111 protein-coding genes are annotated in these 103,569 nt (G+C 33.6%); 4 read left to right on the top strand and 107 right to left on the bottom strand.

Annotated elements, in window-relative coordinates; all coding sequences use genetic code 11:
• Nucleotides 1-82: 82 nt before the first annotated feature.
• The 34 genes from WMO19_RS02055 to WMO19_RS01890 all read right to left on the bottom strand — a co-directional run bounded on the left by WMO19_RS02055 (nucleotide 83) and on the right by WMO19_RS01890 (nucleotide 27,494).
• Nucleotides 83-1,531: an energy-coupling factor ABC transporter ATP-binding protein gene (locus WMO19_RS02055; protein WP_349170000.1), complete on the bottom strand. Its 1,449-nt coding sequence runs from the start codon at nucleotides 1,529-1,531 to the stop codon at nucleotides 83-85.
• On the bottom strand, nucleotides 1,528-2,208 hold the full coding sequence (locus WMO19_RS02050; protein ID WP_012291072.1) for an energy-coupling factor transporter transmembrane component T family protein: 681 nt from the start codon (nucleotides 2,206-2,208) through the stop codon (nucleotides 1,528-1,530). Before WMO19_RS02050 ends, WMO19_RS02055 begins: the two co-directional genes overlap by 4 nt.
• Nucleotides 2,208-2,786: an MptD family putative ECF transporter S component gene (locus WMO19_RS02045; protein WP_005956598.1), complete on the bottom strand. Its 579-nt coding sequence runs from the start codon at nucleotides 2,784-2,786 to the stop codon at nucleotides 2,208-2,210. The genes WMO19_RS02050 and WMO19_RS02045 overlap by 1 nt, the downstream gene beginning before the upstream one ends.
• A 51-nt stretch (nucleotides 2,787-2,837) precedes the next feature.
• The gene (locus WMO19_RS02040) at nucleotides 2,838-3,404 is read right to left on the bottom strand and encodes a TetR/AcrR family transcriptional regulator (protein ID WP_349170003.1); all 567 of its coding nucleotides are present in this window, start codon (nucleotides 3,402-3,404) and stop codon (nucleotides 2,838-2,840) included.
• A 176-nt stretch (nucleotides 3,405-3,580) separates the two neighbouring features.
• The gene (locus WMO19_RS02035; protein ID WP_349169999.1) at nucleotides 3,581-4,390 is read right to left on the bottom strand and encodes an N-acetylmuramoyl-L-alanine amidase; all 810 of its coding nucleotides are present in this window, start codon (nucleotides 4,388-4,390) and stop codon (nucleotides 3,581-3,583) included.
• Nucleotides 4,391-4,792 carry a phage holin family protein gene (locus WMO19_RS02030; protein ID WP_049690784.1) on the bottom strand — a complete coding sequence of 134 codons (402 nt, stop codon included), beginning with the start codon at nucleotides 4,790-4,792 and terminating at the stop codon, nucleotides 4,391-4,393.
• Between the two features lies 1 nt (nucleotide 4,793).
• Nucleotides 4,794-6,170: a hypothetical protein gene (locus WMO19_RS02025; RefSeq protein ID WP_349169998.1), complete on the bottom strand. Its 1,377-nt coding sequence runs from the start codon at nucleotides 6,168-6,170 to the stop codon at nucleotides 4,794-4,796.
• Entirely contained in the window at nucleotides 6,163-8,028 is a 1,866-nt protein-coding gene (locus tag WMO19_RS02020) for a hypothetical protein (protein WP_349169997.1), read from the bottom strand. The genes WMO19_RS02025 and WMO19_RS02020 overlap by 8 nt, the downstream gene beginning before the upstream one ends.
• A gap of 106 nt (nucleotides 8,029-8,134) precedes the next feature.
• The gene (locus WMO19_RS02015; RefSeq protein ID WP_349169996.1) at nucleotides 8,135-8,497 is read right to left on the bottom strand and encodes a hypothetical protein; all 363 of its coding nucleotides are present in this window, start codon (nucleotides 8,495-8,497) and stop codon (nucleotides 8,135-8,137) included.
• Nucleotides 8,497-11,562, bottom strand: coding sequence for a phage tail tape measure protein (locus WMO19_RS02010; protein ID WP_349169995.1), 3,066 nt, complete (start codon nucleotides 11,560-11,562; stop codon nucleotides 8,497-8,499). The genes WMO19_RS02015 and WMO19_RS02010 overlap by 1 nt, the downstream gene beginning before the upstream one ends.
• A 160-nt stretch (nucleotides 11,563-11,722) precedes the next feature.
• Complete coding sequence (locus tag WMO19_RS02005) at nucleotides 11,723-12,946, bottom strand: IS110 family transposase (protein ID WP_349169994.1); 1,224 nt, start codon at nucleotides 12,944-12,946, stop codon at nucleotides 11,723-11,725.
• Between the two features lie 488 nt (nucleotides 12,947-13,434).
• A complete protein-coding gene (locus WMO19_RS02000) occupies nucleotides 13,435-13,713 on the bottom strand; it encodes a type II toxin-antitoxin system YafQ family toxin (RefSeq protein WP_349169993.1) in 279 nt (92 codons plus the stop codon).
• Nucleotides 13,703-13,975: a type II toxin-antitoxin system RelB/DinJ family antitoxin gene (locus WMO19_RS01995; protein WP_004812197.1), complete on the bottom strand. Its 273-nt coding sequence runs from the start codon at nucleotides 13,973-13,975 to the stop codon at nucleotides 13,703-13,705. The genes WMO19_RS02000 and WMO19_RS01995 overlap by 11 nt, the downstream gene beginning before the upstream one ends.
• Nucleotides 13,976-14,059: 84 nt before the next feature.
• A complete protein-coding gene (locus WMO19_RS01990; protein WP_349169992.1) occupies nucleotides 14,060-14,278 on the bottom strand; it encodes a helix-turn-helix domain-containing protein in 219 nt (72 codons plus the stop codon).
• A gap of 2 nt (nucleotides 14,279-14,280) precedes the next feature.
• Nucleotides 14,281-14,799, bottom strand: coding sequence for a DUF2975 domain-containing protein (locus WMO19_RS01985; RefSeq protein ID WP_349169991.1), 519 nt, complete (start codon nucleotides 14,797-14,799; stop codon nucleotides 14,281-14,283).
• Between the two features lie 22 nt (nucleotides 14,800-14,821).
• The gene (locus WMO19_RS01980) at nucleotides 14,822-15,292 is read right to left on the bottom strand and encodes a hypothetical protein (protein WP_349169990.1); all 471 of its coding nucleotides are present in this window, start codon (nucleotides 15,290-15,292) and stop codon (nucleotides 14,822-14,824) included.
• 96 nt (nucleotides 15,293-15,388) lie between these two features.
• Nucleotides 15,389-15,553, bottom strand: a complete 165-nt coding sequence (locus tag WMO19_RS01975; protein WP_273498037.1) for a hypothetical protein — start codon at nucleotides 15,551-15,553, stop codon at nucleotides 15,389-15,391.
• Nucleotides 15,554-15,570: 17 nt separating this feature from the next.
• Nucleotides 15,571-15,927, bottom strand: a complete 357-nt coding sequence (locus tag WMO19_RS01970; RefSeq protein WP_019117844.1) for a hypothetical protein — start codon at nucleotides 15,925-15,927, stop codon at nucleotides 15,571-15,573.
• A 2-nt stretch (nucleotides 15,928-15,929) separates the two neighbouring features.
• The gene (locus WMO19_RS01965) at nucleotides 15,930-16,526 is read right to left on the bottom strand and encodes a major tail protein (protein WP_008901312.1); all 597 of its coding nucleotides are present in this window, start codon (nucleotides 16,524-16,526) and stop codon (nucleotides 15,930-15,932) included.
• Nucleotides 16,519-16,863 (bottom strand): hypothetical protein, encoded by a 345-nt coding sequence (locus tag WMO19_RS01960; RefSeq protein WP_349169989.1) that lies wholly within the window; start codon nucleotides 16,861-16,863, stop codon nucleotides 16,519-16,521. The genes WMO19_RS01965 and WMO19_RS01960 overlap by 8 nt, the downstream gene beginning before the upstream one ends.
• Nucleotides 16,856-17,236, bottom strand: coding sequence for an HK97 gp10 family phage protein (locus tag WMO19_RS01955; protein ID WP_316125812.1), 381 nt, complete (start codon nucleotides 17,234-17,236; stop codon nucleotides 16,856-16,858). Before WMO19_RS01955 ends, WMO19_RS01960 begins: the two co-directional genes overlap by 8 nt.
• On the bottom strand, nucleotides 17,233-17,565 hold the full coding sequence (locus tag WMO19_RS01950; protein WP_349169988.1) for a phage head closure protein: 333 nt from the start codon (nucleotides 17,563-17,565) through the stop codon (nucleotides 17,233-17,235). Before WMO19_RS01950 ends, WMO19_RS01955 begins: the two co-directional genes overlap by 4 nt.
• Entirely contained in the window at nucleotides 17,565-17,837 is a 273-nt protein-coding gene (locus WMO19_RS01945; protein WP_349169987.1) for a head-tail connector protein, read from the bottom strand. The genes WMO19_RS01950 and WMO19_RS01945 overlap by 1 nt, the downstream gene beginning before the upstream one ends.
• A gap of 10 nt (nucleotides 17,838-17,847) precedes the next feature.
• Complete coding sequence (locus WMO19_RS01940; RefSeq protein WP_349169986.1) at nucleotides 17,848-19,038, bottom strand: phage major capsid protein; 1,191 nt, start codon at nucleotides 19,036-19,038, stop codon at nucleotides 17,848-17,850.
• Nucleotides 19,039-19,042: 4 nt separating this feature from the next.
• Nucleotides 19,043-19,729 (bottom strand): head maturation protease, ClpP-related, encoded by a 687-nt coding sequence (locus WMO19_RS01935; RefSeq protein ID WP_349169985.1) that lies wholly within the window; start codon nucleotides 19,727-19,729, stop codon nucleotides 19,043-19,045.
• Complete coding sequence (locus tag WMO19_RS01930; protein WP_435891043.1) at nucleotides 19,716-20,999, bottom strand: phage portal protein; 1,284 nt, start codon at nucleotides 20,997-20,999, stop codon at nucleotides 19,716-19,718. The genes WMO19_RS01935 and WMO19_RS01930 overlap by 14 nt, the downstream gene beginning before the upstream one ends.
• A 38-nt stretch (nucleotides 21,000-21,037) precedes the next feature.
• Nucleotides 21,038-21,457, bottom strand: a complete 420-nt coding sequence (locus WMO19_RS01925) for a nuclear transport factor 2 family protein (RefSeq protein ID WP_002834879.1) — start codon at nucleotides 21,455-21,457, stop codon at nucleotides 21,038-21,040.
• Between the two features lie 44 nt (nucleotides 21,458-21,501).
• Nucleotides 21,502-23,091 carry a terminase large subunit gene (locus tag WMO19_RS01920; RefSeq protein ID WP_349169984.1) on the bottom strand — a complete coding sequence of 530 codons (1,590 nt, stop codon included), beginning with the start codon at nucleotides 23,089-23,091 and terminating at the stop codon, nucleotides 21,502-21,504.
• Nucleotides 23,092-23,183: 92 nt separating this feature from the next.
• Nucleotides 23,184-23,414, bottom strand: coding sequence for a DUF6900 domain-containing protein (locus tag WMO19_RS01915; protein ID WP_316719473.1), 231 nt, complete (start codon nucleotides 23,412-23,414; stop codon nucleotides 23,184-23,186).
• Nucleotides 23,415-24,425 (bottom strand): DNA cytosine methyltransferase, encoded by a 1,011-nt coding sequence (locus WMO19_RS01910; protein ID WP_349169983.1) that lies wholly within the window; start codon nucleotides 24,423-24,425, stop codon nucleotides 23,415-23,417.
• Nucleotides 24,418-25,653, bottom strand: coding sequence for a site-specific DNA-methyltransferase (locus WMO19_RS01905; RefSeq protein ID WP_349169982.1), 1,236 nt, complete (start codon nucleotides 25,651-25,653; stop codon nucleotides 24,418-24,420). The genes WMO19_RS01910 and WMO19_RS01905 overlap by 8 nt, the downstream gene beginning before the upstream one ends.
• A complete protein-coding gene (locus WMO19_RS01900) occupies nucleotides 25,650-26,432 on the bottom strand; it encodes an S-adenosylmethionine synthetase N-terminal domain-containing protein (RefSeq protein ID WP_349169981.1) in 783 nt (260 codons plus the stop codon). The genes WMO19_RS01905 and WMO19_RS01900 overlap by 4 nt, the downstream gene beginning before the upstream one ends.
• A 5-nt stretch (nucleotides 26,433-26,437) precedes the next feature.
• Nucleotides 26,438-27,085, bottom strand: coding sequence for a P27 family phage terminase small subunit (locus WMO19_RS01895; protein ID WP_435891042.1), 648 nt, complete (start codon nucleotides 27,083-27,085; stop codon nucleotides 26,438-26,440).
• 52 nt (nucleotides 27,086-27,137) lie between these two features.
• Nucleotides 27,138-27,494 (bottom strand): HNH endonuclease, encoded by a 357-nt coding sequence (locus WMO19_RS01890; protein WP_349169980.1) that lies wholly within the window; start codon nucleotides 27,492-27,494, stop codon nucleotides 27,138-27,140.
• 188 nt (nucleotides 27,495-27,682) lie between these two features.
• On the opposite strand from WMO19_RS01890, the gene WMO19_RS01885 reads away from it, so the two are divergent.
• Both WMO19_RS01885 and WMO19_RS01880 read left to right on the top strand, forming a co-directional pair.
• Nucleotides 27,683-27,940: an AbrB/MazE/SpoVT family DNA-binding domain-containing protein gene (locus WMO19_RS01885; RefSeq protein WP_002834889.1), complete on the top strand. Its 258-nt coding sequence runs from the start codon at nucleotides 27,683-27,685 to the stop codon at nucleotides 27,938-27,940.
• On the top strand, nucleotides 27,940-28,206 hold the full coding sequence (locus WMO19_RS01880) for a type II toxin-antitoxin system RelE/ParE family toxin (RefSeq protein WP_002834890.1): 267 nt from the start codon (nucleotides 27,940-27,942) through the stop codon (nucleotides 28,204-28,206). Before WMO19_RS01885 ends, WMO19_RS01880 begins: the two co-directional genes overlap by 1 nt.
• 76 nt (nucleotides 28,207-28,282) lie before the next feature.
• On the opposite strand, the gene WMO19_RS01875 is transcribed toward WMO19_RS01880, so the two are convergent.
• From WMO19_RS01875 to WMO19_RS01710, 34 genes are all read right to left on the bottom strand, one after another.
• On the bottom strand, nucleotides 28,283-28,684 hold the full coding sequence (locus WMO19_RS01875) for a DUF1492 domain-containing protein (RefSeq protein ID WP_349169979.1): 402 nt from the start codon (nucleotides 28,682-28,684) through the stop codon (nucleotides 28,283-28,285).
• 93 nt (nucleotides 28,685-28,777) lie between these two features.
• Nucleotides 28,778-30,124 (bottom strand): DEAD/DEAH box helicase, encoded by a 1,347-nt coding sequence (locus WMO19_RS01870; RefSeq protein WP_349169978.1) that lies wholly within the window; start codon nucleotides 30,122-30,124, stop codon nucleotides 28,778-28,780.
• Entirely contained in the window at nucleotides 30,125-30,322 is a 198-nt protein-coding gene (locus WMO19_RS01865) for a VRR-NUC domain-containing protein (RefSeq protein WP_435891041.1), read from the bottom strand.
• Between the two features lie 41 nt (nucleotides 30,323-30,363).
• Nucleotides 30,364-30,621 (bottom strand): sterile alpha motif-like domain-containing protein, encoded by a 258-nt coding sequence (locus tag WMO19_RS01860; protein ID WP_285072505.1) that lies wholly within the window; start codon nucleotides 30,619-30,621, stop codon nucleotides 30,364-30,366.
• A gap of 262 nt (nucleotides 30,622-30,883) precedes the next feature.
• Nucleotides 30,884-33,085: a phage/plasmid primase, P4 family gene (locus WMO19_RS01855; RefSeq protein WP_349169976.1), complete on the bottom strand. Its 2,202-nt coding sequence runs from the start codon at nucleotides 33,083-33,085 to the stop codon at nucleotides 30,884-30,886.
• The gene (locus WMO19_RS01850; RefSeq protein WP_349169975.1) at nucleotides 33,086-33,472 is read right to left on the bottom strand and encodes a DUF7768 domain-containing protein; all 387 of its coding nucleotides are present in this window, start codon (nucleotides 33,470-33,472) and stop codon (nucleotides 33,086-33,088) included.
• Nucleotides 33,465-33,665 carry a hypothetical protein gene (locus WMO19_RS01845; protein ID WP_349169974.1) on the bottom strand — a complete coding sequence of 67 codons (201 nt, stop codon included), beginning with the start codon at nucleotides 33,663-33,665 and terminating at the stop codon, nucleotides 33,465-33,467. The genes WMO19_RS01850 and WMO19_RS01845 overlap by 8 nt, the downstream gene beginning before the upstream one ends.
• 12 nt (nucleotides 33,666-33,677) lie before the next feature.
• The gene (locus WMO19_RS01840; RefSeq protein ID WP_349169973.1) at nucleotides 33,678-36,536 is read right to left on the bottom strand and encodes a DNA polymerase; all 2,859 of its coding nucleotides are present in this window, start codon (nucleotides 36,534-36,536) and stop codon (nucleotides 33,678-33,680) included.
• Nucleotides 36,511-36,711: a hypothetical protein gene (locus tag WMO19_RS01835; protein ID WP_349169972.1), complete on the bottom strand. Its 201-nt coding sequence runs from the start codon at nucleotides 36,709-36,711 to the stop codon at nucleotides 36,511-36,513. The genes WMO19_RS01840 and WMO19_RS01835 overlap by 26 nt, the downstream gene beginning before the upstream one ends.
• 9 nt (nucleotides 36,712-36,720) lie before the next feature.
• Nucleotides 36,721-37,263, bottom strand: coding sequence for a DUF2815 family protein (locus tag WMO19_RS01830; RefSeq protein ID WP_349169971.1), 543 nt, complete (start codon nucleotides 37,261-37,263; stop codon nucleotides 36,721-36,723).
• The gene (locus WMO19_RS01825) at nucleotides 37,253-37,750 is read right to left on the bottom strand and encodes an HNH endonuclease (RefSeq protein ID WP_349169970.1); all 498 of its coding nucleotides are present in this window, start codon (nucleotides 37,748-37,750) and stop codon (nucleotides 37,253-37,255) included. Before WMO19_RS01825 ends, WMO19_RS01830 begins: the two co-directional genes overlap by 11 nt.
• Nucleotides 37,747-38,865 carry a DUF2800 domain-containing protein gene (locus tag WMO19_RS01820; protein ID WP_349169969.1) on the bottom strand — a complete coding sequence of 373 codons (1,119 nt, stop codon included), beginning with the start codon at nucleotides 38,863-38,865 and terminating at the stop codon, nucleotides 37,747-37,749. Before WMO19_RS01820 ends, WMO19_RS01825 begins: the two co-directional genes overlap by 4 nt.
• On the bottom strand, nucleotides 38,865-39,140 hold the full coding sequence (locus tag WMO19_RS01815; RefSeq protein ID WP_349169968.1) for a hypothetical protein: 276 nt from the start codon (nucleotides 39,138-39,140) through the stop codon (nucleotides 38,865-38,867). The genes WMO19_RS01820 and WMO19_RS01815 overlap by 1 nt, the downstream gene beginning before the upstream one ends.
• Complete coding sequence (locus tag WMO19_RS01810; protein WP_349169967.1) at nucleotides 39,103-39,474, bottom strand: hypothetical protein; 372 nt, start codon at nucleotides 39,472-39,474, stop codon at nucleotides 39,103-39,105. Before WMO19_RS01810 ends, WMO19_RS01815 begins: the two co-directional genes overlap by 38 nt.
• Nucleotides 39,462-39,980, bottom strand: a complete 519-nt coding sequence (locus WMO19_RS01805; RefSeq protein ID WP_349169966.1) for a sigma-70 family RNA polymerase sigma factor — start codon at nucleotides 39,978-39,980, stop codon at nucleotides 39,462-39,464. The genes WMO19_RS01810 and WMO19_RS01805 overlap by 13 nt, the downstream gene beginning before the upstream one ends.
• Nucleotides 39,981-40,316: 336 nt before the next feature.
• Nucleotides 40,317-40,481: a hypothetical protein gene (locus WMO19_RS01800; RefSeq protein WP_002834910.1), complete on the bottom strand. Its 165-nt coding sequence runs from the start codon at nucleotides 40,479-40,481 to the stop codon at nucleotides 40,317-40,319.
• 72 nt (nucleotides 40,482-40,553) lie between these two features.
• Nucleotides 40,554-41,339, bottom strand: coding sequence for an ImmA/IrrE family metallo-endopeptidase (locus tag WMO19_RS01795; RefSeq protein ID WP_349169965.1), 786 nt, complete (start codon nucleotides 41,337-41,339; stop codon nucleotides 40,554-40,556).
• A 2-nt stretch (nucleotides 41,340-41,341) separates the two neighbouring features.
• On the bottom strand, nucleotides 41,342-41,713 hold the full coding sequence (locus WMO19_RS01790) for a helix-turn-helix domain-containing protein (protein ID WP_002834913.1): 372 nt from the start codon (nucleotides 41,711-41,713) through the stop codon (nucleotides 41,342-41,344).
• Nucleotides 41,714-42,105: 392 nt separating this feature from the next.
• Complete coding sequence (locus tag WMO19_RS01785) at nucleotides 42,106-42,807, bottom strand: ADP-ribosyltransferase (protein WP_349169964.1); 702 nt, start codon at nucleotides 42,805-42,807, stop codon at nucleotides 42,106-42,108.
• A complete protein-coding gene (locus WMO19_RS01780; RefSeq protein WP_349169963.1) occupies nucleotides 42,764-43,711 on the bottom strand; it encodes a recombinase family protein in 948 nt (315 codons plus the stop codon). Before WMO19_RS01780 ends, WMO19_RS01785 begins: the two co-directional genes overlap by 44 nt.
• Nucleotides 43,712-43,947: 236 nt before the next feature.
• A complete protein-coding gene (rlmD, locus tag WMO19_RS01775) occupies nucleotides 43,948-45,228 on the bottom strand; it encodes a 23S rRNA (uracil(1939)-C(5))-methyltransferase RlmD (protein ID WP_349169962.1) in 1,281 nt (426 codons plus the stop codon).
• A complete protein-coding gene (locus tag WMO19_RS01770) occupies nucleotides 45,215-46,042 on the bottom strand; it encodes a CvfB family protein (protein WP_349169961.1) in 828 nt (275 codons plus the stop codon). Before WMO19_RS01770 ends, rlmD begins: the two co-directional genes overlap by 14 nt.
• On the bottom strand, nucleotides 46,033-46,614 hold the full coding sequence (locus WMO19_RS01765; RefSeq protein WP_349169960.1) for a hypothetical protein: 582 nt from the start codon (nucleotides 46,612-46,614) through the stop codon (nucleotides 46,033-46,035). The genes WMO19_RS01770 and WMO19_RS01765 overlap by 10 nt, the downstream gene beginning before the upstream one ends.
• A gap of 66 nt (nucleotides 46,615-46,680) precedes the next feature.
• Nucleotides 46,681-48,072, bottom strand: a complete 1,392-nt coding sequence (locus WMO19_RS01760) for a VanW family protein (RefSeq protein WP_349169959.1) — start codon at nucleotides 48,070-48,072, stop codon at nucleotides 46,681-46,683.
• 4 nt (nucleotides 48,073-48,076) lie between these two features.
• Nucleotides 48,077-48,715, bottom strand: a complete 639-nt coding sequence (gene nth, locus WMO19_RS01755) for an endonuclease III (RefSeq protein ID WP_349169958.1) — start codon at nucleotides 48,713-48,715, stop codon at nucleotides 48,077-48,079.
• Between the two features lie 8 nt (nucleotides 48,716-48,723).
• The gene (locus WMO19_RS01750; RefSeq protein ID WP_070610696.1) at nucleotides 48,724-49,005 is read right to left on the bottom strand and encodes a DUF503 domain-containing protein; all 282 of its coding nucleotides are present in this window, start codon (nucleotides 49,003-49,005) and stop codon (nucleotides 48,724-48,726) included.
• A gap of 149 nt (nucleotides 49,006-49,154) precedes the next feature.
• The gene (locus tag WMO19_RS01745; protein WP_349169957.1) at nucleotides 49,155-49,667 is read right to left on the bottom strand and encodes an acyl-CoA thioesterase; all 513 of its coding nucleotides are present in this window, start codon (nucleotides 49,665-49,667) and stop codon (nucleotides 49,155-49,157) included.
• Nucleotides 49,639-50,562 carry a pseudouridine-5'-phosphate glycosidase gene (locus WMO19_RS01740; protein WP_349169956.1) on the bottom strand — a complete coding sequence of 308 codons (924 nt, stop codon included), beginning with the start codon at nucleotides 50,560-50,562 and terminating at the stop codon, nucleotides 49,639-49,641. Before WMO19_RS01740 ends, WMO19_RS01745 begins: the two co-directional genes overlap by 29 nt.
• Nucleotides 50,559-51,632 carry a carbohydrate kinase gene (locus WMO19_RS01735; RefSeq protein ID WP_349169955.1) on the bottom strand — a complete coding sequence of 358 codons (1,074 nt, stop codon included), beginning with the start codon at nucleotides 51,630-51,632 and terminating at the stop codon, nucleotides 50,559-50,561. The genes WMO19_RS01740 and WMO19_RS01735 overlap by 4 nt, the downstream gene beginning before the upstream one ends.
• Before the next feature lie 51 nt (nucleotides 51,633-51,683).
• Nucleotides 51,684-52,286 carry a thymidine kinase gene (locus WMO19_RS01730; RefSeq protein WP_332086922.1) on the bottom strand — a complete coding sequence of 201 codons (603 nt, stop codon included), beginning with the start codon at nucleotides 52,284-52,286 and terminating at the stop codon, nucleotides 51,684-51,686.
• Between the two features lie 4 nt (nucleotides 52,287-52,290).
• On the bottom strand, nucleotides 52,291-52,896 hold the full coding sequence (locus WMO19_RS01725) for a peptidylprolyl isomerase (protein ID WP_288167508.1): 606 nt from the start codon (nucleotides 52,894-52,896) through the stop codon (nucleotides 52,291-52,293).
• Between the two features lie 11 nt (nucleotides 52,897-52,907).
• Entirely contained in the window at nucleotides 52,908-54,272 is a 1,365-nt protein-coding gene (locus WMO19_RS01720) for an MATE family efflux transporter (protein WP_349169954.1), read from the bottom strand.
• A 3-nt stretch (nucleotides 54,273-54,275) separates the two neighbouring features.
• Nucleotides 54,276-55,031, bottom strand: a complete 756-nt coding sequence (gene map, locus WMO19_RS01715; protein WP_019124328.1) for a type I methionyl aminopeptidase — start codon at nucleotides 55,029-55,031, stop codon at nucleotides 54,276-54,278.
• Nucleotides 55,028-55,924 (bottom strand): tetratricopeptide repeat protein, encoded by an 897-nt coding sequence (locus tag WMO19_RS01710; protein WP_349169953.1) that lies wholly within the window; start codon nucleotides 55,922-55,924, stop codon nucleotides 55,028-55,030. The genes map and WMO19_RS01710 overlap by 4 nt, the downstream gene beginning before the upstream one ends.
• Before the next feature lie 102 nt (nucleotides 55,925-56,026).
• On the opposite strand from WMO19_RS01710, the gene WMO19_RS01705 reads away from it, so the two are divergent.
• Together WMO19_RS01705 and WMO19_RS01700 are read left to right on the top strand one after the other, a co-directional pair.
• Entirely contained in the window at nucleotides 56,027-56,992 is a 966-nt protein-coding gene (locus WMO19_RS01705) for a TIGR01212 family radical SAM protein (protein ID WP_349169952.1), read from the top strand.
• A gap of 62 nt (nucleotides 56,993-57,054) precedes the next feature.
• Complete coding sequence (locus WMO19_RS01700; protein ID WP_349169951.1) at nucleotides 57,055-58,293, top strand: carboxylate--amine ligase; 1,239 nt, start codon at nucleotides 57,055-57,057, stop codon at nucleotides 58,291-58,293.
• A 68-nt stretch (nucleotides 58,294-58,361) separates the two neighbouring features.
• On the opposite strand, the gene WMO19_RS01695 is transcribed toward WMO19_RS01700, so the two are convergent.
• The 39 genes from WMO19_RS01695 to WMO19_RS01505 form a co-directional block, all read right to left on the bottom strand.
• Nucleotides 58,362-58,997 (bottom strand): thiamine diphosphokinase, encoded by a 636-nt coding sequence (locus WMO19_RS01695; protein WP_349169950.1) that lies wholly within the window; start codon nucleotides 58,995-58,997, stop codon nucleotides 58,362-58,364.
• Nucleotides 58,994-59,638: a ribulose-phosphate 3-epimerase gene (gene rpe, locus WMO19_RS01690; protein ID WP_349169949.1), complete on the bottom strand. Its 645-nt coding sequence runs from the start codon at nucleotides 59,636-59,638 to the stop codon at nucleotides 58,994-58,996. Before rpe ends, WMO19_RS01695 begins: the two co-directional genes overlap by 4 nt.
• A complete protein-coding gene (gene rsgA, locus WMO19_RS01685) occupies nucleotides 59,638-60,489 on the bottom strand; it encodes a ribosome small subunit-dependent GTPase A (protein ID WP_349169948.1) in 852 nt (283 codons plus the stop codon). The genes rpe and rsgA overlap by 1 nt, the downstream gene beginning before the upstream one ends.
• The gene (pknB, locus tag WMO19_RS01680) at nucleotides 60,489-62,465 is read right to left on the bottom strand and encodes a Stk1 family PASTA domain-containing Ser/Thr kinase (RefSeq protein ID WP_349169947.1); all 1,977 of its coding nucleotides are present in this window, start codon (nucleotides 62,463-62,465) and stop codon (nucleotides 60,489-60,491) included. The genes rsgA and pknB overlap by 1 nt, the downstream gene beginning before the upstream one ends.
• Nucleotides 62,466-62,472: 7 nt before the next feature.
• Nucleotides 62,473-63,189 (bottom strand): Stp1/IreP family PP2C-type Ser/Thr phosphatase, encoded by a 717-nt coding sequence (locus WMO19_RS01675; protein ID WP_349169946.1) that lies wholly within the window; start codon nucleotides 63,187-63,189, stop codon nucleotides 62,473-62,475.
• Entirely contained in the window at nucleotides 63,190-64,209 is a 1,020-nt protein-coding gene (rlmN, locus tag WMO19_RS01670; protein WP_349169945.1) for a 23S rRNA (adenine(2503)-C(2))-methyltransferase RlmN, read from the bottom strand.
• A 98-nt stretch (nucleotides 64,210-64,307) separates the two neighbouring features.
• Nucleotides 64,308-65,600 (bottom strand): 16S rRNA (cytosine(967)-C(5))-methyltransferase RsmB, encoded by a 1,293-nt coding sequence (rsmB, locus tag WMO19_RS01665; RefSeq protein WP_349169944.1) that lies wholly within the window; start codon nucleotides 65,598-65,600, stop codon nucleotides 64,308-64,310.
• The gene (locus tag WMO19_RS01660) at nucleotides 65,600-66,289 is read right to left on the bottom strand and encodes a zinc metallopeptidase (RefSeq protein ID WP_349169943.1); all 690 of its coding nucleotides are present in this window, start codon (nucleotides 66,287-66,289) and stop codon (nucleotides 65,600-65,602) included. Before WMO19_RS01660 ends, rsmB begins: the two co-directional genes overlap by 1 nt.
• Nucleotides 66,289-67,215: a methionyl-tRNA formyltransferase gene (fmt, locus tag WMO19_RS01655; protein WP_297392444.1), complete on the bottom strand. Its 927-nt coding sequence runs from the start codon at nucleotides 67,213-67,215 to the stop codon at nucleotides 66,289-66,291. The genes WMO19_RS01660 and fmt overlap by 1 nt, the downstream gene beginning before the upstream one ends.
• A 2-nt stretch (nucleotides 67,216-67,217) precedes the next feature.
• On the bottom strand, nucleotides 67,218-67,691 hold the full coding sequence (gene def / locus WMO19_RS01650) for a peptide deformylase (RefSeq protein WP_288167068.1): 474 nt from the start codon (nucleotides 67,689-67,691) through the stop codon (nucleotides 67,218-67,220).
• Between the two features lie 4 nt (nucleotides 67,692-67,695).
• Nucleotides 67,696-70,038 (bottom strand): primosomal protein N', encoded by a 2,343-nt coding sequence (gene priA / locus WMO19_RS01645; RefSeq protein WP_349169942.1) that lies wholly within the window; start codon nucleotides 70,036-70,038, stop codon nucleotides 67,696-67,698.
• A gap of 28 nt (nucleotides 70,039-70,066) precedes the next feature.
• Nucleotides 70,067-71,260 carry a bifunctional phosphopantothenoylcysteine decarboxylase/phosphopantothenate--cysteine ligase CoaBC gene (gene coaBC / locus WMO19_RS01640; protein WP_349169941.1) on the bottom strand — a complete coding sequence of 398 codons (1,194 nt, stop codon included), beginning with the start codon at nucleotides 71,258-71,260 and terminating at the stop codon, nucleotides 70,067-70,069.
• 1 nt (nucleotide 71,261) lies between these two features.
• The gene (gene rpoZ, locus WMO19_RS01635) at nucleotides 71,262-71,564 is read right to left on the bottom strand and encodes a DNA-directed RNA polymerase subunit omega (RefSeq protein ID WP_349169940.1); all 303 of its coding nucleotides are present in this window, start codon (nucleotides 71,562-71,564) and stop codon (nucleotides 71,262-71,264) included.
• Nucleotides 71,561-72,181, bottom strand: coding sequence for a guanylate kinase (gene gmk, locus WMO19_RS01630; RefSeq protein WP_019124311.1), 621 nt, complete (start codon nucleotides 72,179-72,181; stop codon nucleotides 71,561-71,563). The genes rpoZ and gmk overlap by 4 nt, the downstream gene beginning before the upstream one ends.
• A 19-nt stretch (nucleotides 72,182-72,200) precedes the next feature.
• A complete protein-coding gene (locus WMO19_RS01625; protein WP_349169939.1) occupies nucleotides 72,201-73,076 on the bottom strand; it encodes a YicC/YloC family endoribonuclease in 876 nt (291 codons plus the stop codon).
• A gap of 48 nt (nucleotides 73,077-73,124) precedes the next feature.
• Nucleotides 73,125-75,536 (bottom strand): leucine--tRNA ligase, encoded by a 2,412-nt coding sequence (leuS, locus tag WMO19_RS01620; protein ID WP_349169938.1) that lies wholly within the window; start codon nucleotides 75,534-75,536, stop codon nucleotides 73,125-73,127.
• Nucleotides 75,537-75,544: 8 nt separating this feature from the next.
• Nucleotides 75,545-76,933, bottom strand: coding sequence for an asparagine--tRNA ligase (gene asnS, locus WMO19_RS01615; protein WP_316719354.1), 1,389 nt, complete (start codon nucleotides 76,931-76,933; stop codon nucleotides 75,545-75,547).
• 71 nt (nucleotides 76,934-77,004) lie between these two features.
• Nucleotides 77,005-78,306: a replication-associated recombination protein A gene (locus WMO19_RS01610; protein ID WP_332086691.1), complete on the bottom strand. Its 1,302-nt coding sequence runs from the start codon at nucleotides 78,304-78,306 to the stop codon at nucleotides 77,005-77,007.
• Between the two features lies 1 nt (nucleotide 78,307).
• Entirely contained in the window at nucleotides 78,308-78,766 is a 459-nt protein-coding gene (nrdR, locus tag WMO19_RS01605) for a transcriptional regulator NrdR (RefSeq protein WP_019124305.1), read from the bottom strand.
• Between the two features lie 141 nt (nucleotides 78,767-78,907).
• Nucleotides 78,908-80,158, bottom strand: coding sequence for a sodium/glutamate symporter (gltS, locus tag WMO19_RS01600; RefSeq protein ID WP_349169937.1), 1,251 nt, complete (start codon nucleotides 80,156-80,158; stop codon nucleotides 78,908-78,910).
• A 349-nt stretch (nucleotides 80,159-80,507) separates the two neighbouring features.
• A complete protein-coding gene (ftsZ, locus tag WMO19_RS01595) occupies nucleotides 80,508-81,596 on the bottom strand; it encodes a cell division protein FtsZ (protein ID WP_332086689.1) in 1,089 nt (362 codons plus the stop codon).
• A gap of 117 nt (nucleotides 81,597-81,713) precedes the next feature.
• The gene (locus WMO19_RS01590; protein ID WP_349169936.1) at nucleotides 81,714-82,568 is read right to left on the bottom strand and encodes a cell division protein FtsQ/DivIB; all 855 of its coding nucleotides are present in this window, start codon (nucleotides 82,566-82,568) and stop codon (nucleotides 81,714-81,716) included.
• Between the two features lie 4 nt (nucleotides 82,569-82,572).
• Entirely contained in the window at nucleotides 82,573-83,652 is a 1,080-nt protein-coding gene (murG, locus tag WMO19_RS01585) for an undecaprenyldiphospho-muramoylpentapeptide beta-N-acetylglucosaminyltransferase (RefSeq protein WP_349169935.1), read from the bottom strand.
• Entirely contained in the window at nucleotides 83,649-84,761 is a 1,113-nt protein-coding gene (locus WMO19_RS01580; protein ID WP_332086686.1) for an FtsW/RodA/SpoVE family cell cycle protein, read from the bottom strand. The genes murG and WMO19_RS01580 overlap by 4 nt, the downstream gene beginning before the upstream one ends.
• Entirely contained in the window at nucleotides 84,762-86,081 is a 1,320-nt protein-coding gene (gene murD / locus WMO19_RS01575; RefSeq protein ID WP_349169934.1) for a UDP-N-acetylmuramoyl-L-alanine--D-glutamate ligase, read from the bottom strand. It abuts the gene before it with no gap.
• Nucleotides 86,082-86,090: 9 nt separating this feature from the next.
• Nucleotides 86,091-87,041, bottom strand: a complete 951-nt coding sequence (gene mraY / locus WMO19_RS01570) for a phospho-N-acetylmuramoyl-pentapeptide-transferase (RefSeq protein WP_316719348.1) — start codon at nucleotides 87,039-87,041, stop codon at nucleotides 86,091-86,093.
• 12 nt (nucleotides 87,042-87,053) lie between these two features.
• Nucleotides 87,054-89,516 (bottom strand): penicillin-binding transpeptidase domain-containing protein, encoded by a 2,463-nt coding sequence (locus WMO19_RS01565; RefSeq protein WP_349169933.1) that lies wholly within the window; start codon nucleotides 89,514-89,516, stop codon nucleotides 87,054-87,056.
• A gap of 10 nt (nucleotides 89,517-89,526) precedes the next feature.
• Nucleotides 89,527-89,934: a septum formation initiator family protein gene (locus tag WMO19_RS01560; protein ID WP_070610660.1), complete on the bottom strand. Its 408-nt coding sequence runs from the start codon at nucleotides 89,932-89,934 to the stop codon at nucleotides 89,527-89,529.
• Nucleotide 89,935: 1 nt separating this feature from the next.
• Complete coding sequence (gene rsmH, locus WMO19_RS01555; RefSeq protein WP_349169932.1) at nucleotides 89,936-90,874, bottom strand: 16S rRNA (cytosine(1402)-N(4))-methyltransferase RsmH; 939 nt, start codon at nucleotides 90,872-90,874, stop codon at nucleotides 89,936-89,938.
• Nucleotides 90,874-91,302, bottom strand: a complete 429-nt coding sequence (gene mraZ, locus WMO19_RS01550) for a division/cell wall cluster transcriptional repressor MraZ (protein ID WP_019124295.1) — start codon at nucleotides 91,300-91,302, stop codon at nucleotides 90,874-90,876. Before mraZ ends, rsmH begins: the two co-directional genes overlap by 1 nt.
• A 379-nt stretch (nucleotides 91,303-91,681) precedes the next feature.
• Nucleotides 91,682-93,118 (bottom strand): sensor histidine kinase, encoded by a 1,437-nt coding sequence (locus WMO19_RS01545; protein WP_349169931.1) that lies wholly within the window; start codon nucleotides 93,116-93,118, stop codon nucleotides 91,682-91,684.
• Nucleotides 93,102-93,773 carry a response regulator transcription factor gene (locus WMO19_RS01540; protein WP_019124293.1) on the bottom strand — a complete coding sequence of 224 codons (672 nt, stop codon included), beginning with the start codon at nucleotides 93,771-93,773 and terminating at the stop codon, nucleotides 93,102-93,104. The genes WMO19_RS01545 and WMO19_RS01540 overlap by 17 nt, the downstream gene beginning before the upstream one ends.
• 205 nt (nucleotides 93,774-93,978) lie before the next feature.
• Complete coding sequence (gene gatB / locus WMO19_RS01535; RefSeq protein WP_349169930.1) at nucleotides 93,979-95,409, bottom strand: Asp-tRNA(Asn)/Glu-tRNA(Gln) amidotransferase subunit GatB; 1,431 nt, start codon at nucleotides 95,407-95,409, stop codon at nucleotides 93,979-93,981.
• Nucleotides 95,406-96,857, bottom strand: a complete 1,452-nt coding sequence (gene gatA / locus WMO19_RS01530) for an Asp-tRNA(Asn)/Glu-tRNA(Gln) amidotransferase subunit GatA (protein ID WP_349169929.1) — start codon at nucleotides 96,855-96,857, stop codon at nucleotides 95,406-95,408. The genes gatB and gatA overlap by 4 nt, the downstream gene beginning before the upstream one ends.
• A 9-nt stretch (nucleotides 96,858-96,866) precedes the next feature.
• Entirely contained in the window at nucleotides 96,867-97,148 is a 282-nt protein-coding gene (gatC, locus tag WMO19_RS01525; protein WP_019124290.1) for an Asp-tRNA(Asn)/Glu-tRNA(Gln) amidotransferase subunit GatC, read from the bottom strand.
• Nucleotides 97,141-99,138 carry an NAD-dependent DNA ligase LigA gene (ligA, locus tag WMO19_RS01520; protein ID WP_349169928.1) on the bottom strand — a complete coding sequence of 666 codons (1,998 nt, stop codon included), beginning with the start codon at nucleotides 99,136-99,138 and terminating at the stop codon, nucleotides 97,141-97,143. The genes gatC and ligA overlap by 8 nt, the downstream gene beginning before the upstream one ends.
• Nucleotides 99,139-99,148: 10 nt before the next feature.
• Nucleotides 99,149-101,344, bottom strand: a complete 2,196-nt coding sequence (locus WMO19_RS01515) for an ATP-dependent helicase (RefSeq protein ID WP_349169927.1) — start codon at nucleotides 101,342-101,344, stop codon at nucleotides 99,149-99,151.
• A 46-nt stretch (nucleotides 101,345-101,390) separates the two neighbouring features.
• Nucleotides 101,391-102,071, bottom strand: coding sequence for a tRNA threonylcarbamoyladenosine dehydratase (locus WMO19_RS01510; RefSeq protein ID WP_349169926.1), 681 nt, complete (start codon nucleotides 102,069-102,071; stop codon nucleotides 101,391-101,393).
• Nucleotides 102,072-102,115: 44 nt separating this feature from the next.
• A complete protein-coding gene (locus tag WMO19_RS01505) occupies nucleotides 102,116-103,171 on the bottom strand; it encodes an S-layer homology domain-containing protein (RefSeq protein ID WP_349169925.1) in 1,056 nt (351 codons plus the stop codon).
• Between the last annotated feature and the right edge of the window lie 398 nt (nucleotides 103,172-103,569).

Here is a 103,569-nt window from a genome sequence, read left to right as displayed (position 1 = left end):
GGATAGATAATTGAAAAAGTAAATCTATGGGTCTTTTTGTTAATAATTGTTCTTTCATATCTTGTTTCATAAAATCAACTCCTTACACAATCAGTCCATCTTTAATAAATTTCAAAATTTCTTTTTCATGTCCCTGAACATATACTTTCTTATATCCATCTTCTTCAAGCATTAACACAGAATTACAAACTTTAAAAATAAGTTCTATATCATGAGTTATTATGGCAAAAGGATATATTTTTGAATATCTTTTTATTATTTCAGAAATATCATTCATTCTCTTGTAATCTAAACCTGACGTAGGTTCATCAAGAATTATTAGTTTTCTACCACTTAAACAAGCAGTTAATAGTGCAAGTCTTTGTTTTTGTCCACCAGATAGATTTTGTGGATGGTCATACCTATTTTCCCAAAGGTCAATATGTTTTAATTCGTTTCTAAGTCTATTTAAATATCCAACGTCATTAATTCTATCTTTTTGTAAAAGCTCATTTTCCACCGTATCAAAAAATATTTGGTATTCTACATCTTGCATCATATAATAAGAGTTTCTTAATCTTTCTTTTTTATTTCTCCCAAAGCTTGTCTTGCCTTTAAAGTTTAATAAACCAGCTAAAGATCTTGCAAGAGTCGTTTTACCTACTCCATTTTTACCTATAATCGCCATTATCTCATTTTCATATAAGCTTATATTTAAATTTTTTATTAATTCTTTTTTACCAATAGAAATACCAGCTCCACTTATATCCTCAACTACATTTTTGCAATTATCAATATTTTCAGATAGCAAAAAATTATAGTTAATTGTTCTTAAAGAGTAATTTTTACAATCCTTTTCTGTTAATTCACCTTTTTTAAAAACTTTTTCGATTTTACCATCTTTCATATACAAAAAACGATCATATAAATCATTTAAATAGAACAATCTATGCTCAGATATTATTATCGTTTTTCCTAATGATTTTAATTTTTCAAGAATATTCTTAAGTTCGACTATTCCCCTATAGTCTAAATTTGATGATGGTTCATCAAAGAAAATTATTTTAGTATCATAAACAAGAGTAGATGAGATAGCAACTTTTTGCTTTTGTCCACCTGATAAAGAATTGATATTTCTATATTTTAAATTTTCAATTCCCATCACACTCAAAGAGTCATCAACTCTTTTCTTTAATTCTGAAAGCTCCATTCCTAAATTTTCTCCAACAAAGGCAAGCTCATCCTCAACAATATTTGCGAAAAACTGATCTGTTGGATTTTGAAAAACATTTCCTATATACTTTGCCAATTCTCCGTTGTTATATTGCGAAATATTTTTTCCTAAAATAGATACTTGTCCATATAATTGTCCTTGATAATGATTCGGAATTAAACCATTTAATATTCTTGTTAACGTGGTTTTTCCACAACCAGATAAACCACTTATAACAACAAGTTCCCCTTCTTTAATATTTAGCTCTATATCTTTTAAAATTACCTTATCATTTCCGTCATAAGAGAATTTTTTAATATCTGCTTCTATTACATTCATATTGACCTCCACAATAAGAAAATAGCTAAAAGTAAGAATACGATATCAAAAAATTTAAAAGTTATTTTATGATAATTAGTCCTTTCCCCTCTATATTCTGCTCCTTTAGATATAATAGATGAAGTCAAAGTTTCACTCACTTGCAAACATTTATAGATAAGAGGGATGAAGTAAAGTTCAAAAGACCTAACAGGATGGAGGGGACTTAATCTTAGCCCCCTTACCTTCATGCCATTCTTTATTTCTTTAATCCTTAACCCCATCTCTGATATAAACTTCATTCCTATCACTATGCTTAGAGCAAACACATTTGGAATGTGTAAAAACTTAAGTGAACTCATCATTTTAAGTGGTGATGTATTCACAAGAATACCGCCAATAATAAATATCGGAAAGAGTTTTAATACGATTTCTACAAGACCTAAAATTGCATTTCCACCTATTCCTAAGTCTATAATAGTTAATGTTTTGCCAACAATTAACAAGATAAGAACTGTTGCTAGTTGTTTAATAAATTGTTTTAAGGAAAAAGTTAAGGTTAGAAACATTGATATTCCTATCATAATATAGTAGCCAATATCATCTGTTATAAATAATATAATCGAAAACGCTAAAATTAAAACAAATAAGATTATAGGATTTACAAGACAGTTGTCATCTCTCCTTATGTTTTCCATTACAATATTCCTGATTTTTTACTCTTTTTAAAAAACTTATTATTTATATATAATCCAAATCTTCCTGCTATTAATACCAAAACGATATTAATGCCTATTGAGATTAGCATTGCCTTTGGTGTAAAAAAGGCATCCATAAAGGCAGCCTGTTCTTTTGTAAATACGCTAAAAACTTCAACAATTTTTTCTGGTCCAAGTAATCTTACAAATGTCATTGCATGCATTGAAATAACAAACATTCCAGCAGATAATGCTAAGGCAACTCTATTATCATTTTTATAGTTACCTATAATTAATTCTGCTACAATAGCTGCGATGGCATTTACTATAAGCATTGGCCAATATCCACTTAATGCATAAAATACACCCAGCAACATGAAAAATATAAAAGCTATTCCTCTTTTTTGTAATTTTTTAGCCATAATTATAAATGGCGGAGCTACTACAAAGGAAGAAAATCCTGCCGCAATATATAAGGATAAAGTTCCTAACATTCCTGTTGCTGTTGATACAGCCATGTTTAATATAAACGCCACTACTGTAAAAATTGTAACTTGTACGATATCTTTTAATTTCATATAAACCTCCAATTTAAGATATGTTTTTTCTTTCTGAGTAAACCCTAAGATTTACTTAGCATTATTATCTAAGATAATTCCTATCATTTTTTTTAATGCAAGTTTGTTCTTCACAAAATTTTCTCTTGCATTTAGAACTTCACAACCTAGAATAAATGTGTTAATAAAATCAGTTATTAATTCGATAGCTTCACTTAATTCACCTCTTACATCTTCATCAAATAACATTAGAATACTATCAGATGATGATTTTTTTAGTTTCTTATATAAGTCTTTTAACTTATCGTCATGATTTAATTCCTGCAAAAACATTGCATAAATTGAAACATAGTCACTCTGATATAGCATTTTTTCTAAAATAATCTCAGATAAAACTTCGCTAAAATCCTGACTTGTTTTATTCATCTCATCATAGATTATCTTCTCTCTGTATTTATTTCCTTCTAACATAATGTCGTATAAAATTTCATGGGTAGAACCATAATGATGATACAAACCACCTCTAGAAAGCCCAGTAGCTTCCATAATGTCATTCATAACTGTATTTCTAAATCCCTTATCCAAAAAAACTTTAATAGCTGCTTGTCGTATTTCTTTTTTTCTATCTTCTTGAGACATTCTTTGATTAATAAAACCACCTACTGCCGACACTTGTGTCGGTTAATTTGATTATACGTTATATGATAAAGATTTTCAATAGCAAAACGTAAAAAAGAAAACAATACATAAAATTTATGTAAAAAAGCCTGATAAATTCCTCAACTAAGAATCTATCAGGCTTATATCTTATTCTATTAAATTAATTTATTTACTCTTTTCTGAACAGCATAATAATCATATCCAGCTTGAGTTAACCTTCTTTTTCTTTCTTCTCCATTTCCCCATTTCCCACGTATAACCTCTCTTGCTAACTCATCGATTGTCTTTCCAACTGGATATACTATCTTTCCATTGGCATCGAATACTTTTAATCCAAATCTGTCGGCACATCTTTTGGCATTATCTAAATTCTTAAATGCACCTTTCTGACTTTTAGTATCATCCCAAGATTTTCTAACTCTATATAGTCCACTTACTGATTTACTAACAGTCTTATCGCTTCTAAGCTTTTTATTAACCTCGTTTGCAATATATGGAAACTTGCTGCCTAGATATGGACCAGGACAATTTGTGTTTTTATACCACTCGTGTTTTTGAAGAACGCCATCCTTACCTCCAGTATAGGTACAAGGATAGATTCCATTTCTCCTACAGATGTCTGTCACTAAATCAATTAGTCTATTTAAAACATAATCAGAAACTAACCACTGAGGTCCCCTCGTAGAGTTTCCTACTTCAATTGTGACTGCTCGGTTGTCACACCAGGAAGATGAGGTTGTCCAGGCTCTATTGGCTTCATCAACTCCTAAAACAATAACTCCGTCAGATCCTAAATTATAGTTAGCTGATGCTCGTCTTGACCTTGGCACAAATACTCCAGCAAGATTTCTACCATTTATAACTCCAGCTGCGTGGTGGATAGCTATTTTAGTAATCTTTTGATTCCTTCTTCCACTATGGTTAGGTGAGAGAATTGTTGCTTGTACTAATGGACTGTTGCTCATTTATTTTTCCTCCTTGAATTGTTTTAAAATCGCCTTTAGTTTTTCTGGTACTGGCAAGCCTAGTGCTACAGAGTTTTCCAAAATAGAGAGCCCTTCATTTGCTATATAAAAAAAGATGATGGCAGTTCTTATCATTGTCCCATCACCTTTAATTAAATTTACATCACATAGGTTTGCGATACCTACAACTATAAAAATCATAATCTTTTTTGCTATCCCTTTAAATCCTATGGATGAGGATAGCTTTCTTTCGACTCCTGCTCTTAAAACTCCTGTTAAATAGTCAGCTATTACAAAAGCTAGCAGCGTATAAATAAATGCATCTACACTTCCAAGATAAAATCCCAACCATCCTCCAATGGCTGTAAAGCATACTTTTAATATTTCTAAAAACTTATTCATTTTATTCCTCCTCTGTTAAGGTATACGTTATTTTCATTGTCTTATCTGCTGTTTTTAATATTGGGCTTGATAAGTTATTAATTGTTCCAAGGTATGGAGTGTGCAAATATAAATTTTTATAGAGATTTCCTCTAAAAGCCCCATATCCTACTCTAAACGGTCCCAATTCAATAGATGGAGTCATCATGTCATAAAAAGTTGCATTGCTCGTTTGAATGATATTATCGTCTCCATCAATCACAAATTTATATCCCAGTATATAGTCACCCCATTCATAAATTCCTAAACTTGTACTTTCTCCAGATGTGTATTTCATTTCAAAATCAACGGCTATTTCTGAAACATCAACCGGATTATTAGCATTAATTTTATAGATTTTATTACAGTCAGTATCAGGGACGTATAGATATCCATTCTTTAGCAAGCTATAACCATTTTTATAGGCACTATTAGAACTTGATGGGTATGATCCAATTCTATAGAGTCTAATATTATTTAATTTCCAATGATCTATCGTATAGCTACAATCATCCTTTTTTATCTTTATCCTATTTAAGTCAGTATAATTATTTTCAAGATTTCTTATGAAGCCATAGTAATAGCCATCTTTACCATCGAAAAAACCTGATTCATACCAGTCGTACGTTCCGATATTTTTATAAAAGTCTTCTATAGAGATTGTCGTCTTTTCTATATTTTGAGGAGCATTTTTAAAGATTGGATCATTTAATCCAACACTGGTTAATGGTTCTTGCATTTTTAATATTTCTAATGTTTTGTTTTCCAATGGCCAAACAGAAGTAATTGTATTATGGAGAGCATCAGCTTCTACCATACCTACGTAAACTTTCAAAATTTCATTATCTATGGATGTATAGGTGTAATTTAACCTTAAGCAAGACTGCCTACCATAAGCATCTCCATAAAAATATCTCCCCCCTTTATAATGAGTTAGTGCAAGAGCAGATATTCTTCCATTTGCTTGTGATGTTGAGAAATCCCATACAAATTTATATCCGTTTTCTATAGGAGTAGATTCAGTTAAATTGGCAGAGCCTCTTTTTGGTGCATCTGTTGAATTAACATCATTCGATGCATATCCAATTATCTTATTATTTGCAGGTGCTATATATTTATTTGAATCTTCATCGAGAGGAGCTTCAAATAATAAAATACCCCCATAACACTTATTTGATATTGGAAATATTTCTTCCTTGTATTCCTCTGCATTGGTTTTAAATATCGGATACATAAGCCCTGATGGATTCAGCCTTAATAAATCTGGAACTGCATTCGTTATTAAGTTTTCATCTTCATATATCTCCTTCCTATTTGTCCTCACATCAGTTAGTTCAATGACTGATTTACCCTTAAGCATTTTCTTCCCCCTTATCTTTAAATTCTGTAGTGATTTCTTCTTTATATTTTCCAAGCACCAATCCTTGATATTTAAATCTTCCTACTTTTTCATTAAATATAATCGGTGTTGGTATTTGTCTTTCTACTTTGTAGTCTGCTTTAAGTTTCCTAAGAAGAAATGAATGGCTAAGTTCTATCTTCTTCCAAGAATCATCAATCTTAAGCTTTCCATCCCAAGCCTCTGTAGAACCAAGAGACTGACCAGATATAGCTGCGATAGCATTATCTTTTCCAATCATTGCTTGACCAGACTCAAGCCTAATTAATACCGAGAAATTGTTCATAGTCTTTTCCTGAAGTTTAGTTAATGGATAAAAAAGATTTAAAATGTGGTCACCACTTAAGTAGGTTTCTTTTGGAATGTGATGTTCTATTTTCGTATCATTAAAAACATAAGTAATAACTAGCCTTGTTGGTATTTCTATGTTTTCAATAAAGTCTAATTCCTCTACTTCTTCTTTTTCTTCAAACTTTGGAGGATCATAGGATTTCCCATCATTATTTAAAACCTCTACTTGTTTCTTAACCTTTCTTGATATCTTTCTAGTTTTTTCTTCAGAATCACAGATGATATTTAACAAGATAGATGCATTAAAAATTGCCTCCGTTTCTTTATTGGAGGCAAATTCTATACGAATTATTGGTGTATCTGTTGTAGAAAGACTAAAGGCAGAGTAATTAGAATAGGCATGAACTACTAATTTTTCAGATTCAATTTGATTTAACAGTCCTACTATATTCTTATCATTCTTGCTTTTAGCCTTGGATAGATATGGATTCTTCCCAACTCCTAAAATCCTGTGCTTACCATTTATCTTGTATTCTATGTCAGTAATAAGTCCTTCAATCTTTTCTTCTTCATAAGAAATAGCTATCCTATCTCCAACATCAAGACTTGGGTCTCCTATAGTTACCATATCAAAAGGTGTGTGGTGAATTTTGCAAATTTCAGTAAGAAGTGCCTCACACATCCTTTTTCTTTTCTCTGGAAGTCCTAACTGCATCAATGGATTTATTCCAAGATTCATAGTTAGGCCATCGTCATTTTCTAAAGAGTAGTATTCAGCTATTTTAGTCTTTGCATTTGTTGAGTTGATGGCTGTATATCTTGTCTTAAAATCTGATATTGATGAAGAAAATCTTTCTCTCGTTTTAATTTCAGTTGATATACTTTCTGCATACTTCTTTAAAACCAACTTACCATCACGAGAAACCCCAGCAAAAGCACCAAGAGTCGATGCTATATAGTGAATAAAGTCTCTGTAAGTTTCTATATCATGGTCTTGATAAATTGCTAAGACTTCTTCTCCATTTACAAAAGCTTTTACCTCATCTTCCGCCATACCTAGTTCTACCCCGCATTTCTCGCATGATAATGTAAGTAATTCAAAAGCTGTCCCAAAGGTATCTGTTACAGGAAAGTTCTTATCAAACCTAAGCATATAGTCATAGCCTTTTAATTCTAAAATTTTCTTAGACCTATTTGCCTCAATAATATCAAAGATTCCCATTGGTATGGTTTCAATCTTTTTATTTTCTAATTCTTGATGATAAAAAAGTTCTAGCTTAGAATCCTCTAGAGAATACCTATCTATATCTGAAAAAAGACTGATTCCAAACTCTCCAGCATAAACTGTACCAATTTCAAGTTCAGAAGATCCAGAGCAAGAACGATGAATGTATCCGGACCCTTTAAGAATATCTTTATTGGTAAATGGAATGATTGTTTCATCTTTTAAGATGATATTTCCCGTCCAGAAAAATTTACGAGAGTTCTTTTTTATAACTGTTTTATATTCTTCACTTGTAGGGAACAACTTATCACCTCCATTTCTTTACATTAGTCGCTTTTTGACAAATCAAAGATTTGAAACAAAGCGACATCTGACCTACCAACAAAATCATAGATTTTGGGTTAGGTCATTAGTATTCCTCCAATGAAAAAGATACTTCCCACAATCCTTTATAAGAAGTATCTTTTATTAATTTGACTTGAAACTTGTCTATATACATTTGTGCATATTTTAGTTCCAACATTTCTGTATCTAAGAATTTAACTTTAAGGTTAGACTTGTTAGCAAGACTACTCAATGTCTTTACAAGCTTAGGACTACAAGAAAAAACTACAGATATGCTTGCTACTTTGTTTCTAACAATATCTCTTTGAATAGTTCCTGCCTCTGTCTCGCCTCCAGTATCTGCCTCTATATCTCTAAACTCCAAATCATAAGAATTTGGTAGAGGCAGGTCTACTCCCTCAATAATTAAATATGATTGATATTTCATTACCTACCTCCACTTCTTAAATTCTTGCGCATAGATGCATTGACAATAACTTCATCAAGGAGAGTACCTCCAAGATAAACTGGTATGACTATATCCCCAGTATTTTCTGATTTTAAATTAATATTTGCAAGTGCATCAGATATTTGCCTTCCTATATCAATTCCATTTATAGCTGATTCTTTATCATGTCCACCTATGCCAACAGCTGATATGTTTGGGCTTAAAACCAAATCACTTGCGACATTTTTCATTGAAGATTGTACTAATCTTCTGCTCTTTTCTATCCCCTTAGATAGACCTTCCATGAAGTCTGGCATCCATGATTCATAGTCGGTAAGTGGGCCAACATCTGGAACTGAAAAGTGCAAGTAAGACCTAATAGTTGATGCTACATTCGATACAGCAGATGTCACATTGCTAATCGCACTTCTAATCCCTCTTGCAATTCCGTTAATCATATCGGCTCCCCATGTATAAGCTTGAGATGCCAAATTCTTAATATGATTAACCGCATTATTAAATCCATTTCTAATAGTGGACTGAATATTTGACATGGTCGATGAAATACTTGATCTCATAGAATTAAATGCAGACGATACTGCTGACTTTGCAGTATTCACTGCAGAGGAAATAGTCGACTTTATTGAATTCCAAGCAGATGAAACAAAGGACTTAATGTTATTCATCGTTGATGATATAAAGGTCTTTATCCTATTCCAGATTGATTCAAGGACTGTCTTAATAGAAGTCAAGATAGTCTCAATAGTCGTTTTTATGTTTGTCCAGGATGTGGATATAAATGTTCCAATGGCAGTAATGACTGTTGTTAAAAACTCTTTTAGTCCATTCCAAATAGTCTCTACTTTTACTTTAATTGCATCCAGAACTGTTGAAATTAAAGTCCTAATACCTTCCCAAGTAGTCCTGATAAACTCTCCAACTGCTGTAAATACTTCTGTGGTTTTAGTTGAGATAGCTGTCCATATATTGGTAAAAGTAGTTTGAATTCCAGTCCAAAGGCTTGTAAAGAATTCTCCTAAACTTTGCCATAAACTCTTGGCTCCCTCAATAAAGGTATTCCAAGATTCAGTTAGAAAAGTTGTTATAGATGTCCATATACTGTTCCACCCTTCAGAAAGTCCATTCCATAGGTTGGCAAAGAAGTCCTTGATGCCTTTCCAAGTTGTCTTAACTCCTTCAATAAATCCAGACCAGAATTCTGATAAGAAAGTAGTAATCTCAGTCCACGATTTTGTCCATGAATCTGATATCCCTTGCCAAAGGTTTACGAAGAATTCATTTATTCCATTCCAAATAGCAACAGTTGATTCCTTGATAGTTTCCCAAATAGAAATAAGTCCTTCTCTAAACCAGTCGCACTTCTTCCATAAAAGAACAAGTCCAGCTATTACTGCACCAATAGCAATAGGGACAATACCTATAGCTGATACTACTGCAGTGATTGCTGGTATAAGTGTACCTGTAAAGATTCCAACTATCTTAGTTATTCCTCCTACTATTAGAGGCCCTTTGGTCATAATAGTTCCTATTGACCAGATAAGTTTTCCTACAATCATAAGTACAGGTCCAAGAGCAGATATAAAAAGACCGATACCTGCAATAATACCTTTTACTGGACCTGGAAGGGCATTAAGTCCATTTACCAGTTTTGTTAATATATCTACTGCTTTTCTAACAGCAGGCATTAAAAGTTCTCCAAAGGATATGGCTAATTCTTCTAAAGCAGATTGTAAAATCTTTAATTGACCAGCCAGGTTATCCTGCATAGTAGCAGCCATTTTTTCTGCTGTTCCATCTGCATTATAAATGGCATCACTCAAACTGTTATAGTCTTTTTCACTGGCATTTATAATTGCCAACATCCCAGACATGGCATTTTTACCAAATATCATGGATGCCGCTTGTGCTTTTTGAGTCCCATCTAAATTGGCAAAGGCAACTCTAAAGGTACTTAGTGTTTCATCAAGTGAAAGCCCCTGTACATCTTCAATAGATAAGCCCAACATGGACATTCCATTAATTACTTCTTTAGTTGGTGAAGCGAGTCTTGTTAGTCCAGATCTTAAAGCTGTACCTGCTTGTGAACCTTTAATTCCTGCGTTAGCCATTAAACCTATAGCTACTGCTGTATCTTCAACTGAATAGCCAAGGGTCCCAGCAATAGGAGCTGCATATTTAAAGGTTTCACCCATTAATGAAACGTTGGTATTGGCATTCGATGATGCAGCAGCAAGAACATCAGCAAAGTGAGAAGAGTCTTCGGCTTTTAGACCAAAGGCTGTAAGGGCATCTGTTACGATATCTGAAGTGGTAGCTAGATCCTCACCACTAGCTGCAGCAAGGTTCATGACTCCTTCAATACCACTAATCATGTCTTTACTTTTCCAACCAGCCATTGCCATGTAGTTCATAGCATCAGCTGCTTCACTTGCTGAGAACTTTGTCTTTGCTCCCATTTCACGTGCTTTCTCTCTTAAAGCATCAAAGTCAGATCCAGTTGCACCAGATACTGCTTTTACCTTGGACATACCAGAATCGAAATCTGATGCAGTCTTCACAGCTGCTACCCCAAGACCTGCTACTGCAAGAGATACTGGCATCATTTTTCTTCCTACGTTTTCAATATTTTGCCCTGTGTTTTGCCATTTTTCCCCAGTAATAGCTATATTCTGAAGAGTTTGATTAGTGGTTGCCCCTTGTCTTTCTAGAGACTTTAGGGCTTGTTCTGTTTCAATAATCTCACGTTTAAGGGCATCATATTGCTCTTGGGAGATCTTACCTTCTGCAAGAGCCTGTTCAGCTTGTTTTTGTGCCTCTTTCAAAGAAGTTAATTTGTTCTTTGTTTCTTCTAAGGTCTGTCCTAATAGCTTATGCTTTTGTGAGATAAGTTCTGTATTTCCAGGGTCAAGTTTAAGAAGTTTATTGACATCACGAAGTTCAGACTGAGTATGTTTAATCTCCGTATTTACTTGTTTTAGTGCAGTCTGTAATTTGGTAGTATCTCCACCAATCTCAACAGTTATCCCTTTTATTCTATTTGCCAATATCTCACCTCCTTAATTTTGAGCATCAAAACCTGCTAACAAAAGTCAAGGAGAAAAGTAAAATTAATTTTGCTTTTCTCCTTGTTAATTAGAATTTAAATTTGAGCATGGCAAATAAGCCGGTTACTATCGGCTTGTTTTAACTATTATATTTTTAATTCTAGGCTGCTTTTAACAACATCTTTTCTTGTTTTAATGCCATAACTTTTGCATAGTAGATTCTTAAGAATTTATTTAGTCCTGCAAATTTACATACTTTTTTTGCTTTCCCATCTTTTTCTTTTTTCACCATATATTGATATATATCATTTTCAGGATCTTTAGCGCTCATCATACATTTCATAGCTTGGTAACCTACTTTTCTTAGTATTGCATTGCCTCTTTTTGTTATTTTTCTCTGGTCTGCTTTAAAATTCCCTGACTCATATGGAGGTGAATCTATTCCTACAAAGGATATCAAACTTTTTTTGTTTTTAAATTTTGATAAGTCTCCAAATTCTGCTGTGATTTGTACTGCTAATTTATCTGATATTCCTGAGAATTTCTTTGCCTCTTGATATTCTTCTAAGGGCTCGGCAATTTCTATCATTTGTGATAAAATAGTATGTAGAATTTGATTTATATGTTTGATCAATTCTATTCCTTCTTGTATGTTCATTTTTATATATGAGCTACTAGAAGGTTGAGTTGAGATACTTTCCTCTGCGAGCTTGTATATGGATTTAGCTTTTTCAGCATTAGGATGGTATCTCTTTTCTTTTGCCCAGTTTTTAAATTCTTCTATGAATTTTTCTTCTGGTTTTTCTAATACTAGGTTTTTATGCCACCATGTTTCTAAGAAATCTAATAGTTTGTCTTTTGAAAAATCATTAGATCCATGTGGAATTAATTTCTTTATTCCTGGAAATGTTTGATTTATTGTTTGGTCTATGAAGTTCATTTGATTGATTCTTAAGTCCATATAGTGTTGATAGGATCTGTTTAATTCTTTTAGGACTCTGAAACTTTCTGAATCTACTTTGTATTCTTGTAATTCTTTCCAGTACATCAAGCCATATTCGGCTATTTGTATGGCATCTATATTATCATTTTTTGATTTTCTAAAGTTGAGTACTCGACAAAACTGTTTCATTTTTAAGGGATTTATTACAGTTACAAAGTATCCTTTGTCTTTTAATTCATAGAGGATTGGAAGATGATATTTTCCTGTTGCTTCCATGACTATTTTCACTTCTTCATTTAACGCATCTAGTTTCTTTAAAAATTCCTCTACTTTTGTTTTCTTAAGATTAATATCAAAAGGCTTCCGAATGATTTTGCTACCTTGTTCTAGTGCACAAACTGTAAACTTTTCTTTTGCTATATCTATTCCTATAGATATCATTTTATTACCCTCTTTCTTTTAATTTGTAGTTTCTACCTGCACCATTACACTCATTTTAGCTCGTGACACGGACGTTTTGCCCAACCTGCTTAACCGAATATGAATAATGAAGAGGTAGTTGACAGTTTTGTTGGCGGATGTTTAACCCTAAAAGCGCCTCGTCATACTACTTCTTCATTATACAAAAATAGTGCAAGATAGAAATTACTTTCTTTCTTACACTATTTATGGTACTAAAAAGCACCTACCATTTTGATAGATGCTTATAGTCTTTAATAGTTATTTAGTGTTCTTCTCATTGGCGTATTTGCTACCACACCCTATACCAAAAAGCATAGAACCAATTATCTACGCATACTCTGTTTTTCCAGTTTTATGTGACATGTATATTGATAATATAAGTGTGACAAATGCAATTATTGCTAGTATCAACCATAATTTCTTTTTTACCATTTAATTCCCTCACTATCTTTTTGAATTCATCGTTGTTACTTAAATAATTCAGAGTGTGAGCCAGTCCTTACTAGAGATAATACTAAAACCTCTTCTATTTTTTCATATATTAATAAAAAATCTGACTCTATATGACATTCACGAGTCCCCTTGTAATTTCCCGTTAATGAATGGTCTCTATATCTTTCATCAAGAGTTTCATCTTCTGCTAATTTCTCGATAATTTCAAAGAGCTTTTCAATATCTTTTCCTTGTTTTTTAGCTTGCTTTAGGTCTTTTTTAAATCTTTTAGTAAACTTTATTTTATACTTCAAGGGCTTTCCTCAAGTCATCCATATTGTCATAGGATTTCACATTCGTATCTTTGGCTATCATTCTTCCTTCTTCAATCGCTTTTATAGTTTCATCACTTGGAACATTAAGTTTTAAATCAAAGGGAATTCCACTTTCTCTAATACTCGCCCTTAAAAACATGTTAATTGCAGTAGTCATATTTAAGCCTAAACTGGAATAGATTTTTTCTGCTGCTTCTTTTATTTCTTTATCTGTTCTTATATTCAAATTTGTTGTAGCCATTTCATCATCTCCTTTGAGATTATTATATGACTAAATTCGTGCGTAGTCAACACATTGTCATTATCTTATATGTTGAATACGTTATTACTCTTCGTTATAAACGTACTCCAATAAATCACCTGGTTGACAATCAAGCTCTTTACAAATGCTAGCTAAAGTATTAAATCTAATACCTTTGGCCTTTCCTGTTTTTAATATTGATAAATTTGCTTCGGTTATCCCTATTCTTGCTGCAAGCTCTTTCGATGTCATATTTTTCTTTTTTAACGCTTGATCTAGATTTATAATTATTTGATCCTTCATTTTCAAATTATACTTTCCGAATCTTCTTTTAAGGATTTTCCCGAATTAAATATCATCATTGATGAAAATGCTATAACCATCAAAATTATATTCGTTAAATAGTCCTTAATAGTTAAATTAAAAACACCGCTAACATCGTCAACTTTAAAATAATTAAAAACTAGCTTAGAAATAATTTGGCAAGTTGTCAAAATTAGAATGGCTATTAAAATGTTTTTCGAATATTTTGAATTTAAGTCAGAAAAATAATCTTTCTTCTCTAAATTCACTAAAATCTTCTCAAATTTATCCAATGAGAAACCAGCAACAATGAATATCATAAGGGCACTTAAGCATGAATAAATAATAAAAGGAAGTGAAACTTCTTGTAGATTAAATTGATAGGCAACTTCTTGTATTACATCATCTTTAAAAATCAGAGTTAATACACTTCCAAGCAAGGTAAAACCTGCTCCTAAATATGAAATATATCTTAAAACCTTAGATAATATAATCGCTATTTTAAAAATAAAACTCTTCATAACTTCTCCTCAACACTTTCGTTTATCTATTATCATCTACATCTTTCCATTCTTGTACTCTATCATTCAAATAATTTAAATCTTCTTTAGAAAGTTCCCAGGTTAATGAAGAAGGCATCAAGGGCATTCCCTTCATTGTAATATATGGATAATTTTCATAAATATAAAAATCTATCTTTGTAGCTTTTTTATCCTCTCTCTTGGTGGTAAATAAGAAGTGGTAAGACTCTATTGCATCATCTGGTATTTCTTTAAAATAATCATCGAAGTTTTTATCATTAATATTTTCTACACTCATTCCTGTCAAATAACTAAAGTCGTCTATAACTTCTTGTTCTTCTGTTTCTACAATTTTTTTATTGTTAGAATCAAATATTTCAATCTTTTCTTCTTTTTTACTACTTGTTTGTTCTGTTGTAGTATTTTGACTACAAGAAGTTAAAACTATAGAAAAAACAAGAAAAATAGCCATTATTAAAAATCTTTTTCTCATGATAATCCTCCCCATTGAATTATTGTAAAACGATAATTATCTTTGATTATTATTGTAAAACAATAATTATAGTTTGTCAATATCATTTGTAATGACTTAAAACTTATCATAATCTTCTTGCGTAGCTACTTCTTTGTATTTATATTCATCATTATTCTTTTCTGTAAACATATCATTGACAAGTCCAATTGTTAATAGGGATAAATCAGAAACAGAAAGACCTAATTCTACAGCCCTTAATAGGAATAATGCTGTAGTCATTGGCCTTTCTGTTGGTCTTACTTTTTTTTAGGAACTTCTTCCGATTTTATATTAAGTCCCCACAACTCAATTAGCTGTGGCAGAATTTGATAAATGGAAAAGGTTGAGAAATTATCTAACCATTCTTCTGGACTATCTGGCACAGATTTATCTCCATGTTTAGCCATTACATAGGCTATGTTTTCAAATAGTTCTAATGAGCCTATATCTAGATTGGATTTATCTTCATCATTTTTCTTCATGGATTTTTCAAGTTCCATTAAGTCTTTGAAGATATCTCTTCCAAATTTAAGTCTATAGATTCTTGGGATAGCTGCTGATGCACGGAAAACAACTTCTTTCCCATCGATTTGAATTTTCTTGGTTAGTGCCATATTTATTTACCTCCAACACTTGCTCTTGAAGGTGTTACTGTAGTTTCTGTTGGCATATAGACTGACTTATACCAACCATCGTAAGTTTCCTTCGTAGTTTCTTCACCTGTTCTAGCCTTTACATTTCCATTTGGAAGTGGTCTTGCTTGGATAGATAAGGTTTCTGGTTGAACTTCTCTTGATTCTTCATTAGTTTCTCCTTCGAGAGTAGGTCTTGCTGCTGAACAGTTATACATGACGTGACGGATTTTCTTTTGGTCTCCATCAAACTCAAATAACAGTGCAAAGTTTGCAGTTTCAGAGTTTGAAGACTCAATTAGAACTTTATTGGAGTCTGATTTTTCCATCAAAACATCAGTCCTAAAGGATTCTGGAATAAGAGCGATTTCCAAATCTCCGTCATATCCCATATTGTTTGAAATAGTGTAGTATTCAATTCCATCTGCATAAAAGCTTTCAGGCTCTCCATTAGGATCCAATGAAATTGAAACAGCACCAGGCATTGGCACTGGTGTCTTATATTTAATAACGCCCTCTTCGGTTTTATCAAAGAGAGCGTAGTGTACGTTACAAATATTAAATTTAACTTTATTAGCCATTATTATTTACCTCCATGATTTTTAAATTAAGTGTGAATTCATACAAAACTTCATAGAGTCTTTCTGATTCAATCCAAACTTCAGATTTCTCATAATAGATTTTTTCTCTATCAAGTATCTCTTCTATATTTTCTTCTAATTTTAAATCTTTCTTATCAGTGTAAAGTTCTAAGTCTATCTGGGTGTTTTTATAATATACATATCCATCTGCACCGAAGTGTTTATTCTTTGGAAATAGATAGACCATAAATGGTGGATCTGGACTTTCTCCTTCAGCAAAGTGAGAGTATGCAAATGGAAGTCCCATATCTTCAATTATTTTTAATAGCCTATCCATCTTGTAATTTCCTCATTATATTTTCTTCCAATTCTCTTACTCCTTTCTCCTCAGCTGGTCCAATGTGAGGTTTAGCAGATACTCTTCCTCCCTGCCTAAGAACATGACCTTTTTCAAGTAGATGAGCCAGTTGATATCTATTTCTTGAGTGAACTACGAGTTCTATTGAGTTTGATGTTTCTTTCATAGTTTTTACAGACCAGGACTTAGAATATTTCTTTGTTTCTCCTACAGGTGCATTTTCTTGTATGTCTTTTCTAATATTGCTACCAGCCTTTTTAACTTCCTTTTTGACTTCATCTGTTGCCATATCAGAATATTCTTCTAAGCCCTTCATTATTTCATTGGCGAGGTTTTCAATTTTTACATTCATCTACTCACCTTCCTACATCTAAACTTTATAAATCTGTTCTTGTAGTTCATAAAGTCAATTGAGATGATATTGTACTTTTCATCTTTAAATAGAATTCTGTACTCTGAAGTATTAATGTTCTTTAGACTATTTTGAAATCTTACAGTAAAAGAAATATCTGACCTATCTACTTCCATACCAAGAAAAACTTCTTCTCCTTTACCTTGAAAAGATATATAGGCTGACGTTTCTAGATAATCTGCCCATACTGATTTATGGTTACCAATTTCATCTACCTCAACATTTTTATTTTGAAAGATTATCTTTCTATTTAAATCCGATATCTTCATTAGAATTCAGCCTTTCTCATTCCAAATAATAAAGCCCTTAGAGTTAAGTTTAGTTCAGAATAATCTGCCTCTTCTCTATGCTCATAAAGATAAGCAGTCATATAGAGGACGGCTATCTTTCCATTTGAATTTTTAGAAAGGTCTTCTTCACTATTAACCCTAGCTACATCCATAGAGTGTTTTATTGATGACTGGATGAGAGAATTAATCATCTCATCCTCATCATCAAAATCCACTCTTAAATAGGACTTTGCCTCCTCAAGAGTAATCATAATTTACTCCTTAGGCAGTAGCACCGATTTTTAATAGTTTAACTGCTTCTCTTAAAACTAAGATTCCATCAACTCTTTCTTTACCTAAGAAACCAACCATGCCATTACCAGCAAATAGTTCCTTTAAGTCTTGGAAAGACCTATTTCCCCTATCTCCAATCTTGTAATATGAAAAATCGCCAAAGGCTACTGCAAGTTTTCCCTTTTCAGCTTTAGGAGCAAAGGCTGATGTGTAAGCAGGATATCCTAAAAGTCTATCTGGTTCTCCATCCTTAAGTGATGGTTGCCAAATATATGCACCATTAACATCTTTAAGCTTTCTAATCTGAGCAACTGTTGCATCATTTAAAATGAAGGCTGCTTTCTTTCTATATGGTCTATCTAGAGAGTAAACTAAATCAATTAGTTCATCTGCAGTAATTGTTTGGGCCTTTGTTGTCACACCAAGTTCTCCACCCTTTTTAGAATCAAAAATTCCTGTAGGCTTGTTTACTCCGTCACCATTTAAGAAAGCGTCCTCTTCAGCATTTGCTAACGCTCTAGTAAATTCTTCAGTGATGTATTTTTCTAAATTAAAGGCTGCATCATAGAGAAGCTCTTCAGTTACTTTAATTCCAACATGGAGTTTATGCGCATCAAGAGATACTTGATCGAATGTGCCATCTCCAAAAGTAAGTTGACCACCTTCTTCTACCCATAGAGCAGCAGGCTTTGTAGCTGCAATATTAATTTTATGAAGTCCAGAAGTTTGAACTTTAGTAGCTAGTTTTCTTACAATATTTTCATCTACAAGACCATTTACAATATCTGCTTCCATTTCTTCTGGAACTAAATATCCACCACTTTCATCTGTTCCGACTTTTAATTCATTGGAAATATCTCTAAAGTTAGTTCTTAATGCCTTCATCATAGACTTTTTATAGACATTTCTTGCTCTCATTGGTTTATCTTCTTCATTAAATGCAGCGGGTTCATTTGTTAGTGTTTGAGTAGTAGGTTTTTCTAAAGTTTTATCCATTTTTTCTTCCCTCTTCTTTCTCTCAATTTCACGAGTATAATTCTCGATAGTTCTTTCCATCTCTTCATAAGTCCTAAAGTCTTCGTCAGACATTAGTCCATTTTCATCTTTCTTAGATTCAGCAAAAGCCTTTGCCTCATCCCAAGCTTTAGTTCTCTTTTCCATTAATTCTTTTAAATTCATATATTTACCTCCAAGTATTTTTAATTTTGTTTAATCTTTCTTCTACTTCACTCATTGAGTGAGTCTTCACTTCTTTATTTATCTTTGTTAAAAGTGAATTTGTAACTGCTCTCCTCGAAAAGACCATATTCGTAACTTTTTCATCTTTTCTTTTATCAGTGAGAGTTCCATCACAAAACCCCATCTCAATGGCCTTATTCTTATCAAACCAAGTCTCTCCATCCATTAGATTAGAAATCTCTTCTCGGGATAAACCAGTTTTAATCTCATAGGCATTGATGATTGATTCCTTGACTTCCTTTAACATGTCTATAGCTTTTTGCATTTCTTTTGAGTCGCCAATGGCTACAGTTAAAGGATTGTGAATCATCATTAGGGATGTGGGACTCATCAACACTTCAGTTCCTGCCATAGCAATGACCGATGCTGCTGATGCTGCAAGTCCGTCAATCTTAATGGTTACATTTCCCTTGTGTTCTAAAAGCATGGTGTAAATTCTTGATGCTGCAATATAATCTCCACCAGGGGAGTTGATCCACACAGTTATGTCTCCACTTTTATTTTTTAATTCTTCAAAAAAGAGCCTTGGTGTGATTTCATCATCAAACCAAGACTCTTCCGCAATAACTCCATCTATATAGAGTTCATTTGAATCCTTTTTCCAATTCCAAAATATTTTATTTTTGTTCATTCTCGATATTTTTACCTCCGTTTCTTTTACTCTCATAGAATGACCCTGCCTTATCAAGTGGTAGCATATTTCCATTTACAAGATATAGGTCACCGCCTTCTTCAGCTGATATCCTATCCAAGTTTTCCAGTTCTCTTATGTCATTTGCACTCATCCAACCATTCTGTCTTCCTACAGCATATCCATTCATTCTTGATTCATAGTCTCCCCTCAGAAGTCCATCAAGATTAAATTTAATAAAGTAGGATTCTTTTTCTTTCTTTGTTAATAGTGCTCTTTCCAAAGATTGCTCCCAACGAACAATCCAAGGGTCAAGAGTGTATTTAACAAATTCAAGCGACTGCTGTTCTATATTTGAAAATGATGACTTCTCCAAGTCGCCAATCATATGAGGTGGTATTCTAAATATTCTTGCTATCTCATTTAACTGAAACTTTCTTGTTTCCAAAAACTGGGCTTCACTTGGCGCAATAGCAATCGGTTGGTATTTCATCCCTTCTTCAAGTACAGCCACTTTGTTGGCGTTTTTAGGCCCTTGAAAGGCTGCATTCCATGACTCCCTTACTCTTTCTGGGTCTTTAATAATACCTGGATGCTCTAAAACCCCACCTGGTTGTGCTCCATTTTGGAAAAAGCTAGCACCATAATCTTCACATGCCATAGCCATACCAATAGCATTCTTGGCCATGGTGATTGGCGAGTAACCAATAAGACCATCAAAACCAAGTCCAGGTATATGAAGAACATCTTCTTTTAAAAGATAAACTTCTTCTGATTTGTAATTGTATTTATAAAAGATGTCTCCATCTTCACTTCTCATAACAGTCATTTTATTTGGCATTAGTGGATAGAGACCAATAACTTCATTTCTTCCATTACGAATTATCTGAGCGTAGGCATTACCCCAAAGTAGTAGATGGGTCATCAGTGTTTCTCTAAATACAAATGAAGTCATCTCAGTATTTGGTTCATCGTGCAAAATAAAATATATGGCATGGTCTTTTGCTTTTTCCTTTGAATTAGAATTTCCTCTTTTATATAAATGAAGAGGAAGTCCTGCTAAGGTTTCAGCAAGGACTCTCACACATGAATAAACTGCTGTCATCTGCATAGCAGTAAATTCGTTGACATTTATTCCTGCTGGTGTTCTCCCAAATAAAAAAGACGATGAAGATATTCTCTCCCCGTCTTTAGGTTTATCTCTCGACTTGAATATTAAGTTTAAAATGTTTATATTACCACCTCCTAAAAGTAGGCATGAAAAAAGCACCTACTAATGTAGATGCTAAAAAATATCATGAATATATGTTAAAACCACTTTGACTTTTCTTTTCTAAATTTAGGAATCTCTCCATAAGCATATGGATTATAATTATCTATATTACATCCAAATTCTTTTAATTCTATTATTTTATTATCAAAATCCCATTTAACCAAAGAAATTCCATTAAATTCATCAATTTTCCCATTATTCATCACTGATTTAAAATGCCATTCCACAATTGATTGGTCTTTAAAGTCTAAAAATTGTACAATATCCCATGTTTCAACTTTTGCACGACTGTTCCATTCTTTAAACCATAACTCGAGTGTACTGCGATTATTATACTTTGGCCCCCAACTTTCTGTATACACAATATCATTAGCAAAAATATCTTTAATTCCTAAGTCTTGTTTTTTTATCCACATATCAAACCATAAACGAATAATATCTTCTCTATTCCTCATGAATATCACCTCAAAAATGTTTCTATTTTATCTATATACCCATATTAAAAAACAATCAACCCCCTATCGTCATAAACCGATTCACTTGTATCATTACCACACCTTATAGCTCTGTCAAGAGCCATAATTGTAGCAATAACTCCATCTATCTTTTCTGTAGATTTTTCCTTATCTGCCTTTATGTTCCCAGCAGGATCAGTTCGTATGAAGATATTATCCATCATCCACCTTAATACTGGATGACCTCCGTGGGCTATTTTTCTTTCGAGAGTTAGTTTCATCAATTCTTTAGTTGGTGGAGACATGTCTTTAAATCCTTGACCAAAAGGAACGACTGTAAAACCCATGTCTTCTAAGTTTTGAACCATCTGAACTGCTCCCCACCTGTCAAAGGCAATTTCTCGTATGTTATATATCTCGCCTAAGTCTTCGATAAATTTTTCTATAAAACCATAATGAACAACATTACCTTCTGTTGTCTGAATGTAGCCCTGTTTTTTCCATAGGTCGTAGTTCACATGGTCTCTTTTTACTCTTATGTCGAGGCTGTCTTCTGGCAACCAAAAGTAAGGTAATATTTGATATTTATCATCTTCATCTATTGGAGGAAAGACTAAAACAAAAGCTGTAATATCCGTTGTGCTTGATAGGTCAAGACCACCATAGCAAACTTTACCTTTTAGTTCTTCTTCATTAACAGCAAAATTACATAGATCCCATTTTTCCATAGGCATCCACCTAATTGCTTGCTTGACCCACTGATTTAACCTTAACTGTCTGAATGCATTTTCTTCAGTTGGGTTTTGCTTAGCTGATTCACAGGCTTGTCTTACTTTTTCTATTGGAACTGTAATTCCAAGAGAAGGATTTGCCTTATGCCATACTTTTTCATCTGTCCAATCATCTTCTCTGTCTGCTCCATAAATAACAGGATAAAAAGTTGGATCAGTTTTTCTGCCTTCAAGTATGTCCACTGCCTTTTGATGCGTCTCGTAGCAGATTGATTTCGTATCTGTTCCTGCAGTTGTTATAAGAAAATATAAGGGCTGGGTTCTTGCATCACCAGAGCCTTTTGTCATTACATCAAATAACTTTCTGTTAGGTTGAGTATGAAGTTCGTCAAAGACTACACCATGAATATTAAATCCGTGTTTTGAATAAGCCTCTGCAGATAAAACTTGATAGAAGGAATTGGTCGGCTTATATATCATTCTCTTTTGAGATGCTAGAATTTTTACTCTTTTAGATAGGGCTGGACTCATCCTTACCATATCAGCTGCAACATCAAAAACTATAGTTGCTTGTTGTCTATCGGCAGCACATCCATAAACTTCTGCTCTTTCTTCTCCATCACCACAAGTAAGGAGGAGTGCCACAGCAGCTGCAAGTTCTGATTTTCCCATCTTCTTTGGTATTTCAATATAGGCAGTATTAAATTGTCGATATCCTGTATCTTTCACAATGCCAAACAAGTCTCTTATGATTTCTTCTTGCCAGTCAATAAGCTTGAAGTCTTTACCTGCCCATCTACCTTTTGTGTGTTTAAGACATTCTATAAAAGTGACAGCATAGTCAGCTTTATTTTTATCATAGTGAGATGTAGGTAGCATAAATTTACTTGGTTTATATTTCATTTGACCTCCTTCCTTGAAAAATAAGCATAAAAAATACTAGCCGTTAGCTAGTTCACTACGAGAAAAAGAGCCTTCGCTCAATTTCTTGATTTCTAATTATTTTGTTTTCCTAATTCATAGGCCTCTTTTAACATTTCTTTTAATGACCATACTGAAACTTCTAAAAAGTCTTCTGAATCATTGTTTCTTTTTTCTAAGTCTCCTCTTTCTTCTATTGCATAGGAATGTTTCTTGGCAATTCCTAAAAGTGCTTTATCCCTTTTTTCATTAATTCTTTTGGTGGCATCTAAAAAGCATTGCCTTTTCGATTCTTGATTTGTCATTTATCTCACTCCTCTTTTCTTATTCCTTTGGAGATTGTCTATAAAGTCATCAAACCACCTTGCTCCAATCTCAAGTCTTATAATTGGAAGTCTTCCTAACTTGTTGTACTTTAAACTTACTATCCTTAAATCTTCAGGAAGGTCGATTTCGTAAAATTCGTTAATTGTTTTTCCCATTGTGATATACCTTGAGTCTTGACTGTGATTTTCAAAAACAAATGGTGCAATTCCTCCACTTGCTCTCAAGGTTCCACTTTCATCAGAATAAAAGTCCATCCTTTGACCACCTTGGTCATTTAAACAGATTGTCTTATTAAAGCCTTCTTTAATGGCTCTGGTATTTCTTTTTCCTTTCTTGCAGCCCTCTGAAGTATCCCCTGACAAGCTTTTTTGCTCAAATAATATTTCTCTGGAACTTCCTCCATCAAGATCTGCGATAAGGAAGATTCTTCTCCTTCGTTGGGGCACTCCGAAGTATTTAGCATCAAGGACTCTCCAAGCAAGGGAAAAATTATCTCCCAGGATTTCTCCTGCACTTTGCCATCTCGAAGGTCGAGAAAGTTTAAGTGTGGAATCTTTAATTCTTGTAATTTCTTCAAGGACGCATCTAAAGTCCTCCCCTTTGTTAGATGAGAAGGCTCCTGGCACATTTTCCCATAGTAGGTATCTTGGATACTTACCATTACTTTTACACCTCATTTCTTTTATAACTCTAATCGCCTCATAAAAAAGGTTAGATTTTTTTCCTTCGAGTCCTGCCCTTTTACCAGCGATTGATAAATCTTGGCAAGGACTACCAAAGGAAATGATATCAACATGTTCAATTACAGACCCGTCGATATCTTTTATATCTCCTAAATGTTTAACTTGAGGTAGATTTTTCTGTGTAACTCTTATTGGAAAAGGCCCAACCTCCGATGCCCATATAGGTTTTATTCCACAAAAAATAGCAGCCAAAGGGAATCCTCCACTGCCGTCAAATAGTGAACCTAATGTTAGTTCCTTATTCATCTCTTGATACCTCTGAGTATTTATACTCTTTTCCTTCTCTTAATAGGCTTACATCTTTATCACTGCCAACCAATTCAATAAATCTATTTACAATGACATCTACAAATTTTTCATCAAGTTCTATCATCCTACAAATTCTATCAGTCTGTTCACAAGCTATTAGTGTACTTCCACTTCCACCAAATGGATCAAGTACGATGGAGTTTGTCATTGATGAATTTTTAATCGGATAAGATAAAAGTGGGATAGGTTTCATAGTAGGATGGTCTCCATTTTTTCTTGGTTTATCAAATTCCCAAATGGTTGACTCCTTCCTTCCTGTGTACCAGTTGTGTTTTCCTTTTTTCTTCCAGCCATATAGGATGGGTTCATGTTGCCACTGGTATGGACTTCTTCCAAGTACAAGGGACTGTTTCTTCCAAATACAAGTACCAGATAGATAAAATCCAGCATCTTGAAATGCCTTTCTAAAATTAAGTCCTTCTGTATCAGCATGGAAAACATATATCGAACCATCATCTGCGAGAAACTTTTCCATATTCAAAAAGGAGCTCAGTAAAAATTCATAGAATTTACCTTGCTCCATATTGTCATTTTTAATTTTTCCAGCTGTTCCTTCATAGTTTACGTTGTATGGAGGGTCTGTGATGATAAGATTTGCTTTTGATTCTCCCATTAATTTCTCATAAATAGTCTCATCAGTAGAATCTCCACAAACAAGTTTGTGTTTACCTAATGTCCAAATATCTCCAGCTTTAGAAAAAGTAGGTTTTTCCAATTCTTCCTCTATATCAAAGTCATCATCTTCTGTATCATTTCCTAAGTCGAAGATATTAGATAGTTCATCTGGTGAAAAACCAGTAAGTTCTACATTAAAACCATAATCTTCTAAGGATTCAATTTCTACTCTTAATAGTTCTTCATCCCATCCAGCATCAAGAGCCATTCTGTTATCAGCTAGTATATATGCTTTTTTCTGCGCCTCATTTAGATGATCTGCAAAGACACAAGGTACTTCTTTTATACCTTCTTCCTTTGCTGCCATAATTCTTCCATGACCTGCAATAACTCCGTAGTTTTTATCAATAATAACTGGATTGATGAAACCAAACTCTCGAATTGATGATCGTAGTTTATTAATCTGGTCTTGTGAGTGAGTTCTTGCATTATTTACATAGGGTACAAGTTTTTCAATATCTACTAATTTCATTTCTTTGGTTGTAATCATATAAGCCCCCACTTAGCAAATTCCTCAAAACCACCAATAAAATTAATGTAGTTTCTAGCAATTTCTACAATTTCTGAATATGGTCTACCATCAACAGTTTCATCCCCGATTGCACAGGATAATTCAATCTCTCTATTTTCCTCTTGTGCCTTTAGGTGGGCATAAATATTAATCGATACATCAGCCTTGGATAGGTCTTTACCATGAAGACCACCACCAGTTACTGCTCGTCCCATATCTGAGCCGAGTTTTCTATTAGTTGCTCCAGTATCAACATTATATCCTCCAGTCCAATCTCCTAATGGATTAACAATTGCTCTTGGATAAATTGATTTTAAAATTTCTGTAGATACATTTGACTGGCAGATGATGAGTTTATCTCCATCAAGAATGTATTTACCATCGTAAGGATAATTAGAATAAATTTCACGAGCAATAAAAGATAGTTTCTTTTCTTCATTTGATGTAGGCACTCCCTTAAAAATTCCATTGTCTCCACATCTTATCTTTTCTTTTTGATTATTTAATAGGTGGATATCCTGTTCTACAATTTTAATATCTGCTATGACCTCTCCAGCTATCCTCTTAATTGCTGTTTCAACTTCTTTTTTATTTAGATTACAATCCGTTTCAATAATTACATGACAATTTCCATGCCCCAGCAAAACTTCAACTGCTATTTTAGGATTATCTTTTTCTTTATATGCTAAATCTACAATTGCACCAGCTATACAATCTGCTATTTTATCTGGATGTTTTGGATTTACTTTTTCAAACAATATAATTACCTCCTTTGCCTTAGTAATTTTTCCATCATATCTTCCCCATAATCTTCATAAACTTCAGTACAGTTTTCTTTAACTATGTCATAGATTTCGTACCATAAAAGGTTTGCTGTCTTTTGAAACTGACTAGACATCTGTACAAATGGAGATGCAATAACTCCACCAGTTGTAGGATGCTTCCCCAATAGTCCAAATTGACTGATTGCCTCTTCACATTGAATATATCTTGCAAAAGCCTGAGAGTAAGATTCTAGTAGTCTTTGGTTTACTAAGTTCTCACAGTTTCTCTGCTTTAACCAGCCCCAAGTCTCTTTATATATTTCATCAGCACCGAGTGGTATTCCATTCTTTTGCTTTGCAGATAGATAGTCACTAGGAGCTGGCATATCTGTTCCATCAAGAACTGCTCCATCTGGCAAATCAACTGCATCTATTTCTTCTGGAGTAAATGTTGGAATATCATTCATTAGTATTTCTACTTTTTTACCTTTTTCTATTTTTTCAGCAGCAGGCTGTGGTTTCCCTCCTGCTTTTACTCTTCTTCCTCCTCTGTATGTTCCGTCTTTAGCGATAGTATCACCTCCTAATTCATCATCTTCTTTAATAGGGCCTTTGAACCCGTTTTTTTGTACGTGAGAGGGCGGCACCGTTGGTAGGGAAATCAGCTTTTAAGATAACGACTCCCCTCCCCACGGAAAACTATCCTCCAAATCTATCTCCACTCTTTGCATGAATTTTTGAGTGACAAGATTTACAAAGGCTCATAAGATTATCTTCGTCATTAGTTCCACCACGAGAAAGAGGAAGTATGTGATGTACTTCCTCTACCTTCGTCATTCTATTTTCTTTTAAACACATCTCACAAAGTGGATGCTCTGCTACATATCTTTTTCTTATAACCCTCCATGCTTTTCCATAACGCTTATGAGTTCTAGGATCTCTTTTATATTTTTCATAGTTTCTGTTGTATTCTTTCTCATGTTTCTTACAGAATCGTCCATCAACTAATTCTGGACAACCTGGATGAGAACATGGTCTCTTAGGTTTGCTTGGCACTTTATCACTCCATAAAGAAAGCCCTGAAGATTTTATCTCCAAGGCTCGTTTTATTATTCTTTTGCTATTCTAACTATACTACAACTACTTACTCTCATTCTATCAACTTTACTCTCCACTTGACTTTTTTCTCAGAAGAAAATATAATTTAGTTAGAAAGTATGAATTTCTAACTAAGGAGGTTTTTTATGTTAGTTGAATTAAAAGCTAAATCACAAGTTACCATCCCAAAAGACATAGTAAACTCTATGGAATTAAACCAAGGTGATCAATTTGAAGTCATAGAAGATAACGGAAAAATTGTACTTGTTCCAGTAGCAATCTATCCAGAACACGTCATAAAAAATTTAAAAGCTGAAGTAAAAGAAATTAAAGAATCTATAAAAAATGGGACTCAACCTGTTTTTGATTCTATCGACTCTCTATTCGAGGAGTTAGACAAGTAATGTCCTATAAAATTACTTATTCGAAAGCCTTTAAAAAACATTACAAAAAACTATCTGATACTGAAAAGAAACAAACGAAAAAGAAACTTAAATTTTTCGTAGAAAATCCTACCCATCCATCTTTAAGAACTAAGAAAATACAAGGTACAGATGGAATATGGGAGTCTTCCGTTAACATGGATATTCGCATTATTTGGTTCTATGAAAATAATGAGCTGATATTCCTTTTAGATATTGGACACCATGATATTCTGGACAAGTTTTAAAATTGGTACTATAATAAAAATACGAATTGAAAACGAAAGTTTTTCGGGTGATGCATTTATGCGTCACCCGATTTTTTTATATCTCTATATTTTTTAAAGCCTTACTATGAAGTCTAAAGATATGCTGAATTGAGTAATTCATCTCAACTGCTATCTTCTCCCAAGATTCAAAACAAAGATATCTTTTTTCTAAAACCACTTGAAGTTCTTTATCTTCAATCTTTTTTATTGTTCTTACGATTTCTTTCTTTAAATCCACCAACTTATCTATATCTCTATTAATCTCTTCTTGGAGATCTACAATCTTTACGATAGTATCTTCAAGTTTTGATGGTCCTCTATTAGGACTCTTAGGCATATCTGATAAGGTCGATGTAGCTTTTGTAGCTAAGGCATTTAAACTTTCAACTTGCTCTAGCTTACTGTTAATTCTCTTGTCTAAATAAAAAGCTTGTTTTAAATATTCTTTTGCGTTCATTTCTTACCTCCATAATTTTTTGAGGTAAGTTCTCCATAGAACTCCTGCTCGTATATTAAGCTTATCAAATGCTCTTAGTGACATTCTATAACATTAACTCTCCAGATTTGCTTTCACTGCATCAATAAGTGCAGCTTGTGTTTTGTTCTTATTTTCTAATGCTTTCATTACATCTTCATCAATAGTTTCTTTTGCTAAGATATGATGAATCACAACTGTTTCTTTCTGACCTTGTCTATAAAGTCTGGCATTGGTTTGTTCATAAAGTTCTAAGGACCAAGTAAGAGAAAACCAAATAAGTGTTGATCCTCCCGCTTGTAGGTTAAGTCCATGGCCAGCAGATGCTGGATGGATAATGGCAACTGGAATATTACCTTGATTCCATTCTTTAAAGTCCTCACTTGTCTTAAGTTCTCTTACATTAAACTTATCTTTTATTCTTTTTAAATCTGACTTATACCAATAAGCTATTAGGACAGGTTTACCATTTGCACCTTCTATTAAATCTTCCAAGGCATCAAGTTTTCTGTCGTGAATATGAATCATATTTTTATCTTCATCATAAACAGAACCTGATGCCATTTGCATTAATTTATTAGAAAGGGCTGCAGCATTAACTGCATCTATATCTTTATCCTTAATACTAACGACCAAGTCTTTTTTTAAGGTCTCGTAGATTTCTCTTTCTTTATCTGATAGATTTACAAAGAATTCATTGTTTATCTTCTTTGGCATTTTTAGATAGTCTTCAGCTTTCATAGAAACTGTGATATCTGATATCTTTTCATAGATTGCATCTTCAGCAAAAGGTAGTGGTTTGTAAGAATAAATGATTGGTCCGTTTCTTTTATCTGGTTTGAAGTAGATTTCCCTGTACTGACCAATAAATCTTCCAAGTCTTTGACCCATATCAAGCAGTCTAAACTCAGCCCATAAATCCATTAGACCGTTAGATGATGGAGTTCCAGTAAGACCAACTATTCTTTTTACCTTTGGTCTAACTTTCATCAATGCTTTAAACCTCTTTGACCTATGAGATTTAAAGGATGATAGTTCATCAATTACGATCATGTCGTAGTTAAAGGGTATTTCACTCTTATTTATTAGCCAGTCTACATTTTCCCTATTGATTAGATAAATATCTGCTTGTTCTTCTAATGCTTTTATTCTTTCTTTTTCACTACCTATGACCACTGAATATTTTAAGATATCAAGGTGAGACCACTTTTCTATCTCTTCTTTCCAAGTATCCCTGGCAACTCTTAATGGTGCTACAATTAAAACTTTAGAAATTTCAAAAGAATCAAAGAGTAAGTCTTTTATAGCCGTTAAGCTTATAACCGTCTTGCCGAGACCCATGTCCAGTAGAAGTGCTGATTCTTTGTTTTCTTTTATAAATTCAGTAGCATAGTTTTGATATTTATGTGGAGTGTATTCCAATTAGTGACCTCCGATTCTTTTTATTATTTCGTCAATGTTTTCTTTGGAATCAAGAACATAAACCTTAAAACCTAACTTTTTAAATTGCCTTATTCTTTTTTTCTGAATTGGTCTTGGTTCTCCTCCAGGTCTTTTTGTTTCCACAAATCCTATCTTTCCTTTAGGTAGAAGTATTATCCTGTCTGGTATTCCCGTCATTGAAGGAGATGTAAATTTAAGACATAGACCATTATTCTCTTTTACTCTTTTAATAAGGGCAGATTCAATCTCTTTCTCTCGCAATTTTCATACTCCCTCCACGCTTCTTCAAAAGTCATCATACAATCATAACAAGCACCCTGGCTTTTTAAATAATTTTTAATCAGTCTTTTCCAGCCCTTAAATTTCCCCGTTTTATTTTTAGGAAAGTCTCTATCTTCCTTCATATCTCTTGCTAAATCTCCTCTTGGAGACTTTTCATTTAAGTGATTTTTCATCATGTAATTATAGAAATTCATAAATCCCCCATTTTTTAAAGTGTTGTATAGTGTAGCTTTATATAAACCTTTTACACGAGAGAATAAAAATAATATATAAAAGAAAGTAGGCTATAACTATTCACACCATACAAAATGCGTATATTAAGTCATTTCAGTGTTAAGTCAAGTGTAAATAGTCATGTCTTTTTGTAGTTTAGTGTATACATTTTTCATTAATTAAGAAAACTTTTTTCTCTACAATCATCTTTATTTAGCCTATAAATGCTACACTAAGATACATTTATAAAAAGTCGTCTTCCGACTCCATTAAATCATTGATGGTTATACCACCCCATTCAATTCCCCTATTTGTCCTTTTCTTTTCATAACCTTCTGCTATAAGGGCTCGTGAAAAATCTCTATTGTTCCTAATGTATTCTCCATTTGAACCAGCCCACTCACGATAAACTTGATATAACCTTGCACTCATTTCTTTATAATTTGTTCCTTTTATGCATTTATCTGAAATAAAATGGTTTATCCAGTCATTTTCTTCTTTATATGATCTTTTAGCATCATCTACAACATTACACTTTGGATATTTAAAGCCTGCATCTATATATTCTTTTGCTCCTTCAATCATCCACTGTAGAATTGCCCCACCTGCTTTTTCTATAAGCTTATCTATATAGTCTGTCTTAGGATTTTTAATGGCGACAGAAAATGGAGTTACCACAATTCTTCTCCAGGTTCCTCGATCATTAGAGCCTACCTTTGGTAGATGGTTTGTATAGAGAATAGTAGAATGCGTTGGTGTAAATGAGAATGGTGCATAGTATTTTCTTTCTGCTGAAATGTCATCAACACTTGCTATCTGCTTTAGCATAGAACTTGACAGTCTTTGACCCTCTTCTGTTTCAGAGGCTAGAATAAATCTCTTACCACATAACTCTGCAAGATCAACCTTCACATTCTTTGCTCTTGTTGTTAAAGACTCAGCTGGAATTTTACCTGCATAGTCTCCAAGAACGTGAGCCTCTGAATTAAAGACTGTAGACTTCCCATTTCCTCCATCTCCATAAGCTATAAGGAGTGCTTCTTCATAAACATGACCTATTAATGTCGACCCTGCATGGAACTTTAAGAAATTAATAAACTCATCATCTCCACCAGTTACATCCCTTAAAGTATCTATCCACATATCCATATTATCCTTACTTGGAGCTAGGGCAGTAATCTTCGTGCAATAGTAAGACGGGTCATGCTCTTTTATTTCACTTGTTTTTAAATCAATAACCCCAACAGGTGTATTTAAAATAAAAGCATCTGCATCAAGTTTTTCATTTTTAACTTCTAACAAAGACTTAGCTAGTTTTAATATTCCAGATACTTTTCCGTGGTCGTTCATTTTTTTAGCAAAATTTAGATAAGCTTTTGCACTATTTATTTTTAATTTTGCTTGTGCTTTTTCTTCCTTACTTCCCATCATTTCAGCATCTGCTAATTCTTGATAGGTCTCTTTAAATTCTATGCTTGCATTTTCTAAAACTTTTTTGGCAGTCTCCATATAAAGACTCATTACTTTTAGCTCAGAATCTTCCCACTTCTTGCCCGTCCAATAAAGCCAGCCTTGAGATATAGTGTAGATAGCTTTATCTTTGTTATGCTTAGTAAAGATTTCAGCCATTGCTATATCTGTAAGTTTCTCTGGCTTATATTCCTCATATCTTTCATTGTATTCTTCTGGTGGTACATAATCTTCACTTGTAGCTACCTTTTTATAGAATTTACAAGCAGACCTCCAGATTTGTTCCAGTTCATCATCTGGGAGTGGTGGAGAACAAAGGCTGGCTTTTTTATCGAATAATTCTCTTGCCTCATCTGTCTTTCCATATCGAATTAGAACCCTACCAGCGAAATGATTCATAGTTGAATTTCTAGAGCCTTCCTGAATCAAGTCCTGAGAGTTATCAAAATCCTCAAAGTCGTCCTTTAGGATTTCTGTTACATATTTCCTTCCCCTAACTATTTCAACAGCAGGGTTCTTTACTCCAAAGAAAAACCTCGCTCCATCTAGGGCATTTCCATCAAAGAAAGTATAAGTCTCTGCCAAGCTTTCTTTTATGCCTACATATTCAGCTAAATTTGTGATCTTAGGAATTGGAAAATAAATGTGCATCCTTGGTCTTGCAGCTTTTCCATTCTTTTCCTTTCTATGGTTTCTGCTGTAAACTATGGCAAATTTAACTCCATCAAATATTCTCTTTAAATCGTTAGTTGAAATCCAATCATCTGGATTTTCTGAATGGTCATTGTCTATATCCATGGAAACACATTCCGACTCTATAAAATTATCGTTAGACCTGTAGGAGTTTTTATACTTAGCCATTACATGGTCAAAACTCGCAGCTTTCTCAAAAGACCTAACATCTACTGCATTAACCTCATTTTGATAAACACAATTTGACTCCACTCCTATTTGATTTGAGGTATATATTTTCAATTAGGCTACCTCCTTTATATATCGAATCTTCATTTTCCTCTTCTCAGCAATCTTTATTTCATCAGCCATTCCAGCACTTATGTTGTCACCAAAGACCCAGACTTCTTCACATTTTCCAAGAAGGACATAATTAAAATGCATGACAAGTCTTCTCTCACTTTCGTCACTCATAAACTGAGGAAATAAAAGATGTGGCGCTATTGGTATATTTCTTCTATCCAATGCATAGCGAGAATAAGTTCTTGCCTTGATTACATTATTTTCAACATCTCCAGAAAATGGACTGCAGATATATACCAAGGGATAGTATCTTTTCTCTGCATTTTTAATTGCTTGATAAGGAGTGGGATCCTTGCACCCACTCCTGTTGTATAGTTCTTTATTCATAAATATCCCTCATTGTTTCACTACAATTATTACAGCAAACTTGAGTAGAAAATAAATCTCCCTCTTCCAATACTTTATTTAATTCTACTTGAACTTCTTTTCCACACTTTGGACAGGTGCAAAATACATTCTCATCATTTATTTCAATGCTTATTTCCATAGAATCATTGATTTTTTCTTTAACATAAAACACGAATAAACCTCCTTAGTCTTTCTTATAAAATTCACTTTCAAATCCATCTGCATCTAAGATAAGTTCAGGTGCCCAACTAGGAACAACGGACATAATTTCATTTATTTCTTCTATGCTAGATGAATCACTTTCTATTACAACTTCGTCATGGATGTGCATGACGATATTAAATCCTTCATTTTCAATTCTCATCATAGCCTCTGCTAAAATATCTCTGGCTATTGCTTGAACTATATTCTCTACAAATTTACCGCCGTAAGATTCTATCTTGTCCCATTTATTTCCAACTACTGTTCCTTCATAGACAATTGATTCTCCACCAAATCGATTCATTCCGATTTTTGCCTTTGGATAAGCAAGTCTTCTTTTTGAGGGTAATTGTATAAAAAGGATGCCTTTTTCATAGCTAATAACTAGGTTCTTATATTTTTCTTTAGTTCTAGTCTTTACAACTCTTTTTACGACTGAATCTATGTCCCACCAAAAACTCACTATATTTGGATTAGCCTCTCGCCAGGAATCGACTATTGATTGAAGTTCATCTTCAGATAAACCCATCTCAATACCACCCATAGCCTTAAGCGCTCCCACAGAGCCACCATAACCACAAGCAAGCGTTGCTACCTTACCTTTTTGTCTTAAGTCTCCATTTACTCCATGTTTTACAACAGGCACACCAAACATCTGACTTGCTGTAGAGCAGTAGATATCTTCTCCATTTTTAAAGGCATTAAGCACCCAGTCTTCTCCCGCAAGCCAAGCTAGAACTCTTGCTTCAATTGCTGAAAAATCGGAAACTATAAATCGGCATCCCTCTTTTGGAATAAAGGCTGTTCTTATCAGTTGGGATAACACATCGGATGGTGAGTCATAAAGCATTTCTAAGCTTTCGTATTCTTTATTTCTTACAAGACTTCTTGCAAGGTCTAAATCTTGTAGGTTATTTCTCCTCAAATTTTGTACCTGGATAAGACGTCCTGAATTTCCTGTAACCCATACTCTTCCATTTCTCCTCACTAAAAAGAAACCTGTTGGAGTCATAGCACAGTAGACCATTCCCGTATAGTCTATTTTCTTTGCTTTTCTTTGTATTTGATGTGCGTTTTTAGGTCTTAACCAAATGTCTAATATATATGCATCTTGCCAATTGTTATGAACTTGCGATCTTTTCTTTATACTCATTTGACATGCTCTACCACTTAGATGAGCAAAGGCCTGTATTATATCTGCATTTTTCCTATTTACTGTAGAATACTGAATGCTGTTTTTAGCACTTTGATATCCGTCCCAATGAACAAGTTCATCAAAGAACACGTCTGCACTTTCATCAAATAGCCATGTGTCAAATGTTTTGTTTTCAAACATTCTAAGCCACAAAGGTAGGTGTCTAGAGTAGATAGTAAAAACATATCTTTTCTTTGACTTATCCATGTATTCTTTCAAATTAAAGCAAATTTCTGCTTTTCTCAAAAGACTTTTACATCTTTCAACTTTTCTAAGTTTTGAAAAAGAAAGTTTTATATTTCCTTCTGCAGTATAATGTCCATCCGCTTGAATCATAATAAGAACTCTAAGCTGAATATGATCTAAATTTGACTGAACTTGTCTATATCCAGTAAATGGAATAGCTGGATGTGCATAATTTAGCATCTCGGATATTTCTCCAACTCTCCACTCACTCTTATAATGATTTTTAAAATACATCTTGTGTTCAGTTGTGCTTATTTGAGATATTCTTTTATCTTCATAGAAAACCATTTGTCCACTGAATGGAAACTTAACCATTTCAGACTTTTGAAAAGATATTTTTTCTCCTATGGTATTCCAACAAGCAATGTTCCCTCCATTCCATTTATCAAGTCTAACCCAGCCTTTATCAGTTAAAACTTCGTGATCTCCAGTTAAACAATATCTTCCAGTTCTATTTGCTCCATAGAATTGGATCAGACCTCTTGCGCGATTATCTTTTCCTTTTACATTTTTCATAGCATCATATTTTCTAACTGAAGACTTAGATAATTCCTGTCTAAGTTCCAGTACTTCTTTAATATCTCCTTCAGCGTTTTTAAGAGCAGACTCTACATCTTTTTTAGCTAAAGACTCTATCTCTAAGCCTTTCTTATTTAGCCATTCTTTTAGCTGTAATGGAGAATTTGGATTTTCAAGACCAGTTAATTCTATAGCTCTGTCCATATTTTCTTCTCGTAATATTTCATCAAATTTAATAGCTGAATCAACTAAAATTTCATCAATTAAGATTCCTCTATCGTTGATGTTTTGGTCTATCCAGTAGTTTTCCCATTCTGAATGAGGCATTGGAAAGGCTGATAATTTTTTCTTAATTGCCATTTCGGTTTCCACATCTCTTTGGTTATATTCCATAAAGGTAGACCACTTTTTTAAATCGTGATGTGGTAGATTTCTTTTCCTCATGCCATTAGTCTTAGTAGGTTTGCAGGGAATAGAAAAATATCTTATAAGGGCCTTGCCTTCATTCATCTTTTGCTTATCAAGCTTCAAAACCTCTCCGACTTTTTCAAGGGATAGAGGTAACCCCAGATAAGCTGACCAAATCATAGTGCAGTACCAACCTTGAGGTTTTAGTCTCTTACCTAAAAATCTAGATAGACAGACCCTTTCAAAGTTTGCATTAAAGGCCCACTTTTCTACGCTTTCATCACTAAGTGCTGATAATATTTCTTCAGGAATAATCTCTCCACTTGCCAAATCTATGACCTTAACTCCTCCATCATCAATAGAATAGGCAAAGAGGAGGATTTCAAAATCCTCACTCTCGGCATATTTGTATACACCACTTTTGCCTAAATCAACTGAAGAATAGGTCTCAAGATCTATGGACAATTTCTTCATAGCTATCACTAAGCTTTGTTAATTCCGCTAAATTATTTTTTCTATCTTCTTTTATTTGTTTTTCTATTTTTCTGATATCTCTATCTAGTTCTTTTAGCTGAGCTTGTAAAAATCCAAGCTCATACCATAAAAAGGACCAAATAGCTAAAACTATCGCTGTAATTAAATAGTCCATTTCTACCTCCTATGCTAAGAAATCTTCATCATCGTCCATAGCATCGAAGTCATCTGCTGCATTAGACCTATTTCCTAGAGGTTGCCCATCTCTTAGTTTTTGAATATTTCCGAGGCCAACGGCCACTCCTTTATTACCATTTACATTGTAGGCGTAGAAGTTTAGTGATACTCTTGCAAAAACTCCTGAGTAGACTTCACTTCTATCAAGAATTGGTTCTACGTTTCTATCCACAATTTGAGGTGCTGTCATAGAGTTAGCATTTAAGAAGTATGCATCAGCATAAGCCTCATCATCTTTTTCTGTGTCACCATCTCTTAATGGAAGTTTGATAGCTTTCTTATTAGGTTTTTTTCCATTGAATTTAGAAAGTCCTTCATCAATAGCAGCATCTACTGCTTTTTCAATCTTCTCAATTGTCTTTTGGTCGCTCTTTGGAATAATGACAGATACTGAGTATCTTTCTTTACCACCATTGATTGACTTTGGTTCCCATCCGTTAAAATATGATAATCTAACTTCACCTGTAATTACTTTTGTTTTATTTTGCATAATTTTCCTCCTGAATTATATTTAATTTTGCAAATCTACCATGATACTTTTTAGCTGCTTTGTTGTACGCCATTGCAGCGTCAACTTCTTTATCAAAACTACCTAAATAAATGTGTTTGCCATTTACTCTGATGCAAGCTTGCCAACATCTATCTCTAACATGAAAAGTAACTCCCTTATATTTAGAGTGAGATTTCTTGTTAAACTTGTTTCTATTAAAAGAATTTTCTTGTCGAGTTGCTAATCTTAAATTAGATCGTCTATTATCTAATCTATTGAGATTTATATGATCTACTTCCATATTTTCTGGTGCATTTAGAATCTGTCTATGCATTCTAATATGGCGAGATTTATTCTCTGGATTGTGTCTACAGGCATATAACTGACCTGGATGACCGCTGGCAAACCACTTATATTTTGATAGTTCTTTGTAATCTTCATCGTCAACTAATGCATAAAGTCCTTTTGTAAGTGGTATTTTTTTCATTCCTTAACCACTCCGAATTCTTCCTTAACATTGTCAATTTTTACTTCTTCTCTCTTGTCATCAACACTTACTAAAGTTAACTTTCCTTTTGGTTTTTCTAATAAATCTGTAATATTTTCATCAAAGACCTTCTTACCTAGTAACTTAGTCATGGCTGTGATGCCAAGTAACTTTTCTTCAAAGGGATCGAATCCCAGTTCTTTTACTTTTTTTACAACTTCATCTTCATCTCGGTATTTCCTATTAGACCTACCTTCGACAAGTTTTAGATCCTTCCATCTTTGACCCTTCATTGCTCTTTCTAAAGCGTAAGCCTTGATATCTTTGACCCATAGTTCCAGTTCGTCTAATCTTGGTAGAATCTCTTCAATTTCATCATCAGATAGTTCTGGTGGTAGGATAAATTCTTCTTGTGCCAGTTTTAGGTTTTCTTCTGCTCTTTTTCTACACTTATTCTTAGCTTTGCAAAAGATGCACCATCCTCCACACGAGAATTCTCCTTCACCTTTATATGCTTTCTCCGCTATCTCTCGTATGGATTCTCCCCACTTATAAAGTTCTGTCTTTTTAATTTCATAAGATGAGATGTTACACCTTCTTGGTTGATAGATATGAAGAATTACTTTCTCGATATCATAAATTCCATCGAAGAGAGCCAGAGCACCTAGTCCGTATAACATGAGTTGTGTGTTTTCTTTAGCATCTACTAAAACTCCCTGACCATACTTTAGATCTATTACATGAAGTTCTTTTCCTCCAACAACTACACAGTCAGCAGTTCCAAAGGACTCTTTAACATATTCTGATAGGTCGAGTCTTTCTTCTACAAATACAGCTGGGCTTTCATAACTACTTATTACTTCTATTACATATGAGGCATATCCTTCAGTTAACTCATCCATTTCTTCATCATAAAAATCTAAATCCTCTGTTGGATCTTTTACATCTAAGCCTAATAACTTTTTTAGTTTATATTCTGCTAAGGCATGAGCTGAGGTACCTTCAAGTGCATAAGGACTAACTTCATCTTCATATTTTTGAGATAGCTTTACGCTTGGTGGACAGTGAATCCATCTATTAGAAGATGATGCTGATAAAATAGCATGAGCGCCCATTACAACTTCTCCACATCTGCTACCAAGTCTTTATAGTTACCTGGATCAATCGCAGATAACTTTTTAGCCCCATACTTTTCTAAGAGTTCTCTTATCTTAGCAGTATGGCCTAATCTTGATTTATCGGCTAGTATCTTTCTTACATCTTCAATCTCATAGGTTTTTTCTTCTTGTTTTACCTTTTCTTCTTTAGGTAGTTCCTCGTCACTTTCTAGTGCTGTTAGAAGGACACCTATACTAGATGCAAGATTCTCTGCATCTTCTTTGATTTCCATTAGTAGCTTTATTCTTGACACTTTTTTCTCCTTTCTCTGGTTGCATTAATTCCATAGCTATCTTCTTGGCAACAATTGAGATGGCTATTAAACTTTCTGCCATCTGTTCGTTTTTTACTAAGTCCACTTTGTTCCTCCTTTCATACTCCTTGGGACATTCATTAAATTTTTGAGTAAGATTTCTCCTCTCATACTCCTTAGGACATTCATTAAATTTTTGAGTAAGATTTCTCCTCTCATACTCCTTAGGACATCCTGTTTGTATTTGAGTAAGACTTCTTCCCTCATATTCCTTAGGACATCTAGTAAGTTTTTGAGTAATTATTTTTTCCAAGGTCTCAATTTCTCTTGAATCTTTGGTAAATGCTTATTTTTGATGTTATTAACTGTTTTTTGGGATATTCCTACTACTTCTGCGACTTCTCTTTCTTTCATTTCGTAGAGAAAAAGTAGTTTTAGAACTTTTTTATCTCTTTCAGAAAATTCACTAATGACTTCTAAGAATGCTTCTTCTAGAAGTTTGTACGTTACTATGTCTTCAGTGTTTTGAACGCTAGTTACTTCAAAGTCGTATTCCTCTTCAGCAACATCAAGGGATAAAGGAAGACCATATTCTTTTGTTTCGACAAAGCCTGTTTCTAAACTTCCTGCTTGGACATAGTTTCCATTTTTCTCAGTCGCTGTTTTAATTCTGTCTTTATCTTGTAGTTCTTCTAAATTCTTGTAGGCTCTTTGTATTCTCTTTTTTTCTCTCCAGATTGGTTTCATATATTCTTTGTAGACTTCTTCACTAACTTCGATTTCTTTGCCATTTATTTCTAAATATCTTTTCTTTGCCATCTTTTGCCTCCTTGCAAAATCTCTAGATCCGCAAGAAGGCCATCCGTAAAAACAAAAAAAGACGGCAATAGAAAACCATGGTTTGGTTTTCCGACTGCCGTCTAGCGTTCTTGCGGATATCTCTTTTACTTATTTAAAATTTTAATTTCGCCTTTAACTACATAGGCTATGGTTGTACTTTTACCTCGCCTGATAGTTAGCTTTTTCTTGTCTTCGCTAATATCACAGACTCTTTTTCCTTCTTTGTTTCTTATTTCTATAGGATCACCTCCTTAATATAAAAATAGCCAGATGAGTTTCCTTTTGAATACTCATCCGGCTATTTGATAGTTACATTTACTTCTTTGCTCGGTATGGTTTTTTCTTATTTTTGTTTGATATTTCCAGTGTTGAGATTTTCCCACAGTGTGGACATTTTGCTGCTATCTCTATTTTCTCTAAAGGAATTCTTGATACATCAAAAAATCTCTTTTTACAGACTGGACATGCCATTTGTTCCATAATACCTCCTCGTCTTTCCTTATTAGCTTCTTTGCTAATTTCTTTCTTAAAAAAATATAGCTAAGCTATATTTTAAAAACTAAATTCGTTATATAGTTCTTTTGTTAATTCAAAGTCGTTAGGTGCATAGCCTAATACTTTTAATCGAACTAATGCTGCTGTTTTTGATACTTGGAATTGCTCTGATACTTTCATGATGAAATCAAATAGATAAGTTTCATCCTTAATGTGCTTATCATATCCTAGATAGTATAAATACTTTATAATTGCTTTTTTATTCATCAAAAGACAAGAAGCAAATGTATTCGCCTGCCATTCTATTGTATCCATAAATCCCCAGCGTTTATTTTTCTTTTTATTAACATCGCCAGTTCGACAAGCTAGTGAAGCAGGCTTTTCTTCTTCATTAAAAAAAGATAGTTGGTTTGGATCTCTATAGAATACACACGGATGAATTACACCATGTCCACATTCATGAGCTAGGGTAAATCTTCTAAATCCTTTATCTCTTGGATTGTCTAATTGCTTATCTATTAGAATAGTATTAGCTCTATCTGTAAGATATTCTAGTTCCCATTGCCCAGTTTCAACATTTGGCATTAGGCTTTTCATTGTTCGTATTACTTGGTCATCATTAAAGACCATCATCCCTGCATAGCATCCGTTATGAGATAAGTAGGCATATTCAACATTAAACCCTAAATCAAATTCTGCTAGTCCTTCAATATCTACTGCTTCAAAATTTTCAATTGCAGAAGGACAATATTTATTGAGGATTTGCTCGGTCAGTGATTCAATTTGATCTAAAGTGATAAATGGAGCACCTGTACTTGATTTGTTGAAGTTATATTGATACATGCCTACCTCTCTTTTTCAATTTCTTCAATGAATTTTATCCACTCTTCTTCTTTAACATCTAAGTCTCTAGCCTTTCTCAAAGCTACGCTTAAGCCTTTAGTCTTTAAAATATACTCTGGCAAATCAGGTGCCACCGTATTTCTTTGCTTTCCAGCTAAATCCATCATAATGGATGATTCTTCTTCATCCAAGTTTAATATTTTAGCAATTTGGTTCAACCTATCTAAGTCAAAAGAGTCCCTTTTTCCTTTCTCTACATCACTTAGATACGGTGAGGAAATATTAAGCCTGTCAGCCATATCCTTTAAGGTGATTCTTAAATCCTTTCTCTTCTGAGAAATAAAATCCCCAAAAGTCAGTTCGTGATTGTTCATGATTACCTCCTATTACTTTATTAGCTAATCTGCTAACTTGTTTATATTTTACAACTTATTAATTGATGTGTCAAGTCCTAATATCTATTCTGTTCACTCTCCCTATAAATATCTATCCTGTCTACACACCCCTACGATTTTTACTATTAATATGTTCCCACAAGGTGTTTTTCAAATAGAAAAATGGCTTTTAAGATTTCTTCTAAAATCCTAAAAGCCATTGATTTCAACAGTTTTATAACTTGTTATTCTATTTTCTTGACATCAATACTACGGTCTCGACGTGTGATAGTTAGGTTATATATCTCCTTATTTTTACACCATAAAATAGCTATTTACTCTTATTTCTTGTCATAATTATCTACACTAACTATATTTTTGATTAGGCAATTTTATACAAATGTAACTAATTGACATTCAAATATTTTAACAGAGTAGCCTTCATCATAATACGGGTAATCTATAAGCCATAAGTAGTTATTTGGTGCTATGAGTATTTCTTCCTCATCTCTTTTAGTTATTGAATTTACATAAATACCTATAGTGTTTTGGGGTACATATATTTTTAACAAATGTGGTTCTCCAACCGCTTCACTATATGTATTAACAATATTTTTTAATAAGCTTGTACTCATGAATCCTTTTTCTTGGATTGGGGTTGGCCTACTTAATTTGTTATGTCTAATCATATCTTCTATAAAAGACTTATCAATTACTCTATAAACCACAATATCCTCTGGAATTCTAGGAGCGGAACACAATGTCATTATCAATATATCAGCCATTTTATCGTATAATTTATTGTCAGAAATAGACCCTGATCTTAATAGCTTATTAATTTCTCTATATGAATGTCCACAATAACATTCAACTGTTGCAGTTTCTAAAGAATGTTGAGTTTTTATTTTCTCAGTTAAACTCATAACCTCTCTATATCTTTTAGCCCAATTCGAATAATACTCTCCCCACTTTCTACACTCTTCTACTGTCAAAAACTCTTTGTATTTAGATTTATCCACTATTGTAGAATTTAGTTCACCATACATAATTTTATTTCCCATTTGTGATATCCATTTTTTTATTTCTACTAACATCTTTTGAACTATATTTTCTACTCTTTCTATTATTTTCCCCATCAAGATTACTCCTACTTGATTTTTCTTCTTGAACTTTATTAAATACTTCCTCTGTAATAATTGCTTCGTGATTCTCTTTTAGAAGATAATAATTTTCTTTATTTACTGAATCTAATAGTTTTACAGAGCCTGTATACTTTTCATTTTCTAACATAGTTTCTACGCTTCTCTTTGGCCATTTGTTTTTCCCTGTAGGAGATTTAATGTTTTCTTTTTCAAGTTCTTTGACTATGCCAATGACACTTTTCCCATCTAAGTACCAATTAAATATTTTCTTGACAATTTTTGCTTGTTGAAAGTTTATAATTAATTCTCCATTTTCATCATGATCATAGCCATAACACTTTCTATTATAAAGCTTTGATGTGCCTTGTGCCGCTCTTTGCTTTAGACCCCATTTTATATTTTCACTTCGCTGTTCGTTTTCTGATTGTGCTAAAGATTCCATAATGGATATGATTATATCTGTATCATCTTCTTGGCTATCTAGGTTTTCTTGTTCAAAGATAATTCTTGCACTGACTTGCTTAATTACTTTTAATGCTTCTAAAGCATCTACTGTATCACGACCAAATCGACTGACGCTCTTTGTAATGATTATATTTACGTCTTCTTTCTTTATGTCTTCGAGCATTCTTGAGAATTCTTTTCTACTTGATTTAGTTTTGCCTGACGCAATATCAATATAAATATCTACAAGCCTCCAATTGGAATAATGGGAGGTAAGTCTAGTTAAGGCAGATATTTGTGCAACTAAACTATTTAACTGGTCTTTATCTGTCGTGCTGACTCGTGCATAGATTCCTACTAGCTGGATTTGGAATTGTTTTTTAGGTAGTATCAGATTTATTTTTTTATTCATATTGAACTCCTTAATTCAACCTAATTACTATTATATCATTTTTATTATATGATGAGTAGCCTGATATTATCCATCCTGTTCACTCCCCCCTAAAATATCCATGGTGTCTACACACCCTGCTATAATCTACACTTGAACTGTTCCCACAAGGTATTTTTCAAATAAAAAAATGGCTTTTAAGATTTCTTCTAAAATCCTAAAAGCCATTGATTTCAACAGTCTTATAACCTTTTGTCTTATTTTCTTGACATCAATACTACAGTCTCCACATGGGCTGTGTTTGGGAAGAGATTTACTAATGCTACTTTTTCCACCCTATATACTTCTTTTAGGGTTTTTAAATCTCTTGCTTGGGTTGCTGGATTGCAGGAGATATAGACAAGCCTTTCTACTGGGTTTTCCTTTAAGAAGTTTACTAATTTTTCGTCAAGTCCCTTCCTTGGTGGGTCTACAATTATTTTATTTGGAGAAATTTTTTCTTCTTCCCAAAGTTTTTCTATGACTTCTTCTGCCGCTCCCTTTACAAATCTTGCATTGATATTATTATTTTCTGCATTTATTCTTGCGTCATCGACGGCACTATCTACTATTTCAATTCCTATTACTTGAGCTCCACTTTTGGCTACAGATAGTGATATTGAGCCAACTCCACAATATAAGTCATAAATTTTATCTTCTGCCTTAGGCTCTAAGTACTCAATTGCTTTTTGATAGAGTTTTTCTGTCGCCAACCTATTTATTTGGAAAAAGGATTCTGGAGAGATTTTATAATTTATGTCTAGTAATTTTTCTTCGATTGTATCCTCGCCATAAATTTTTTCAAATTCTCGTGAGTAGTGGAACTTGTCCCCTCCATTGTAATTTAGATAAATTGATTTTACTCCTGCCTCAATTAAGTCAGACAGTATATCCTTAATTTCGACTTTATCTCCCTTTGTTACAAGGATTAAGAGGACTTCGCCCTTATAATTTGTCCTAATTCCAATTCGCTTTAGGTCCCTTAGTTTTTTGTATCGCCACATTATTTGTAAGACTTCATTGGCTTTATCTCTTTGCATTAGGCAGTTTTTTATGGCAACTATGTCCTTGGAATTTTTGCCATAAAGTCCAATTACGCCATCTCTCACTTGGAACTGCATATTATTTCTGTAATGAGTTTTTTCTGGCGAATCAAGGACTTCCTCAACTCTTATGTCTAGGCCTGCAATTTTTTCTAAATTCTTATTTGTGTCATCTTCCTTCCACTTTAATTCCATGTCATCAGAATAATTTAGAAAGTCGCAACCTCCACAATCTTTAAAATAAGGACAGGGGCTATTAACTCTGTCCTTAGATTTTTTTATTATATTTATAATTTTTCCCTTGCAGAAATTTTTCTTTTTCTTGCTAATTAGAAATTCAACCTCATCTCCAATGACTCCACCATCTAAAAAGACTGGCAGTCCATCAACTTTTGTCATGCCAAGTCCCTTGAAGTCAAAGTCAATAATTTCTCTTGTAAATTTATTTTCTTCCATGTCTCAACTCGATTTTTGTATCGTAAATATTTATGCTTCTATTTTTGTAAAGGTGTCCCACTGCCCTCTTGTAAGCTTTTTTGCTAAGTCCTGTCAAGTCCTTAATGATTTCTGGATCAGACTTGTCGCCAATTTCAAGAACACCACCATTGTCTTCAAGTAGTTCTAAAATTAAGTCAGCATCGGCATCTATTTGCTTATAGGCCTTTTCTCTAAGTGTCAAAGTTATAAAGCCAGTTTGCAAAATTCTTTGCACTCTTGCCTCAACTTCATCGCCAATTTTATAAATTCCCTTGATTTCTTCAGCAGGAATCATTCCATCATACTTGTTATCAATGGCAACAAAGGCACCAGGTCTTCCCATGCTATAAATTGTTCCCTTGACTATGTCATTGACCTTATACTTGTCATTTACTAAAAGTTTGTCCTTTATATTCATGGTAAGGGCAAGCCTGTCGCTCTTGTCGTGGTAGAGGTACAAAAGATATTCTTCACCTACAGTAAGCCTTCCGTAACTTTCTTTGAAGGGTAAGAAAATATCCTTGCCAATGCCATTGTCCACAAAGTAACCAACCTTTGCCTTGTCAACAATCTTTAATTTTTTTAAGTCGCCAACTTGTGCATAGGGTCTTTTTAAAGTTGCTTCAAATTCTTCGTGAATATTGTAGACAAAGACTTCAACTTCGTCGCCAACCTTTAAATCCTCTCCCTCACCCTTTGCAAGAAGAACTTTATTATTTTCATCGTCTGCTAAGAAAACTTTCTTGCCATTTTTTGATTCTACTCTTAATTTTTGTATTTTTCCTAATTCCATGCCTTCTCCTCTATTATTTCTTTTCCAATTTCCGTAGTCTTTTCGTATAAATCGTCTATTATCCCATAATCTATATTTTTCAAAACATCAATGCCATAATAAATAAAGGCAGGATGCTTTAATAAATTCAAAAATATTTCGTAAGCCCTTCTAACTTCTTGAAGATTGTAGTACTTTGTAAGGAGCATGCCAAATTTTACGCACTCCTCAACCTCTGAGTCCCTCATAAGTAAAATTGAAAGGCCAACTAACTTTGATTCGTCAAATTCAATTTTTTGTAGCAAAAATGTGAGAAAATTTCTCTCAGCTTCCACTGCCCTGTGATTCCTAAAAAAATTTTCAAATTCATCTATGGCTTGGCTATCTCTCAAATAATAATCATCCACAGCCTTATTTATCTCTCTTGTCTTAATATGATTTAACTTTATTTCGCCCTTTGCAAGAGAAAGTTCGTAGCTTCCATCAGATAAATGAAAATCTTTTAGGTCCCTTAATTTTTCTAAATCAAAATTATTTTCCCAAAGAATTTTATAAATTGACTTTTTCTTTTTAAATCTCTTAAATAACTTCATGTCTCTATTTTATCACAAGATCCTTGTTTTTTATATTAGCAAAAAAAATAAGAGCCTAAGCTCTTATTAATCCTCGTCCTTATTTTTGTCATTGGACGAACCTGTTCCCGTTCCTACTACAACAACCTTATCCTTTGGAACATAATAGGATTTTGAAATTTCTTTTTTATCTACCACTTCGCCATTTTTTATTATTTCCTTATAAGTCTTGTAGGAGTAACCCCTTGCTCCACTTTCTTTCACAGTTGATTCTCCTTCAGGCAAATCGTCTGAATAAATTGTGTTAACACCTGGACTAACTGTGCCTAGAAGTTCTGGCACAATTTTTATTTCATAGTCTCTGTCGCTGCTGTTGCCCAAAATTTTGAAATTTAATTTTTCTCCATTTGCTTCGGCTAAAATTAAAATTGGATTATTTGTATTGTTTTTAAATTTTAAATCCTTGTAGCCTCTAGCTACAGCTGCATCTGTACCAAGATCAACATAATTAATTGGCCTTGAATGGTTGTGTCTTTCTGTAATTTCTAAGTCAGATAAAACTAGAGAATTATAGAGAGTTGTGGAAACTTGACAAATTCCTCCGCCAATTCCATTTTCATATTCTCCACCCACAATAACTGTTGCATTTTTAAAGCCAGTTTTTTCTGAAATTTCTCCCACAACATCATTAAAGGAAATTTCATCGCCTGGATTTAACTTCATGTTGTTAAACTTTGATGCGGCAAGTCTTATGTTTTCTTTGCGATTTTTAATGGAAGATGAATAGTCTGTCTCAAAGTCTCCTAATTTTTTGTCGATTCCTTCATAGTAATTGGAATAAATTTTTGGCTCAGTCTTATAAACTGGAAGTTCGATTTTTTCCTCATGCAAAATATCTAAATTGATTAATTCTTTTGCCTCATTCATATCCATATATCTTCCAATTTCTGAATCTTTTATAGTTACACTGCCGTCAGGATTTATAAGAGGATAAGCATCTAGGGGCTTTTTATAAATTTTACTTCCTATTTTTAAAATTACTTCTTCCCTTTTAGAATTATTTATGTCTGGACTTGCTACAAAATTCTTTTTAAAAATATATCCCTTGATTATGTCAATATAGTTGTAAAATAAATTGTCAGATCTGCCATAGCTATAGGCATTATTTACTGCTTCTTCCAAGTTTAACTTATATCCAAAGTCCCTTAAGGGCACTGGCACAGTAATGTCTTCATAGGTAAAATTAACTACCTTATTTTTTATCATCTCATCTGTAACGGTCTTTACTTCCTTTAGAGCGTCTTCCTTTGATAAACTTGACACATCTATGCCTTCAATTTTTACACCTCTGTGCATATAGGGATTTGTGTATTCTTCAGTAAAATACATTACAGAAATAAAAATAAGCATCAAAATAAGTGCAAGGGTAATTAAAATTTTTTTATTAATATTTAAAATTTTATTGCCTAAATTTTCCATAAGATTAAACCTCATAATATCTGCAAATTTTATTTATAGTGCAGCTTTCACACTTAGGATTTCTCGCAGTGCAACATCTTCTTCCGTGAAAAATAAATAAATGATGAGCCTTTGTCCACCTGCTCTTGTCGATTTTATTTTCAAGGGCTCTTTCTGTATCTGCCACATTTTTTTCGTGGACGAAACCAATTCTATTGCTCACCCTAAAGACATGGGTATCAACTGCAATGGCAGGCACTCCAAAAGCAGTAGACGCCACAACATTGGCTGTCTTTTTGCCAACTCCAGGAAGCTTTAATAATTCAGAAATTGTGTTTGGAACTTCGCCACCATAATCTTCCAAGATTACACAAGAGCTTGCCTTAATATTTTTTGCCTTATTTCTAAAAAGACCGCATTCCTTAATTAGTCCCTCTAATTTTTTTATATCCATTTCAGCAAAGTCTTCTGGTCTCTTATATTTTTTAAAGATCTCAGAAGTAACTTTATTTACTCTCACATCAGTACATTGGGCAGATAAAATTGTCGCCACTAAAAGTTCAAATGAGCTTTCATGCTCAAGTTCACAGTGGGCATCTGGGTAAGTTTCCTCTAGTATATCCAGGCATAAATCTGCCTCCTCATGAGTTAAAATATCCTTCATATTCTCCTCTATAAAATTTCTTTTTCTATATTCACAATTTCAATTTCGCTGTAAGTGTTAAAAAATTGTATTACTCTTTCTAGAGTTTCATCTACAACTTTTTTATCATTGGAAACTGTGGCAAAGCCAATAAGGCTCCTCTGCCACTTGTCGTTTTCGCCAACTTCAGCAATTGATATATTAAATCTATTTTTTGACTTTTCTATAATACTTTTTACAACAGACCTCTTTGACTTAAGAGAATTTGCATCGTAAATAAATATTTCGCAAGTGCATATTCCTATTATCATATTTAAAATTATAACATAAGAAACCTTATAATGTAGCCTTCCTTATAAAATTATTAAAGTTCAAATATTTTATAAAATTCTATGTAAAACACAAAAAATGCACCTAAAAAGGTGCATCTCTTAAATAAATTTTTAATTTAAAATTTTCTTTATTTTAAAATTTCTCTTAATTCTTTATTATTTTTTTGTCTTATTTTATTTATCTCTCTTCTGCCAAGGTAGCCCTCAATTATTTTTTTCTCTTCAAGAGTCTCTCCAATAATTCCTGGGATTTTTCCTGGCTCAGTCCCCTTGCACTTAAAAGTCAAAAAGCAAAAGGCAGCTACTTCTGTTTCACCTGTCATGGGCGCTTCCTTGGTAAACTTGGTAAAAACTTCCACAGAAGAATTTCCCACTCCAGAAATAAATGTGCTTGCAGTTAAAAAGTCTCCTTGATTAATTGGCTTTAAGTAAGTCAAATTATCGCAAGAAATTGTTGCGACCCTTCCCCTAGTGTGTCTTATGGCGCAAGTTCCAGAACTGTGATCTGCAATTTCAAAGAGCCTTGGTCCATACATGGTGCCGCCAGTGTTTAGGTCTGTTGGCATTACTCCATAGGTGAAGATAACCTTGGACTCAGAAACTTTTTTTGTCTTAGTATAGGTATTTTGCAACTTCAGCACCTAATCTCGCATTATTTTTCACAAGGGCAATATTTACTTCAAGAGACTTACCTTCAGTAACTTCAAGAACTTTTGAAAGTAAGAAAGGAGTTGTTTCTTTGCCGTGAATTCCCTTTTCTTCTGCTTCAACTAAGGCTTTTTCTATTGCAGTATTAATTTTTTCTTCATCCATTGAATCACTTTCAGGAATTGGATTTGTAAGAAGGATTCCACCTTGAAGTCCTAACTCCCATTGAGCCTTTGCTGCTTCTGCTGCTTCCTTTGGATTTTTAATATTGTAGTCAACCTTAAATTCGCTCTTTCTAGTAAAGAAGGCTGGCATATAATCTGTTTGATAGCCAAATACTGGCACACCCTTAGTTTCAAGGTATTCAAGAGTAAGTCCAATGTCAAGAATTGACTTGCAACCTGCACAAACAATCATAATGTCATTTGCTGCTAATTCTTCAAGGTCTCTTGATATGTCAAAAGTTACTTCAGCATGTCTGTGAACGCCACCAAGTCCTCCAGTTACGAAGATTTTAATTCCGGCAAGTCTTGATGCAATAATTGTTGATGCAACTGTTGTAGCTCCATTTAGACCTTGAGAAACTATATAGGCAAAGTCCCTTCTTGATGCCTTGATGATGTCCTTTGATGTCGCCATAAATTCTAACTCTTCATCAGAAAGACCAATTTTAATTTTTCCGCCAATAATTGCAGTTGTCGCAGGAACAGCTCCATTTTCTCTAATAATTTCTTCGCAAGCCTTAGCTGTTTCAATATTTTGTGGATAAGGCATGCCATGAGAAATAATTGTAGATTCAAGGGCAACTACTGGTTTTCCCTCTTCCATTGCTTTTTTAACTTCGTCGCTATACTCAACATATTTTTTTAACATTTCATTACTAATCATAAAATCTCTCCCTTTAAATTATTTTCATTCATGTCCTTGGAACATGAATCAGCACTTTTTAGTGCAATCCTTGCAGCAGCTTCAGCCGCCTTCATTCTCTTATCTATATCAAAATCGTTATAAAGACCGTAGGCATAGCCAGCCATAAAGGCATCTCCTGCTCCACTGGCATTTACAACATCAACGGGCTCAGGCTTTCTCATCATTTTAAAATCTTTTTCAAAATAAAAGGCCCCCTTGCCTCCAGCAGTTATGACAAGACTTTCTAGACCCTTTGCTATTAAATCTTCTCCAAGTCTATCAATGTTTTCTGTTTCAAGACCACTTAGAGCCATGGCTTCATAAATATTTACCTTTAGGAAATGAATTTTATCCAATAAATTTCTTATTTTCATTACCTTTTTTGTGGAAACTCCGTCAATTAAAAACTTTCCTTTTAAATTTTTTAGGACATAGTCCAGAGTTTTTTCTTCAAGATTTGTATCCATTATTGTAAATTCTGCATTTTCAATAATTTTTTTGTTCCTGTCAACATAGTCCTCGTCAATATTTTTTAGGAGATCCATGTCGGCAATTGCCACAAACATATCCTTGTCCTCATCTAAAATTGCAAGATAATGAGGAGTTATTCCCTCAGCAAATAAAATTTTGGAAGTATCTACATTAATCCTATTTAGCTCGGCTAAAATATTTTTGCCAGCATCGTCTTTACCCAAAACTGATAGAAAAGTTGTGTTGACATCAAGCCTTGCCAAATTTTCGCAAATATTTCTTCCAACGCCGCCGCTAGAATATTCAATTTTCCCTGGATTTGAATCTCTGCCCCTTAAGTTGTCAAAGGAGTAACCAGTGATGTCCATGTTGCAGCCACCAAGGACTGCCACATAGGAGTCTTCCCTAAGTATATATCCTCTACCTAAAATATATCCAGATGTCATTAGGTTGTTGATGTGAGTGGATACACCAGACCTTGTTATCTTTAATTCATCAGCAATTTCTTGTTGCGAGATTCCAGGATTTTTCTTCAAAAGATTTATAATTTCTTTTTCTCTTGGAGTCAAAAAAATCACCTCTAATCATTTAATTATATTTTAATCAAATGATTAGAGGCTGTCAATACCTTATAAAAAATTTTCTTGGTTTTCTTTTAACTTATCTTCTGCCCTAGCAACTCTATAGCAGGACCTGCAAAGTGGTTCGTACTCTTCCACTGCTCCCAGCTCAACTCTCTTGTCGCTCTTGATTTTTCTGTGAGACACCCAGGCATCAGTGCCACATCTCTTGCAAACGGCGTGATGCTTGTTTAGATAGTCCACCTTTGGCATTATTTCTTTTACTATTTCAAAGGGCTCTGCCATGTAGTCCATGTCGAGGCCTGCCATGACAATAGTAATTCCCATCTCAAGAATTTTTTCCAAATCTTCAAGTACAAGGGCTGGCTCGTCCTTTAAAAATTGCACTTCATCTATGCCAATAACTTCTGGAGAATTTTTCTCTACGAAATCCAAAATTTCTTCTACGGATTCAACTTCAATTGCCTTAAAAGAAATTTTATCGTGAGTTACAATTTCTTCTCTGGAATATCTCTTGTCAATCCTTGGCTTAAAGGCAACTGTCTTGTAATTTGCAATGGAAAATCTCTTTAGGTCCTTTTCAAGAGAGCTAGTCTTCCCAGAAAACATGGACCCAGTGTGTAAAATCATTCTTCCTTTATATTGATGCATAATTTTATCCTTGATAATCAGTTATAAGAGCTTCTTCAATTACAATGTCAAAGACAGGTTTATCCATAAAGCCAACCTTGGACTTAGCAATGTCATCAACTACATCCATTCCTTCAAAAACTTGCCCAAAGACAGAGTGTTTGCCATCAAGCCAAAAGGCTCCGCCAACTTTTTCATAGGCATCAACAATCTCTTCTGGATAGCCTCTATCTTCGCCTGCATCTCTCATTTGAGATAAAATGTCCTCACTTAGTTTATCTCCTTGGACAATGAAAAATTGTGAGCCATTAGTATTTGGTCCGGCATTTGCCATGGAAAGTGCTCCCCTAAAGTTTCTGAAATTTAAATTAAATTCGTCTTTAAAGGGTTTTTTCCACTTACTTTCGCCGCCGCGACCAGTTCCAGATGGGTCTCCACCTTGAATCATAAAGTTTTCAATAACTCTGTGGAAAATTATTCCGTCATAGTATTTATCTTCAATTAGAGAAATGAAATTTTCAACAGCAAGAGGTGCTGCTTCTTCAAATAATCTAATTTTTATATCGCCCTTATTAGTTTTTAATACTGCAATTTTTTCCCCCACTGCAGGTTTTTCAAATTGTTTTAACATTTTATCTCCTTTCATACATAGGTCTTCATATTTATTTTAAAGCCATCTGTCCTTTTACGCAAATAATAATATATTAAAGTTAAAAATATTCCCTTTAGGACTGAGGACAAACTCATGGCTATCCAAATACCATTGGCTGCAAAAATTGGCATTAAAATAAAGGCAAGGGGTATCCTAGATATATTTAGTATCATGGCATTTATGGCTGGATATTTTGTAAGTCCAAGCCCATTTAACATGCCCGTTGTTCCAATTTCAAGTGCCATAAAGTATTGGGAAATTGACACGATTTTTAGGTAATCAATTCCCTTTATAATTGCCTCTGGATCTCTTGGTATAAAAAGTGTAAATAAATTTTCGGCAAAGAAAAATAATAAAAGTGAAGTTGAAATGCCAATAATATTAATTATTTTCATTGCCTCTCTTCTGCCATGGTGGAGTCTCTCATAATTTTTTGCTCCAAAATTTTGACCAAAGAATGCAGAAAAGGCCACAGCAAATCCGTCAGCAGTCATCCAAGATATGGACTCGATTTGTGAACCAATGGAGTAGACTGCAATATAAAGAGCTCCAAAGCTTGCAATATACTTGTTTAAAACCATACCCACCATGGCGTGAATCAAAGATTGCAGTGAGGCAGGAAATCCCAAGTCTAAAATTGATTTAAAATACTCCTTGTGAGGAATTTCAAAATAATTTGTTCTCACAAAAATTTCTCTTTCCTTATAGCCCACATAGATATAGAGAAGAGTTGAAACCATTTGTGCAAATACAGTTGCAAGAGCTGCTCCCCTTATGCCCATTTTTGGAAAAAAAGAAAGACCAAAGATCAAAAATGGGTCCAATATTAAATTTATAAAAAGTGAAATTATTGATATTTTAAAGGGTGTTATGGAGTTTCCCTTGGCGAAAAATGCAGCTGATAAAACTGGATTTAAAAAAGTAAAGATTAGGCCTGCACTTACAATTAAAAGATAGTCGGCTGCCATTTTGTGGACATCACTATCAAGCTTATAAATGCCAATTATTTTATTTCTCATGGAAATATATAAAATAGTTAAAGTTAGGCAAAAAATTAAATTTAAAATAAATCCAGAGACCCAAACTTCCCTTGCACTTTCCCTATCTCCTCTTCCATAGGATTGGGAAAGTCCAACAGAAATTCCTGTCTTTGCAATAAGAGTAATCGACTGGGCAATCCAAACTAGAAAGGAACAAGTCCCCACAGCAGCAACAGCTCCTGTGGAAAGTCTCCCAAGCCACATTAAATCAATTAAGGAGTATGCCATTTGCACAAAGGCAGTGCCCATTAGGGGTAGAGCCATTTTAAGTAGTGCAGAAAAAATATCTCCCTTTAATAAATTAACTTCTCTCACTTATCAACAGTCGCCTTGGTCAGTAATTATTATTGGTCCGTCCTTTGTTATGGCAAGTTGGTGTTCGTATTGGGCAGAAAGTGAACCGTCAGCAGTTCTTGCTGTCCAACCATTATCGTCAATTGTAAGCTCCTTCTTGCCCATGTTAATCATTGGCTCAATAGTAAATACCATGCCCTCTTGAAGTCTTAGTCCACGACCAGCCTTTCCATAGTGAAGGACTTGTGGATCTTCGTGCATCTCTTGACCAATGCCGTGACCTACAAATTCTCTTACAACAGAATAACCATTTTCTTCTGCGTGTTTTTGAACTGCAGCTCCAATGTCACCAAGTCTATTTCCTATTACAGCCTTTTCAATTCCCTTGTACATACATTCACGAGTAACACGCAAAAGTTTTTTGGCTTCCTCTGAAACTTCGCCAACTTCATAGGACCAGGCAGAGTCAGCTAGCCATCCATCAACATTTACAACCATATCAACAGTAATTATGTCTCCATCTTTAAGAACATATTCTGATGGAAAACCGTGACAAATTTCATCATTTACTGATGCACAAATTGAATAAGGATAGCCTTCATAGCCCTTTTGCTCAGGATAGGCTCCCCTTTCCTTTAAATAATTTTCCACAAATCTATCAATTTCAATAGTTTTTACACCAGGTTTAATAAAATCTCTAAGCTTGTGATGCACATCAGATAAAACTTTTCCTGCAACTTGCATCTTTTTTATTTCGTCTTCTGTCTTAATAATAATCATTTTAACTCCTTTACAAGATGACACAAATCATCGTCCGTCTTTGCCCATTCATAGGCATCCTTATTTATTTCTATAGCTAATTTTAATTCTTCCTTGGCTCTATTATCCTCTCCTAAAAGAGAAAAGGAGCAAGCCTTATTATAATGTAGATTTACAGAATTTGGAAAATCCAAAAGTCCTCTATCTAAAATATTTATAGCAGATTTATAATTTTTTTCTTCAATATATACTGCAGACATATTTAAAAATAAAAAGGGGTCTTCAAACTTTCCAATTGCCTCATAATAATATTTTAAAGCTAAAGCATTGTCGCCCTTCTTTTTTGAGAGAACGCCCATATTGTATAGGGCCCTGCCATAATCTGGCTTTATCTCAAGAGATTTTTTTACAAATTTTTCTGCCAAAGCATTTTTATTTTCTATTTCATAAATTGAACCTAAATCATTATAAGTTACAAAATCGTATTGGTCTATGGCAAGAACCTTTTTAAATTCTTCTATGGCAAGTTCAGTTTCACCAATTTTATCATAGGCGTGAGCTAGATAATAATGAGCTCTGTCATAATCTTCGTCAAGCTCAATTGCCCTTTTATAATTTTTTATTGAGTAAGAAATATCCCCATTGCAAAAATCATTGGTGATGGCAAGCCCATAATAGGCGCCAGCCATTTCCTTTAGGCTCAAAATTTTTTCAAAACAAATTTTTGCCTCATAATAATTTTCTTTTTTAAGATATATGTCAGATAACTCAAAATAGACAGAGATTTTTTCATCAAGATCTTCTTCTCTTGTAAACTTCAAAGATTTAAGTAACAAATCCTCTGCCTTGTCCCAGTCTTCTTCTAACAAAAACTCTTCTGCTAAAATTAAATAATTTTTAAATTTTAAGTCCATAAAAACCTCAATTCTTATTATATTATATAGTATTTTTTATAATTTCAAAGTCATGGAAATAATTTTTAAAAAAATATATAATGTATTAGGTGATTTATTGTAATGAGACGATTTTTATCCTTTAATGATTTTTTTCGTGAATATTTTTCTGGCAAGACCGTAAAACTTTCTCTGGACGGCGGCTTTTCCTGTCCCAATAGAGATGGTACACTTTCAAATATTGGATGCATCTTTTGCTCTGATGAGGGCAGCGGAGAATTTGCCGGCTCAAAAAATTTTTCCATAGCTGAGCAAATTGATTCTCAAAAAACATTTCTTGAGAAAAAATGGAAGGCAAAAAATTATATTGCCTACTTTCAAAATTTTACCAACACCTATGGGTCTCTCCAGTCTTTAAAAAATATTTATAATGAGGTTGTAGATAGAGATGACATAGTTGGAATATCAATTGCAACTCGCTGCGACTGCCTCGATGATGAAAAAATAAAATATTTAAAGGACCTTTCCCACAAGAAGACACTTTGGCTAGAGCTTGGCATGCAAAGTGTAAAGGAAGATACAATTAAGCTCATAAATCGCGGTTACTCCCAAAAAGTTTTTGATGAAACTGTAAATAAATTAAAGGAAGAAAACTTACTATTTTTAATTCACGCAATTTTTGGACTTCCCTTTGAAGATCAAGAGGACTTTAAAAATACAATTAAATACATAAAAGAAGTGGCAGCCTTTGGAGTAAAGTTTCACAACTTATATATTTTAAAGGACTCGCCAATACATGAGCTTTACAAAAATAAAAAATTTAAAATTTTATCAAGAGAAGAATATATTGACACAATCCTTTATGCCTTAGATAATATTGACGAGAAAACTGTAGTCCACAGAATAACTGGCGACCCACCAAAGAAAAAACTTTTTGAGCCTCTTTGGTGTGCCGACAAACTTTCTCTTATTTCTGAAATTGATAAAATTTTAAAGGAAAAGAATAAAGATATTGTCACTGAAGAAAAAATAAAAGAAATTGCAGACTATTGGAAAAGTAAAGACATGGCTTTTTCTCAGAAGGCTTAAAAAATACTTATCTCTAGTGTATAATGTTAAGTAATGCGAAAAATAGATTATAAAGGAGAAACATGAAAAATATTTCTAAAGATATAATAAAAAAATTAAATGTAAAATTTGTAATTCTCGGCTCTGACGAAAATGCCTATGGAATTGCCCGCATCTTAAATGACAATTACGACTTGATTTCCACAGTTTTTTGTCAAAAGGCCCTTCCTGCCACAGACAAGTCTCGCATTTTAGATAGAAGAATAATCGAAAATTTTTCTGATGACAAAGTTTTTGTATCTGAAATGGTAAAATTTGCTGAAGAAAATAAGGATGCAACTTTAATAACAATTCCTTGTGGCGACGAATATTCAAAACTTCTTTCCAACAACAAGGAAAAAATAAAAGAATATTACAAGTTCAACACGCCTTCAAGTGATTTAAACGCAAGGCTTGAAAATAAAATTGACTTTTATAAGTCTTGCCAAGAGCTGGGCATTCCCTATCCAAAATTTGCAATTATAAATTCTTCCAAGGAAATTGAAGGACTTGACTTACAGTTTCCACTTATACTTAAGCCTAACGACTCCATCTCTTATGTAAAATTGTCCTTTCCAAATAAGTACAAGGTCTACACAATTTACAGCTACGAGGAGCTAGAATCCGTTGTAAAAACTATTTATGACGACAATCACTACGAGGGCACAATGCTTGTCCAAGAATACATTCCTGGCCCTGCATCAAACCAAGCTTCCTTCAATGTCTACTGCGACAAAACTGGCAAGGTTCGAATGATGGTTTATGGACAAATTCTTCTTGCCGATCCACTCCCACTTAGAATTGGAAATAACGACGCAATTTATACAAAGTACATGCCAGAGCTTTTTAAATTTTACAAGGAAAAACTTGAATCCATTGGCTACACTGGTTACTCAAATATAGATTTAAAATATGACGCAAGAGATAAGGCTTACAAGGCCTTTGAAATGAACTTGAGACTTCCACAAAGTCATTACTTCATGGCTGCTGGTGGAGTAAATGTGTTAGACTTTTATATAAGAGACCTTTTAGATTTAGGCTTTGAAGAAGAAGTCTACTACCATAAAGAAACATCAAAAATTTGGATGAATGCCCATCCAAAACTTTTAAAAGAGTATACAAATGAAAAGTACCACAAAACCATTGATGAGCTTCTTAGAAATGGCTACGAATTTACAATTAACAACAAGAAGGACTTTAGCATTAGTCGAAAAATAACTTATCTAAAGAGAAAGTATGGCTCAATAAAACACTACAAGATGTATTATAAATTAGAAAAATAAAATATAAGAGCATTAAAAAAACCAGTTTTTCACAGAACTGGTTTTTGCTTTTTAATCTTAAATTGTAATCAATCTCTCGACTGAATTATAAAGGCTGAGCCGTAATTTATAATTACTTTCGCCTTGTCGCCAAGCATTTCATTACTGACAGCCCTACTTGGATTCATGGCATTTATTTCAAGGTCTTGGACTTCGTAATAAAGTCCCACAGTTGTGAAGCTCATTTTTTCACCTGCATTTATGAGGGAAAAATATTTTTTGTCAGACCTTTCAAATTCATATTCACCTTCTTCTGCATAAGTTACTTCATTGTAGTCGTCAACAATTTTTGCAGAAACTCCCAACTTATAAAGCATTTTAAGATTGTAAAGATTGGCAAGCTCGTGGTCAAGTCTTGTGCCCAAGGCTCCAAGTATTACAAGGTCCTTGTAGCCCTCTTCTAAGAGATAGTCAATGCAAAGGGCAGTGTCAGTTAAATCTTTTTTCGCAGGAAATTTTTTTATTTTAATGTCCTTGTCCTTTACATAAGAAAGAGTTTCATTGCCAATGGAATCTAAGTCTCCAAGGAGAAGATCTGCAACAAGGTCATACTTTTTTAAAAGCTTTGCGCCTCCATCGGCTACTAAGATAAATCTGTCTCCATATTTTTCTATTAATTGCTTGGAAACTTGTCTCCCGCCAGAAATTAAAAGTGCTTTTTTCATAATAGTTCCTTAAAGGCCTTAATATTTTCTCTCGTCTTATCTTTTTCAAATATTGCTGAACCTGCAACTAAAATATCTGCACCAGATTCAAGGACTTCTCTTGCATTGTCAAGCTTTACGCCACCGTCAACTTCTATTAGTGTATTTAAATTTCTCTCTTTAATTAATTTTTTTACATCTTTAATTTTTCTAAGTGCAGATGGGATAAATTTTTGTCCGCCAAAGCCAGGATTGACACTCATAATTAAAACTAAGTCAATATTTTCTATATTGTAGTCAAGAAGGTCAAGACCATCTCCAGGGTTTAGGGCAAGCCCTGCCTTTTTGCCATAAGATTTAATAAGAGAAAGAGTTCTATCAAGATGCTTTGTTGTACTTGGATGAATTGTAATTATGTCTGAGCCAGCCTTTACAAATTCTTCAATAAAATTTTCTGGTCTCTCAATCATGAGGTGGGTGTCAAAGGGAAGGTCAGTTAGAGGTCTAAGCTTTTTTACCACGCCTGGACCATAGGAAATATTTGGCACATAATTTCCATCCATAATGTCCAAGTGAACAAAGTCCACTTTTTCTTCATTCATAATTTTAAATTCTTTTTCTAAATTTGTGAAATCTGCTGAAAGCAATGAAGGTGAAATCATTAGTATTCTCCTTTTTCTTTTAATTCATTGAAAATGTACAAATAATTTTCGTATCTTGACTTTTCTATCTCGCCCCTATCCACTGCATCCTTTACAGCGCACTTGGGCTCCTTTATGTGATTGCAATTGTTAAATTTGCAAGTATTAAAATTTTTAAATTCCCTAAAATAATTTTTTAAATCCTCTTCCTCTATCTTTAAAGTAAGTGAAGAGAAGCCTGGAGTATCAAAAATATAAATATCATCATTATAGAGTATTTCCGTGTGTCTAGTGGTGTGTTTACCACGCTTAGTCTTTTCAGATACTTTGCCTACTTCCACTTCTTTATTTAAAATTCTCGATGTGATTGTAGATTTTCCTGCACCAGAAACTCCGCAAAGGGCAACAGTCTTTCCATGCAGGTAAGCTCTGAGATTTTCTATATTGTCATCCTTATCTGAAATCACAAAAGTTTCAAAGCCAGAATTTTTATAAATCCTTGCAAGTTCTTCTGCGCTTTCACTGTCAAGGTCTGCCTTGTTTATGACTATGGCAAGGTCTATACCCTCATGCTCTGCCTGAATAATAGTCTTATCTATAATGACAAGATTATATTTTGGGTCCAAAACTGGTATAACAATGAGAGCTAAGTCAACATTGCTCACCCTTGGTCTTGTGAGCATATTTTTTCTGGGATATACTTTTTCAATATATCCCAGAGTTTTTTCTTCATATTTAAATTCTACATCATCACCAACAATAGGCTCAACTTTGCTGTGTCTAAAGTTTCCTCTAGCTCTTGTTTCAAAAACTTCGTCGCCAGACTTTATATAGTAAAAGCCACCTGTCAGTTTAATAATTTTTCCTATCATTATTTTATCTTCTCAGTCTTTACAAGATTGCCATCAACATAAATATTGTATTCGCCAGGACCAATTAATTCAACGTTGCTGACTTCTCCGCCTTCTATATTGTAATTCCAAACAGAAATTGCACTAATTTTATTTCCATTGCCGTCTCTTACTCTTTCAGCAGAAACATTGTGAGTAGTGCCATCATCAGGAACCTTAACCTTGACATGATTTACTTTATTGTAATTATCTTCATTTTGATTGTCTTCATTGTCATCGGTTTCTTCCTCTTCCTTAATTTTTGCTCCCTTAGAAATAAATAGAGTGACAGTTGAACCCTTATCTACGCTTTGATTTGGCTTTGGATCCATGTCATAAACTTGACCTTCGCCAACCTTGTTGCTAAATCCATTTTCAATTACAACTGTAAAGCCAAGGCTCTTTAATTGATTTACAACTATATCTTGATCCATACCCTTGTAGTCGCTTAAAACAACTGGAGTTTTATCAACGCCCTTAGATACTATAACCTTAACTGCTGTACCTCTCTTAACAGAATAGCCGCCATCAGGATTTGAATAAATTACCTTTCCTTCTTCAACATCTTCGTTAAACTCTTCTTCTACAGTTCCAAGTTTTAGAGAATTATCTTCAAGAGTTTTTTGTGCTTCTTCTGTAGTTAGTCCCTTTAATGGTGGAACTGGAACAGAATCAGGAAGCTCATTTATCTCAAGAGTAATAGTCGAACCCTTGTCTACTGAAGTGCCTTCTTCAGGCTTTTGACCAAGTACAAGACCGTCAGGTTCATCTTCATTTTCCACTGTATTTACATCAAGGACTAGCCCTTGGGCTTCTATTAACTCTTTAGCTTCCTCTCTAGTCTTGCCTATATAATTTTCAACGGCAATTTTTTCTACAACATCGCCATTTTTCATTCCCTTAATAGCCTTTGGCACTACATAAATAAGTAGGGCAATTATAACTATGGCAGAAAAGATTCCAAGTATGGCAGGAGCTGCAGATTTTTTCTTCTTTACAACCTTCTTAGGTTTTCTCGTGTCCATATCCATGTTGTTGGAATGATTTCTATTGGGTCTTCTATTAATATTTGGAGTTACAACAGTTCTGTCGTCTTCTTCATAATCTCTTTTGACAGAAAAAGTTTTTGCTCCAATTGTGTAGTCCTTTATGTCCTTAATCAAATCAAATACATCTCTGTATCTGTCATCTGGATCCTTTTCAGTCATCTTTAAAACCAAGGCGTCAACTGAAGGATCTATGCTCTTGATAAAATCAGATGGCTTTGGCATTTGTGACTGAACTTGCATAAGGGCAACAGAAACAGGATTGTCTGCATCAAAAGGAAGTCTGCCAGTTAGCATTTCAAAAAGCACGATACCTAGAGAATAAATGTCAGACCTATTGTCTACCTTGGCACCTCTAGCTTGCTCTGGTGAAAAATAGTGGACTGAACCCATGACAGCATTAGTTGCAGTAACAGTTGTGTTATCAGCAACTCTTGCAATTCCAAAATCTGTAACCTTAATTCTGTCGTCACGAGTAACCATTATATTTTGAGATTTAATATCTCTGTGAACAATATGCTTTGAGTGAGCAACCTTTAAAGCCTCTGCAATTTGAATGCAGTAATTTAGTGCTCTCTTCTCAGAAAGTCTGCCCTCATCATTTATTAAATCTTTAAGAGTTTTTCCATCAATATATTCCATTACAATGTAGTGGACTTCTTTGTCTTCCACTTTTTCTGTTCCAACATCATAAATACTTACAATGTTAGGATGAGAAATGCTTGCAGCTGCAAGAGACTCCCTCTTAAATTTTCTAATAAAATTATTGTCTTCGTTGTACTCTAATTTTAAAACCTTAATGGCAACAATTCTATCAAGCTTTCTATCATGAGCCTTAAAAACATTGCCCATGCCGCCTGTGCCAATTTTTTCTAATATTTCATATCTATTTGCTAAAATTTTATTTATCATTGCCCACCTACTCATTAAATACTAAAATAAATGTAATATTATCCATGCCGCCATTTTTAAGGGCGAGATCCAAAAGTTTGTCTCTTGCAACTTCAGGAGTATTTTCTTTTATAATTTTGAAAATTTCTTCATCAGGAATCATATTAGTAAGTCCGTCTGAACAAAATAAAAATATGTCATTTTCTTCAATCTTTAAAGTGTTTACTGAAACATCTAAGTAAGCTGTAGTTCCCATGGCTTTTGTAAGCACATTTTTCTTTGGATGAACCTTTGCCTCTTCTTCAGTAATTTCGCCAATCTCCATCAAGTAATTTACAAAGGAATCGTCTCTTGTGATTTGCTCCATATCTTTATTTATCCTGTAAATTCTTGAATCGCCAACATTGGAATAAATTAGTACACTTCCTAAAATTATACCAGCAGATACTGTGGTGCCCATGCCCCTATAATCTTCGTTTTCTTCAGAGCTTTTGAAGATTTCGCTGTTGGCATCTCTAATAGAAGAAGACAAGATTTCAATTGCATCTTCAATAGTCTTAATTTCCTTTGCCTTTTCAAAATCCGATGCAATAATTTCTGTTGCCATCTTTGATGCCCTTTCGCCGGCAAGATGTCCACCCATGCCATCAGCTAATATATATAAATTTTTTGACTCATTTACAAAATAACAATCTTCGTTATTTTTTCTGTAGTTGCCTACATTTGTTGCTGATACTACTTTCATTTATTTCACCTCAACTTTGCGCCTTAGTTGTCCACAGGAGGCGCTGATGTCCCTTCCAAGTTCTCTTCTTATAGTTACATTAAATCCTTTTTTCTCAAGTTTATCTTTAAATTCAATGATTTCAGACTTGGAAGGTCTTTTTTCATCAAATTCATCAATTGGATTTAAGGGTATTAAATTAATATGGCACTTCATATTTTTAGCAAAATTATAAAGCTCTTCAATATTTTTTTTGCCATCATTTTGATTTTTAATTAAAGTGTATTCAAAGGTAATTCTATTATTTGTCTTGTCACCATAATATTCTAGGGCTCTCTTTAAGTCGGCTAAATTAAATCTTCTGTTAATAGGCATAAGTGCCGACCTATCCCTGTCATTAGTTTGGTGTAAACTTACAGCCAGATTTATGGGAATGTCTATATCTGCAAGTTCATAAATCTTATCTGCCACGCCGCAAGTGGAAATTGTAATATTCCTATAGCTTGTATTGTGTCCCTTTTCATCATGGAGTAACTTTATAAATCTAATAACCTCAGAAAAATTATCTAGGGGCTCGCCACTTCCCATTAAAATAAAATTTGAAACCTTAATATTTAAAGCCTTCTCTATTTCATAGACCTGACCCAACATTTCTGCTGCACTTAAGTTTCTCACGAGACCAGACTTTGTTGACGCACAAAAATCACAGCCCATTCGACATCCAACTTGTGTTGAGATGCACTGAGAATAGCCATGCTTGTAGTCCATTAGGACGCCCTCTATTAAGTTTTCGTCCTTTAGCTTAAATAGAAATTTTTTTGTCTCATCTAATTTTGAATCAAAAATTTTAAAAATTTCTACCTTATTTATTTCTTCATCTTTAATTATGGAGATTGCCTTCTCTGAAAGATTTGAATTTTCAATATCATATCTCTTCTTATCGTGAAAAAATGTAAAAAGTTGAGAGCCTCTAAAAGCTTTCTCACCCTTATTTACAAAAAAATCACGCAGCTCATCTTCATACATAGAATTTAATTCCATTAAACCACCTATTCATCTAAACATTATACCATTAGATATGGGCAAATAGAAATAGAATTCAAAATTTAATCAAATAAAAAGACTGCGAAAGCTCACAGTCAATTTTTTTCCATAAGAGTAATAGAAAATCCATCACTTCCATCTGTCGATGGGAATAGTTTTAATACTTCTCTATCTCTTAATTTTTTTATTTTGAAATTTTTGTTATTTTCTAAAAATTTATTTATTACATCTTCGTTTTCAATTTTTGAAAGAGAGCAAGTTGAATATAAAAGTTCTCCCCCATCTTTTACATAATCCTTTGCCTTATCTAATATTTCAAGTTGAACTTCAGCTAGTGACTTTATATCTTCTAAGTCCTTGTTCCATTTTATGTCAGGCTTTTTTCTGTAAAGACCAGTTCCTGAACAAGGGGCATCAACTAAGACATAGTCAAATTTATCTATAAAGTCTTTATTTAAAACTCTGGCGTCATTTACCCTCGTCTCAATATTTTTTACACCAAGTCTCTTTGCATTTTCTTGAATTAGTTTTATCTTACCCTGAGATTTGTCGCAGGCAATAATTTCTCCTGTGTTCTTCATAATTTCTGCGAGATGAGTGCTCTTTCCGCCTGGTGCTGCGCATAAATCTAATAGGCTGCTATTTTCTCTTGGATTTAAAAAGCTTGCGACTAAAATTGATCCCAGGTCTTGCACATAAAAATGTCCCTCGTCAAAATATTTTGTGTCAATTATTCCCTTGGGATTTAAAATATTTAGGGCATTGTCATAAACTGTCTCCTCTATTTCAAAACTCAGTTCTTTTAGATTACTCATCAAGTCGCTTTTACTTGTCTTTAAAGTATTCACCCTAATGGTAAAGGGTGGCATTTCGTTATTAGCCTTTAAAAGTTTTTTTGTAAATTCTTCCCCATAATTATTATAAAAATATTCTGTATAAAATTTTGGATGAGAATAAAAAGTTGAGAAATTATCAATGCTGTCCTCAATCTTTACTTGTGGAGCATCCTTTTTGGAAATGCTTCTAAGAATTCCATTTGTAAAGGAAATTGATCCTCTGTTGCCGTAAATTTTTGCAAGATTAACTGATTCATCTACAATTGAATAATCTGGCACCTTGTCCAAAAAATACATTTGGTAAATTGCCATCTCTAAAATACTGAGAATAATTTTGTGAATTCTTTTTATTTTAACTCTTGAATTTATTTTTATTACATAATCTAGGTAAGTTCTATTGCGAATTACGCCTGTAGTGATTTCTTTTATAAAATTGTAATCTCTCTCATCAATATTAGATTTTTTTAAAATTTCAAGACTTTCTTCTAAAAATGCCCCCTTGTAGAGGACATCGTTAATAATCTGTAGTGCTTTTTCTCTTGGGTTTTTCATTAATCTCTTCTTCCAAAAATGCTAAGTAATCTCAAAAATTGTCCTATTGCAACTATTGTTGATGCCACATAAGTAAGTGCTGCTGCGTTTAAAACTTCTTTGGTGCCTCTTAAGTCTTCATCACTAATAATTCCATTGGCAAGTTCTATTTTTGCTCTATTTGAGGCGTTAAACTCAACTGGGAGGGTAACAATTTGAAATAAAACTGCAAAGAAAAATAGGGCAATGCCAAGTTTTGTAAAAAATACTGAGAAGAAAAATCCAAGTATTATTAAAAAGAAGGAAAGTTGAGTTCCTAAATTTGCAAAGGGAACTAGGGCAGCCCTAATTTTTAGTGGCACGTATTCCACTGAATCTTGAATTGCATGACCAACTTCATGAGCAGCAATAGAAACTGATGCAATGGAATTTTTGTAATAGACATCGCGAGATAAATTTAAAGTTTTATCTCTTGGGTCATAATGATCTGAAAGATTTCCATCAACTAAATTTATTTTTACATAATTTAATCCATTTCTATCTAAAATTTCTCTTGCAACTTCTGCCCCACTTAAATTAGTGGAAGAGCCTATTTTCTTGTACTTTTCATAGGCTGAACTTATCTTTGCCTGTGCATAAAATGCGAGAATTAGACCTGGAAGTATATAAATAAAATAAGTGTAATCAAAACCGTAATAATATGGATACATTATTTCCCTCCTATGACATAATTTTCTTCAAATTTATTTCCACGAAGAAAATCATCAATTCTCATGGCGCGCTTTCCCGGTGCTTGAATTTCTTTTACAGAAATGGCGCCATCTAATGTTTTAATAATTAGTTCCTTGTCTGATTTTATTATTGTTCCAACTTTTTTATCTGATGAATTTTCTATTTCTTCTGCAGCAAAAATTTTATAAAGCTTGTCCTCATAGGAAAATTTTGCCCCGTAATGTGGGCTAAGTCCCCTAATTTTATTTACAAGATTTTTTGACTTGTCATTGAAATTTAATAGCAAGTCATCCTTTAAAATTTTATCTGCATAAGTTTTTTTGCCTTCATCTTGGGGAGTGAAATTAACTTTATCTTCTTCCACTTCTCTTATAAATTCTTCTAAGAGATCAGCTCCCATAAGAGAAAGTTTATCTTCAAGCTCTCCGGCATTCATGTCTTTTATGTCAATTTCTTTTACAGCAGAAACTGCACCAGAATCAAGTCCTTCTTCCACTCTCATGAGACTCACGCCAGTTTTTTCTTTGCCTTCCATTATTGCCCTATTAATTGGGGCAGCTCCTCTTAATTCTGGCAGTAGTGATGCGTGAACATTAACAATATATTTTTTTGGAAGGTCAAGAATTTCCCTCTTTAAAATTTGTCCATAGGCAACGACAACAATTATGTCTGCCTGGATTTCTCTAAGTTTTTCTATGGACTCCTCAGAATTTACATCATGAGGCTGATAAACTTCAAGACCAAGTTCTTCAGCCTTAACTTTTACTGGAGTCTTCGTGAATTTTTTGCCCCTTCCCTTTCTCTTATCTTCTTGAGAAACTACAAGGGCAACTTGACCTAATTTATGGAGCCTTTCTAAAATAGGAACGGAAAATTCTGGAGTCCCCATAAAGATAAATTTCATCACTATTCACTCTCCGCTTCATACATTTCAATTGCCTTGTCTGTGTATAAAATTCCATCTAAGTGATCAACTTCGTGTTGAATAATTCTTGCCAAAAAGTCTTCAGCTTCCATGATTTTTTCTTCGCCAGCTAAGTCATTGTATCTAACTTTTATATCTTTGGCTCTCTTAACAGTTCCCTGTTTTCCAGGAACAGATAGGCAGCCTTCCATAGACACTTCTTCCCCTTCTTTTTCAAAAATTTCGGGGTTAATCATGTAAAATCTCTTGCCCTCTTCTTCCTCTCTATTATCTACTACAATAAGCCTCTTCAAAATTCCAACTTGAGGTGCAGCAAGACCAACGCCATAAGCCACATCCATAGTTTCAAACATGTCGTCAATTAAAAGTTTTAATCTATCGTTGAAATTTGTTACCTGCTTTGATTGTTTTCTGAGTATTGGATCTCCATCCTCTCTAATTTTTCTTGTTGCCATTTAATCACCTAAAATCTATATTTAAAAATACTTTATTATCTTCTTCTATCTTGCTATTAATAATTACCCTTTTAAGACCATATATTAACAAAGCTAAATCTTTTGGCTTCACCTTTACCGAAAATTTAGTTCTATTTACATTTTTTATCTTTGGCAACTTAATAAATTTTGTCACCATTAAATCTAAATTTTTTATGTCCATGGACATCTGCCTTAAAAATTTTCCTGCCCAGGCTTCAGTCAAACTTTCATCATAGGAAGAAAATTCAAGCTCAATTAACTTTGTGTAGGGTGGGTATAAAAATAATTTTCTCTCTTCAATTTCATAATTATAAAAATCTTCATAATCGCCACTGGCAGAATATTTTATAATTTCAGAGTCAGGACTATAGGTTTGAATAATAACTTGACCCTTTTTTGATGCTCTACCAGCTCTACCAGAGACTTGGGTTATAAGTTGGAAGGTCCTTTCCTTGGCCTTATAGTCAGAAATATATAGGGACATATCTGCTGCCACAATGCCAACTAGAGTTACATTTTCAAAGTCAAAGCCCTTGGAGACCATTTGGGTCCCAATAATTACATCGGCTTCCCTATTTTTTACAATTTCGTAAAATTTATCATAGGAATCTTTCTTTGTAGTTGTATCCCTATCCATGCGAAGAACTCTCGCCTCTGGAAATAATTTTTTTACTTCCTCTTCAACCTTTTGCGTGCCAACTCCAAATTGCTTAATGAATTTTGAGCCGCAACTTGGGCAAGTTTTTGGAAGTGGCTTTGTGCTTCCGCAGTAGTGACAGATGAGCCTATTTTTTGCCTTATGGTAAGTCATTGATATGTCACATTCATGGCATTTAATAACTTCCCCACAAGACCTGCAGGAGATAAAATTAGAAAATCCTCGACGATTTAAAAATAAAATTATCTGTTCCTTCTTTTTTAATTTTTCTTCCATTGCCTTTTTCAAGTCTCTGCTAAAGATAGAAATATTTCCCCTAATTAGCTCGTCTCTCATGTCAATAATTTTTGTATCTGGAAGAAAGGCTCCCTTTTTTGCCCTATTTTTTAACTCACATAGATTATAAAAATCTTTCTTGGCATAAAAATAGGATTCAATGGAAGGAGTTGCCGAACCAAGGACAACTTTGCCTCTCTTTTTCATTCTATTTATGGCAACTTCAATAGTGTCGTACTTTAAGTTGTCGTGAAATTCATAGGAGGAGTCGTGAGATTCGTCTACTATAATCATTTTTAAATTTTTAAAGGGAACAAAAACTGCACTTCTTACGCCTACCACAATTTTTACTTCGCCATTTAAAACTTTTCTGTACTCGTCGTATCTCTCTCCCGAAGAAAGTTTTGAGTGAATTATTGCAACACTGTCGCCAAACCTTCCCTTAAACCTCTCAATCATTTGTGGAGTGAGACCAATTTCTGGCACAAGGACAATAACCTCTCCGCCCTCTTCTATGACCTTTGATGCAAGATTTAGGTAAACCTCAGTCTTACCACTGCCAGTAAGCCCATGAAGAAGAGAAACAACTTTATCTGTCTTTAAAATGCTAGCAAGAGCTCTTTGTTGTTCCTCATTTAAGGCTAATTTCTCTCTTGCAAAATTCTTTTCCACTGGTTCTCTTTTAACTTCTTTTTTGTATTCACAAATTAAATCTTTTTTTATTAGAGTTTTTATTGGCGAATAGGAAATTCCAAGAAGAGACATGGTTTCAACACGAGAGACATCTTTTTTCTCTTTGATAAAATTAAAAAGCTGGGCTTGCTTCTCGCTTAAATTTTCTAAATTTTTTGGATCAAATTTTTCTGAAATCTTAAGATAATTTACAAGCTTTGGCTTGAGGAGAACAAGTGAATCATACTTGTATTTTACAAAGCCCTTTGCCCTTAATTTTTTTATTATTTTCTTTTCATCTTCATTTAAGTCTTCAAAATACTTATTTAAGTCAATGGAATTTAATTCTTCAAGCTCTTTTCCCTGAGGATATTTTTCAACAATAATTTTCTTTTTAATTTTTTGCAAATTTCCTGGCGGCAAAATTGGCGCAAAGGCTCTTGAGTAACCAATTAAATATCTATCTTTCATCCAAAGGCCAAGTTCAATTAAATCCTCTGAAATAATTGGCTCATCATCAAGTACTGAATGAATTTCCTTTAGTTTGTCTAAATGTTCACCAGAATAATTTGCATGCAAAAAAAGGACGATACCAACTCGGTAAGACTTGCCAAAATTCACAAGAACACGCATACCTGGTTTAACATCATCTTTTACTATGTATGTATAGAGTTTATCGATTTTTTGAAAATTATTTTCTATAAAAATATCTGCAAACATTCTTCACCTACAAAAGAGCTAGATTTCTCTAGCTCATAAGTTTTTTTACCCTATCTAAAATTTCCTTGGCAAGTTCTGTCTTACTCATAATCTCTAAATCATCAGTGTTATTTTTGCTAATAATAGAAACTATATTTGTGTCAGCCCCAAAACCTGCACCCTTTTTCTTAATATTATTAACAACAATCATATCAAAATTCTTTTTTACAAGTTTTTCTTTGGCATACTCGTAAATATTTGTGGACTCAGCTGCAAAACCAACTATAATTTGATTTTTCTTCATGCTTCCATAGTGAGCGGCAATGTCTGGATTCTTTTCCATTTCTATTAAATTCATTTGACTGTCATTGCCCTTTTTAATCTTTTCTTCGCTGTAAGATTTAGGTCTATAGTCACTTGGTGCCGCAGCTTTAATTAACACATGGCAGTCATCAAAATATTTTCCAACAGCATCAAACATATCCCTTGTAGTTTTAACTCTCACAAAGTTATCAACCTTTGGAATGTCTATTTTTGTGGGACCAGATATGAGAGTGACCTTGGCTCCCCTCTTCTTAGCGTTATCTGCCAAGGCATAGCCCATTTTTCCTGAAGAATAATTTGAAATAAATCTAACTGGATCAAGTGGTTCTACAGTTGGACCTGCCGTTATAACCACATGCTTGCCCTCCAAGTCCTTTTCCATTAGCGCCCTATCTATTTCGTCAACAATTTCACTTGGCTCAAGCATTTTTCCACTGCCATAGTCATTGCAAGCCAAAAGATCTTCTTTGGTATCTAAAATAATAACTCCCCTATCTCCTAGAGTCTTCATATTTTTTTGATTGGCTTCAGAATTTAGCATGACAGTATTCATGCCAGGCGCAAGCATTACCTTTGAACGAGATGCCATTAAAACTGTTGTTAACATATCGTCAGCAATACCATTTGCAAACTTGCCAATTAAATTTGCGCTTGCTGGTGCAATTACTATTATATCAGCCCACTTGGCAAGAGAAATATGTTCCACATCCATATTAAATAATTGATTGAACATTTCTAGGTGGACTATATTATTTGACATAGTCTGAAAAGTTAGAGGCGTGACAAATTCAGTCGCATTTTTTGTCATTACAACCTTAACTTCTGCTCCTAATTTTCTTAGCAAACTGCAAATCCCTGGAGATTTATAGGCTGCAATTCCACCTGTAACTCCAAGAAGAATTTTTTTACCCTTTAACATTTTATTCCTCTTCTAAGTCCTCTGAGTTTAATTCTTCTATTTTTTCTTGCTTAATCTTTGCAATTAATTCTTCTTTTTCTGCTGCAATTTTCTTTTCATATTGAGAATCAGATAACTTTTCGCCAAATTTAATCTTTCCAGCCATTATTTCTTCTAGGGCAACTGTAACTGGCTTTTCACTATCTGTATCAATAAGTTTTGGATTTCCGTCAATTAATTTTCTTGCTCTCTTGGAAACTAGAATTGCAAGTTCATATCTAGAATTTGCAACTTCACTTAAATCTTTAAAAGATGGTATAATCATTTATTTCTCTCCTCTTCTGCTTGAACTTCCTTTTTGATGTTTTTATGTCTTTTAACTCTTAGTTTTTCTGCTGCTATAATAGTTTCTATGTCCTTAACGGCATTATCTATTACATCATTTATAACAAAGTAGTCATATTCACCAACAAAGTCAAGTTCCCTAAAGGCATTTCTATACCTTGTTTCTATTTCATCTTCAGTTTCTGTATCCCTCTTAACAAGACGAGATTTAAGTTCATCCATAGTTGGAGGAATTAAAAATATGAAGACTGCTTCTTTGTATTTCTTTTTTACTTGTAAAGCTCCTTGCACATCAATTTCAAGAAGTACAATTTCTCCTTTTTCAATTTCATCAAAGACAAATTGTTTTGGTGTTCCATAATAATTTGTGTGAACAAAGGCATGTTCCAAAAGCTCATCATTTTCTACCATTTTTTCAAATTCTTCTCTTGTGGCAAAAAAGTAATTCTCACCATTAACCTCACCTGGTCTAGGTGTTCTTGTAGTTACGGAAGTAGAAAAAATTATATCGTCGTTGTTTTTCATGAGAGCCTCACTGACAGTTCCTTTTCCAGAACCTGAAGGACCTGATAAAACTAATAAAAATCCGCCGTCCAAATTATCACCATCCTAATAATTATTCAACATTTTGCGCTTGCTCACGCAACTTTTCAATTTCAGATTTAAGGAGTACAACCTTGCTTGTAATTTCAATATCATTTGATTTAGAACCAATTGTATTGGATTCCCTGTTCATCTCTTGGATGAGAAAATCTAACTTTCTACCTATGGCTCCCTCTGACTTTATTATATCATTAAAATTATCTATATGTATTTTCAATCTAGTAATTTCTTCGTCAATGGAAAGCTTGTCTAGCATAATTGCAATTTCAGTTAAAATCCTATCTTCATCTATCTCACTAGAGTCCAAGTATTCACTAACTCTTTCTCTAAGTCTCTCTTCATTTTCTTTAAGAGTAATTGGAGCTCTCTTTTCAATAAAATCAGTGATATTTTTTATCTCTTCTAATTTTACTAGAAAATCTTCCTTAATTTTTTCCCCTTCAATATTTCTTGCTTCCACAAAGTCCTTGGCAGCAAGGTCAACTACCTTTAATAGCTCATCTTTAATGTAGTCGCCATCAAATTCCGCCTTTTGTGGTTTGAAAATATTGGGATCCTCCATTAATTTAGAAAAAGAAAGATCTTCTATCACTCCAAACTTTTCCTGTAAATCTTTACTTATACTAATATACTTATTTAGAAGCTCATAGTCAACATCAATTTTAACATCGCTAGAGTCTAAGTATTCAAAATTTATAAAGACATCAACCTTGCCTCTTTTGATCTTACTTTTTATAAAAGATTTTACAGATTCTTCAGCATACATAATAGATGATGGCATCCTAACATTTATGTCAAGGTATCTATTGTTAACTGATTTCATCTCTACCTTTATATAAAAATCCTCGCTTCTCTTTTCAAAAAGGCCGTAGCCAGTCATGCTATTCATAAAAACTCCTCATAAAGAACGAAAAGCACTATAAAGTGCTTTTCAATTTTATTTTACAACTATATTTACAATCTTATTTGGAATATAAATTTTCTTTACAACTTTCTTTCCTTCAGTGTTTTTGGCAAAAAGTTCATCCTTTTCTGCAACTTCAAAGGCTTCTTCTTGTGATGCATCTCTTGCAATTTTAATTGTATATCTAACCTTGCCATTAAATTGAACTGGGATTTCAATTTCATCATCAATAGTCATTTTTTCGTCGTACTTAGGCCAAACTTGTTCAGAAAGAATTCCACCCAAGTCGCAGGCTTGCCACAATTCTTCTGTTATATGTGGAGCAACTGGATTTAATAAAATTAAGAAAGTTCTAAAATCTTCTTTTGTGATTTTTCCAGCAGAACTAAATTCATTTGAAAGTGTCATAAGTTGTGCAATGGCTGTATTTGCCTTTAAGTTTCCATAATCTTCAGTGACTTTTTTAATAGTCTTGTGAATTTCAGATGCTAGATCTTCTGTGTATTCATTGCCATCAACAACTAGGCTTTGTAAATTCCAAACTCTTTCTAAGAATCTTCTACAGCCCTTAACGCCGTTTTCTGACCATGGAACTGGCTTTTCAAAATCACCAATAAACATTTCATAGCATCTTAATGTATCGGCACCATAGTCTCTTACAATGTCATCTGGATTTACAACATTTCCTCTTGATTTAGACATTTTTTCGTTGTTGCCACCAAGGATCATACCATGAGAAGTCCTCTTTTGATAAGGTTCTTTAGTTGGAACAACTCCAATGTCATACAAGAATTTGTGCCAAAATCTTGAATATAATAAGTGAAGTGTAGTATGTTCCATTCCACCATTGTACCAGTCTACTGGAGTCCAATATTCAAGGGCTTCTTTACTTGCAAGCTCTTTATCATTGTGTGGGTCAGTGTATCTCAAGAAGTACCAAGATGAACCAGCCCATTGTGGCATTGTATCAGTTTCCCTTTTTGCAGGTCCACCACACTTTGGACAAGTTGTATTAACCCAATCAGTCATCTTAGCAAGTGGTGATTCACCAGAATCTGTTGGCTCATAGTTTTCAACTTCTGGAAGTAAAAGTGGAAGTTCTTCTTCTGGAAGAGCAACATAACCACATTTTTCGCAGTGAACTATAGGTATTGGTTCTCCCCAATATCTTTGTCTTGAGAATACCCAGTCCCTTAATTTATAATTTATCTTTCTGTCGCCAAGCTTATTTTCTTCAAGATAGTCAATCATCTTAGCAATGGCATCTTTAACTTCAAGACCATTTAAAATTCCAGAATTTATCATTTTGCCTGTGGAAGTTTCAGTGTTTGCATGTTCACTTACATCTGAACCTTCAATTACTGGAATGATTTCTAGACCAAACTTCTTGGCAAAGTCGTAGTCACGGTCGTCGTGAGCAGGAACTGCCATGATTGCACCAGTTCCGTAAGTCATAAGAACATAGTCTGAGATCCAAATTGGTATTTCTTTATTTGTAAGAGGATTTATTGCCTTAATTCCCTTAATTTCTACACCAGTTTTGTCTTTTTCAAGTTCAGTTCTTTCGAATTCACTTTTCTTAGCGCATTCTTCTTTATAGGCATTTATTTCATCTAAGTTTTCAATTTTATCTGCGTGGTTTTCAATTAATGGATGTTCAGGCGCAATTACCATATAAGTTGCACCATAAATTGTATCTGGTCTAGTAGTGAAAACTTCAAGCTTTTCGTCATAATCCTTTAGTGAAAAGTTTATGCTTGCCCCTTCACTTCTTCCAATCCAATTTTTTTGCTGTGTGACAACTCTTTCGATGAAGTCTAAATCGTCAAGGTCATTAATAAGTCTATCTGCATATTCAGTGATTTTTAACATCCATTGGCTCTTAACTCTTCTTACAACTTCTTCGCCACATCTTTCACATTTGCCGCCTACAACTTCTTCGTTAGAAAGTCCAACTTTGCAGGAAGGACACCAGTTTATTGGCATTTCCTTTTTGTAGGCAAGTCCATGTTTATATAATTGTAAGAAAATCCATTGTGTCCACTTGTAATATTCTGGGTCAGTTGTGTTAATTTCCCTTGACCAGTCAAAGGAAAATCCAATTGACTTTAACTGTTCCTTAAAGTGGGCAATGTTATTTTTTGTAACAATAGCTGGATGAATTTTATTTTTTATTGCATAGTTTTCAGTAGGAAGACCAAAGGCATCCCAACCCATTGGGAAAAGTACATTATATCCTTGCATTCTCTTCATTCTTGAAACAATATCAAGAGCTGTATAAGGTCTTGGATGTCCTACATGAAGTCCTTGTCCAGATGGATAAGGAAACTCTACAAGGGCGTAGAATTTTTCTTTGTCAGAATTATTTTCGCAGACAAAGGATTCATGTTCATCCCAAAAGTCTTGCCATTTTTTTTCTATTTCACTCGGTGTATATTTATTCATATTATCTCCTAAAATTCAGCATTTCCAACAGTTCTTGGGAATGGAATTACATCTCTAATATTCTTCATTCCAGTTATATACATTACAGCTCTTTCAAAGCCTAGTCCGTAACCTGAGTGGACTACAGAGCCATATCTTCTAAGATCAAGATACCAGTCGTAAGTATCCATATTCATGCCAATGTTTTTCATTTTTTCTTCAAGTACATCAAGTCTGTGTTCCCTTTGGCTTCCTCCAATGATTTCACCAACTCCAGGTACTAGAAGATCCATTGCTGCTACAGTTTTTTTATCTTCATTTTCATACATATAGAAGGCTTTGATTTCCTTTGGATAATCTGTTACAAAAACTGGTTTTTTGAAAACTTCTTCTGTTATATATCTTTCGTGTTCAGTTTGAAGGTCAATCCCCCAACTTACTGGATAGTTAAATTCTCTGTCAGCTTTTTCAAGAATTTCAATAGCTTCTGTGTAAGTTATTCTTGCAAATTCATTTTCAACTACATTGTGAAGTCTTTCTAGTAGACCCTTGTCGATGAAGTTGTTAAAGAATTCCATTTCTTGTGGTGCATTTTCAAGTACATATGAAATGATGTACTTTAACATTTCTTCTGAAATGTCCATGTTAACATTTAAGTCTGCAAAGGCCATTTCTGGTTCAATCATCCAAAATTCAGCAGCGTGTCTTTGCGTATTTGAATTTTCTGCCCTAAAAGTAGGTCCAAAAGTGTAGACATTTTTGAAGGCTTCTGCAAAGGCTTCAGCTTCAAGTTGACCTGATACAGTTAGGTGAGTCATTTTGTTGAAGAAGTCTTTAGAATAGTCAACTTCTGTTGGATTTGCCTTTGCTATGCTAGCTATGTCAAGGGTTGTAACTTGGAACATTTCTCCTGCGCCTTCAGCATCAGACGTTGTAATTATTGGAGCGTGAACATAAACAAATCCCTTTTCTTGGAAAAATTTGTGAATTGCATAGGCAATTAGTGACCTAACTCTGAAAACAGCATTAAAGGTGTTTGCTCTTGGACGAAGATGGGCTATTGTCCTCAAATATTCCATTGTGTGTCTCTTCTTTTGAAGAGGATAAGATGGGTCAGATGAACAAATTGCTACAATTTTATTTGCTTGTAGTTCAAAGGATTGATTTTTCCCTGGTGACTTAACAATCTTTCCAGTAACTTCTAGTGATGAAGAAATTGGATATTTTTCAATTTCATCAAAATTTGAAAGTTCCTTACCATAAACTACTTGAATTGGTTTAAAAGCTGTTCCATCTGTGAGCTCAATAAAGCCAAAATTTTTTGAAGCTCTGCTTGTCTTTATCCAACCACTTAATACTATTTCTTTATCTAAAAAATCTTCTGGATTTTTAAAAATATCTCTAATGCTAATTGACATAATTCCTCCTAATTTGTATTCCTTACATAATGTTTAAGTATATAATTAAATCCCACATTTGTCAATTTTACTCACTTCAAAGTGTCAAGGTAGGCCTTAATAATTTTTTCGTAGCCAATATCTTTTGGTTCATAATATTTTTTACCAAGAAAATTATCTGGCATATACTTTTGGTCCACATAAGAGCCTTCATAATTGTGGGGATATAAATATTTTTCATCAGTTTCATTTTGCGGGTTGTGCTTATCCCTAATGTTCTTTGGTATATTTATATTATTTTCCTTTTTCACATCTTCCAGAGCCTTATTTATTCCAAGATAAGATGCATTTGATTTTTCTGAAGATGCAAGGTAAGTTACCATTTGTGCCAAAATTATTCTCGCTTCTGGCATTCCAACTGCATTAATGCTGTTAAAGCAAGCTGAAGCCATGACCATTGCCTGAGGATTTGCATTTCCCACATCTTCTGATGCAAAAATCATAAGCCTTCTTGCTATAAATTTTATGTCTTCTCCGCCTTCAAGCATCTTGGCTAGATATATTAGGGCTGCATCAGGATCAGACCCTCTCATAGACTTTATAAAGGCAGAGATTGTGTCATAATGCTCGTTATTATCCTTATCGTACTTTATATTTTTAATCAAAAGCGAATTAGCAATTACATTTTCGTCTACAAAAATTTTTCCACCAACTTCATCAGTGGATAAAATTGCAATTTCTAAACTGTTTAATAAATACCTTCCATCTCCATTGGAATTTTTGATGAGAATTTTTTTAGCAAGATCTGTAATCTCTACATTTTTATTGCCAAAGCCTCTTTCCTTGTCACTTAAAGCCATGTCGAGCATTTTATAGAGGTCCTTATCTTCCAGTGGAAGTAAATTTATAATTTGCATCCTAGATAAGAGGGCTCTATTGACTTCAAAGTAGGGATTTTCTGTTGTGGCTCCAATTAAAGTTATGACTCCTCTTTCCACAAAGGGCAAAAGGGCATCTTGCTGGGTCTTGTTAAACCTGTGAATCTCGTCAATAAAAACAATAGTGGAGATGTTGTGAAACTTCATTGAGTCTTCAGCTTTTTTCAAAACTTCACGAAGCTCTTTTAAGTTTGAAGTGACAGCAGAAAGTTTTATAAAATTTTTATTTGTGGTCTTTGCAATTATTTCTGCCAAAGTTGTCTTTCCAACTCCAGGCGGTCCATAAAATAAAATAGAAGAAAGTCTGTCGCTTTTTATTAGCCTTGACAGATATTTCCCCTGACCAATTACATGGTCTTGACCCACAAATTCATCTAAATTTCTCGGTCTCATCCTGTCAGCAAGGGGCGCCTCTCTCCTTAAATTTTTTTGCATGCTAAGTTCGAATAAATCCATTTTAATTCTTCTTTTTTACAAAATTTTCAAGCTCGTCTACAAAGGATTGAAGGTCTTTAAATTCCCTGTAAACTGATGCAAATCTAACATAGGAAACTTCATCTAAGTCCTTTAGCTCGTCCATTACCATTTCCCCAATTTCAAGAGAAGTTATTTCTCTTCTCATGGAGTTTTCTATTTTCTTTTCAATGTTGTTAACTGCTTCTTCAATTTCATCAGCAGACACAGGTCTCTTTTCGCAGGACTTTATCATTCCTCTCACGATTTTGTCGCGATCAAAGGCTTGCCTGTTGCCATCTTTTTTTATAACCATAACTGGAGATTGTTCAATTTTTTCATAAGTAGTAAATCTTTTTTGGCATTTTAAACACTCACGCCTTCTTCTTATTGTATAACCTTCATCAGTAGGTCTAGTGTCTAAAACTTTTGAATCATCATATCCACAGAAGGGACATTTCATAGTCTTCACCTCATTTAAATAAGGTCCCTTGGACCCTTTGAATTAATAATATCACTTAAAAATCTTTTAATCAATTAATCATAGATAAGCTTTGCAATAAAAAAAACCGAACACAGGGTGCTCGGTCTAAAAAAATCATTTTTATGAAATACTTTGTGCTATATTTAAGAAAATTGTGATAAAAATTGAATTTGTAATATCAATTGCAAAAGCACCTACCATTGGAAGAATGAAGTAAGCTCTTGGTGATGGACCAAATCTTTCAGTGATTGAGTCCATGTTAGCAAGGGCGTTATAAGTTGCACCCATACCAAAACCACAAATACCACCAGAAAGTACTGCTGCATCATAATTTTTACCCATTGCCCAATAAGTTACAAAGTAAGCAAAAAATGCCATAAATAAAGTTTGTGCAAATAAAATTATTAGCATGTGTCCTGCAACATCTTTTAAGTCAAGTAAGTTGATGTCAATTAATGCCATTACTAAGAATACATTTAGTCCAACATCGCCGCAAATTGAATTGGCTCTTTGGTTAACCATTAAAGGTCCCTTTTTACCAATAGTGTTTACGAAAATACCTGCAATAATCATTGATGTTACATAAGCTGGTAAGTTTAATTCCTTACCCATGATAGATACATGAGTTCTAATAAATTCTTGTAATATTGCTCCTAAGCCTACAGATACAAAAATTAATCCAAGAACTTTTATGAAGTCCCCTGCTTGAAGAGGAACTACTCTTTCATAGCCTTCTCCTGCATTGTTTTCCTCAAGATGTTCTAGCACATCGTCAAGATTTGACACGTCACTTTTGTCTCCAGATAGATTGTGTTTTCTAATAAGAGTTGAACCTATAGGTCCACCAATTAGAGAACCCATAATTACACCAAATGTTGCTGCCGCAAGAGCAAAAGTCTTTCCATTTTCTAAACCTAGCTTAGCAAAAGTACCTCCCCAAGCACCTGCTGAACCATGTCCGCCTATCATTGTAACTGAACCACATACTAGTCCAAGTAATGGATTTTCTGAAAGGACCTTAGCTAAAACAAGACCAATTGTATTTTGTCCTAAAACTAAAATTGCTGATATTAACCAGAAAATTAAGAATCCCTTTCCACCCTTTTTCAAAGTTTCAAGGTCTGCCCCAACACCTATTGCTGTAAAGAATACCATCATAAATGGGTTTTGTAGAGCTTGATCAAATTCAAAAGTTGCTATGCCACCAACTTGTAATAAAAATCTAATAATTGCAAATAAAAATCCGCCAATTACTGGTGCTGGCACACAAAACTTTTGAAAGAAACTAATCTTCTGTCTTAAAAACTTGCCTATGTAGTAAACTATTATAGCAAAGCCTACCGTTTGCATTAAATTAAATGTTATGTTCATCTTTAAAATATTCCTCCTTTTTTGCTAGCAGATTATATTATAACAAAAATTATTTAAATAAAAAGTAGTCTTGAAAATTTTTACTACTTGTTTAACTTTTATTTATTAATTTTAAAATATAAAGAAAAAAATATAATTTTTTGTATCAATTAGTAACTGTTTTATCCTTCTAAATTGATGAAACAAATATTTCTCTTTCTTAATATTTTCAACAAAATTTATTTTTTATTACTAAAAAATTTTTATAAAAACGATTTTCCTCAAGTCAATGCTGTAAACTTTTAAAGATATAAATTAAAAAAGGACATTGTCTCCAATGTCCAATTCGTTATATTATGAAATTACAAAATTATTTTCTGTTAATTCTCAAGAAAGAAGGAATTTTAAGTTCTCCATTGTCTTCTTCATCGTCTTCTCCAATTGTTCCAATAGGAGTTCCTGGCATTTCAACTTTCTTTTCTTTTTTATCTTTCTTTTCGTCTTTGTATTGATCAAATTCAGTTGCAATAACTGTGATCTTAACTTCATCCTTAAGTGATTCGTCAATTCCTGCACCAAAGATAATATTTGCATCTTCAGATACACAGTCTCTAATTAAATCAGCTGCTTCATTAACTTCAAATATACCAAGATCTGATCCTGCAGTGATATTTAATAGAACAGATTTTGCTCCTTCAATAGAAGTTTCTAGTAGAGGAGAATTAATTGCAAGTCTAGCTGCTTCTGTAGCTCTTTCATCACCTGATGCACGACCAATACCCATGTGAGCAACGCCCTTGTCATACATAATTGTCTTAACATCGGCAAAGTCAAGGTTAATTAAGTTTGGTACAGAAATTAAATCTGAAATACCTTGAATACCTTGTTTTAAAATGTCGTCTGCCATTTCAAAAGCTTGTGAGAAGCTAGTCTTCTTGTCTGAAATGCTTAGAAGTCTGTCATTTGGAATTATAACTAGAGTATCAACTTTTCCCTTTAGAGAATTTATTCCTATTTCGGCAGATTTTGCTCTTTTTCTACCTTCAAATGTAAATGGTTTTGTAACAACGCCAACTGTAAGTAGACCTAATTCTTTAGCAACATCAGCAATAACAGGAGCTGCACCAGTACCAGTACCTCCACCCATTCCTGCAGTGATAAATACCATATCGGCACCTTCAAGAGCTTCTCTAATTTCATCAATTGATTCTTCTGCTGCTTGTTCTCCTACTTCAGGATTTGCACCTGCTCCAAGACCCTTAGTAATTTTTTCACCAAGTTGAATTTTAGTTTCTGCAAGTGAATTTTTAAGTGCTTGCTTATCAGTGTTAAATACTAAAAATTCTACACCCTTTACACCAGCGCTAATCATTCTATTGACAGCATTATTTCCGCCGCCACCAACGCCAACTACTTTAATTTTGGCAAATTCGTCTTGGTCCATATCGAATTCCAACATAAACATCCTCCTCATATACTATTTGATTGTTTTTATATTCATTACTATTATTTTATAGAAATACTTGTAAATAGTCAATATATAAAGGTCATTTGCTGACTTTTATTTGCATTTTTACTAATTTTTTTCCTTTTCCCTATAACTTTTTTCCTTATTTTCAGAATTATTATCATCTTTTTTGTTTTTATTATTATTTTTGCTTTTGCTTTCTTCGCCATCTGTTATTAAAATTGGGTTATCGCCCTTTTCCATTTGAATAATAATGGCATTTTTGTTGGTTTTCTTTATGTCATCTAAAATTAATGATAACATCCTTAACTTATAGGAAGTATTGCTATAGGAGCCAAACTCAATTTTTATTCCGCCAACTGTGGTAAAGGTAGCTATTGAGTCTAAAAGTTCAATATCTCTTATGTTTCCACGAAGAGAATATTCATCTTTTTTTAATTCAAGGAGAAGATCTCTCTTCTCTTCATCTTCTTTGTTAGTCAAAATATAATTTCCTGCCTTGGGGTCATCTACATTAAAGCCTGATAAATTAACTAAATTGTCGGATTTTTTCTTGGAATTTTTTATAATTCTGAAATCCTCATCTACAATTAGATAATCATTGGACTCAATTTGATAGTAAGGCGTTCTCTCAGTGACATTCACTTTCACATTTCCACTTATACTATAAGATATTTTGGCATCATTTATGTAAGGAATGGACTTTATTTTTTCTAGCCTATCCTTTTTTGAAATGACAAAATACTTGCCCCCCCTATTAAGACCTGAAACTTTTTTTATTGTGGCAGTGGATACATTTTTATTTCCATCAATTGTAACATTTTTTATTTTAAATAGATTAGAATTTTTTAGTGCAAAAATTAATAAAAAAATGAAGGAAAAAAATATAAAAAACCTAATAAAAATCCTAAAATATTTTCTTTTCTTATTCAGTTTTCTTTTTTTCTTTTCCAACTTTTTCATAAAATCACTTTAAAATTATATCAACTATTTTTTTTACGGCATCTGGACTTGCCAACTTCTTAGAGTTTTCTGCCATTAATTTTCTTTCTTCATCGTTATTTAATATTTTTTCTATTGCCTTTAATAGACTTTCTCCCTTTAGATTTTCTTCTTCAATAACTGAACTTGCACCCATATTGCTATAGCTCATGGCATTATAGTATTGATGATTGCCTGCAGTGTAAGCCTTTGGTATTAGAATTGATGCTATACCAATGGCAGAAATCTCTGCCAAGGTCATGGCTGATGAAGATGCAATTACAAGGTCTGCACTAGAGAGATAGTCATAAACTTTATGGGTGTAGTCTAAAATTTCTACACCTTCAGGAACTTCACCAAGTTTTTCCATAAAGTAATCATAGTGGTCTCTTCCAGTTACATGAGTGAGCTTAAAGGGAAGTTTTTCCTTTTTATTTAAAATTTCTAAAATTGCATCATTAGTGGATTCTTGTCCACCAGATCCGCCAAAGGAAAATACAAATTTCTCATCGTCACCTATTTTTAATTCATCTCTTGATTTTTTTCTGTCAAGATGAGAAAAAACATCTCTAATTGGATTTCCTGTAAAAATAATATTTTCGTTATTTAAATATTTTTTAGCTTCCATAAAATTTATAAAGACATAGTCTGCCTTTTTAGCCAAAATTTTATTTGTCTTGCCTGGATAAGCATTTTGCTCTTGGATTGCCGTCTTAATCTTTTTTTGTTGTGCCTTAAAGACAATTGGAGCACAAACATAGCCACCAGTTCCAATTACAATATCTGGCTTAAAGTCATCTAAAATTTTTGTGCACTGCTTCAAACCCTTCATCAAATTGTAAAAAGTTATAACAGTGTCCTTATTTAATTTTTTTCTTGGAAGTCCAGAAATATCAATTCCCTCAAAATCAAAATTATATTTCTTTGCAAGCTCTTCCTCTAGAGAATTTTTCTTGCCCACATATAAAATTTTTGCCTCTTTGTCTTGTTTTTTTATTTCTTCCCCAATGGCAAGGGCAGGATAAATGTGCCCTCCAGTTCCGCCACCAGATAAAATATATTTCATATAGTGCCTTCTTTCGAAATTTTAAGTAAAATTGCCGTAGATGCAATTGCCATTACCAGTGCAGTTCCCCCATAAGAAATAAAGGGCAGCGTAATTCCCGTAACAGGAAGCAGTTTTGCACATACGCCCATGTTGAAAAATGCCTGTATGCCAATGTAGGTTGTCAAACCAATTGCTGTAAATTTATCAAAATAATTTGTCGCCTTATAGGAAATCATATAACCTCTGTAAATATAAATTATAAAAAGTAAGATAATTATAAAAGTTCCAATAAAACCAAATTCTTCTGCCATAACTGAAAAAATAAAGTCAGTGTATGCTTCAGGAAGGTTGGTGTATTTTTGGCGGGACCTAAAAAGTCCAACTCCTGAATATCCTCCAAGGGCAAAGGCATAAAGTGATTGTCTTGCTTGATACTTTTCAGATGTTTGATAATCAGTTGAATCTGACACAAAACCCAAAATTCTTTTTAACCTAAATTCATTCTCTGGGTCCTTTAAAATTATATATACAAGGATAATACCCAAGACCACCAGGAATAAAAACTGCTTTTTGTCTATTCCAGCAGCTAATAGGATGGCAAATAGAGACACTCCAATTACTACTGCAGTGGAAAAGTCCTTGATCATAATTGGACCTACTGATACACCCATTATAGCAACTGCAGTGATAAAAGTCCTGGCTTCTTTAAGTGTGTAAATATTTTTGGATAGGTATTTTGACAAAAATATAATTGAAGTTAATTTAAGTAGGTCTGAAGGCTGAAACTTTAAAGGGATAACTTTAAGGTCAATCCACCTAGCTTGTCCTTTTTTGGCTGAACCCAGTGGAGTCCAAAGTAATAAAACTAATATAACACTTAATATAAATAGCCAAGTAATATTTTTATAAATTACAGATCTTGGCACCCTAATTATAAAGACCATGGCAATAATTCCCAGGATAAGGAATACTCCCTGCCTAATTAGATAGTGAAAACTATTTAAATTGTATTTTTTTGCAGTGGGAAAAGAGGCTGATGTTACTGCTATTAAACCAATTACTATTAAAAGTATCATGGTAATTAAAAGCACTAAATCCACATCTTTCATGTCCCTTTTTAGTTTCATCTATACCAACTCTCTAACTAAATCTTTAAAGTGTCGTCCTCTCACTTCATAATCACTGTACATATCCCAGGATGCACAAGCTGGGGATAAAAGCACATCATCTCCATCTTTTGACAATTTCTTTGCAAGTTCAACAGCCTTGTTTAAATCCTTTACAATATAAAATTCAATCTCTGATTTTTTGCAAGAATTTGAAAATTTTTCTGCAGTTTCACCAAATAAAATTACTGTTTTTAATTTGTTTTTAGATTTTTCAATTAAATCATCAAAGCTTGCACCTTTATCATAGCCACCTGCTATGAGAATTACATCCCCATCCATAGCTGCAACTGCAACTTCAGTTGAATCTGGATTAGTTCCCTTGGAGTCGTTGTAGTATTTTACTCCATCTAATTCTCTTACAAACTCAATTCTGTGTTCAACGCCAGTAAAGGATATAATGCTCTTTCTTATAGTTTCTGTATCAATGTTTAAAAGTTTGCTTGCAATAATGGCAGCCATAATGTTTTTAATGTTGTGATCTCCAGGGATTTTTATGTCCTTGACATCTAAAATTTCTTCTACCTTTTCGCCGTCATTAAAATGAATTTTTCCCTTATCAAGGAAGGCTCCTCTTTCAGAAATCTTGTGCATTGAAAAATAATATTTTTTGCCCCTTAAATTGTAGTTTTCAGCAAGGTCTTTATTTTCGTAATTTAAAATTGCATAATCATCTTCATCTTGATTGGCAAAAATTTTAAATTTTGCGTCAACATAATTTTGAGTAGTCTTGTGCCAGTCTAGGTGGTCGCTTGTTACATAAGTTAAAAGTGCAATATGTGGCTTAAATAATTTTGTGTGCTCCAATTGGAAGGATGAAGCTTCAATAACTACATAGTCATCACTTTTTGCTTCTTCAGTTATTTCTAAGATACCCTTACCTATATTGCCAACCACAAAGGTTTTTGACTTTCTTCTTAAAATATCGCCAATAATTGTAGTAGTTGTTGTTTTTCCATTTGTACCAGTAACTGCAACTACATTATTTGTTTTTAAATTTCTGTAGCTAAGCTCAATATCGGAAATAATTTCTATATTTTTTTCTCTAGCCTTTACTAAAAGTTCGTGGAAGGGATAAATTCCTGGACTTTTGACTATTAAATCAATTTTATCTAAATCTTCTTCCTTAAAAATTATAAAATCTTCATCCACATTTAACTTTTGAAGATCTAAATTGCTGTCATAAATGTAAATTTTGCAGGGAAATTCCTTTAAAAATTTTAAAGTTGCCTTTCCCGTTACGCCAAAACCCATTATAAGAATATTTTTGTTTTCTAACATGTCTATCACCTAAAATAAAATTAAATATGAAATTATACAAAGTATAAATTCAACTAATGAAAATACTGCAACTACCTTTTTCTCATGCCAACCCTTTTGTTCAAAATGATGGTGAAGTGGTGACATGAGAAATACTCTCTTTCCCCTAGTCTTAAAGCTTACGACTTGGATAATTACTGAGAGAGTTTCTATAAAATATATTCCACCTGCTATAGGAAGAATTAGTGGCACATTTAAGAGAAGGGCAATTGCAGAAATTGCTCCACCCAGTGCCAGAGACCCTGTGTCTCCCATAAAAACCTTGGCTGGATACTTGTTGAAGACCAAAAATCCCATTAAGGCACCTGCAAGCGCCAAGCAGAAGGCTGCTATTTCGTATCTTTGAAACTTTACAGCAACTACATTAAAAAATAATAGACAAATTATTGTAACGCTAGTTGAAAGTCCATCTAAGCCATCAGTTAAATTTACTGAATTTACAGTTCCTACAATTACAAAAATTATAAAGGGAACATAAAAAACTCCAATGGATCTGTAGTCCTTTAAGAAGGGAATGTATAGGTCTGTCCCCATATTTTTAGAATTATATTGGTAAATTATTAAGATCACTGCAGTAATAATTTGTAAAAGAAGTTTTTGGTAGGCACGAAGACCTAGATTTCTCTTCTTCACAACCTTTATATAATCGTCAATGAAGCCCACTGCCCCAAAGGCAAGTGTGGAGAAAAGTATCATTAAGACAGATACCTTAAAGTTTCCAGTGACTAAAGTTGTAATTATTGCAGAAGCTAAAAATATAAGTCCACCAATAGTTGGCGTCCCACTTTTTTTCATGTGGCTTTGGGGTCCATCCTCTCTTATACTTTGACCTGCGTGCAATCTTTTTAACATAGGAATAAAAATTCTTCCAAAAATCAGTGAAAAAATTAATCCCAACAATACATTTACTATATAATTCATATTACTTCCGTCCTAGTCCTTTTTTCTTTTTCCTTTATTTGAATTTTCATTATCATTTGATTCATTCTTTGTATCTTTATTATTTTTTAAAGATTTTTTCTTTTTACTAGAGCTTTCTTCCTTTAAATTTTTATTGTTTGTTTCGATGTTGTTATTAGCTTTAGAATTTTCTTCATCCAGAAGATCTTCATCCTTTAATTTTGTGTAATTAATAGTAATAGTAGCATCGCCACTTATTTTTTTGCCAGCTCTAGGGCTTTGTGATATAAAGTCGCCATTTCCTCTGATATTATACTCTATATTCATAGAATTTAAAATAGATATAGCTTCTTTTCTAGTCTTTCTCGATAGATCAGGCATTACTAAAATACCGCTGTCCTTATCATTAATAGCAAGATCCACTATGGAGTCTTTTAATACATAAGAAGCTGGTGATGGATTTTGATTTAAGACAACAGAATAATTTTCCACTCCCTTAGCATTGGTATCAAATCTAAGTCCAGATTTGAGTAAAATCTTTCCTGCATCTTCTAAGAGCAATCCTTCCACATCGGGAACTGTTACAAAGTCTTCCTTTTCATCAACTTCCTCAGTTTTTTGAATTTTCATGTAATTTAAAGATTTGCTTAAAATTTCTTGAACAACTGGTGCTGCAACAACACTACCAAGTATTCCGCCCTTAGGATTATTTATAACTACAAGTACAGTTAGCCTTGGGTCATTAAGTGGTGCAACAGCGACAAAGGATGAATTGTAGGCATCTAAATAGCCAGTAGTTGTGGCAATATTTGCAGTACCAGACTTACCGCCTATTTGATAACCAGGAACTTGAGCAAGTTTTCCTGTTCCATTATCTACAACTCTTTTCATCATGTATTTCATCTTTTCAGAAGTTTCTTCAGAAATTACCCTTCTTCTAAGTTCAGTTCTCTTCTTTTCAATAACATTTCCATTGGCATCAACTAATTCTTTTACCAGTGTTGGTTTATTTAAAAATCCACCATTGGAAATTGCACTTACTGCATTTATTAGTTGAAGTGGAGAAACTGCAATTGAGTGTCCATATGACATTGTGGCAAGCTTTACCTTTCCTATGTCATCAGCAGATGCTGGTATAAGACCTACGGACTCACCATAAAGTTCTATGCCAGTTTTTCTTCCAAATCCAAAGGCTTTAATGTATTTTAAAAATTTCTCTGGACCCAAATCTTGACCAACTTGAATCATAGTCATGTTACAGGACTCTTCTATTGCCTTGGCAAGACTTTTCATTCCTCTAGTATGACTTGTACAGGATAGTCTTCTGTCACCTACCTTCATGCTACCTTGGCAAGAATATTGTGAATCAGGTTGAGAAGTATTTTCTTCAATAGCAGCTGCTGCAGTTATAAGTTTAAAGGTAGAACCTGGCTCATACTGGTCATTTACATTGAAGTCTCTCCAGTTGTCATATAGGATTTCCATCTTCTCATCCTCATCTAAATTTTTCCACTCCTTCTCCTGCTTTTCGTTAATAGGAGCTCTTGGGTCATTTAGATTGTAGTCATCCTTAGTTGTCATTGCCAAAATTTCACCAGTCATTGTATCTTGTACTATTACTGATACCTTATCTGCATTGTTCTCTTTTTTTGCATTTTCTGCAGCCGTTTCTGCAAACTGTTGAATATTTGAATCTATGGACAAAACTACAGAGTAGCCTTCCTTAGGTGCATAAGTTTCCTCGTCAGTTAGTGGAATTTTATTTTGTGCATTGTCCTTTAAGGAAACATTTTTGCCAGAAATACCTGCAAGTTCTTCATCGTAACTTGCTTCTATTCCATATTGACCAATATTTTCGTCATTGGTAAAACCAATGATGTAAGAGGCAAGGTTGTTAAAGGGATAGAGTCTTCTTGTCACATCGTCAATGGAAATTGGCAACAAGTTGTACTTCAAATTCTTCTTTTTGCCTTGATTTTCTTTAAGTGTTTCTGCTCTCAAATCCTTTAACTGCATGGCCTTAGTTCTGTCAATATTCGTGGCAAGTCTCACAACCTTGTCGCCATGCATAAGGCCTCTTATTTCATCAAATTCTATGCCAGTTACTTCTGATATAGTCTCTGCATCTTCGTCATAAATTTTTTCTTTTCTATCTTTAAAGTCCTTATCACTTTCTTCTCTACCCTGCTTAAAATAATCCATGTTGTAAAAAACATTGCACTTAGTAATGTTTACAGCCATCTCTTTATTGTTTCTGTCATAAATTATTCCACGATTTGAGTTTATTACTTCAGTCCTAGTAAGTTGGTTTAAGGCAGCAATAGTTAATTCTTCTGATTGGACAATTTGTATGTACAAAAGCTTAGCTATTAGTACAACAAATAAAAAAGCTAGAAAGATAAAAAATATAAATATGAATCTATTGGCATGGTCAGTGTGCCTTGTAAATCCACCTTTCTTTTTCTTATCTCTAGCTTTAAATTTATTATTTTTCAATTATATCCTCCTAATCTCTTGTAAAGGATCTGAGGACTGAGACAATGGGACTTAAGAAAACATTGTAATTAATATCTCCAAGCTTCTTTTCTTCCCCAGAATCAATATAAACTATTTGGTCTTCAGAAGGATAGACCATGCCAAGTTTATACATAGCTTCTTCAGCAATTTGTGCTGAAGATTTTACAGCTTTTATCTCACCTACAAGAGTTATCTTAGTTTTATTTAATTCATCAATTTCAGCCTTTTGCTTTAAAATTTCTCTATCAAGTCCTGCTATTTGTGAATACAAAATCAAAATTGCAGCAAATATAATTATAACAATTGCCAAAGTAAAAATAAAAGGCTTATTACTTAAAAGTTGATTCTTATATCTATTATAACTTTTATTTGAAATTTTAGTTAATCTTTTTACCATTTTACACCTCTAATTTTTCGGCAATTCGCAGTTTTGCTGAGTGTGATCTATTATTTTCCTTTAATTCCTCTTCACTTGCAGTAATTGGTTTTCTAGTGATAATTTTTATTTCCCTCTTCTTATTGCAGGTGCATATTGGAGAAGTAGGTGGACATATACAGTCCTTTTCCAAATATTTAAAGGAATTTTTTACAATTCTATCTTCAAGGGAATGAAAAGTGATAATTGCAATTCGTCCGCCAGGATTTAATCTGTGGACAAATTTATCAATGGAGTTCTTAAGAACATCAAGTTCCTTATTTACTTCAATCCTTAGGGCTTGGAAAGTTCTCTTGGCAGGATGTGGACCATTTCTCCTCGCTCCAGCAGGAATAGCATTTTTTATTATTTCAACAAGTTCAAAAGTTGTATCAATTTTTTTATTTTTTCTCTCTTGGACAATAAATTTAGAAATTCTTGAAGCCCATTTTTCTTCGCCGTATTCCCTAATAATTTCTGTGATTTCATCTTCACTATATGTATTTACAATGTCCTTGGCAGAAATTTCTAGACTCTTATCCATTCTCATATCAAGTGGTGCGTCAAACCTATAGGAAAACCCTCTCTCTGGATTGTCAAATTGATAGGATGAAACGCCTATATCAAGTAGGACTCCGTCAATCTTTTCAATACCAAGCTCATCTAGTGCTTTTTCAAAGTCTATGTAATTTAAATTAAAGTATTCTACATTTTTAAATTCAGAAAGTCTCTCTCTTGCAGCCTTAAGTGCCTCTTGGTCTTGGTCTATGCCAATTAAAAGTCCAGTGCCATCAAGTTTTTTTAGGATTTCGTAACTGTGACCTGCTCCACCAAGAGTCCCGTCGAGATAAATTTTTCCCTTTCTAACATTTAATCCTTCAATTGTTTCATTTAAAAGGACACTTTTATGTGAAAAATCCATTATATTCCCAACTCCGACATCTTTTCAGCAAGTTCTTCATAAGAAAGTGCTTCCTCTTCATTGTATCTATTCCAATTTTCTTCAGACCAAACTTCTGCACGATTGGAAAGACCTATAATTACGCATTTATCTTCAAGATTTGCATAATCTCTTAAATTTTCTGCTATAAGCACCCTTCCCTGTTTGTCTAGTACGCAATCTACTGCGCCAGAGAAAAATGTTCTTACAAAGGAACGAACAGCTTTATTAGTCATTGGAAGCTCTTTTAATTTGTTTTCAATCTTCTCCCACTGGTCCTTTGGATATAAAAATAGGCAGTCGTCTAAACCCTTCGTCATTACAAATACAGAAAGGTCCTCTCTAAACTTTGATGGAATTGTAATTCTGCCCTTTGGGTCTAGGTTATGTCTAAATTCGCCTATTAACATTTTATTCTCCACTTTATTCCATTTATATGTTTTTTTATGCCACTTCGCTCCACTTAAGTTAATTTTACTACATAAAGTCGCCATTTTCTAGTCTTTTAATTAGTTTTTAAAAATGGGGACTAATGGCACTAAATTTTATTTAATATAAAAAATTGTTTTATTTTGAAAACATTTTTCTTGTATTTTAAAATTTTTTTAGACTTTAATAATTTGGAAATAAAAAATTTTTAAGATTTACTTTTTATAATTCGAAAATAAAATAATCACAAAAATAATTTCTAAAATATTTTTCAAATTTTCTCTTATCCACGAAAAATAATTGTAAAAATGAGCATAAAAAAATCGACTATCTCTAGTCGATTCAAAAAAATTTTTTTAACTATTTACTTCCAATAAAATAAAAGTCTGAGCCTTCATTTATTTTTGAGTTAACGCCATATTCGTAGCCGTGAAGTTCCATTATGGTCTTCACAATATATAAGCCAAGACCTGTTCCAATCTCTGGTCTCGTGTGGTTGTTTCTCACCCTATAAAACCTGTCCCAAATGCCCTTGATGTCCTCTTCCTCGATGCCTATTCCCCTGTCCATGCAGTGAAATTCAGTTTTTTCTTCATCGCCTCTAATTACTAACTTGATTTCCTTATTTACTGGCGAATAATTTATGGCATTGTTTATTAAATTATAAATGACTTGATTTATTTTTGACCTGTCACCTAAAATTCTCGTGTCACCCTGCGAATCAATTACAAAACTGTAATCAGAATAATTTTTATTGATTTTAAACCTATCTAAGACTTCATGGACAGAATCCTCTAAGTCAAATTCTTCCTTTTTAATCTCTTCAAGATTAGATTCAATTTTTGAAAGATCCAGCAAATCATTTACTAGGGCAGTTAAATTGTCAGATTCATTGATAATTGTCTCAAGGTGTTTGTTCCTCAAAGTTTCATTTGGACCAGATATGTCCCTAATCATTTCGCCATAGGACTTTATAACAGTAAGTGGCGTCTTTAAGTCGTGACTTACATTTGCCACTAAGTCCTTTCTCATTTCAATTGTCTTTGTAAGTTCATTTTTTGCATAGTTAAGGGTGTTGGAAAGGTCGTCGATTTCTGTGTATTCGCCCTTCCTAAACTGAACCTTATAGTCTCCTTTGGCAAGTTCCTTGGCAGTGTTTGACATCCTTACAAGGGGTCTTGATAGTCTTCTTGAAACAAAATATGCAGTTATTGATGCAAAAATAAGAGCCAAGAAAGAAATAATAATTAAAATTCTTCTTATTACATCAACTGTTGCGTCCACCGGCTTTAAAACTGAATTTATGTAGAGATAATAATCTTCTCCATCAGTGTTTCCAAGGTAGCCTGCATAAATAATTGATGGGTCCTTTAAGTTTTCATACCTAACTGTATAAATTTTATAAGTCCTGTTATCCCTTTTTAGTGAACCAAAAAACTTGTCAAAATTTTCCCAAATCATTCTAGGTCTCTCAACAAATTCGTCAAACAACCTTAGAGGAAAGACCCAAGCGCCATTTTCGTCTAAGACTTTTATCTCAAGGCCCTTTGTGTTGGCATAATTGGAAAGTTTTGTCTCAAAATCTTCGGAATTATAATCACTTCTCAGTTCGTTGCCCACCTTTGTAACTTCACGAATTTTCAAAGTTTCATAAAAGCTTGACAAGAAAACTGTTTGAAAAAGCCAAATAGAAATTAAAATTAGTCCAGCAAAAATTACAAAGGACTTCCACAACTTAAATAGGATGCTGTTTTTGTCAATTTTTACTCTCCTTATTTCTTTAATTTCTTGTATCAAATTTATATCCCACTCCTCTTACAGTAATAATAAATTTTCTGTATTCCTTAATTGAATTTCTAAGCATTTTTATGTGAGTGTCAACTGTTCTGTCTTCGCCATAAAAATCATAGCCCCAAACTTGGTTTAAAAGCTTGTCCCTTGAAAGGGCAATATTTTTATTCTTAACCATGTAGACTAAAAGGTCGTATTCTTTTGGAGTAAGCTCTACAATTTCGTCATCAACAAAGACAACTCTTCCGTCTAAATCAATTTTTAGTCCTTCGAACTCCATTGTATTGTTTTCTTCAACCTTATTATTTCTATTTACAATTACATTTAATCTTGCCATGAGTTCCTTTGGAGAGAAGGGCTTAGTGACATAATCGTCAATTCCAATTTCAAAGCCAAATAATTTATCGTACTCCTCGCTTCTTGCTGAAAGCATTAAAACTGGAATGTCTTTAATCTTTTTAATTTCTTTGTAGGAAGAAAATCCATCAAGCTTTGGCATCATAATATCCATAACTATTACATCAAAATCTTCTTCGCGAACTTTATCTATTGCTTCAAGGCCATCTCTAGCCTCGACAACTTCGTGACCTTCAAATTCAGCATAAGTTCTAATAACTTCTCTTATGCTCTTTTCATCATCAACAACTAATATTTTAAACATTTAATCACCTGCTTTATTATAATAAAAAATTGTGAATATTTAATGACAGCTTTGTTAAGGCTAATAACCACATCTTAAATTTATATTTACATGACATAATTATATCAATACTTTTAAAAATTTGTAAAAATCTTTTTATAAGTCCTGAAATTTTTAGGTAAATAAAAAAGGTGCCAAGCTGACACCTTAATCTAAATTATATAAATTATCTTTCCTTTAATTTTTTAACAAGCATTTCGTTGGCAATTTTTGGATTTGCCTTTCCTCTTGATTTTTTCATTACTTGTCCAACTAAAAATCCAAGAGCCCTGTCCTTTCCTTCTTTGAAGTCAATGATTGACTGCTCATTTTCGTCAAGGACTTCGTCAACAATTTTTTCAATTGCAGAAGTATCTGTCATTTGAACAAGACCAAGCTTATCAATAATTTCCTTTGCGCCCTCTCCTGTTTCAAACATTTGGCGAAGAACTTTCTTGCCAGCATTGTTGCTGATTTTTTCACTCTTAATTGAATTTAAAAGTTCAATAAATTCTTCATTGGCAAAAGGAAGTTTAAATTCTTCATCATCAGAAATTTCAACTCTTCTTAAAATTTCTGTTTGAATCCAATTTGAAAGAAGTGTGTAGTCCTTAAAGTCACTTGCAAGATTTTCAAAGAATTTTGCTAGTTCTCTTGATGATGCAAGGACTCCTGCGTCTTCTCTTGTTATGCCATAATCTTTTACAAATCTTTCAATCATTTGTTCTGGAAGCTCTGGCATTTTATCTACAATTTCTTTTATCTCTTCGTCAGTGATGTGAACTATTGGAAGATCTCCTTCAGGTGCAAATCTGTAGTCACTGGCTGTGTACTTCACCCTCATAAGGACAGTTTCATTTTTTGCATCGTCCCATCTTCTTGTAGTTCTAATTTCTTTTTCATGGTTTTCAAGAAGCTTAATGTGTCTTTCAACTTCAAAGTCTATTGCCTTCTCCACACCCCTAAAGGAGTTAAGGTTTTTAACTTCAGTTATGGCTGTCTTCTCACCAGTCTCCATGTTCTTAATGTTGACATTGACATCACATCTTAATGAGCCTTCTTCCATTTTGCAGTCAGAAATCTTTAAAAATCTTAAAGTTGATTTTAATTTTTCAAGAAATACACGAGCTTCTTTGCCACTTGAGATGTCTGGCTTAGTTACAATTTCAATTAGGGGCACGCCACATCTGTTGTAGTCCATAAGAGTTTCATTATCTTCAGTGTGAAGGCTCTTAGCAGTATCTTCTTCCATTTGAATTTGGAAAAGTCCTATTTTTTTCTTTCCCTCATCAGTCTCAATTTCAAGATAACCATCAGTGCAAATTGCATTGTCATTTTGTGTTATTTGAAATCCCTTAGTTAAGTCTGGATAGAAATAATTTTTTCTGTCAAATTTTGACTTGTTATTTATTTTGCAGTTAAAGGCAGTTCCAGCCATTACTGTATAGTTTACAACATTTCTATTTAAAACTGGCATACCACCAGGTAGTGCCAAGCAAACTGGGCACACATTTGTATTTGGTTCATCTCCAAAGGAGTTCTTGCATGAACAAAAAGCCTTTGTCTCTGTGGAAAGTTCGACGTGAATTTCCAAACCTACAATTGTTTTATATTTCATTTATTTAAACTCCTTTCGAAAGCAAGTGATGCTTGAAGTAAATCTTTATCCTTAAATCTCTTGGCTGTAAATTCAATTCCAACAGAAAGACCATCTTCTCCTGCTGGCATTGGAAGTGAAATTGATGGAGAGCCAACCATGTTTGCAGGAATAGTAAATAAGTCTGCTTGATACATTTCAACTGGAGTCATGTCGTCATCAATTTTAAAAGGAAGAACTGGGAAGGTTGGACAAATCATAAAGTCATAATCCTTAAACATCCTGTCCATGTCTCTCTTTATAAGTCCCCTTACCTTTAGGGCCTTGTAATAAAATTCGTCGGCATTTTCCATGGAAAGAATGTGAGTTCCAATCATTATTCTTCTCTTAACTTCTTCGCCAAAGCCTTCTTGTCTTGATGCACGATACATTTCTTCAATTGTGTCAAATTTTTTGTCAGTTCTGTGGCCATAGCGAATGGAATCAAAGCGAGCTAAATTTGATGCAATTTCACCATTTACTAAAATATTATAAGTTTCTATGGTGTGATTAAGGGAATCAATGTCGTAGGCTTCTACTATTGCGCCATTATCCTTTAAAACTTCAATTGCCTTGTCAAGTTCTCCTCTTACTCTCTTATTTAAATCCATGTCCAAATAAGTTTTTGGTATGGCAAATTTTTTGCCTTCAAGATTTTTTATGGCATCATCAGAAAAGTCAAAGTCGTATTTAAGTCCAGGGTTTCCCACAGAAGTTGCGTCTCTTTCATCGCGACCTTCAATTACATTAAACATCATTGTAAGATCTCTTACATCCTTTGCAATGACTCCTGGTTGGTCAAAGGTGTTTGCCATTGATGCCATTCCAAATCTTGAAATAGAACCATAAGTTGGCTTCATGCCCACAGTTTTACAAAAACTTGAAGGTTGTCTAACAGATCCACCTGTGTCTGAACCAATAGAAATTGCTGCCATATCTGCACTGACAGAGGCAGCTGAGCCACCTGATGATCCACCAGAAACTCTTGTAGTGTCAAGTGGATTTTTTGTAACTCCAAAATAAGAAGTTCTAGTTGAAGCTCCCATGGCAAATTCGTCCATGTTTACCTTGCCAAGAATTACTCCATCATTATTTTTTATTTTTTTAACAAGAGTTGCATCATAAGGCGCTGTGTAATTTTCTAGCATCCTTGATGCACAAGTCATCTTTACATCCTTTACAGAAATATTGTCCTTAATAGAAATTGGCACGCCAGCAAGAGGAGATACTTCTTCTCTGTTGTGGAATTTTTCATCAACTTCCTTTGCCTTCTTCATAGCCATATCTTCTGTAACTGTGATGTAGGCATTAATTTCGCCATCTTTTTCCTTTATATTATCTAAAAATTCTCTTGTAACTTCTTGGCAAGAAAAATCTTTATTTCTATATCCTTGGGCGATTTCCCAGGCTCTTAAATTGCTAAAAGTCATGAGTCCCTCCTAATCTACAAACTTAATAAGTTTAAAATAACCGTATTTTTTAGTAGCGGCATTTTCAAGTGCCTCTTCTTGGGAAAGAGACTCTCCAGTTTTATCTTCACGAATATTATTTTCTGTTCCATTAACTTGAAAAACTTTTTCAACACCTTCAGTGTCAATTTCCTTAATTTTGTTTACAAGTTCAATATTTTCATCAAAGCTTGGTGCAAATTTGTCAAGTTCTTCTTCCGAAAAATCAATTTGAGCAATATCTGCAATATGCCTTATATCTTCTTTATTCATTTAAACCTCCTACTAATTTATAAAGTTCTTCTAAACTTAAGATTTTTATATCTAAGGACTGAGCCTTGTCATACTTTGAGCCAGGGTTTTCGCCAGCAATTACATAGTCTGTCTTTTTGCTGACAGACCCAGTAACCTTGGCTCCAAGAGAAATTAATTTCTCTTCAAGTTCCTTTCTAGGAAGATCAAGTGTCCCAGTAATTACTATTGTCTTATCAAGAAGTGGCTTAGGCTTATCACCATCATCTTCATAAACTGGCTTTACTCCAAGTTCAAAAAGTTCATCTACAGCGCCAACAATTCTATCATCATTAAAAAATTCTACAATTTCTTCTGCTGTAATATTTCCAATATCGCCAATGGTTATTAATTCTTTTCCCCTAGAATTTTTTAATTTATCAAAATCTTTAAAGTGATTTGCCAAGTCTCTCGCCGTCTTTATGCCGACATTGGGTATGCCCAGAGCGTAAATAAAATTTGAGAGATGAGGCCTCTTTGATGATTCAATTGCCTTTAAAAGATTATTAGTTCTCTTTTCCTTAAAGCCCTCAATTTTTATGATGTCCTCATACTTTAATTTATAAATGTCAGGAATTTCTTTTAAGTCAACTGTCTCCATTAATTTTTCAATTGTCTTTTCGCTAAAGCCATCTATATTCATGGCATCTCTCGATGCAAAATGTGTAAGCCTTGACACAAGTTGTGGAACGCAAGAAAGTGTATTGGGACAGAAGATGTGGACTCCATCTTGATATAAGTGTGAACCACAATAAGGGCAAGTCTTTGGCTTTTCAATTTCACGAGTTTTATTAGTTGATGGTAAAGTTCCAAGTATCTCTGGAATTACATCATTGGACCTTCTAATTAAAACTCTGGAACCAATTTTAACTTTTTTCCTCAAAATGTCGTCGTAATTATTTAGGGTTGCCCTCTGAACAGTTACACCACCAATTTCCACTGGCTCAAGTATTGCCGATGGCGTTACCTTGGCAGTCCTTCCAACATTCCAGACAACATCAAGAAGGGTTGTGGAAATTTCTTCGGCTTCAAATTTATAGGCAACTGCCCAGCGAGGAAATTTATTTGTGTAGCCCAAAGCTTTTCTCGTCTCAATGTCATTGACCTTAATGGTAACTCCGTCAATTAAAATATCAAGCTTATCTCTATTATCTCCTATTTCGCGGATCTTATCTATGATTTCTTGGTATTTTTTTACTTTAAAATTATATTTGGAAACTTTAAAATTATTTTCTTTTAAGAAATTTTTTATGTCGTCGTCAGATTTAAATAAGTCCTCTTCAGTGTAGCCTACATTGTAGAAGAAAGCCGTTAGGTTTCTTTTCTTTGTCACCCTTGGGTCTAAATTTCTAAGAGCACCTGCTGCTGCATTTCTAGCATTTTTTAATTTTTCTTCATTGTTTTCGTTGTACTTATTAAGCTCAGATAAAGGCATCAAGCCTTCTCCCTGAACTTCAATTTTGCCGGGATAAGAAATTCTAAGGGGCACAGAATAAATTGTCTTAACTTGTTCCAAGATCTCTTCGCCAATTATTCCATTTCCCCTAGTCGATGCCATTAGGAGATTTTTGTTTTCGTAAGTTAAATTAATTGTAAGACCATCAAACTTTAATTCCACAATAAATTCTGGCTCTGGAAGTTTGTTTACATGATCTAAATTATATTCTTTTACAAACTTTTCTATTCTATTGTACCAAGCGAGAAGTGCCTCGTCTCCCTGAGCCTTATCCATGGAGTAAAGTCTAGCAAGATGAGTGTGCTTTACAAATTTATCTAAAATTGCACCGCCAACTCTTGTTGTTGGAGAATAGGGCAAAACTGTCCCACTTTCATTTTCAAGATTTACGAGCCTGTCGTATAATTTGTCGTACTCTGCATCAGAAAGCAGTGGCTCATCTAAGGTGTAGTAATGGTAATTTAATTTGTCGATTTCAGCAATTAGATTATCCATTTCTTTTATTTTATCATCCATATTTCACCAACTAATCAACTAATTCTATAGGGGCAACAGAAAGCATTAGCCTCTTTAGACCCTTTTTGTCAAAGGAAATTACAACTTCGTAGTCGCCATTTTTTTCCTTCTTTTGTACTACCATACCCTTGCCAAAAATTTTGTGTTTAACCTTGTCGCCAACATTTATATTTTTTCCATGGCTTGATTTTTTACTTGTCTCAACTTTTTTGTCCAAGCCAAAGAATTTTTTAGGTCTAGTGACTGAAGTATTGCCTTCGTTGTAATCGCGAATTTCAAGTAATTCTCTCTTTTTATCTTCAATAATTTCTATTTTGTCGCCCATTTCTCCAATAAACCTACTCCTCTTTGCAGGAGTGAGCTTGCCATACATGGAACGAGTCCTTGAAGATGAAATAAATAAATTGTTGCGGGCACGAGTTAGGCCTACATAGCAAAGTCTTCTTTCTTCCTCAACTTCTTCATCACTTTCAAGAGCTCTGCTTGTTGGGAAAAGTCCTTCCTCAAGTCCAACTAAAAATACTGTGCCAAACTCAAGTCCCTTGGCAGCGTGCATTGTCATGAGGTTAACTCCGCTGTCTTCTGAAGTTTTATCCACATCTGATAAAAGAGAAAGTGTATTTAAATATTCAGCTAGCTCCACTCCCTCTCTGTCGTATTCCATTATGTTTGAGTGAAGTTCTTCTATGTTTTCAAGTCGAGTCTTTGCTTCAATTGTATTTTGATTCTTTAAGTCAAGAGCGTAGCCACTTTCATATAAAACCTCTTCAAAGAGTTTTCCAATAGAAAGATTCCCTGCCCTTTCCTTTAAAATTTTCAAAATACTGCCAAAATCTTTAATATTTTTTCTCGCCCTAAGATTTAAGTCTTCAAATTTGTCAATATTTGTCACTACATCATAAAGTGAAAGTCCCTTAGCATCTGCATAGTCTAATAAATCAGCTAGAGATGTATCTCCAATACCCCTCTTAGGTTTATTTATAATCCTAGAAAGGCTGACATTATCATCAGTGTTATTTAAGACGCGAAGGTAGGCAAGGACATCCTTTACTTCCATTCTGTCGTAGAATTTTAGTCCGCCAACGATTTTATAGGGGATTCTCTCTCTCACAAGGGCTTCTTCAAAACCTCTTGACTGAGCATTGGTCCTATAAAGGATTGCCATGTCCTTAAATTCTTCGCCCTTATAATTTAGGGCAATAATTTTATTTATAACTCCATATTCCTCTTCATTTGAGTGAGGAAACTCTCGGTAAACTACATTTTTTCCTTCATCTCTTGCAGTCCAAAGATTTTTGTCAATTCTAGTAGTGTTGTATCCAATGACTTCATTTGCAACATCAAGAATTTTTTGCGTTGAACGATAATTTTGCTCAAGCTTTACAATTTTTGCACCAGGGAAATCCTTGTGAAAGTTTAAAATATTGTTGATGTCGGCACCACGCCACTTGTAAATAGATTGGTCATTGTCTCCAACTACAGTGAGGTTGGGATTTTTGCCTGCAATTAATTTTATTAGCTCGTACTGAATTTTATTGGTGTCTTGATATTCGTCAACAAAAATATACTCAAACTTGTCCCTATAAAAATCTCTAACATCTTCTTCAGATCTTAAAATATCTACAGTTTTTATTAAAAGATCGTCAAAGTCTAGAGCATTATTTTTCCTAAGTTTTTTCTCGTAAAGCTCATAAATTTTGCCAAGATTTTCCTTGAAAAAATTATCCTTGTTAGCTTCTATGTATTCATTTGGACTAAGGCCTTCGCCCTTGATATTTGAAATATCATTTACAATTGACCTTGGCTTATACATGTCCTTATCAATAGCAAGTTCAGCTATAGCTTCTTTGACAACTGTTATCTGATCATCTCTGTCGTAAATAGTAAAATTTCCATTATAGCCAATTCTTTCAATATTTCTTCTTAAAATTCTCACACAAATTGAGTGAAAAGTTCCTATCCACATTGAGGAGATGTCTCTGTCAATTAGTTTTTGAACCCTGTCCTTCATTTCCTTGGCAGCCTTATTAGTAAAAGTAATTGCCAAAATCTTCCATGAAGGCACCTTTAATTCTTCCATTAAGTATGCAATTTTTGAAGTTACAACCTTGGTCTTGCCAGAACCAGCCCCTGCCAAAATAAGTAGGGGACCTTCTGTCGCCAAAAGTGCTTCTCTTTGTTTATCATTTAAAGTATTTATATCCATGACTTCTCCTTACTGCTAATTATTATATGTTTTTTTCGCTATCATTTCAACTTTTTAAGATATCAGAGACCACATAGGAAGCCAAAACCATACCACAAACAGGTGGCACAAAAGAAATTGAACCTGGAGTTCTGTCTCCTGTCTTTATTGGGATTTCCTTGGAGCAAACTACCTTTAATTTTTTTATATTCATCTCTTTTAATTTTTTTCTCATAATTCTTGCTACTGGGTCATTCTTTGTCTTTTCAATGTCTAGGACTTCAAATTTTGTCGGATCAAGGCGATTGCCTGCACCCATGGCAGAAATTATTTTTATATTTTTTTCATGAGCTACCTTTATTATTAAAAGCTTAGAAGTAATTGTATCAATGGCATCTATAACATAATCGTAGGATTCAAAGTCAATTTCTCCTATGTTTTCTTCCGTTACAAATAAATCATATTTTTTTATTTTTACTTCAGGATTTATCTCCAAAAGTCTTTCCTGGCAGGCATCTACTTTTCTCATGCCAAGAGTCTTTGTAGTTGCAAAAATTTGTCTATTTACATTTGTAATTTCATATTCATCGCCATCCACAATGCCAACTTTTCCTATGCCAGCACGAACAAGGGCTTCAACTGAGGACCCACCAACGCCACCTAGCCCAAAGACTAAGACAGATTTTGAATTAATTTTTTTTATATCATCGGCTGAGAGCATCCTCTCACTTCTACTTAAAAATTCCAATTTTCCTCCAATTTGAAAGGGCCGTCATAAAACAGCCCTTCTTATTACTTTAATTTAATATTTGTCAAAGAATTTTCGCCAAAAATTCCAGAACCTTCCACAAGGTCATTTAGCTTGTGAGCCTTAAAAGTGTTGATAGTTATAATATTGCCTGGTCCAAACTTATCTGAGTCGCTTTCAGTAACCTTTACCCTAATAAATTTTACATTACCGCCATCGATTACTTCAATGACTTCACCCTTGAAGTTGACCATAGTGCCTACTTCAGCTGGTGTCAAATCTTCTGTATTACCTTTAGCTTCTCCACCATTTAAAATTGAATTATTGTTTACAGCATTATTAGCATCATTATTTTCTTCAGGAGCTTTATTATCACTATTATTTACAGATAAATCTTCTCCAGCAGGTGCATTTCCATTTCCTTTAACCTTATCAAGATTTCCACTTACATAGGCAAGACCTCTTGAAGTAATAACAGCAATTTCGCTTCTTCTTATGGCAAAATTTCCATTGAAGTTGCCATCAGAACCTGTGCTTGTAAAAATATTTGCACTTACAAGACTTGGCAGATACTCCATAGTTAGTGGATTAATATTATTAATGTCCTTGTATTTTAAGTTTGATGTGTCTGTAGTTTTTTCAAGTTTAAAGGCTCTGGCATAATAAACTGCAATTGTATTTCTATTTGGATAAACTTTATTTTCCAAAAATCCCTTTTCACGCGCACTTGTTATAGTCTTTTCAGTAATTGTGCCATGGTAAAGATTGTAGCAAACTGCATCCTTTGCCCAGTCTACTATTCCATTGGCATTAACAAATTCAAGATAAGCAGCCCTAGCTGAATTTATTTCATCTTGGCTAGGATTTAAAACAGTCTTTAAAATTTGCATAATTTCCAAAAAGCTGACGGGATTATTTGGTTTAAAACTTCCGTCTTCATAACCCTTTAAAATATTTTCCTTAGATAATTCCTCTACATAGTCATATGCCCAAGCACTTTTGCCATTTTTGCTCAAATCAGTAAAAGACTTTGCAAAAATATTTAGGGGCGCAAATAAAAGTAGGGCACTTAATCCTATAGCTATAAATTTCTTTTTCATTTCATCACTCCGACTTGTATTATAACATAAATTTGAGCAAAAAAAATAGAAACCACTATGGGTTTCTATTTTGTAAATTAATAAAACTGTCCTGTGTTAGGATATCTATTATAATAACTTTCATTATAATGGCTCTATAATATCTGTTGGGGAGTAAATCTCTAACAGATATTTTTATTTAAAAAATTTTTAAAGGCTGAAAAATTTTGCACTTTTTTAAATTTCCTTCAAAAATTTTTGCTGACTAAATTTTTATCTCTGTGAATTTTTTCTTAATTGGAAATTTTTGGCAGGAGAAATTATTATAAGGTCTCCCCCATTTTTTTGGCTCTATGTCAAATATTGGGGAGACTCGTTAACTCGAGTCTCTCTTTTCATTTAAAAATCAATACTTAGAC

Origin of the sequence: Peptoniphilus hominis (ex Hitch et al. 2025) (assembly GCF_040096015.1) — a bacterium.
Taxonomy (GTDB): domain Bacteria; phylum Bacillota; class Clostridia; order Tissierellales; family Peptoniphilaceae; genus Peptoniphilus_A; species Peptoniphilus_A hominis.
Note: the sequence above shows the minus strand (reverse complement) of the source record. Positions and strands in the feature narration are given on the sequence as shown.

What these genes read in the sequence shown, in the direction of transcription:
- WMO19_RS02055 (WP_349170000.1), bottom strand. Translation starts at nt 1,531, where the DNA reads ATGAATGTAATAGAAGCAGATATTAAAAAATTCTCTTATGACGGAAAT.
- WMO19_RS02050 (WP_012291072.1), bottom strand. Translation starts at nt 2,208, where the DNA reads ATGGAAAACATAAGGAGAGATGACAACTGTCTTGTAAATCCTATAATC.
- WMO19_RS02045 (WP_005956598.1), bottom strand. Translation starts at nt 2,786, where the DNA reads ATGAAATTAAAAGATATCGTACAAGTTACAATTTTTACAGTAGTGGCG.
- WMO19_RS02040 (WP_349170003.1), bottom strand. Translation starts at nt 3,404, where the DNA reads ATGTCTCAAGAAGATAGAAAAAAAGAAATACGACAAGCAGCTATTAAA.
- WMO19_RS02035 (WP_349169999.1), bottom strand. Translation starts at nt 4,390, where the DNA reads ATGAGCAACAGTCCATTAGTACAAGCAACAATTCTCTCACCTAACCAT.
- WMO19_RS02030 (WP_049690784.1), bottom strand. Translation starts at nt 4,792, where the DNA reads ATGAATAAGTTTTTAGAAATATTAAAAGTATGCTTTACAGCCATTGGA.
- WMO19_RS02025 (WP_349169998.1), bottom strand. Translation starts at nt 6,170, where the DNA reads ATGCTTAAGGGTAAATCAGTCATTGAACTAACTGATGTGAGGACAAAT.
- WMO19_RS02015 (WP_349169996.1), bottom strand. Translation starts at nt 8,497, where the DNA reads ATGAAATATCAATCATATTTAATTATTGAGGGAGTAGACCTGCCTCTA.
- WMO19_RS02005 (WP_349169994.1), bottom strand. Translation starts at nt 12,946, where the DNA reads ATGATATCTATAGGAATAGATATAGCAAAAGAAAAGTTTACAGTTTGT.
- WMO19_RS01995 (WP_004812197.1), bottom strand. Translation starts at nt 13,975, where the DNA reads ATGGCTACAACAAATTTGAATATAAGAACAGATAAAGAAATAAAAGAA.
- WMO19_RS01990 (WP_349169992.1), bottom strand. Translation starts at nt 14,278, where the DNA reads ATGAAGGATCAAATAATTATAAATCTAGATCAAGCGTTAAAAAAGAAA.
- WMO19_RS01985 (WP_349169991.1), bottom strand. Translation starts at nt 14,799, where the DNA reads ATGAAGAGTTTTATTTTTAAAATAGCGATTATATTATCTAAGGTTTTA.
- WMO19_RS01980 (WP_349169990.1), bottom strand. Translation starts at nt 15,292, where the DNA reads ATGAGAAAAAGATTTTTAATAATGGCTATTTTTCTTGTTTTTTCTATA.
- WMO19_RS01975 (WP_273498037.1), bottom strand. Translation starts at nt 15,553, where the DNA reads ATGACTACAGCATTATTCCTATTAAGGGCTGTAGAATTAGGTCTTTCT.
- WMO19_RS01970 (WP_019117844.1), bottom strand. Translation starts at nt 15,927, where the DNA reads ATGGCACTAACCAAGAAAATTCAAATCGATGGGAAAGAAGTTGTTTTC.
- WMO19_RS01965 (WP_008901312.1), bottom strand. Translation starts at nt 16,526, where the DNA reads ATGGCTAATAAAGTTAAATTTAATATTTGTAACGTACACTACGCTCTC.
- WMO19_RS01960 (WP_349169989.1), bottom strand. Translation starts at nt 16,863, where the DNA reads ATGGATAGGCTATTAAAAATAATTGAAGATATGGGACTTCCATTTGCA.
- WMO19_RS01955 (WP_316125812.1), bottom strand. Translation starts at nt 17,236, where the DNA reads ATGAATGTAAAAATTGAAAACCTCGCCAATGAAATAATGAAGGGCTTA.
- WMO19_RS01950 (WP_349169988.1), bottom strand. Translation starts at nt 17,565, where the DNA reads ATGAAGATATCGGATTTAAATAGAAAGATAATCTTTCAAAATAAAAAT.
- WMO19_RS01945 (WP_349169987.1), bottom strand. Translation starts at nt 17,837, where the DNA reads ATGATTACTCTTGAGGAGGCAAAGTCCTATTTAAGAGTGGATTTTGAT.
- WMO19_RS01940 (WP_349169986.1), bottom strand. Translation starts at nt 19,038, where the DNA reads ATGAATTTAAAAGAATTAATGGAAAAGAGAACTAAAGCTTGGGATGAG.
- WMO19_RS01935 (WP_349169985.1), bottom strand. Translation starts at nt 19,729, where the DNA reads ATGAACAAAAATAAAATATTTTGGAATTGGAAAAAGGATTCAAATGAA.
- WMO19_RS01925 (WP_002834879.1), bottom strand. Translation starts at nt 21,457, where the DNA reads ATGAGGAATAGAGAAGATATTATTCGTTTATGGTTTGATATGTGGATA.
- WMO19_RS01920 (WP_349169984.1), bottom strand. Translation starts at nt 23,091, where the DNA reads ATGAAATATAAACCAAGTAAATTTATGCTACCTACATCTCACTATGAT.
- WMO19_RS01915 (WP_316719473.1), bottom strand. Translation starts at nt 23,414, where the DNA reads ATGACAAATCAAGAATCGAAAAGGCAATGCTTTTTAGATGCCACCAAA.
- WMO19_RS01910 (WP_349169983.1), bottom strand. Translation starts at nt 24,425, where the DNA reads ATGAATAAGGAACTAACATTAGGTTCACTATTTGACGGCAGTGGAGGA.
- WMO19_RS01905 (WP_349169982.1), bottom strand. Translation starts at nt 25,653, where the DNA reads ATGATTACAACCAAAGAAATGAAATTAGTAGATATTGAAAAACTTGTA.
- WMO19_RS01885 (WP_002834889.1), top strand. Translation starts at nt 27,683, where the DNA reads ATGTTAGTTGAATTAAAAGCTAAATCACAAGTTACCATCCCAAAAGAC.
- WMO19_RS01880 (WP_002834890.1), top strand. Translation starts at nt 27,940, where the DNA reads ATGTCCTATAAAATTACTTATTCGAAAGCCTTTAAAAAACATTACAAA.
- WMO19_RS01875 (WP_349169979.1), bottom strand. Translation starts at nt 28,684, where the DNA reads ATGAACGCAAAAGAATATTTAAAACAAGCTTTTTATTTAGACAAGAGA.
- WMO19_RS01865 (WP_435891041.1), bottom strand. Translation starts at nt 30,322, where the DNA reads ATGACGGGAATACCAGACAGGATAATACTTCTACCTAAAGGAAAGATA.
- WMO19_RS01860 (WP_285072505.1), bottom strand. Translation starts at nt 30,621, where the DNA reads ATGAATTTCTATAATTACATGATGAAAAATCACTTAAATGAAAAGTCT.
- WMO19_RS01850 (WP_349169975.1), bottom strand. Translation starts at nt 33,472, where the DNA reads ATGAATAAAGAACTATACAACAGGAGTGGGTGCAAGGATCCCACTCCT.
- WMO19_RS01840 (WP_349169973.1), bottom strand. Translation starts at nt 36,536, where the DNA reads ATGAAGAAATTGTCCATAGATCTTGAGACCTATTCTTCAGTTGATTTA.
- WMO19_RS01835 (WP_349169972.1), bottom strand. Translation starts at nt 36,711, where the DNA reads ATGGACTATTTAATTACAGCGATAGTTTTAGCTATTTGGTCCTTTTTA.
- WMO19_RS01830 (WP_349169971.1), bottom strand. Translation starts at nt 37,263, where the DNA reads ATGCAAAATAAAACAAAAGTAATTACAGGTGAAGTTAGATTATCATAT.
- WMO19_RS01825 (WP_349169970.1), bottom strand. Translation starts at nt 37,750, where the DNA reads ATGAAAAAAATACCACTTACAAAAGGACTTTATGCATTAGTTGACGAT.
- WMO19_RS01820 (WP_349169969.1), bottom strand. Translation starts at nt 38,865, where the DNA reads ATGGGCGCTCATGCTATTTTATCAGCATCATCTTCTAATAGATGGATT.
- WMO19_RS01815 (WP_349169968.1), bottom strand. Translation starts at nt 39,140, where the DNA reads ATGGAAATCAAAGAAGATGCAGAGAATCTTGCATCTAGTATAGGTGTC.
- WMO19_RS01805 (WP_349169966.1), bottom strand. Translation starts at nt 39,980, where the DNA reads ATGGCAAAGAAAAGATATTTAGAAATAAATGGCAAAGAAATCGAAGTT.
- WMO19_RS01800 (WP_002834910.1), bottom strand. Translation starts at nt 40,481, where the DNA reads ATGGAACAAATGGCATGTCCAGTCTGTAAAAAGAGATTTTTTGATGTA.
- WMO19_RS01795 (WP_349169965.1), bottom strand. Translation starts at nt 41,339, where the DNA reads ATGTATCAATATAACTTCAACAAATCAAGTACAGGTGCTCCATTTATC.
- WMO19_RS01790 (WP_002834913.1), bottom strand. Translation starts at nt 41,713, where the DNA reads ATGAACAATCACGAACTGACTTTTGGGGATTTTATTTCTCAGAAGAGA.
- WMO19_RS01785 (WP_349169964.1), bottom strand. Translation starts at nt 42,807, where the DNA reads ATGTTAGTAGAAATAAAAAAATGGATATCACAAATGGGAAATAAAATT.
- WMO19_RS01780 (WP_349169963.1), bottom strand. Translation starts at nt 43,711, where the DNA reads ATGAATAAAAAAATAAATCTGATACTACCTAAAAAACAATTCCAAATC.
- rlmD (WP_349169962.1), bottom strand. Translation starts at nt 45,228, where the DNA reads ATGGAAGAAAATAAATTTACAAGAGAAATTATTGACTTTGACTTCAAG.
- WMO19_RS01770 (WP_349169961.1), bottom strand. Translation starts at nt 46,042, where the DNA reads ATGGAATTAGGAAAAATACAAAAATTAAGAGTAGAATCAAAAAATGGC.
- WMO19_RS01765 (WP_349169960.1), bottom strand. Translation starts at nt 46,614, where the DNA reads ATGAAGTTATTTAAGAGATTTAAAAAGAAAAAGTCAATTTATAAAATT.
- WMO19_RS01760 (WP_349169959.1), bottom strand. Translation starts at nt 48,072, where the DNA reads ATGGAAAATTTAGGCAATAAAATTTTAAATATTAATAAAAAAATTTTA.
- nth (WP_349169958.1), bottom strand. Translation starts at nt 48,715, where the DNA reads ATGAAGGATATTTTAACTCATGAGGAGGCAGATTTATGCCTGGATATA.
- WMO19_RS01750 (WP_070610696.1), bottom strand. Translation starts at nt 49,005, where the DNA reads ATGATAATAGGAATATGCACTTGCGAAATATTTATTTACGATGCAAAT.
- WMO19_RS01740 (WP_349169956.1), bottom strand. Translation starts at nt 50,562, where the DNA reads ATGATTAGTAATGAAATGTTAAAAAAATATGTTGAGTATAGCGACGAA.
- WMO19_RS01730 (WP_332086922.1), bottom strand. Translation starts at nt 52,286, where the DNA reads ATGCATCAATATAAAGGAAGAATGATTTTACACACTGGGTCCATGTTT.
- WMO19_RS01725 (WP_288167508.1), bottom strand. Translation starts at nt 52,896, where the DNA reads ATGTTAAAACAATTTGAAAAACCTGCAGTGGGGGAAAAAATTGCAGTA.
- map (WP_019124328.1), bottom strand. Translation starts at nt 55,031, where the DNA reads ATGATTATTATTAAGACAGAAGACGAAATAAAAAAGATGCAAGTTGCA.
- WMO19_RS01710 (WP_349169953.1), bottom strand. Translation starts at nt 55,924, where the DNA reads ATGGACTTAAAATTTAAAAATTATTTAATTTTAGCAGAAGAGTTTTTG.
- WMO19_RS01705 (WP_349169952.1), top strand. Translation starts at nt 56,027, where the DNA reads ATGAGACGATTTTTATCCTTTAATGATTTTTTTCGTGAATATTTTTCT.
- WMO19_RS01700 (WP_349169951.1), top strand. Translation starts at nt 57,055, where the DNA reads ATGAAAAATATTTCTAAAGATATAATAAAAAAATTAAATGTAAAATTT.
- WMO19_RS01695 (WP_349169950.1), bottom strand. Translation starts at nt 58,997, where the DNA reads ATGAAAAAAGCACTTTTAATTTCTGGCGGGAGACAAGTTTCCAAGCAA.
- rpe (WP_349169949.1), bottom strand. Translation starts at nt 59,638, where the DNA reads ATGATTTCACCTTCATTGCTTTCAGCAGATTTCACAAATTTAGAAAAA.
- rsgA (WP_349169948.1), bottom strand. Translation starts at nt 60,489, where the DNA reads ATGATAGGAAAAATTATTAAACTGACAGGTGGCTTTTACTATATAAAG.
- pknB (WP_349169947.1), bottom strand. Translation starts at nt 62,465, where the DNA reads ATGATAAATAAAATTTTAGCAAATAGATATGAAATATTAGAAAAAATT.
- WMO19_RS01675 (WP_349169946.1), bottom strand. Translation starts at nt 63,189, where the DNA reads ATGAAAGTAGTATCAGCAACAAATGTAGGCAACTACAGAAAAAATAAC.
- rlmN (WP_349169945.1), bottom strand. Translation starts at nt 64,209, where the DNA reads ATGGAATTAAATTCTATGTATGAAGATGAGCTGCGTGATTTTTTTGTA.
- rsmB (WP_349169944.1), bottom strand. Translation starts at nt 65,600, where the DNA reads ATGAAAAACCCAAGAGAAAAAGCACTACAGATTATTAACGATGTCCTC.
- WMO19_RS01660 (WP_349169943.1), bottom strand. Translation starts at nt 66,289, where the DNA reads ATGTATCCATATTATTACGGTTTTGATTACACTTATTTTATTTATATA.
- fmt (WP_297392444.1), bottom strand. Translation starts at nt 67,215, where the DNA reads ATGAAATTTATCTTTATGGGGACTCCAGAATTTTCCGTTCCTATTTTA.
- def (WP_288167068.1), bottom strand. Translation starts at nt 67,691, where the DNA reads ATGGCAACAAGAAAAATTAGAGAGGATGGAGATCCAATACTCAGAAAA.
- priA (WP_349169942.1), bottom strand. Translation starts at nt 70,038, where the DNA reads ATGTTTGCAGATATTTTTATAGAAAATAATTTTCAAAAAATCGATAAA.
- coaBC (WP_349169941.1), bottom strand. Translation starts at nt 71,260, where the DNA reads ATGTTAAAGGGTAAAAAAATTCTTCTTGGAGTTACAGGTGGAATTGCA.
- rpoZ (WP_349169940.1), bottom strand. Translation starts at nt 71,564, where the DNA reads ATGATTATACCATCTTTTAAAGATTTAAGTGAAGTTGCAAATTCTAGA.
- WMO19_RS01625 (WP_349169939.1), bottom strand. Translation starts at nt 73,076, where the DNA reads ATGAATAGCATGACTGGCTACGGCCTTTTTGAAAAGAGAAGCGAGGAT.
- leuS (WP_349169938.1), bottom strand. Translation starts at nt 75,536, where the DNA reads ATGAATAAATATACACCGAGTGAAATAGAAAAAAAATGGCAAGACTTT.
- asnS (WP_316719354.1), bottom strand. Translation starts at nt 76,933, where the DNA reads ATGTCAATTAGCATTAGAGATATTTTTAAAAATCCAGAAGATTTTTTA.
- WMO19_RS01610 (WP_332086691.1), bottom strand. Translation starts at nt 78,306, where the DNA reads ATGGATTTATTCGAACTTAGCATGCAAAAAAATTTAAGGAGAGAGGCG.
- nrdR (WP_019124305.1), bottom strand. Translation starts at nt 78,766, where the DNA reads ATGAAATGTCCCTTCTGTGGATATGATGATTCAAAAGTTTTAGACACT.
- gltS (WP_349169937.1), bottom strand. Translation starts at nt 80,158, where the DNA reads ATGAACATAACATTTAATTTAATGCAAACGGTAGGCTTTGCTATAATA.
- ftsZ (WP_332086689.1), bottom strand. Translation starts at nt 81,596, where the DNA reads ATGTTGGAATTCGATATGGACCAAGACGAATTTGCCAAAATTAAAGTA.
- WMO19_RS01590 (WP_349169936.1), bottom strand. Translation starts at nt 82,568, where the DNA reads ATGAAAAAGTTGGAAAAGAAAAAAAGAAAACTGAATAAGAAAAGAAAA.
- murG (WP_349169935.1), bottom strand. Translation starts at nt 83,652, where the DNA reads ATGAAATATATTTTATCTGGTGGCGGAACTGGAGGGCACATTTATCCT.
- WMO19_RS01580 (WP_332086686.1), bottom strand. Translation starts at nt 84,761, where the DNA reads ATGAAACTAAAAAGGGACATGAAAGATGTGGATTTAGTGCTTTTAATT.
- murD (WP_349169934.1), bottom strand. Translation starts at nt 86,081, where the DNA reads ATGTTAGAAAACAAAAATATTCTTATAATGGGTTTTGGCGTAACGGGA.
- mraY (WP_316719348.1), bottom strand. Translation starts at nt 87,041, where the DNA reads ATGAATTATATAGTAAATGTATTGTTGGGATTAATTTTTTCACTGATT.
- WMO19_RS01560 (WP_070610660.1), bottom strand. Translation starts at nt 89,934, where the DNA reads ATGGTAAAAAGATTAACTAAAATTTCAAATAAAAGTTATAATAGATAT.
- rsmH (WP_349169932.1), bottom strand. Translation starts at nt 90,874, where the DNA reads ATGGATTTTTCACATAAAAGTGTCCTTTTAAATGAAACAATTGAAGGA.
- mraZ (WP_019124295.1), bottom strand. Translation starts at nt 91,302, where the DNA reads ATGTTAATAGGCGAATTTAGACATAACCTAGACCCAAAGGGCAGAATT.
- WMO19_RS01540 (WP_019124293.1), bottom strand. Translation starts at nt 93,773, where the DNA reads ATGTTTAAAATATTAGTTGTTGATGATGAAAAGAGCATAAGAGAAGTT.
- gatB (WP_349169930.1), bottom strand. Translation starts at nt 95,409, where the DNA reads ATGAAATATAAAACAATTGTAGGTTTGGAAATTCACGTCGAACTTTCC.
- gatA (WP_349169929.1), bottom strand. Translation starts at nt 96,857, where the DNA reads ATGACTTTTAGCAATTTAAGAGCCTGGGAAATCGCCCAAGGATATAGA.
- gatC (WP_019124290.1), bottom strand. Translation starts at nt 97,148, where the DNA reads ATGAATAAAGAAGATATAAGGCATATTGCAGATATTGCTCAAATTGAT.
- ligA (WP_349169928.1), bottom strand. Translation starts at nt 99,138, where the DNA reads ATGGATGATAAAATAAAAGAAATGGATAATCTAATTGCTGAAATCGAC.
- WMO19_RS01515 (WP_349169927.1), bottom strand. Translation starts at nt 101,344, where the DNA reads ATGGATATAAATACTTTAAATGATAAACAAAGAGAAGCACTTTTGGCG.
- WMO19_RS01505 (WP_349169925.1), bottom strand. Translation starts at nt 103,171, where the DNA reads ATGAAAAAGAAATTTATAGCTATAGGATTAAGTGCCCTACTTTTATTT.